Origin of the sequence: Streptomyces sp. 4F14, assembly GCF_048159485.1 — a bacterium.
Taxonomy (GTDB): Bacteria; Actinomycetota; Actinomycetes; order Streptomycetales; family Streptomycetaceae; genus Streptomyces.
Genome location: NZ_JBLRVY010000035.1, coordinates 1 through 109,360 on the forward strand (window position 1 = coordinate 1; position 109,360 = coordinate 109,360).

Below are 109,360 nucleotides of genomic sequence, written 5' to 3' on the forward strand. Positions count from 1 at the left end.
GCCGAGCGTCTGCCGGCCGCGTTGTTGCAGGGGCAGCGGGACTACTTCGGGGCGCACACGTACGGGCGGGTCGACAATCCGGGTGCGTTCCACACGCACTGGGCGGACGCCGAGCGGCCCGAGACCGGCGAGTAGTACCCGGGTAGTACCTGAGGCCGACGCCTCGTAACTGACGTGCGGTGATGGACTGTTGGGCCACGGTGTGCATGCGTACCGTGGCCCTCCGTTCTTTTTCACCTCACGGCGAGGTTACGGAACACTCAACCTCTGGTAGCGGGGCGGTTATCCGGCGACGATGGGAGCATGACACCGGCCGAGCGCGCCCATGAGCGACTGGCGAACTGGCCCGACCTCACGACGGTGACAGCCGCGTGCGGTACGGGTCCCGCCCTGCGTTCCGCGCACAGCGAGATCGTCCACTTCCACTCCGCGCACGAGGTGGACCTCCACCTGACCGGCCAGGCCATTCACCGGCTCTCCCGCGATCTGCGCGCCTCCACGGCCATCCGCCTGCTCCCGGGCTCCCGTTGGGTCACGGTCCACCTCGACTGCGACTCGGACGTCGACCTGCTCATCAGTCTCGTCAGCATGGCTCTCCAGGCGCACCAGGCGGCCGTACCGGAGGAGCTGGGCCCACGCTGCAATCTGCACCGGGTGATGCTCGTACCCAGGGACGAGCCGTTGGTGTAATACCCACCGACCCACCCCCGGACCGGCTTTGCCATCTCTTTACAACTGGTGTCCCTCCTGTCTCGTCTCTCCGCTCGATTCCACCCCGCCCGGGTGGACCGAAGAAGGAGAGCGAACAGATGCGTCGTACTGCTCGTGGTGTGCTGGGGGCCCTGGTCCTCTCGGGTGTGGTCGTCCTGACGGGGGCGGGGGCCGCGGTCGCCGAGACGCCCACTCCGGTGCCGACCGTCGCCGAGGCGCCCAGCCCCGAGCCGAGCGCCGTGGACTCGACCAAGGCGCCGAGTGAGCCGAGCGCGGTGCCGTCCGTCGTGGACTCGACCCAGGCGCCCGCGGACGAGCCGGCCACGGGCTCCGGTCAGGTGGCGGTCGTGCCCAAGGGGGCCGCCGACACGGGGGTGGGTGAGTCGGGGTCCGGTTCGTCGTCCACGACCCTCGTCGGGGTGGGCGCCGCGGCCGTGCTGCTCGCCGGGGGCGGCTTCGTCGTCGTCCGGCGCCGGCGGGCGACCGAGGAGTGACCGTGCTGTCCAGGCGGGGGTTCGCCGTGGCGGGGCTGGGGGCGCTGCTCGTGGGGTGCGGGTCGAGCGGGGAGGGGGTGAGGGTGTCCCAGGACGACGGTTCCCCGGGGAAGGTTCAGGCCGCGGGGGACGGGGGTCCTGGGGGCGCCTCGAAGGGGGGCACCTCCAAGGCGGGTACTACGCCGTCCGGGTCTTCCCGGTCCGGCGGTCGCGCCGGCCTCGTACCCGTAGCTCTCAAGGTGCCCTCCATCGGGGTCGACACCTCGCTGCTCTCCCTCGGTCTCGCCTCGGACGGCACGGTCGAGGTGCCGCCGGTCGTCGCGCACGACCAGGCCGGGTGGTACCGGTACTCGCCCTCGCCCGGGCAGACCGGGCCGGCCGTGATCCTCGGGCACGTCACCGTCGGGGAGTACGGGGACGGCGTCTTCCGGCGGCTCACCGAGCTGAAGCGGGGGGACGAGATCGTCGCCCGCCTCGCCGACGGACGCGAACCCGTGTTCCGGGTGACGGCGGTCCGGACGGTCGCGAAGTCGGCGTTCCCCACCCAGGAGGTGTACGGGGATACCGCGCGCCCGGAGCTGCGGCTGATCACCTGCGGGGGGACCCGTACCGGCGAGGGATACGCCGACAACGTGATCGTGTTCGCGGAACTGAAGCGGGGGTGAGGGGCGGGGTGGGAGGCAACCTCCGTCGTAGTACCACCGTCCTCCCACCCGGCTCACTCCCCGGACCTACTACCCCTCACATCCCCTGGAGAGCGTTGAAACGCCCCCGATCCCTCAGCCGGTCTCGCGCACGCTCCCGTGACGAGGCCGCGTCGGAGCTGTTCACGGCGTTGTATCCGCGGCTGGCGGGCTGGTGCCGGCGGCTGGTGGACGACGACGAGACCGCGCACGAGGTCGCCTCGGAGGCGTTCACGCGCCTGTGGTCGCGGTGGACGAAGGTGGAGGAGCCCCAGGGCTTCCTGTACGTCACCGCCGCGAACCTGGTCCGGGACCACTGGCGCAAGGTCGAGCGGGAGCGCCGGGCGATGCGGCGGGCGCAGACCGAGGAGGCGTTGCGGCCCGCGCCGGAGCAGGGCGACCCGTCGGTCATGCTGCTCGTGCAGGCCCTGCCCGAACGCCTGCGCGTCCCGATCCTGCTCCACTACTACGCTGACATGCCGATCCGGCAGGTGTCCGCCCTGACCGGACGCAAGGAGGGAACCGTCAAGGCCGACCTCCACGCGGCTCGCGAGCTGCTCCGCGCCCACCTGAGGAGAAGCCTTGACCACACGCTTTGACGCCGACGACAGCGCGGACGACCGCCAGGAGGACCCGCTCGTCGAGCTGTTGCGCCCCCCGGCGGCCCATCTCCCTCCCCCGCCGGGCCACTTCACCGCCCTGCGCCGCAAGTCCCGCAACCGCAAGGCGCGTACGGTCCTGGCGGCGACGGCGACCTGCGCGGCGGCGCTGCTGATCGCGCTGCCGCTGACGTCGTCGTCCTCGGCTCCCCCGGCGCGCAAGGCCCCGCCGATGGCGCCGCCGCCGTCGGCCGAGCCGTCTCCCCGGGCCTCCACGGTCCCCACGCCCGGCCCCTCGACGGCGGACACCGAGCCCCCGGTGCGGGACTCGACCCCCGGGCCCGGCGAGCGGGACACGGAGCCCTCCGGGCGGGACGACCCGACGCCGACCCCGTCGGTCGTGGACTCCCCCTCCACCTCGGAGAGGTCCCCGGACCCGGCCTCGAAGGAGTCACCGGCCCCCTCCGCCGTCCCCACGATGGCCGACCAGGTGGCGGACCCGGCGCCCTGACGACCGCCGGGTCCGCACGGCGCGGCTACGGCAGGCCGATCGTCGTGCCCGCCGCGAAGCCCGTCAGCTTCTCCGGGTTGCGGACGTAGTACATGCCGTCGATCAGGGAACCGGCGAGCCGGAACGCGATCACGCCGTCCAACTCGCCGTCCAGGTGCAGCGCGAGGGCCGGGGCGCCGTTGACGACGGTCGGGTGGGAGGTGAGGACGCCGCTCCTCGCCTGCGTGGAGAAGATGAAGCGGACGATCTTCTCGGGGCCCGACACCGGTACGCGTGCGGCCTGTTTGATGCCGCCGCCGTCCGTCAGCAGGACGACGTCCGGCGCCAGGACGTCCAACAGCCCTTGCGGATCACCCGAGTCGAGGGCCGCGCGGAACGCGTCCACCGCCGCCCGCGCCGCCCCCGGCGAGACCGTCTGCCGGGGGCGGCGGGCGTCCACGTGCTGCCGGGCGCGGTGCGCGATCTGCCGTACGGCGGCGGGGGACTTGTCGACGGCCGCCGCGATCTCGTCGTACGGCACGTCGAAGACCTCCCGCAGCACGAACACCGCGCGCTCGGTCGGCGACAGGGTCTCCAGGACCAGCATCAGCGCCATCGACATGCTCTCCGCGAGCTCGACGTCCTGTGCGACGTCCGGGGCGGTGAGGAGGGGCTCGGGGAGCCACGGGCCGACGTACGACTCGCGTCTTCTCGACAGGGCGCGCAGGCGGTTGAGGGACTGGCGGGTGGTGATCCGGACGAGGTACGCGCGCACGTCGCGGACCTCGGCCAGGTCGACCTTCACCCATCTCAGCCAGGTCTCCTGGAGCACGTCCTCGGCGTCCGCCGCCGAGCCCAGCATCTCGTAGGCGACGGTGAACAGGAGGTTGCGGTGCGCGACGAAGGCGTCGGTGGCGGGGTCGGTCATCGGAGTGCCTCTTCTCGTTCAGCGGGCGGTGGCCGGCTCGGGCCGACGGCCATCCTCGACGAGGCGCGCGGTCTTGCGGAACTTCCGCGCCTCCAGAGTGAGTTGCCACACCGTGCTACGGCACACGAACTCCTTGACGCGCGCTCCCGTACGGCCCTCGACGTACAGCTTCTTCGCCGTGTCGTCGCGCTGCGAGAACTGGAACATGCCCGCCCTGCGGCCCAGGCTGAGGCACTGGCCCGCGAACGCCACGTCCACCGGGGCGGGTCGGGTGCCCTCGATGCGGCTCAGCACCGTCTCCGCGGCGCGCGGGCCGAGTTGGACCGCCGACTGGCAGCCCATCCGGTACGGCTGTCCGGCCGGGGCGGCCGAGTCGCCGGCCGCGACGATCCGGTCGTCGTCCACGCTCGTCAGGGTCTCGTCCGTGAGGAGGCGGCCCAGGGTGTCCGTCGACAGGCCGCTGCGCGTCGCGAGGTCGGGGACGGCGAAACCCGCTGTCCAGACGGTGAGTTCGCTCGGGATCTCCCGGCCGTCCGCCAGCCGTACGGCGGTCCGCGTGACCTCCGCCGCGCTCGCCCGCTCCAGGACCGTCACGCCGAGGGACGTCAGGCGTGCCGTCGCCGTCCGGCGGGCCTTCGGGTGCAGGTACGGGTTCAGGGCCTCGCCGCAGACCAGGGTCACCGTCCTTCCCTGCTCGGCGAGTTCGGCCGCCATCTCGATACCGGTGGCTCCGCCGCCGACGACCGTGACCGGAGCGTCGGGGGCGGTCTCGGCGAGGCGCTCGCGCAGCTTCCCGGCGTCCTCGAAGGTGGCGAGCGCGTACGCGAACTCCCGTACGCCGGGGATCTGTTGCCCGGCGCCCGTGCTGCCGACGGCGTACACGAGGTAGTCGTAGGCGAGGGTGCCGCTCTTGTGCGTCACCACGGCCTGCCGCGCCGCGTCGATCCGGTCCACCGAGTCCACCAGCAGCTCCACCCGGGCGTTCAGGACCTTCCGGTACTCCGTGGTCGCGGGGTGCGTGTCCGCCGCCAGCTGGTGGAGCCGGATGCGCTGCACGAACTCCGGCCTCGGGTTGACCAGGGTCACGTCGACGTCGCCGCGCTTCATCAGCCGGTTCGCCGCCATGACCCCGGCGTAGCCGCCGCCCACCACGACCACCTTGGTGTTCTCGTTCACTGTCGCTCCTCCGCTCCAGGGGTTCGGCCACAAGACACCGGGTCCACGGAGGTTGTGACAGGAGTGACGCGGATCACAACTCCGCGGCGAGCCTCTCCAGGGCGCCGCGGATCATGTCGCCGTACGCATCGGGAGCGAGCGCGTCCAAGTACCCCCGCCCCTGGGCGACATGACTCCGGGCCCGGTCCAGATCCCCCGTCTTCCGGTAACTCTCCGCCAGATTCAGATGCAACGACGGATAGAACCCCCTGATCGCCAACGCCGAGTGATGCGCGAGCACACACCGGTGAAACGCGTCCCCACCTTCCCCGATCTCCTCCCACAACGCCGCGAGCCTCACGGCGTCCCTCGCCTGCACGGCTTCCTGGATGCGCTCGATCACTGGGGCTCCTCTGGGCCGATGGTGGATGCGGGGAAGGGTAGGGGGGAGGACTGACAACGGGCGCCGGGGACTTGGGCCTCGCCCAACGTCCGCCGCATGCCGGGCCCCGTCGGGGACGTACCGAATCCGGGTCGGACCCGTGTGTCCGCCCGGCCGCGGGGCTGCGGGCACTGCGGGGTCCCGGCATCAGCCCGCCGGCTCCACCCGGTGCCCCGACACCGCTGATCCGGGGCCGGCTTCTCCAGGGACTGCGGGAGATCGCCGCCCTCCTGCCGCCCGGTCACCCCGTCGACGCGGGCGCGCGAGCCGGGATTCACCGATGTCGGAGCGCTCGCTGAAGCGGGCCCCGTCACCGGGTTCTCCCCTCGGCGGGCCGTCCCGCCGTTCACAGAGCGAAGCCGAGAACTCGGGGGCGACGGCGATCGACGGCAACGCCGCTGGGCCCCGCGACCGCAGCATCGGCACGCCCCGTCCCCCTCCGCCCCCTCACCCCCTCCCCGGCCGCTCGATCGACACCTTCGGCAACCGGCGGGCCAGCAACGCCGGTAGCCACCAAGCCCGTTCGCCCAGGAGTTGCATCGTTGCCGGGACGATGAGGCAGCGGATGAGGAGGGCGTCCAGGAGGATCGCCACCGCTAGGCCGAGGCCGAATTGCTGGAGCATGCGGTCGGGGCTGAGGACGAAGGCGCCGAAGACGGCCATCATGATGGCCGCGGCGGCGGTGATGACCTTGCCGGTGGAGGCGAGTCCTTCGCGTACGGAGCGGGAGGGGTCGCCGGTGCGGGTCCACTCCTCGTGGATGCGGGAGACGAGGAAGACCTCGTAGTCCATGGAGAGGCCGAAGACGATGGCGAAGATGAGGGCGGGGATGAAGGCTTCGACGGGCCCGGGTTCCGCGCCCAGCCAGCCGTGCTGGAAGACCAGGGTGACGACCCCGAGCGCGGCGGAGATGGACAGCAGGTTGAGGACGGCCGCCTTGACGGGGATCCAGATGGAGCGGAAGACGAGCAGGAGCAGGAGCGAGGAGACGCCGACCACGACGGCCACGAACAGCGGCAGCCGCGCGGCGAGCGTCTCGGAGACGTCCTGGGACGCGGCGGTGGCCCCGCCGACCAACACCTCGGCGCCGGTGGCGTGTTCGAGGGGCGGGGCGATGTCCTCGCGCAGCCGGTGGACGAGGTCGACGGTGCCCTCGCTCTGCGGCGAGGTCGCCGGGTAGACGAACACGGTGGACAGGGCGCCGTCCTCGGAGGGCAGCGCGGGACTGGCCTGGGCGACACCCTCGGTCACGGCGAGTTCGCCCCGTACCGCCTCCCCCGCCGCCCGGCCGCCCTTGACGAGGACGACGAGGGGCCCGTTGAAGCCGGGCCCGAACCCCTCGGCGAGGAGGTCGTACGCGTGCCGGGACGTCGTACCGGCGGGATCGTTGCCGGAGTCGGCGAAGCCGAGGCGCATGCCGAGGGCCGGCGCGGACAGCGCGAGGAGCGCGAACGCCCCGACGAGCAGCGTCGGTACGGGCCGGCACTGGACGGCCCGTGCCATGGCCCGCCACCGGTCGCCCTCGGCCTTCCTGCCCTTCCCGGCGTTCCCGGCCCGCTGCTTGAGGACATGGCGTTGGATGCGCGCCCCGCACAGCGCGAGGAGCGCGGGCAGCAGGACGAGCGAGGCGGCCATGGTGACGAGGACGGTGACGGCGACCGCGAGCGCGATGCCCTGGAGCGAGCCGAGCCCGAGGGCGACGAGGCCGAGGAGGGCGACGATGACCGTGCAGCCGGCGAAGAAGACCGTCCGCCCGGCCGAGTCGAGGGCCGTACGCCCCGCCTCCTCGGGCCCTGCGCCGGCGAGGAGTTCGTGACGGTAGCGGTAGAAGATCAGCAGCGCGTAGTCGACGCCGACCCCGAGGCCGACGAGCATCAGGATGGGCGGCGTGAAGTCGGCGACGGTGAACAGGTGCGAGGCCAGCGCGGTCAGCCCGATCGCGCCGCCGACCGCGAACAGCGCGGTGACCAGCGGCAGCGAGGCCGCGAGCAGGGAGCCGAACAGCAGCACGAGGATCACCAACGCGGCCCCGATCCCGGCGAGTTCGGCGGTCGGCGCCTCCTGCTCCTGCGCGCCCCGCGCGGCCTCGCCGCCCACCTCGACCCGGAGCTGCCCGGTGGCGACGCTCTGCGCGACGTCGATGATCTCGGCGACGTCCTCCTTGGGCACCTCCTCCGTCTTGCCGTCCAGCGTGACGGTCGCGTAGGCGATCGTGCCGTCCTCGGACACCGCGGACGCGTCCGCGAAGGGGCTGCGTACGTCGGCGACGCCCGCCAGGTGCCGTACGTCGGCGAGCATCGGCTCGATGCCGGCCCTGGCTCCGGCGACGCCGTCCGGATCCTCGAAGACGATCACCACGCTGTCGCCGGACTGGTCGCTGCCGTGCTTCTCGAACAGGTCCGTGGCCGCCTGGGAGTCCGTGCCCGGCAGGGAGAAGTCGTTGCGGTACGCGGAGCCAGCCGCCGTCGAGCCCAGCGTGATCGCGGCCACGACGGCCGGCCACAGCAGGACGGCCGTCCAGCGGTGGCGCTGCGCCCAGCCGGCCAGGGCGCCGAACCGTCCGACGGGGGGTGTCTCCTCGGGCGGTGGGGCGAGGGTTCGGGGTGACGACACGGTGCCTGCCTAGGGTTCGTACGGGAGTTGCCTGGCGCCGTCCCGGTGACGGCCCGCCCTCGATCGTGCTGGCGGGCCCCGGGGCGGGGCGTCGGCCCACGGCTGACAGTCGGCCGGCCACGCCGTACCCCAGCGGATGTACGACCCTGAGGGCCGCGTACTACCTCAGTACTCACCCTTGGGAGGGACCCCCGCTGCCGTGCACGGCGTGGGCAGAATGAGGCCGTGTCCCGCTTCGACCTCACCCGGCTCCCCCTGCCCGCCGAACTCGCGCTCGCCGGGCTCGTGTTGGTGCTGGCCGGGGTCGCCGAGGGGCAGCGCCTCGGCTCCGGGCCGGACGCGTCCGTGATCGGCTCCTGGCTGCTGGCCGTCGCGGTGTGCGGGGCGCTGCCGCTGCGGCGGGCGTATCCGGTGGCGGTGGGGTGGTGCACGGTCCTCGGGACCGGCGCGTATCACCTGCTCAGCAGCGTCGACGGGCCCCTCGTCGTGATTCCGGTCGCCGCGCTGTACACGCTGGCCGCGCGGGGGCGTACGCGGGTGGCTGTCGCCATGGCCTCGGTCATGGTCGTCGGGGTGGGGGCGGGGGCGGTGGCCTCCGCCGGGGACGTCACCGGGACGGCCGTCTTCATGCTGGCCGGGTGGCTCGTCGCGGTGGTGGCGCTGGGCGCGATGCGGCACGGGCGGGTCGCCTATGCCGAGGAACAGGCGCGGTCGCGGGCCACTCGGGAGCGGCTGCGGATCGCCCGCGAGGTGCACGACGTGATCGGGCACACCCTGTCGATGATCCATGTCCAGGCGTCCGCGGCTCTGCATCGGCGGGGGAAGGATCCGGGGCAGGCGGTGGAGGCACTGGCCGCGATCAAGGAGGGGAGCCGGGAGGGGTTGCGGGAGTTGAGGGGGACGCTGGGGGTTCTGCGGCAGGTCGATGAGGGGGTGCCGGGCGGGTCGGGGGCGGGGCTGGGGGTTTTGCGGCAGGTCGGCGAGGAGGCGCCGGGCGGGTCGGAGGCGGGGCTGGGGGCGGGCCGGCTCGGCGAGGAGGACGTGATCATGCCCGTGCCGGGGCTGGCGCGGCTCGACGAGTTGGTCTCGTCGGCCGGGCGGGCGGGGGTGGCTGTGCGGGTCGAACGCAGCGGTTCCCTCTCGCCATTGCCTCCGGCCGTGGACCTTGCCGCCTACCGGATCGTGCAGGAGTCGCTGACGAACGCCGTCCGGCACAGCAGGGCGGGGCAGGTGGTCGTCGAACTCCGGCAGGGTGAGGGGGAGTTGGAGGTCGGTGTCACTGATGGCGGGCGGGGAGTGGGCTGGGGTGGGCTGGGGGACGACGCGGGGCGGGCCGGTGCCGGGCAGAGCAGCGGGGGCCCGGGACGGCCCGGAGGTACGCCGGACACCGGACAGGACGGCGGGGGCTCGGGGCGGGCCGAGGGCACGCCGGACGCCGGGGCCGATCGTGGCGTTGCGGCGCGTACGGCCGGGGGTGTTGCCGGTAGCGGGATCGCCGGTATGGCCGAGCGGGCGCGGGCGCTCGGTGGCACGCTGCGTGCCGGGCCCGGGCCTCTGGGCGGGTTCGTCGTGCGGGCCCGGCTACCGTTTCCGGAACTGTCCGAACCGACTGTCGGAGCAGCCGATGATCAGGATCCTGCTGGCGGATGACCAGCGCCTCGTACGCGCCGGGATCCGCGGCATCCTCGACGACGAGGACGACCTGACCGTGGTCGCCGAGGCCGCCGACGGGCACGCCGCACTCGCCGCCTGCCGCGAACTACGCCCCGACATAGCCCTGTTGGACATCCGCATGCCCGGCATGGACGGCCTCGAAGCGGCCCGCCGCATCGCCGGGGACGAGCGGCTGACGGAGGTACGCGTGGTCATGCTGACGACGTTCGACCTCGACGAGTACGTGTACGGCGCCCTGCGCGCCGGCGCCACCGGCTTCCTCGTCAAGGACACCGAGCCGGCGGAACTCCTGCACGCGGTACGGGTCGCGGCGCGCGGCGATGCCCTGATCAGCCCCTCCGTGACCCGGCGCCTCATCGCCGAGTTCGCGGCCCGCCCGGACCACACCCGCACCCCCGACCAGCGCCTCTCCCTCCTGACCCGCCGCGAGCACGAGGTCATGCGCCTGATCGCCGCCGGCCGCACGAACGACGAGATCGCCGCGCATCTGGTGCTCTCGCCGCTGACCGCGAAGACCCATGTCAGCCGGATCATGGCCAAGTTGGGGGCGCGCGACCGGTCGCAGGTCGTGGTGATGGCGTACGAGTACGGGATGGTCAGCCCCGGTTGGCTCACGGAGTGACGGGCGGGACACGTCGCGTACGGGGGCGTCCCGGTCCGTGAAGTCGGGGGCTCGGCCGGGGTGTTTGGCCCGGCCGCGGCGGCTCGGCGACCATGGGGAGACCGCCCACGGCCCGGAAGCGCCAGGAAAGACAGGGGACTTGATGGGGACCAAGCAGGAACTCCAGGACCTGCCCGAGCATGCCGACCTCCGGCGGGCCGACTCCCTCGCCCGGGAGATCTTCTCGGACGTCGCGAACAAATGGGCCCTCCTGATCATCGAGACCCTCGGCGAACGCACCTTGCGGTTCAGTGAGTTGAGGGACCAGGTCGAGGGGATCAGCCACAAGATGCTCACGCAGAACGTACGGATGCTGGAGCGCAACGGCCTGGTGGAACGGACCGTCCACCCGACGATCCCCCCGCGCGTGGAGTACACCCTCACGGAGCCGGGGCGGGCCCTGCGGACGACGGTGGATGTGATGTGCGAGTGGACGCAGCGGTATCTGGGGGACATCGAGGAGGCGCGGGGGCGGTTCGGGGAGTGAAGTGCCTTACGGGGGCTTGCTCTTGACGGCCGCGTTCGGGGGCTTGCCCCTGACCCTCACGTCAGGGTTTACCGTCTCCGCGCCCGGCCCCACCGCGCCGCCTTGAGGAGACCCCCTGATGCCCACGACCACCCGCGAAGTCCGCCTCGCCACCACGCCCCGAGGGCTCCCCGTCCCCGGCGACCTCGCCGTCGTGGAAACCCCCCTCCCCTCCCCCGGCCCCGGCCAACTCCTCGTCCGCAACCGGCACTTCCTCGTCTTCGCCGGTCTCCGTACCCTCCTCGGCGGCGCCGCGAAGGACACGCCCGTCCCCGGCCTGCACCCCGGTGACACGCTGTACGGCCCGGCGCTCGGCGAGGTCGTACACGCCCCCGACGCGAGCCCGCTACGCCCCGGCGACCTGGTCACCCACCCCCTCGGCTGGCGCGAGTACGCCCTCGTCCCGGCAGCCCAGTGCGCCCCCGTGGACCCGGCGTTCCCGGACCCCGTGGCCCACCTCTCCTCCGGGGCGACGGCGTACGGCGCGCTCACCCGCCTCACCGGCGTCCACCCGAACGACACGGTCCTCGTCACCGGCGCCGCGGGCGGGGTCGGCTCCCTCGCGGGCCAGCTCGCGCGGCTGCTGGGGGCGGGCCGGGTGATCGGCACGACGGGGTCGGCGTGGAAGGCGGAACGGCTCGTGACGGAGCTGGGGTACGACGCGGTGGTGACGGGCGACTCCTGGCGGGGCTCCGGCGAGCGGGGGGCGGGGTACGACGCGGGGGCGGCCGGCGATTCCCGGCGGGGCAACTCCGCCGAACGGCATGGGGAGTTCGCGGCGCGGCTCCGTGAAGTCGCGCCGGACGGGGTCGATGTCGTCGTCGACACGGTGGGCGGCGCCCAGCTCGCCGGTGCGCTGGAAGTGGCCCGGCGTGGGGCGCGGTTCGCGTTGGTCGGGGCGTTGGCGGGGCAGCTCGCGGAGGAGGGGGGCGGGGGGAGTGCGCCGGTGGAGATCGACGGGTTCGGCATCGTCCTCAAGGGGCTGTCCATCAGGGGGTACCTCGGCGCCGACCACCCCGATGTCGAGGCGGAGTGGACCGAGCGGTTCGCCGCGTGGCTGCGGTCCGGCGAGATCCGGTTCCCGCTCACCGTGACCTCGGGCATCGACCAGGCCCCGCAGGCGTTGCGGAAACTCATCGAGGGACGACAATTCGGTACGGCGGTGGTGGAGTTGACCCGGTAGCCACCGAACCCGGCGAACACGGAGAACACGGCGAACCCGGCGAACACGGAGAGGCACACGATGCGGATCGGCGACGCGGCGGCAGCCACCGGCACCACCCCCCGAGCCCTCCGCTTCTACGAACAACGCGGCCTCCTCCCACCCCCGCACCGCACCCCCTCCGGCCAACGGGACTACACCCCCACCGACCTCGCCGTCCTCCGCGTCGTCCGCGAACTCCTCGCGCTCGGCCTGACGGTGGAGGACCTGCACACCTTCGCCGACCGCCTCCCTCTCCTCGCCGCGACCTCACAACGCGCGTGCGCCCCCGCATCGTCGGAACCCGGCGTCGTCGGCGCGAGCGTCGTGGACCGCCGGCTCGCCACGCTGGACGCGGAGATCGCCAGGCTGACACGGCTCCGGGACGGGCTGAGGGAGGCGACGGGACGCCCCGTACCTGAGGGGTAGCTCCGCAGGGTGACGTACCTGAGAGGTAGCTCTCTGGGTGCCCCTACTTAAGAGGTAGCCCTCAGGTATCCCCTACCCGAGAGGTAGCCCCACAGGGCGTCGTACCTGAGAGGTAACTCTCCAGGTGCCCCTACCTGAGTACTACCCCTCACTGATCACCCCCTCCCGCATCAACCCCTCCAACTCCCCCTCCGACACCGGATGCAGCCCGTCCAACACCCCCCGCAACGCCGCCTCCCCCACCCCCTGCCCGGTCACCTGAACCCCCGCCCCCTCATGCCACCGGAACAAGGTGACCACCTGCTCCCCACCCGGCAGACTCCGCACCTCCCGGACCTCCCCACCGGCCCCGGCCACACAGCTCACCCCCGTCTCCGCCCGCTCCGGACACACCATCGGCGGCGACAACGGCGAGCGCACCATCACCCCCACGTACCCGCTCCGGTCCGGCACGGCCCAGTGGTACTCCACGTCGAAGGACGCCCCGCCGACCACCGCACGGACCATCCGCATCCCGGGCGGAGTAACCCCCAGGTACAACACCTCCGCATGCTCCCGGTACCGCGCGACCTCCGCCGCCTGCTCCCGTTCCCGTCCCTGAGAGGGACCGACGTACCCCCCGTAGACGACCCCGGCGACCAGAACCGCCGCCGCCCCCGCCCGAACCCACCGCCCCGGCACGAGGAACGCCGCGACGACCGCGTACGGCAGCCCCGTCAAGGCGACCCGCGTCGCCGCGCTGCCCAGGTCGACGTCTTGGCCGTACGCGGCCAGGCCCGCGAGGACGCCGCCCGTGCCGAGGGTGAAGACCGTGACCGCCCAGCCGATCCGCCCGGACCGGGTCGCGCACCACGGGACGACGTCGCTCGCCGGGGCGAGCACGGACAGCAGCCCGATGACCAGCGGCACCACCACCAGGAGGGCCACCCCGACGGCCCCACCGCCCTTGCCCCACCCGACCGCGAGCAGCCCGAACCCGAGCACCGGCATCACGGTGGCCATCGCGCCCCAGACCAGGAGCGGATGCCAGACACCGGGGGCCCTTCTGTCACTCACCATGCGGGCAGCGTGTCAGCCGGCGCCGGCGGACACATGAGTTCTCCTACTCAGACGCGAGTCCCCGACGCCGCCCGGCGATCCACACGCCCGCCCCCACGAGGACGGCGACCCCGGCCGCGTACACGGGCAGCCACAGAGTCGTCGTCGCCGACAGGCAGTCGGCGACGGCGTCCGCCCCGCGCATCTCCCCCACAACTCCCCTGTCGGTACGGCCCAGTTCGGCGAGCGCGGCGTCAACGCGCAACCGCTCGTACACCCCCAGCGCGGGACACCGTTCCCGGGTCTGCGGCATCGGGAAGAGCCAGGCCCAGCGCTGCATCATCGGCGCGAGCGCGACCGCCGCGCACAGGCCGACGACGAGGGAGTACGCGGCGAGGCTCCGGGCGTACGGGGACCACAACCCCGGCGCCCACACCGGCAGCCTGGCGAAGGAGACGATCACCGCGAGGAGCGTCACGCCGGTGTACGTCGCGAACCACTGCCACGACCCCTGCGCGAGCGCGAAGGCGAGGACGGCGGCGAGCCCGATCCCGATGACACCGGCCGGGCCGGAGGCGTCCGCCGGGTGCCGGGGCGGTTCGTCCATGGTCTCTCCTGTTCGAACCCGCTGAAGGACGGGCATTTGGGGTGGTATGCCCCAGTCAATACGAGGAGCCCCCCTTCACCGCCCGAACATGCCGGGGCGTACTGCCAGGTGAACCGGGCACGGCCGCACCACCGGGTGAGCCGGACAGCCACGCCCAACCCGCGAAGCCATGCCACCGGCCGAGCCGAGCGCCCCGCCCGGCCGCACTACCGCGTGAGCCGCGCAGCCACCCCGTCAAGCACCCACTCCAGCCCGGTCGCGAAGGTCACCCCCGCGTCCACCTCGCTGCCGTCGTGAACAGCCCTGGCCAGCGCCGGGAAGCGGCCCGTCGCCAGCATGGCCGTCACGTGCGAACCCGAGGCGCGCTGCCAGTCGGAGTCGGTGAGCCCGGTGACGCGTACGGCGCGCAGGTGCGCGATCTCGCGCCGGAGTGCGCCGGTGACGTACGCGCTGATGGTCTCCGTCGCGCGCAGGGCGGTGTCGATGTCGGTGAGGCCGTCGAGGGCGGCGAGCTTCGCCTCGGTGACGGCGAGGCCGTTGGGGCCCAGGGCGGGGCGGCCGCCGAGGAGGTCGGCGAGCCATTCGTGGCGGAGGGCGGTGCGGCGGGTGCGGTGGGCGAGGGCGCGGAGGGTCTCGCGCCAGTCGCTGGGGGACGCGTCGGCTCCGGCCCGGACCGCACCCCCGACCTCACCCTCGGCCCCGACCTCACCCCCGCCTCCGACCCCGACGGCCCCAGCCCCAGCCCCAGCCCCAGCCCCGATCAGGATCTCCCCCTGAACCTCGTCCACCATGAGGTCGTACAGCTCCTCCTTCGTCGCCATGAAGCCGTACAGCCGCATAGGCCCCGCGTTCAGCCGGCCCGCGACCTTGCGTACCGACACCGCCTCCAGCCCGCCCTCGTCGGCGAGCGTGATCGCGGCGGCGACGATCCGCTCGCGGTCGAGGGGCACGGGGCGTGCGGGTGGCTCCGGCCGGTCCCAGACAGTCATGGTCGCCATCGTACTGTTGCGATGCAGCGTATCGCGAAAATACAGTGTATCGGCATGAGACAACGCATCGCCGTAGTAGGCGCGGGCCCCGCCGGCCTCACCTTCGCCCGCGTCCTGCACCGCCACGGCCACCCCGTCACCGTCCTCGAACGCGACCCCTCCCCCGCCGCCCGCCCCCCGGGCGGCACCCTCGACCTCCACCGAGGCCTGGGCCAACTCGCCCTGGAGAAGGCGGGGTTGGCGGCGGAGTTCGCGGCCCTGTCCCGCCCCGAGGGCCAGGCGATGCGCATCCACGCCCCCGACGGCACGGTCCTGCGCGACTGGCGCCCCCACCCGGACGACCGCGCCAACCCGGAGATCGACCGAGGCCGCCTCCGCGACCTCCTCCTCGGCCCGCTCGACGTCCGGTGGGGCCGGGCGGTGACCCGGGTCGCGCCGGGACCCGACGTACGGATCCACTTCGCGGACGGCCGCGAGGAGACGTACGACCTGGTGGCCGGCGCGGACGGCGCCTGGTCCCGCACCCGCCCGGCCCTCTCCCCCGCGACCCCCCACTACACCGGCGTCACCGTCCTCGAAACGTCCCTCGACGACATCGACACCCGCCACCCCGACCTCGCCCGCCTGATCGGCGACGGCTCCCTCGCGGTGTACGGCGCGAACCGCTCCCTGGTCGCGCAGCGCGGCAGCGGGGGTCACGTCAAGGTGTACGCCCGCTTCCGCGCGCCCCTCGACTGGCACACGGACCTCGACCTCACGGACCCGGAAGCGGTACGCACGTACGCCCTCTCCCTGTACGCCGGCTGGACCACCCCCGCGCTCGCCCTCCTCCACCACGGCACCGCCTTCACCCACCGCCCCGTCCACACCCTCCCCGTCACCCACACCTGGCCCCACACCCCCGGCCTCACCCTCCTCGGCGACGCCGCCCACCTGATGCCACCCCTCGGCGCGGGCGCGAACCTGGCCATGCTGGAGGGCGCGGAACTCGCCGAATCCCTCCTCTCCAGAACCCCCGTCCCCACCTTCGAGAAACAGATGTGGGCCCGGGCCGCCAAGTGGGCCACGATCACGACAGCGGGCCTGCAACGCCTGGTGAGCCCGGACCCGATGGAGGCGATCGCCCACTTCGACGAGGTCCAGCCGTCCTGAACCCCGCCCAGCAGTGACGCGGCGCACTTTTGCAAGCACCTGCTTGCAATAGTTAGCGCGAGGGGTGCATCGTAGGGGCATGGCATCGCTCAATGTCGGGAACCTCGGCGAGTACCTGCGCGAGCAGCGGCGGAACGCGCGGCTGTCGTTGCGGCAGCTCGCGGAGGCCGCCGGGGTGTCGAATCCGTATCTGAGCCAGATCGAACGCGGGCTGCGCAAGCCGAGTGCCGAGGTGTTGCAGCAGGTCGCGAAGGCGCTGAGGATCTCCGCCGAGACGTTGTACGTACGGGCGGGGATCCTGGACGCCGAGCGGGATATGGACGAGGTGGAGACGCGGGGCGTGATCCTCGCGGACCCGACGCTGACCGAGCCGCAGAAGCAGGCGCTGCTCCAGATCTACGAGTCGTTCCGCAAGGAGAACGGGTTCGAGGCAGGGCAGGCCCAAGCGCCGGGTGCGGAAGGTGACTTCGGCGCCGACAGCCCCGTACAGAAAAAGCCCGTACAGAAGAAGGACGGCGAGGGCAGCGATCCGCAGGGGGCGGCCGGTTGACCGGTCCAGGGGACCGGCCGCCCGACTGCGGATCCGCATCACCTCGGCCGATGTCGACGTGAACGACGAACGCGAAACCGGAGGAACACTCACCATGGCCATCACCGACGATCTGCGCAAGACCCTCAGCGACCCGACCCCCCTGTACTTCGCCGCCGGCGCGGCCGATCTCGCGTTGCAGGAGGTCAAGAAGGTCCCGGCGCTGGTGGAGCAGTTGCGTACGGAGGCCCCGGCGCGGTTCGAGGCCGTGCGCGACAGTGACCCCAAGGCGCGGGCGAAGGAGGCCGGCGCGCGGGCGAAGGACGCCGGTGCGAAGGCGGGCGAGCGGGCGAAGGTCGCGCAGGAGACCCTGCAGACCAAGGTCGGCGAGTTCGTGTCCGCGCTGGACGGCGACTTCAAGAAGCTCGGCTCCACGCTGGACGCGGACCTCAAGCGCCTCGGCGAGTCCGCGCAGGACCTCGCGCTGCGCGGTGTCGGCGTCGCCGCGGAGTACGCGGTGAAGGCGCGCGAGACGTACGAGAAGGTCGCCGAGCACGGCGAGCAGACCGTGAAGACGTGGCGCGGCGAGGCCGCGGAGGAGATCCAGGAGCTGGCGGTCGCGGTGGAGGTCCAGGAGGACACCGCCGAGGAGACGCCGGCCGCCGAGGCCAAGAGCGCCGAGGCCGAGAGCGACGAGCCCAAGGCCGCCGCCCCCGCGAAGAAGGCCCCCGCGAAGGCCCCCGCCAAGAAGGCCACCCCCCGCAGGGCCGCCGCGAAGAAGACGACCCCGCCGGCGAAGTAGCCGAGTCGTACGACGGGCCGGGCACTCCGACGCAGTCCGGCCCGTTGTAGGGGTAGCGGACGGACGGGCGGGTACGGTGACCGCGTAAGGGACGAGTAGTCGAACCGGGTGGTGGACGTTGTGCTGATGCAAGGATTCAGCAGTTTCATGGCTCTGCTGAGCCTGGCCCTGATCGTCTTCAGCGGCTTCGCGCTCTTCGACGCGGCGATCCGCCGTGAGGACGGCTATCGCGCGGTCAGCAAGCAGACGAAGCCGTTCTGGATGATCGTCCTCGGGCTGGCGTTCGTCGTGAACCTCATCTTCCCGATCCTGTCGTTCCTCCCGATCATCGGCCTGGTCGCGACGATCGTGTACATGGTCGACGTCCGCCCGGCCCTGCGGGCGCTGCCGGGTGGCGGGAAGGGCGGCCGCGGCGGCCGGGGCGGTTCGAGCAGCGACGGTCCGTACGGGCCGTACAACGGTGGTAGGTAGGTAGTAGTACGGGGGGTCCCTGCCGGCCGGGGACCTACTCCCCCTGCTCCAGCAGCAGCACCGCCACGTCGTCGGCCAGCTCGCCCCCGTTCATCTCCCGCACCTCCCGCACGGCCGACCTCAGCAGCCGCTCCCCCCGGACGCCCTCGTCCCACAGCCGCCGCACCATCCCGACCATCCCGTCCTGCCCGAGCCGCTCCCGGCTCCCGCCCCCGACGCGCCCCTCGATCAGCCCGTCGGTGTACATCAACAGGCTCCACGCGGAACCGAGTTCGACCTCCATCCGGGGCCAGCTCGTCCACGGCAGCATCCCGATCGCGGGCCCGTTCTCGGTGTACGGCAGCAGCTCGGCCCGCCCCTCGCGCACGACGAGCGGCGCCGGGTGCCCGGCGAGGCACAGCCGCGCCCGCGCCCCGTCGGCATCGATGTCGACGGTGCACAGCGTCGCGAACAGCTCCTCGTCGTCCCGCTCGTGCTCCAGCACCTCCTGCAACGTGCCCAGCAGTTCGTCCCCGCACAGCCCGGCCAGCGTCAACGCCCGCCAGGCGATGCGGAGTTCGACTCCGAGCGCGGCCTCGTCGGGCCCGTGCCCGCAGACGTCGCCGATCATCGCGTGGACGACCCCGTCGGGGGTGCGGACGACGTCGTAGAAGTCACCGCCGAGCAGCGCGCGGGACCGTCCCGGCCGGTACCTCGCCGCGAACCGCAGGGACGCGCCGTCCAGCAGCGGCGTGGGCAGCAGCCCGCGTTCGAGGCGCGCGTTCTCCTGGGCCCGCAGCCGCCCTTCCGCGAGCCTGCGCTCGGCCGCGTCGGAACGTTTCCGCTCGACCGCGTACCGGATCGCCCGGCTCAGCAGCCGCCCGTCCAGCTCGTCCCGGAAGAGGTAGTCCTGCGCGCCGACGCGTACGGCCTCGGCGGCGCGGTCGGCGTCGCCGGAGGCGGTGAGCGCGAGGACGGCGTGCCGGGGGGCGAGGCGCAGGACGTGCCGCAGGACGGCGAGCTCGTCCTCGTTGCCGTCCTCGCAGGCGCCGGCGCCGGGGGCGGGCAGGGCGAGGTCGAGGAGGATGCAGTGGACGTCGTCGGTGAGGAGCCGCTCGGCCTCGGTGAGGTTGCGCGCGGCGCGGACCCGGATGGGGCGGCCGGCGGAGTCGCGGAGGTCGGGGACGAGGGGGGTGGCGGCGGGGTCGTCCTGGATGAGGAGGAGGGTGAGGTGGGCTCCGCCGGTGGAGAGGGGGGCTGTGCCGGTCGGTGCCGGGGCTGTGCCGGTCGGTGTCGGTGCCGTGCCGGTCGGTGCCGGGGATTCCGGGGCGCCCGGCGTCTCGGGGGCCGCCCCGTCGGACGCGGGCGCGTCGAGGGCGTCCGGCGTCTCAAGGACCTCGTCGGCCGTCGGCGGACGGGACTCGGTCTCCGCCTGACCACACTCCACGGCCGGGATCGCTCTCTGCCGCGGTACGGGTACGGGCATGTCTAGGGTTCCTTCCCCTCCCCCCGAGGGCACGGCGGTGACGAGGGACTCGTCCCACCGAGCGGGACCCTAGCCGCAGAAACCGCCGGAGCGGAATGGTGTACGGCACCCAGGTTGATCTCGGGTCAATGGCATATGCCGCGTTCCGTACCGCAGTTGGGCAGTGCGGGTGAGGTGCGGGAATGACGAACGTCACGTCGGCGCGGGGTTTGGGATCAAGCGCGCGTGCCCCGGGTCACGTAACCCCGCTCACACCCTCACGCGTCCGGCCGCACGACCCCCAGGATCGGCATCGACCCCGCCCCCGCGACGGTCACCGTCCGCCCCGGCCGGGGCGCGTGGACCATCTGCCCCTCGCCTATGTACATCGCGATGTGGCTCGCGTCCGCGTAGTAGACGATCAGGTCGCCGGGCCGCATGTCCTTCACGTCGACGTGCCGGAGCTGCTTCCACTGCTCCTGCGAGGTGCGGGGTATGACCTTCCCGGCCCCGGCCCACGCCTGCGAGGTGAGCCCCGAGCAGTCGTACGAGAGCGGCCCCTCGGCCCCCCATTCGTACGGCTTCCCGCGCTGCGCCAGCGCGTACGCGACGGCCTTCGCGCCCTGCGCGGTCGCGCCCACCGCGCTCCCGCCGACGACGCCCGTGTTCTCGCCGAGCCACTTCGACTGCGCCTGCTGGGCCGCCTGCCGCTCCAGCTCCTTGAGCCGCTCCAGCTCCTCCTTCTGGAGCTGGGCCTCCAGCTGCTTCGCCGCCGCGATCTGCTGCTCGACGCGCTTCCGGGCGGCGGCCTTCGCCGTGCGGGCGGTCTCCAGCTTCTGCCACTGGACGGCGGCGTCGCGCGCGTACTGCTCCAGGTCCGCCTGGACGGTCTCCAGCTGCGCGAGGAGGCCCTTGGTCGCCTTCTGCCCCTGGGCGACCCGGCCCGCGTCGTCCAGGAAGCGGGTGGGGTCCTCGCTGAGGATCAGCTTCGCCTCGTCCGGCAGGCCGCCGCTGCGGTACTGCGCGCGGGCCGCCGCTCCCGCGCGGTCCTTGAGCTTCGCGAGCCGCTCCCGGCCGTCGACGATCCGCTTGGCCAGGGCGACGATCGTCGCGGACTGCTCCTTGGAGGCTTCCTCCGCCGCGTTGTACGCGTCCGTCGCGACCGCGGCGTCGTGGTAGAGCGCGTCCAGGCGGGCGCGGACGGCCTGGAGGTCCTTGCTGGGCGCGGGGGTCGCCGTGACCGTGGGTCCCGGGTCCGGGGCCGCGAACGCCGTCACCGGGGCCCCGAGGACCGTCACCGCGCAGATGACGGTCACCGCCGTAGCCACCAGGGTGCGCTTCCCCGTCCCCATACCGCTTCCCCCAACTGATTTACCGTCAGTAACTTACGGATGCCCGGTGGATCGTGTCACGCCCCGACCGAAAACGACAGGGTTTGTACGCCCTTGCCGCCACCGGACCTCCGTTGTCTGTGTTCCGTTGTCTGTGTGACGAACGGCGCAGCGGGGGCGTTCCCGCCGGGGGCCACTCGAACGGGTGAACGTGTCAGGTGGCCGCACGAGGCGCCAACGCGCCCCACCGCACGGTCACTTCCCCCTGCCGCCAGCGCCGTACCCCGTCCACGACCGGCCACTCCCCCGCGAGATCCCGTACCGCCCTGATCCACCGCTGCCGCGCCCCGTACGACGCGTACGGCGCCGCGGCCGCCCAGGCGCGGTCGAAGTCCCGCAGGAACGCGTGCACCGGCTCCCCGGGCACGTTCCGGTGGATCAGCGCCTTGGGCAGCCGCTCGGCGAGGTCGGAGGGCCGCTCCAGCGACCCCAGCCGGGCGGCGAACGTCACCGTCCGCGGCCCCTCGGGGCCCAGCGCGACCCACACGTGCCGCCGCCCGATCTCGTCGCAGGTCCCCTCGACGAACAGCCCCTGAGGCGCGAGCCGCCCGCACACCCGCGCCCACACGCCCGCGACGTCCCCCTCGTCGTACTGCCGCAGCACGTTCGCGGCCCGCACCAGCACCGGCCGCCCCTCGACCGGCACCTCGAACCCCCCGTGCCGGAACACGAGCCCCTCGCGCGCGTACGGCTCGGCGGCGGCCACACGCGCGGGATCGATCTCGACGCCCACCACGCGCGCGCGAGGAGCCGCTTCCCGCAGCCGGGCGAGCAGCTCGACGGCCGTCCAGGGCGCGGCCCCGTACCCCAGATCGACGGCGACCGGCTCCTCGGCCCGCCGCAGCGCGGCGCCGTGCGCATCCGCGATCCAGCGGTCCATACGCCGCAGCCGGTTCGGATTGGTGGTCCCGCGCGTGACGGTTCCGACGGGACGGGGGGTCATGGGTACGAGGGTAGGCGCACGGCCCGAGTGGCCGTTGCCGTCGGCCTCCCGCACGGTTGAGCCGTAAAGGTAATGATTCGGAAAAGTCTCCGACAAGGGAATTCGTCTCGCCCCCTCCGCTGTTGCCCCCCTTGGAGGGCGCACCACCCTCTCCGCGTCATGCCCGCAGCACCGCCAGCAAGGAGGAAACGCCACGTGAGCCAGTACGTCAGCCGGCTCGGGCGTCGCTCCCCGGCCACGACCTCGCGGCTGCGGCTTCCGCACCGCAGGCCGCGCCGAGTCGCGATGCTCTCCGTGCACACGTCGCCCTTGCACCAGCCCGGCACCGGAGACGCCGGCGGGATGAACGTCTACATCGTCGAGCTGGCGCAGCGCCTCGCGGCGATCAACATCGAGGTCGAGATCTTCACGAGGGCTACTACCGGAGGGCTACCTCCTACGGTGGACCTCGCCCCCGGGGTACTAGTACGGCACGTAGACGCCGGCCCCTACGAGGGGCTGAACAAGGAGGACCTCCCCGCCCAGCTCTGCGCCTTCACGCACGGAGTGATGCAGGCGTGGGCGGGCCACCGGCCGGGGTACTACGACCTCGTCCACTCCCACTACTGGCTCTCAGGTCATGTCGGCTGGCTGGCCGCCCAGCGCTGGGGCGCCCCCCTCGTCCACGCCATGCACACGATGGCGAAGGTCAAGAACGCGAACCTCGCCGACGGCGACACCCCCGAACCGGCGGCACGTGTCATCGGCGAGACCCAGATCGTCGAGGCCGCCGACCGGCTGATCGCCAACACCGCCGAGGAAGCGGCCGAGTTGGTGCACCACTACCACGCCGACCCGACGAAGGTCGCCGTCGTCCACCCCGGCGTCAACCTCGACCGCTTCACGCCGGGCGACGGCCGAGCGGCGGCCCGGGCACGCCTCGGCCTCCCCCCGGACGCCCTGATCCCCCTCTTCGCCGGGCGCATCCAGCCCCTGAAGGCGCCGGACATCCTCCTCAAGGCCGTAGCCGAACTCCTCGACGCCCGCCCCGAGTTGCGCACGCGGATCGTCGTGCCGATCGTCGGCGGCCCCAGCGGCAGCGGCCTCGCGAAGCCGGAGGGCCTCCAGAAACTCGCCGCCCGCCTGGGCATCGCGGACGTCGTCCGCTTCCGGCCCCCGGTCGGCCAGGCCCAGTTGGCGGACTGGTTCCGTGCGGCGTCCGTCCTGGTCGTCCCCTCGTACAGCGAGTCCTTCGGCCTCGTCGCGATAGAGGCGCAGGCGGCGGGTACGCCGATCCTGGCGGCCTCCGTCGGCGGGCTGCCCGTCGCCGTCCGCGACGGCGAGACCGGCTTCCTCGTCGACGGCCACGACCCCGCCCGCTACGCCCGCGTCCTCGAACGCTTCGCCGACGCACCGGAGTTGGCCACCCGCATGGGCCACGCCGCCGCCGGCCACGCTCAGCGCTTCGGCTGGGACACAGCGGCGGCGGCCACCGCCGACGTCTACACCGCCGCCGTCCAGCACGTACGCTCGCACCATGTCTGACGCGCACCAGGTCCTCGAAACGGCCCTCCAGGAGGCGGGCGTCTCCTGGGAGTCCCCCGAGCCCGGCACGTACGTCGCCGAACTCCCCGGCACCCGCAAGCTGAAGACCGCGGTCTCGCTGCGCCTCGGCCGCCACTCCCTCTCACTGAACGCGTTCGTGATCCGCCACCCCGACGAGAACGAACCGGCCGTCCACCGCTGGCTCCTCGAACGCAACCTCAAGCTGTACGGCGTGAGTTACGCGGTCGACGGGCTGGGGGACATCTACGTCACCGCCCGCCTCCCCCTGTCCACCGTCACCCCGGCCGAGATCGACCGCCTCCTGGGCCAGACCCTCGAAGCGGCCGACGGCGCCTTCAACGTCCTCCTGGAACTGGGTTTCGCCTCCGCGATCCGCAAGGAGTACGCGTGGCGGGTGTCGCGGGGGGAGTCGACGCGGAACCTCGACGCGTTCAGCCACCTGACGAAACCCAGCTGACGTCCTCAACTGCCGTTACGGAGCACCGTCGTACGTGTACGGGTAGTCGATCCCCATCGCCGCGAACTCCGCCGCCCGGCGGCGTTCCCGCTTACTTCCTGGAGCCGTCCGCCGACTGATCCGAACGGTCACCCCGCTCACAACTCCCGTGCGTCCAGCACGTCGTACCCGATGAAGTCGAACATGCTGACGCCGGGCGGGAGTTGGCGGGAGGCTCCCCCGTACCGATGCGCTCCCACCCCGTGCTCGACCTCCGGCCCGGACACCCACATCGGCTCGAACTCCCGCTCCTCCAGCCACTGTTGAAGCGGCGTGTCGAAGTGCCGTGTACGGGTCCACACCAGCGTGCCGCCCGGCCGGCAGAGTGACGTGCAGTACTCGACGATGCGTTCCATGTCGGCGCGGACGACGTTCCCGAGAACCCCGCAGACCACGACGATGTCGGCGGGCGCGAAGTCGGCGTAGTGGTCGGTGAGGGACGCGTCCCCGGTGACGACCTCGACCCGGTCGAGACCCGCCTCCGCGGCCAGCTTCCGGGCGAACTCGGTGTTGCGCGGGTCGAGTTCGACGAGCCGGGCCGTCACGTCCCGGTTCCGAGGATGTTCCGCCAGTACCTCGATCAGGTCCCGTCCCTGTCCCGCGCAGAGACTCACCACCCTCAACTCGCCTTCCGGGGCGGCGTCCAGGGCCTCGCGGATGCGGTCCTTCACCAACGTGAGCCGGTGGGCGAGGTAGGAGTCGGGGTTGTCGTACGCGTCGTGCCATGTGTGCCAGTCCATGGGCCCAGAAGCTACGTCCGCCGATCTTCACGGTCACCCGATTAACTGATCGACCACGTCACGCATCGACACACCGGGCCCGAGGGAATCAACAGCAAACACGCCGCTATATGGCCAAATCTCCTTGATTAGCGGGGTCGTGCTCGCGGCGGCCCAGATGACAGCGCATCAGAGGGAGACAGGTATGTCAGTGCGGGCGTTGCGCGGGTTCGGGTTCTTGGCCGCTGTTTCGCTGCTGGCCGGCACGGCCTTCACTGCCTCGGCTGCCGAACCGGGGACACGTGCCGCCGACGGTCCCCTGCTGAGAGGGACCGCCGGTTTCTACGGCGGCGCCGACGCCTCGGGCACCATGGGCGGCGCCTGCGGCTACGGGAACCTGTACGACACGGGCTTCGGTACGAACACCGCGGCGGTCAGTGCCGACCTGTTCAATGACGGGCTGGCCTGCGGCAGGGCTTACAAAGTCGTCTGCGACGAGCAGACCGCCGCCCCGCAGGCGTGCAAGCCGGGCACATCGGTCACGGTGCGGGTCACCAACCTTGCCCCGCCCCTTCTGAACGGCAGTCCGGCCCTGTTCTCCCACTTCGACCTCGCCCAGCCGGCCTACGAGCAGATCGCCAACACCAGTAGCCGTAGCGTGCCGATGTACTACCAGGCAGTGCCCGCCGTGGTGAACGGCGGAGTCCGGTTCACCATCAACGGGCGCAGCTACTTCAATCTCGTACTGGTCCACAATGTCGGCGGCGCCGGCGCGGTACAGGCCATGTGGGTCAAGGGCAGCGGAACGAACTGGATGTCGATGTCCCGCAACTGGGGCGCGAACTTTCAGAGCCTCAGCTACCTCAACGGCCAGTCCCTCAGCTTCAGGGTGCAGACCATCGACGGCGTCACCCTCACGTTCCCGAGCGTGGTCCCGGCCAACTGGAGCTTCGGGCAGACCTTCACCGGCTCGACGAACTTCTGACCCGCCCGGCGGCGGGTTCGAGGAGTCCTTGGTGTTGCAGGCCGGTTCGCAGCACGTACCCCGAACCCGCTAGCCCCGCTCCCCCGCAAGCTCCGGCTCCCGCCCGACGGCGTCGTCCGCGGCCGCCCCCTCCTCCGTCCCGAACCACGCCACAGCCACCGCCCCCGACACCGCCAGCACGAAGCCGATCACCGCGAGCCAGGCGAAGCCGGGGCGGGACGCGTCGCCCAGCCACCAGACGCCGATCATGCCGGGGAGGACGGTCTCGCCGACGACCAGTGCCGCCGTCGCCCCGTTCACCGAGCCGATCTGGAGCGCGACCGTGTGCAGGTACATGCCGCCGATCCCGGCGACGAGGATGGCGTACAGGGCGGGGTCGCCGAGCAGCGCGCCCAGGTCGAACGGGTCGATCCCGTTCAGCACCCGCACGCCCACCCCGAGCGCGCCGAAGCCGAGCCCGGAGAGCAGGCCCGCGAGGATCGCGGCGCGGGCGCCGAGCAGCCGGACCAGGACCGTACCGCCCACCATCAGCAGCACGGAGATCGCGAGGAGCCACCAGTGCGTGGCGATCGGCGTGTGCCCGCTGCCCTCCGGGCCCGCCGCGGTCGCGAGCAGCACCAGCGCCGAGCAGACGACCGCGATCGACGTCCACTCCGCCCGGCTCAGCCGGATGCCGAGCAGCTTGACGCTCAGGACGGCCGTGATGACGAGGTTCGCGCTGATGACCGTCTGGGAGAGGAACAGCGGCAGCAGCCTGGCGGCCAGCGCCCCGAGCCCGAACCCGACGAAATCCAGCACCGTCCCGACGATGAACTCCCAGGTCATCGCGGCCTTCGCGGTCGACGACAGACTGGGCCCACCGTGCGCGGTGACCTGCCCCGCCTCAGCCGCCGCCCGCCGGGCCGCCTTGCGCGAGCCGACGGCTTGCAGCACGGAGCCCGTGCCGTAACAGATCGACGCCACGACGGCGGTCAGGAGTCCTATGAGCACCGGGTACTCCGTTTCAGGGGGATGGCTGTTCCCCCTGCCAGACGGCGGATCGGCCGTCGGCGTTGCGTGGGCCCCTGCGCCGGTTCAGCAACCCCCTCGGCCGCCCTCCACGAGCTGGAACCACACGTCCTTCCCCGTCGGCGCCGGCGCCCCGTAGATCCGCGTCCCCCACGAGTCGGTGAGGCTGTCGAGCAGGAACAGCCCCCTCCCGCCCTCACAGAAGTCCACCACCTCGGGCATCGCCAGCGCACACGGCAGGTCGTCCCGCACGAACACGGTGACGCTCTTCTCGGTCACCGCCGCTCTGACGTACACGAGCCGCGTCCTGGTGTGCCGGTACACGTTGGTAACGACCTCGCTCATGCACAGGCGTGCCGCGTCTACGAGGGTCTCGTGGCCGGTCGTCCGGAGCAGAGAGGCGAGCTGGTCGCGGAGGAGGGCGGCGGCGAGGGTGCCGTTGGCGACGATGAGGCGGACGGTCAGGGGGGTGGAGGACGAGGACATGGTGGGGTCTCCCAACGCGGGTGTCCGTTGCGTGAGGAGAACCGTAGGGGGCAGTTATGCCACGTGGCAATCCTTCACCAAAGGTTGACGCACCAGGGTGGAACCATGGGAGCGTGAGCGACACACGCAGATCAGGCAAAGGGGAAGGGACTCATGCCACCCAGGGACAACCCGACCGTGCGTCAGGCACGCCTTGGCGCCGAGCTGCGGAAACTACGCGAAAAGGCAGGCCGGGCCTCACGGGAAGCCGCTGGGATGCTCTCCGTTGACCAGGCGAAGATCAGTCACCTGGAAGCGGGGCGCATCGGGGTCAGCGAGGAGCGGATCCGACGGTTGGCGTCCTTCTACGAGTGTGACGACGAACTGCTGATCGAGGCCCTCTGCGCCATCGCGCGCGAGCACCGGGGGCAGTTCTGGTGGGACGACTACCGAGGCATTCTTGCCCCGGGTTTCCTGGACATCGCGGAGCTGGAACACCACTCGACCAAGCTGCGTACGTTGCAGACCATCACCCTCCCCGGCCTGCTCCAGACCGAGAACTACGCTCGCGCACTGTTCTCCGCGTCCCTGGCGAAACGACCCGCCGACGAGATCGAGACGCGCGTCGAACACCGGCTCAAGCGTGCCGCGATCCTCGACCTGGACGATCCGCCGCCGTTCCCGACGATCATCCACGAGGCCGCACTCCGCATGCGGTACGGCGGCCGAAAGGTGGTCCGGGAACAGCTCGAACACCTCGTGGAGGCGTCGCACAGACCCTCGGTCACCGTGCGCGTCATCCCGTTCACGTGCGAGGAGTTCATCGAGGTCACGCAGCCTGTCGTATACGCGTACGGGGTCGTTCCGCAGTTGGATACAGTCCAGATCGACAGCCCGTTCGGAGGCCGCTACCTGGACTCGGAGGCGGACCTCAAGAGGTACGCGAAGCTGCTCGACCTCGCCGAGCGCGAATCGCTCAGCCCGGAGGAGTCACGGCAGCTCATCCACCACATCGCACGAGAACTGTGAGACGCACCAGCATGAGCGCATCCATCCAGTGGCAGAAGTCGTCGTTCTCCGGAGACGGAGGGGAAGCCTGCGTCGAGGTCGCCCACCACGACGGCCACATCCTGATGCGCGAGAGCGACAACCCCACCGAGATCATCACCACCACCCCCGCCAAACTCGCCGCCTTCCTCGCAGGCGCGAAGGCCGGCGAATTCGACCACTTCCTGACCTGACCCACCCCTCGCGCACCTCCCCCGTCCTACCCTGGACACGGGACCAGCCCCCGGGCCGCGACGCGAAGGAGCTGACCATGAGCACCGCCCCGAGCCCACCGCCACACAGGCCCGAAGAACCCCGTCACCCACTGCGGACGATCCGGGAGATCCGCGACTCCCTCCCCCCACAACAGGTCACCCACTTCGACGCCGAACTCGCCGACACCGACCTCGACGCCCTCCCCGACATGCTCCACCGCTGGGCGACCCTAGGAAACGACGGCTTCCTGGACCGACTGCTCACGACCCCCTTCGAGGGCCTGGAATTCGGCCGACGCTCCTACGACGACGCGGCGGACGGCGAGTGATCTACCTGCTCGACACGAACGTCGTCACCGAACTCACCACCCGCCCGAGGCCCGCCCCCGCAGTGGTCGCCTGGGCGCGCTCGGCCCCGTCCCCCGCCCTCCACCTCAGCGTCATCACCATCGCGGACATCGAAGCAGGCGTCGCGGCAACCCCGGACGCCGTCCGCAGGTCCGCCTTCCAACAAGCACTCGACGGCATCCGCCACGAGTATCGCGGCCGCATCACCCCCGTCGGGGAGAAGGAAGCACTCGCCTACCTCACCCTCCACAAGCACCTCAAAACCACCGGCACCACCATCGACTCACCCGACGCCCTGATCGCCGCCACGGCCCTCGCGAACAACTGGACCCTGGTCAGCCGAAACACCACACACCTGGCCCGGACGGGCGTACTCCTGCTGAACCCTTGAGAGTACAGCGGGTAGGGCACCCGGCCTCGCTGGTTCATCCCGCCAGGGAAGTGCGCGGCTGCCATGCTGGGCAATATGCCGAACCTCGACGAACACCCCGCGACGGCAGAGGACTTGCTCCCTCTTGCCCTGACGTCGTACGGGCACTTCACCTCCCTGCGCGTCGACGCCGATCGCCGCATCCGTGGACTGTCCCTGCATCTGGAACGGCTCGTGCGCGACAGCAGGATCGTGTTCGGCACCCCCGTGGACACCGGCCGCGTCCGCGAACTGGTCAGCAAGGCGCTGACCGGGAGGAACGGCCCCTGCGTCGTCCGCGTCACGCACTTCGATCCGGCCGTGGACATGGGCCACCCCGAGGAGGCCACGGAGCCCCGGATCATGGTGACCGTGCGCCCGGCAGGCGAGCTGTCCCCGCCCCCGCTCACCGTGATGAGCGTGCGGTACGAGCGTGACCTCCCCGAGGTCAAGCACTGCGGCCTCTTCGGTGCACTGCACGCCCGCCGCTCAGCACGCCTCAAAGGATTCGACGACGCCCTCTTCACCGGCCCGGACCATCGCGTGACCGAGGGCGGGACATGGAACGTGGGCTTCATCGACGAGAACGGCACCGTCATCTGGCCGGAGGGCCCCGTACTCCCCGGCGTGACCACCGCGCTGCTCCAGGAACGCACCGAGTACAAGACCGCCCACGTGACCCTCGACGAGGCCAAGGCCATGCCGGCCGCCTTCGCCACCAACACCTCGATCGGCGTCCGAGCTCTGTCGGCGATCGACGGCACACCCCTGGCAGTCGACCACCCGGTGCTCAGCGCGCTGCGTGAGACGTACCTGTCCGTCCCGGGCGAGGAACTGTAGGACCCAGGCATGACGGCGGTGACGAGGTGGACCGGCCGTGAGGTCCTGCTCCTGGGCACTCTGCTCGTCCGTACCGGAATCGCCGTACAGCAACGCGCGAAAATCCTCACCGAACCACGGCCGTCAGCCCTCGTGGCCGACCCCGTCCCTACAGCGCGGAGATGGACCCCGGCGCACGCTCGCTGCGGCTCAGCGCGCGCAGGACATCCGTCGCCCCATGCCGCCGCAACGCGATCCGCGACAGCACGTCCACGACCGTCTCGACGGCCTCGGCGGGGAACTCCGGTGTCGGTATCCCGGCGCTGAAGGCGAGGTCGTCGGAGTGGATGACGAGCTCCAGGATCCGGCTGGTGACGAAGTCGTCGAGGGTGATGGACCAGGGGCCCCAAGTGGGCCGGCGGACCAGGCGATGCGGCGTGGTGGGCAGAGTGCCGCGCAGTTCCTGGACGCACCCGGCGACCCTCGCGGCCAGTTCGGCGGGGCCGTCGGCCGCCTCCTCCTCGCCGCCGGAGCGGATGCCCTGGTTGAACGGAGTGTCGAGGTCCGAGCCGATCCAGCTGACCCGCGCGTAGTACTCGTGGAGCGCGATGGCGGGCTCGTCGGGGACCGCCTCGGCCAGGACCGTGGGAAGGAAGAAGACCTGCCCGGCCAGGTGACCCGCCAGCCCCTTGACGCTGAGCTTCGCCAGCGCCGAGGGCTCGTGCCAGTGCTGGGCGACCTCCGGTGCGCCCAGCAGCTCCGCCGCCGTCTCCGCCACGCTGAGATAGAGCTGCCTTGTCCGCGTCACCTTGCCGGCCCCCGTTCGTCGGTGCGTGTCTGCAGGCAAGGTCAACTTCACGGAAGGGCGGAGCATTCCCCCGCCGTTGACGCGCCCGGGACCCGGTCAGGCCGGTTTCGTCGTGTCCCCCATGAACACCGCGCCCGGAGTACCGGCGTCGTCGCCGACGAAGAAGTCGTACACCGTGAGGATGTACTGGGCCTTGCTCACCTGACCGGTCCCCCGGGAATCCATGCGCGTGAACGCGGCCCGCGCCTCCTGAGGGGTCTGGATTCCGGGAACGGCGAAGAGGGAGAGGTACTCGTCGTAGGTGAGCAGGCCGTCATGGTCGACGTCGGCGTTCTCGAACCACGTACCGGAGATCTTGAGCAGAACGCTGCCGAACCCGGCGACGTCCTTCATGACGAAGTCCTCGTAGCCACGCAGCCACTCGTCCAGGGAGACCTCGCCGTCGGCGTTGCGGTCCAGGCGGGTGATGAAGTCCCACCACGGCTTCAGGTCGGCGTCCACGGTGCGCAGGTGCCGTTCCAGTTCCCCGGGGTCCGGATACGTACGCCGGACGGTCTCCCGCGCGACGTCGTAGAAGTCCCCGTAGGTGAGCGCCCCGCTGCCGTCCCGGTCGAACCGCTCGAAGAGCTGCCCCGCCTTGCGCCGCTGCAGTCTGCTGAGCATCCCGGCCTCCAGAGTCCGCCCCGAGAGGTGATCCCCTGCGACGGACTGTACCGAGACGGCGTGGAGGCCGCCTTTCGGGCGGCGAACCTACGACGGCACGACGAAAACGCCCCCGTCCCGCGCCGTATGCGCAGGTCGGGGGCGTGATCACGCGACCTACTTCTTCTTCCCCTGGTTCTTGACCGCCTCGATGGCAGCCGCAGCGGCCTCGGGGTCGAGGTACTTGCCGCCCGGCGTGAGGGGCTTGAAGTCCGCGTCCAGTTCGTACGCCAGCGGGATCCCGGTGGGGATGTTGAGGCCGGCGATGGCCTCGTCCGAGACGCCGTCGAGGTGCTTGACGAGGGCGCGCAGGGAGTTGCCGTGGGCGGCGACCAGGACCGTGCGGCCCGCGAGGAGGTCGGGGACGATGCCGTCGTACCAGTAGGGGAGCATGCGGACGACGACGTCCTTCAGGCACTCCGTGCGGGGGCGGAGCTCCGGCGGGATGGCGGCGTACCGCGGGTCCGCGGACTGGGAGAACTCCGTGCCGTCCTCAAGGGGCGGCGGCGGGGTGTCGTAGGACCGGCGCCACAGCATGAACTGCTCCTCGCCGAACTCTGCGAGGGTCTGCGCCTTGTCCTTGCCCTGGAGCGCGCCGTAGTGGCGCTCGTTGAGGCGCCAGCTGCGGTGGACGGGGATCCAGTGGCGGTCGGCGGATTCGAGGGCGAGCTGCGCGGTGCGGATGGCGCGCTTCTGGAGGGACGTGTGGACCACGTCGGGCAGGAGACCCGCGGCCGTCAGGAGTTCACCGCCGCGGACCGCCTCCTTCTCGCCCTTCTCGTTGAGGTTGACGTCCACCCAGCCGGTGAACAGGTTCTTCGCGTTCCATTCGCTCTCGCCGTGGCGGAGGAGGATCAGCTTGTACGGTGCGTCGGCCATGGACATGAGCGTAATCGAAGGGTTTGGGCCACGGCCCCGCACGGTGCATTGACGGGATCTGTTAATCGACTGGCTCCCGGAACACCCCCTCTCGTAACGTACGAACACCGCCAGCACCACTTACACCCGGGGGTCCCCATGTCCATCGCGTCCCTCAGACGCGCCACCCGCGAGAGCGTCTCGGGCCTCCCCCGCGAGTTCTGGTGGCTGTGGACGAGCACGCTGGTCAACCGCCTCGGCGCGTTCGTCGCGACGTTCATGGCCCTGTACCTGACCCTCGACCGCGGCTACTCCGCGTCGTACGCCGGCCTGGTCGCGTCGCTGCACGGGCTCGGCGGCGTCGTCTCCTCCCTCGCGGGCGGCGTGATGGCGGACCGCCTCGGACGCCGGCCCACGCTGCTGATCGCGCAGCTCTCGACGGCGTTCTCGGTGGCGCTGCTCGGCTTCGTGACCGACCCGGTCGCGATCGCCGGGGTCGCGTTCCTGGTCGGCGCGGCGAGCAACGCGTCGCGGCCGGCGGTGCAGGCGATGATGGCGGACATCGTGCGCCCCGAGGACCGTGTGAGGGCGTTTTCTCTCAACTACTGGGCGATCAACCTCGGTTTCGCGGTCTCCTCGATGGGCGCGGGCCTGATCGCGGAGGTCAGTTACCTCGCCGGGTTCCTGATCGAGGCGGGCATGACGTTCGTGTGCGCGATCCTCGTCTTCCTCAAGCTGCCGGAATCGCGGCCAACTCCCAAGGTGGCGGCGGAAGATGAGAACGTCTCCCTCGCGACCGTCGTCCGCGACCGGCGTTTCATGTCGCTCGTCGGCCTGTCCTTCCTCGTCGCCCTGATCTTCCAACAGGGCTCCGTGGGGCTGCCGGTGGCGATGGGCGAGGCCGGGTTCTCGCCGGCCGACTACGGCATCGCCATCGCGGTGAACGGTGTCCTGATCGTCGTCCTCCAGATCCCGGTGACCCGTTTCATCGAACACCGCGACCCCGTACGGCTGTTGATCATCTCCTCCGCCCTCGCCGGGTACGGCTTCGGCCTCACCGCGTTCGCCGGCTCGGTCGGTGTCTTCGCCCTCACGGTCTGCGTGTGGACCCTCGCGGAGATCGTCAACGCCCCTACGCAGACCGGCCTCGTCGTCCGCTTCTCCCCCTCGCACGGCCGTGGCCGCTACCAGGGCATGTACACCCTCTCCTGGTCCGCCGCCGCCCTCGTCGCCCCCCTCATGTCCGGCCTCGTCATCGACCGGCTCGGCGCGGACTGGCTGTGGGGGATGTGCGCGGTGATCGGTACGGTCGCGGGGGCGGGCTATTGGGGGCTGCTGCGCCGAATGCCCGCCGAGGACAAGGCGGTTGAGACACCGGTGGAGCGCGAGGCGGCTCAACCCCTTTCGTAGAGGGCGTTGATCTCGTCCTGCGGGAGTTGCGCCGAGGCGTAGGTGAAGGTGCCGCGCTCGGCCAACTCCCGCGTCGCGTCGAGGAGTTGGCGGTACATCGTCCGTACGATGCTGCCCCCGACGGTCACCCGCCGCACCCCCAGCTCCCGCAGGTCCGCCATCGACAGCGTGCCGCCCGTCAGGCCCATCACGACGTTCAGCGGCCCGTCGATGCCCCGGACCAGCGCGCCGATCGTCTCCGCGTCCGCCGCGCCCGGTACGAACGCGCAGTCGGCGCCCGCCGCGAGGTAGGCGTTGGCCCGGCGGACCGCCTCGTCGAGGGTGCCGCCGGTGAGCAGGACGTCGGTGCGGCCGACCAGCGCGAAGGGGGTGGCGCCCGCGTCGATCACCTCGCGGGCGGCGCGGATCCGGTCGACCCCGAGTCCCAGGTCGTACAGGGGAGTTGCCCGATCCCCCGTGAAATCCTCGATGTTGCCGCCCGCCGCGCCCGCCGCGATCGTCAACTCGACGGTCTCCGCGACGCGTTCGGGCTCCGCGCCGTACCCGTCCTCCAGGTCCGCGCTCAGCGGTACGCCGACCCCGGCGGCCATCTCCGCGACCCGGGCCAGCATCGTCGTACGGTCGAGTCGGCCCTCGCCGTAGCCGTGGTCCGGCCTGCCCAGCGAGAACGCGATGCCCGCGCTGGTCGTGGCGACCGCCGGGAACCCGGCGGACTCCAGGAGGCGGGCGCTGCCGATGTCCCAGGCGTTGGGGAGGAGGAAGCAGCCGTCCTTGCGGTGCGACTCGACGAAATCCTGGGCGCGTTGGTGCTTGGCGGTGTCCATGTGGCCCTTTCTTTGCCGCGACTGGGTCGACCGTATGCCGTGACGGACAGGAACGGCGGCTATATTCCGTGCGGTTCGGAAAGGGGGAACACCATCGTGCGGAAGCTTCTCTCGGCCGGGGCGGCCCTCGCCGTCGCCGGTCTGATCGCCGGGGGCGCCTGGTACGTCCTCACCCGGCCCGGCCACCCCTTCGACGACGCCCGCGCCTGCCCCGGCACGGACCTGCGCCTCGCCGACGAACTCGCCCTGACCGGGCTGCCGTTGCCCCGCGACGCCCACGACGTCCACTACCTCGCCCACGCCTCCGCCCCCACCGGCTCGGCGAAACTGGTCGTCGGCTTCCGCAGCACCGGCCCCGTCATGCGCACCTGGCTCCTGGCCAACCACCTCGTCCCCGCCCCGGACATCGACACCCTCCGCGACTCGTACCCCGTCGGAGACGTGGGCCCCGGCGCCGACTCCCCCGGCGTCTGCGGCGGCCTCCCACCCATCACGGCCCCCGGCGTCGACATCCTCACCCCCCACCCCTCCCCCGAGGGCACCCAGCAGACCGTCGAGGTCACCCTCCAGATGGACGCGCAGAACATCCGCCCCACGACAGAGGTCTTCCTGACGGTCCTCGCGGGCCGGCAGGGGGCGTAAGGGCCTGTCAGTGGCGGCGCTTACCGTCGCCCCATGGACATAGCCGAACTGATCCCCGACCTCGCGCCGCTCGCGCTGCGCACGACCGTACTGCTGCCGACGGCCGGGGAACCGGGCGTACGGGAGAGTTCCGCCGGGGGTCCGCTGCTGTGGCCTGCCGGGGAGCCGTGGCCGTACTGCGCGGAGCGGGGCCACGGCATCCCGCCGGACGACGAACGCAATCCCTTCGAAGCGGTGCCGATGGTCCCCGTGCTCCAGCTGTTCGCCTCCGACGTACCCGAGCTGGCGTTCCCGGACGGCGCGGATGTCCTGCAACTCGTCTGGTGCACGCTGTTCCACGCCGACGACCCGGAATCCGCCGTGCTGCCCCGCCTGTACTGGCGGAACTCGGCGGAGATCCTCGCGGGCGAGCTGCTGCTCGATGCTCCGGCGCCTCAAAAGGGGGAGTACGACGAGGAGTTCACGCCCGAGCCCTGCACCGTGACCCCGACTCCCGTGGTGGAGTACCCGAATTACGACATGCCCAAGGACGCCAAGCCAGTCGTGTACCCCCGTATCGAGGAGGTCGAGAAGCAGTTCGGCGTGTACTACACCGACGTCGCCTGCGCCCTCCAGACCAAGGTCGGCGGCTATCCCGCGTGGAACCAGCCCGCGCGGTGGCCGAGTTGTGAGCGCGGGCACCGGATGGACCATCTGCTGAGCGTCACCGGGGACGGTGACCTGGACATGGACATGGGGGACTGCGGCGGGGTGTACCTGTTCGTGTGCAGGGAGTGCCCCGGGTGGCCGTACGCGTATCGGTACGACTGCTGAACGCCCCCGCCCAGCCGAAGCCGGGCGGGGGCGCCGTAATGAACTGCCTTGCAGCAGCGGCTACTTCATCGCGCCGACTGCCCGAAGCGGTCCCCCGTCGCCGCCAGGCCGCCCGCGCCCGGCTGGTAGACCGTCGCCGGGGCGACCGTGCCGCCCGCGGTGACGTTGGAGAGGGGGAGGGAGTAGAGGGTGCCGTAGGTGGACGGGCCGTAGGGGAGGCCGACGTACAGGTTCGTGCCCGTGTACCAGAGGCTGGAGCCGAGCTGCTGGTTGGCGCCGGGGGTGCCGGGGATGCCGTCGCCGTCGCCCACCTCCAGCCAGCGGTCGTTCGCGCCCGGGGTGCCGAGCAGCGAGAACGTCTGGACGGCGCCCGCCTTGGCGGTCGTACCGATCGCCTCGCCCGGGACGCCGACCGCCAGCTTCAGGGTCGCCGCCGTGCTCACCGCGCGCGGGGCCGTGTTCACGGCGGCCAGCGTCGAGCCGAAGAGGTCGCCGGACTCGGAGGTGCCGGAGACGTCGTCGTCGCCGGTGCCGGAGGAGTAGCCGTTGAGCTGGGTGTAGGTGCCCGCCGGGGTGATCCGGAAGGTCAGCACCCCGCCCGTGTCGACGCTGGACGTGCCGTTGACGTCGAGGTCCTCGCCGGGTGAGCCGACGGCGAGGATGGAGTCGGTGGCCGAGGCCGCGCCGGACGGCCGGTACGACACGATCGCGAGGGACTTCCCGAAGAGGTCACCCGGCTCGGCGCCGCCCCCGACCGTGTCGAGGTCCTGGTCGAGCCCGAAGAGCGGGGTGGGCCGCTTCTCGGCGTTGAGGACGTTGGGGTTGAAGACGGCGAGGTTGCCGGCGTTCGCGTCGGTGCCGATGGTCTCGTTCGGCGCGGCGACGGCGAAGTGGTTGGAGCCGGCGGCGATGGTCGTACCGAAGGCGTCGTTCGCCTCGATGGCACCCGGCACGCCGAGGCTGTCCTGGTGGACGGAGACGTTGGTGGAGCCCTGGAGGTAGAACACCTCACCGGCCTTGGCGGCCCCGGCGAGCGCCTCACCGGGCACACCGATGACGATGTACGGCTCACCGGCGTTGGTGACGGCCGCGGCGACGGCCGCCCCCATCCGGTCCCCGGCCTCGGGCCCGGACGCGGCGATGGACCCGGTGCCCGCGCCCTGCTGGTAGTTGGAGTCCTTGAGGGCGCCGGTGCCGAGCCCGCCGGGGGCGCCGTAGAGGAGGTCGGTCATGCCCGCGTCGGAGGCGTCCCCGAGGGCTTCCCCGGGCGTGCCGACGACGAGGTCGGTGCACCCGTCGGCGTTGTAGTCGACGGTGGCGATGGCTTCCCCGAAGTTGTCGCCCGCCTCGGCCCCGCCGTTGACCCAGTCGAGGTCCTGGTGGATCTCGGCGTTGCCCTTGCCGCCGCCGTACACGATCCGTACGGAGCCGGCGCCCGCGTCGCCGCCGATGGTGGCGGTGGGGTCGGCGATCGCGATGTCCTCGACGCCGTCGCAGTTGAAGTCGGTGACGCGCGGGGCGCCGACGGTCGAGGTCACCCAGGCGGCGATGTCGTCGACGCGCGCGACGACACCCCCGGTACGGGTCTCGGCGGCGTCGATGCCGTAGCAACCGCCCTGGAAGGAGCGGCTGTTGAGCCCGACGAGCTGGCCGCCCCGGACGACGGGCCCGCCGGTGTCGCCCTGGCAGGCGGCGGCACCGGAGACACCGGTGACCGTGGCGCTGCCGGCCGAGGCGGCGTCGACCGTCAGCGCCCCGGTGTGCAGCTTCAGCGGCACCCACTCGGTCTTGGTCCGCCCGTACCCGGCGAAGGTGAGCTGCTCACCGGCGGCGGGCGCGGTCGCCGAGACGACGGCCGGTGTCACCCCGGCGACGGGCTTGTTCAGCCGGGCCAGGACGACGTCCCGGTCCGTGCGCGGCACGATCTCGACGACCTCGCGCACGGCGCCGTCGGTGCCGGAGAGGTCGGTGCGGCCGATGGTGGCGACCGTCTTCTGCGCGGGCTTGCCGGCGGGGACGGTCAGGGAGGACGCCGGGTCGGCGGCGAAGCAACTGGCGGCGGTGAGCAGCCACTCGGTGTCGACGAGGACGCCGGAGCAGCCGCGGGCGTAGTCGCCGACGACGAGCTGGGCGGTGTAGGCGTAGGTGGTGCCGGTCGCGGGGGTGCCGGTGACGGCGGACGCGGGAGCCGCCGCGCACACCGCGACGGGGCCGGCGACGAGGGCCGCCGCGAGCGCGGACAGGCGCAGGGGGAGGGGTCTGGGTCGTGTCATGGCGTGGGTTTTCCTCAGATCAGGAGCAGCGGGGAGCGGTCAGCGGGCGAAGGTGCTCACTTCGTGCTCCTGATCTCCACGAGCATGTGGTCCCGGCCCTGTTCGTCGGCGCTCGCCCCGACCGCCGTCCAGGTGTTCTTCGCGACGTCGAAGGACTTCTCCTCCGTGCCGACGGTCATGTCGACCTGGGTCTCGTAGTCGTTGCCGCGGATCCCGTACACGGCGGGGATCTCCAGCGTCAGCCAGCCGGACGTGCCCTTGACGTCGAAGCAGATCTTGTCCGCCTTGTCGTGGGCCCAGACCTCCAGCTGGCCGGTGTCGGTGACGCAGTCGGCGAGGGTGATGTGGCCGTCGCCGCGCTTCAGGACGATGTTCTTCTCCGCGAGGATCTTGTCCGCCTGCGGATAGGCGTACTTCTCGACCGCGTACCCGGGCGATTCGTCCGCGACGGACGCCACAGATCCGGTTCCGGCGGTCGACTCCGACGCGCCGATCGCGAGCCACGCCACAGCCCCCGCCGCCATGGCGGCGCCCACGATGCGCCAGCTGGTTCTTTGCAACTTCATTAATGTCCTCATGTTTGGTTTCCGGGTGCACGCAGATTCCGGAGGAGGACATGACCGGTGACAGAGTCCTCCCCGCAAGAACTCACACGCACAGCGGATGTCATCCAAGACCCGCCGCGTGAGACCTGTCCAGAGCGGCGGGTGTGACGTACGGCACGCTCAAAGAAATGTGAAGGTCCGTTTGTGCAAGTTCGGCAAACAAGGGGCAATACGTGTCCGATATCCGAATCCGGCATTGACTTCCGGCGATGGGGCGTGCTTTACCTGTGCCCGGAAAACTAAAAAACACCGGAAGGATGATTCCTTTTGCCTCCCTCCTCTTCTTTGTGGAGCAGACGCCGGATTCTCACCGCCGTCGCCGGCGTGGCCGCCGTACCGGCGCTGCCCTCGATCCTCACGCTCACCGCGACCCCCGCGGCGGCGGCCGAGGACCCCGCCGAGAGCGGGCTCCCGGACACCGAGCGCGGCCGGGCCGTGTGGGCGTACAAGACCGGCGGGCGCAGTGTCCGCGAGGCCGCCACGACGGCGCTGCTCGGCACCCCGGCCGCGGTCACGGCGTTCCTCACCACCGACCTCCCCGCCCGCCGGGCGGAGGACAACCGCATGGGCGTGCTGGCGGGTCTCCCGTACGCGGGCCGGTCGGTCCAGAACTTGGTCAACACGGCGTTGTCGGCGGGGGATGACGCGGTCTCGGCCTTCCTGGACGGCGGTTACACCGCGGCCGTCAGCTCGGACCTGCGCGCCTCGGTGCTCACCGTCATGAACAACAGCGGCACGGCCGTGCAGCGGGCCGGTACGAAGGCCATCGACGCGGCCAACGACAAGGCGCTGCACACCTTCCTGAACGAGGGTCAGTTCACGGCGCAGGCCGAGGACGAGCGGTCGGCCGTCTTCAAGCTCCTCGCCGGCGCGTCCCCGCAGGTCGCCACCTACGCGCAGCGCGCCCTGGACGACGGCTCCCCGGCGGCGATCCGCCAGTTCCTGGTCTCCGGCCAGTACATCGCGCGCGCCCGCGACGAGGAGGCGGCGACGATCGACCAGCTCGTCGCGATCGTCGAACGCGAGGGCAAGCGGGCCCAGTTGCAGACCGAGCAGGCGGTCGCCGCGTCCGACAAGGCGAAGGACGCGGCCGAGAAGGCGAAGGCCGCCGCGCTGAAGGCCGCCGACGAGGCCGCCGCCGCGAAGGACGACGTCGCGAAGTCCGCGCGGGCCGCCAACGCCGCCGCGTCCGCCGCGAAGGGCGCGGCCGCCGCCGCGACCACCGCCATCTCGGCGTCCCGGGTCGCGCAGGCCGCCTCCAGCCGGGCCACGATGGCCGCGCAGGCCGCCGCCTCGGCCGCCGCCGCAGCGGGCAGCGCCGCGTCCAAGGCGTACGGGGCGGCGATCGCCGCGTCGAAGGACGCCTCGAAGGCGTCGGCCGCGCGCTCGGCCGCCGAGGGCGCCCGCAACGCGGCGAGCAAGGCGCGGACGGCCGCGAAGGCCGCCGACCAGGCACGCGCCGCTGCCGCCGCCTGCGACACGGCGGGCGCCGCCGCGAAGTCGGCCGCGAACAACGCCGCCGCCGCGGCCAACGCGGCAGCCGCTGCCGCGGCGTCGTCCGGCGTCGCGCAGGCGCAGGCCGCCCGCGCCCGCGCGGCCGCCGCCGAGGCGAACGCCGCCGCCGCGCGCGCCACCGCCGCCGCCAACACCGCCTCCACCCTCGCGGGCCGGGCCGCAGCCGCTGCCGCCGTGGCCCGCGACGCCGCCAACTCCGCCGCCGCGCACGCCGAGAAGGCGGCGGCAGCGGCGGACGAGGCCGCAGCTCACGCCGGTGAGGCCGTCGAGTACGCCAAGCGCTCCACGGAGTACGCGAACGCCGCCGTCGAGGCCGCCAACACCGCCACCAACGCGGTCAAGGAGGCGCAGGAGGTCGAGAAGGCCGCCCGCGCAGCCGAGACCGCGCGCATCGAGGCCGACACCGCGATCGGCGTCGAACTCGCCCGCCTCGCCGCCCAGGAGGAGACCGCCGACCTCGCCAAGGCGAACCGCGAGCGCACCCAGGCCGACCGCACCTCGTCCGACATCAAGGACCTGGTCACCGCCGCCGAGGCCGCCGTCGCCGCCGGTGACACCGCCACGGCCGTCGACAAGGGCCGCCGCGCCGCCCTGCTCCTGCTGGACAACCCCGGCTCCTGGACCCGCCAGGCCGCCGAGTACGCCCTGTCGGGCACCGAGTACGACGTCCTGAACTGGCTCTCCGCCGACCGCGCCCTCGCCGAGGGCCAGGACGACCGCGAGACCGTCGTCACCGTCGCCGAGATCTCCCGGATCTCCGTCGCCCAGGCGGCGGCCGACACCCTCGCCTCCCCCGCCGCCGACGCCGTACGCACCTTCCTGACGACCGGCGCCGTCGAGGCGGCCAAGACCGACAACCGGGTGCTGGTCTTCAACGTCCTCGCCGCGAACCCGGGGGACGCCGTCAAGGCGAAGGCCCAGGCCGCGCTGGACGACGGCGGCGCGGTCGCCCTGCACCGCTTCCTCCAGATCGAGCACGCCGAGGCGATCAAGGAGGACGACCGGGCCGAGATCTTCCGGCTGCTCAACAACGGCGGCCAGTACATGAAGTCCGCCGCGCAGATCGTCCTGGAGGGCCCCGCCCGGATGCGGCGGAACTTCGTCGCCCACGACCAGTACGACGTGACCCGCCTCGACCAGGACGCCGTCGCGCACATCTCGGCGATCCGCGCGGCCATCGCGCACGCCGCGAAGGTCGCCGCGAAGGCCCAGGAGGACGCCGCCCGCGCCTCCCAGGCCGCCGCCGAGGCCCGCCAGGCCGCCGCCGAGGCGACCGCGTGGAAGAACAAGGCCGACGGGTACGCCGCCGACGCGAAGAACTCGGCCGCCGAGGCCAAGGCCAACGCGGACGCGGCGGACAAGTCGGCCGCCGACGCCGCGAAGTCCGCGGCCACCGCCCAGCAGGCGGCGGCCGTGGCCCGTACGGCCGCCCGCACGGCGAACTACTCCGCGCGCCGCGCCGCCGCCTCCGCCTCCCAGGCCGTCGCCTCGGCCGCCTCCGCGCAGGCGTCCGCGACCTCGGCCCGCGCCTCCGCCGTCCAGGCCGGCAAGGACGCCGCCGCCGCTGCCGCCGCCGCGTCCGACGCGCAGCGGATCTACACCGCGAAGGTCGCCGCCGAGGCCAAGCAGCGCGCGATGGACGCGGCCGACAAGGCCCGCGGCCACGAGGCCGACGGCTCCAACCCCTCGCAGACCGCCGACAGCGACAAGCCCTGGTACGTCGACTGGGGGATCTGGCCGGAGAACGTCGGCAGCGCGAGCGAGTGGTCGACCGTCGTCGGCCACTACTCGACGATCCTCGGCGGCGGCGCGGTCGCCCTGGGCGTCGCCTCGCTGTTCTTCCCGCCGCTGGCCCCGATCGCCATCGGCGTCGGCATCGCCTCGGTGGTCGTGCAGGGCGTCAGCGCGTTCCTCGCGCTCGCGGGCAACGACTGGAACTGGCAGAGCAAGCAGTTCCAGTCCGCGTTCGGCCTGTTCGGCCTCGGTCTGGTCACCCTCGGCGTGGGCGGCGCGCTGTCCCGGGTCGGCCTCAACTACGCGGACGACGCCGTGAAGCTCGCCGACACCGTCGGCGGCAAGATCGTCAGCGTGGCCGGTGACGTCACGACCACGGTCGTCGGTCTGCTGACCTGGTAATCCCGGTACGAGAGGGCGAGGATCACCCCATGTTGAGGATCACCCCATGCTGACGCAAGGCATGTCCACGACCGGCTGGTGGGTCCTCGCCCTCGTCTCGGGCGCGGCCCTCGGGCTCGCGTGCCTGAGCCTGGCCGACCCGCGCAAGCCGGCCCACCGGATCATCGTCGTCGCCGTACCCGGCGCCATGGCGCTGTTCCTGTGGGCGCAGGCGCGGTTCGGCAGCCTCGACGGCCGGCAGGCGCTGTTCTTCTACACCCTGATCAGCCTGAGCCTGACGATCCTGCGGGCGGTCTACCACCCGTGGTTCAGGCGCCAGTTCCGGCTGCGCGACGCGGGCGAGCCGATGCAGAACGCGACCACGCCCCAGGTGTTCCTGTTCCTGGTCTCGTTCGTGGCCACGTTCGCCGGGGTGGCGTTCCTGGTCCACTGAGACGACCGAGGGGTCCGGTTCGCACCGGACCCCTCAACCGTTCAACCGCACTGACACGGGGCGCCCGACTGGCACCCGCACCCACACCCCGACCCGCATCCACAGGCACCTATCAGCAACAGGTTCCTGACCTGGGCGGGCTGTTCGGTCGGCGTTTCCCGGGTGGGGTCGGGCGACGTGCTGGGGGATTCGGCCATGGGTCCCTCCTCGACGCAGATACACCCATGGCAACCGAACCGCGACCCGGCGTGAAGGGCGCATCAGCGGCGCACGGAAGCTTTCGGCCCTGGCCCTATCCCTGGATCTCCGGCGGCAGGTCCTGCTGGATCTCGTCCGCGTGCTCGCCGGTGACGAGGAAGACGACGCGCTTGGCGACGGCGACCGCGTGGTCGGCGAACCGCTCGTAGTAGCGGCCCAGCAGGGTGACGTCGACGGCGGTCTCGATGCCGTGCTTCCAGCGGTCGTCGATCAGGTGCTGGAACAGCGTGCGGTGCAGCAGGTCCATCGCGTCGTCGTCCGCCTCCAGCTGGAGCGCGAGGTCGACGTCCTTGGTGATGATGCACTCGGCGGACTTGGCCATCAGGCGCTGGGCGAGCTGGCCCATCTCCAGGACGGTCGCGTGCAGGTCGCGCGGCACGGCCCGCTCGGGGAAGCGCAGCCGGGCGAGCTTGGCGACGTGCTGGGCGAGGTCGCCGGAGCGCTCCAGGTCGGCGGACATCCGCAGGGACGTCACGACGATCCGCAGGTCGGTGGCGACGGGCTGCTGGCGGGCGAGCAGCGCTATCGCCTTCGCCTCCAGGTCGTGGTGCAGCTCGTCGACCTTCTTGTCGCCCTCGATGACGTTCTCGGCGAGGTTCAGGTCGGCATCGAGGATCGCGGTGGTCGCGCGCCCGATGGCCGAGCCGACCAGCCGGGCCATCTCCACCAGACCGTCGCCGATCGAATCAAGTTCCTCGTGGTACGCGTCACGCATCTGCGTTCCCTCTCCTACAGCGGTTTCCGGCCCCTACGGTCCCACGTTCGGCCCCGCACGCGTCGGTTTCCGGCATCCCAAATGAACCACTACCAGCGCCAAGGTGAACTCTGGGCGACGAGTCTCGAAGGTCACCCCTCGACGGCTGTGGCGATGTCGCACCCCGTGCCTAACCTGGAGACATGGACGTGAACGCGGCGGTCGCCGCAGCGGCAGCGATCGCCGGGGTACTCACCGGCGTCATCGCCATGCTGGCGTTCCGCTGGAGCGAGCGCGACCAGAAGCGCCCCACCCGCACCTCCCTGCACACGGACCCGGTCCTCCCCCCGGGTGTCGACACGGTCCTGTCGGTCCTGCGCTCATCGGCCGTCGTGCTGGACGAGGCGGACGCGGTCGTGAAGGCGAGTTCCGCGGCGTACGCGCTGGGTCTGGTCCGGGGCGGGAAGCTGGCCGTGGAGCCGATGCTCCTGATGGCCCGCGACACCCGCCGCGACGGCGAGATACGCCAGGTCGAGCTGGACCTCCCGCGGCGCGGGACCGGCCGGGGCGAGGCCCTCGCGGTCTCCGCCCGGGTCGCCCCGCTCGGCTCCCGGCTGGTGCTGCTCCTGGTCGAGGACCTCACCGAGGCCCGCAGGATCGAGGCGGTGCGCCGGGACTTCGTGGCGAACGTCAGCCATGAGCTGAAGACCCCGGTGGGCGCGCTCTCCCTGCTCTCCGAGGCCGTCATGGACGCCTCGGACGACCCGGAGGCGGTCACCCGCTTCGCGGGCCGCATGCAGATCGAGGCGACCCGCCTGACCAACCTCGTGCAGGAGCTCATCGACCTCTCCCGGGTGCAGAACGACGACCCGCTGGAGGACTCCGAGCCGGTCCGGGTCGACGAACTCGTCGCCGAGGCCGTCGACCGCTGCCGCCACCAGGCGGGCACGAAACAGATCACGATGGCCGCGGGCGGCACCGCCGACCTCCACGTATGGGGGAACCGCGGCCAGCTCGCCGCGGCGCTCGGCAACCTCGTCGAGAACGCCGTCAACTACTCCCCCGCCCGCACCCGCGTGGGGATAGCAGCCCGCCGGGTGACCGCGCCCGGGGGCGACCTGATCGAGATAGCCGTCACCGACCAGGGCATCGGCATCTCCGAGAAGGACAAGGAGCGCGTCTTCGAGCGCTTCTACCGCGTCGACCCGGCCCGCTCCCGCCAGACCGGGGGTACGGGCCTGGGCCTGGCGATCGTCAAGCACGTGGCCGCCTCGCACGGCGGGGAGGTCACGGTGTGGAGCTCCGAGGGACAGGGCTCCACGTTCACCCTGCGACTGCCGGAGGCGGGCTCGGCCCGTGACCGGGCGCACCAGCACCCCGACCTGGACGGCGACGAGGCCGACGAGGACAGGGCCGCACCCTCTGCATCACCTTACGAACCGCTTCCCGCCCCGGAGGTCCTTCCGTGACCCGTGTGCTCGTCGTCGAGGACGAAGAGTCCTTCTCGGACGCCCTGTCGTACATGCTTCGCAAAGAGGGCTTCGAGGTCGCCGTGGCGGCCACGGGCCCCGACGGTCTCGACGAGTTCGAGCGCAACGGCGCCGACCTCGTCCTGCTCGACCTGATGCTGCCGGGCCTGCCCGGCACGGAGGTCTGCCGCCAGCTGCGCGGCCGCTCCAACGTCCCGGTGATCATGGTCACCGCCAAGGACAGCGAGATCGACAAGGTCGTCGGCCTCGAAATAGGGGCCGACGACTACGTCACCAAGCCCTTCTCCTCCCGCGAGCTCGTCGCCCGCATCCGCGCGGTCCTGCGCCGCCGGGGCGAACCGGAGGAGGTCACCCCGGCCGCCCTCGAAGCGGGCCCGGTCCGCATGGACGTGGACCGCCACGTCGTCACGGTCTCCGGCTCCAAGGTCGACCTCCCCCTGAAGGAGTTCGACCTCCTGGAGATGCTCCTGCGTAACGCGGGCCGCGTCCTCACCCGCATGCAGCTCATCGACCGGGTCTGGGGCGCCGACTACGTGGGCGACACGAAAACCCTCGACGTCCACGTCAAGCGCCTGCGCGCCAAGATCGAGCCGGACCCGGGTGCACCGCGCTACCTGGTGACGGTCCGCGGCCTCGGCTACAAGTTCGAGCCGTAGACCAGCCCGGCTGGAGCCGACGGACGGAGTCCGGCGCAGCACCCCGAAGCCCGCGCAGCGGTGCGAGGGGTGCGCCGGGAAGGGTGTTCGAGCCGTAAAGCGCCTCGCTACGACGCTGAGGGCGGCACTCCCGGTCGGGGGTGCCGCCCTCAGGCGTGTGCGGGGTCGGTCAGTGACCGGCCTCGGGGGACGCCGAGGACTCCGCGGACTCCGAGCTGCCGGAGGACTCCGGCGACGGGGACTCCGAGGGGCCGACGGAGGCGCTCGCGGAGGAGGAGGGGTTCGGGACGGACGTCGGGCCCCAGGAGCTGAAGTAGCTCGTGGCGGGGACGACGAACGCCTGGAGGCTGACGTCACCCGTCTCGCTGAACGTGAAGGTGATCTTCTGGGCGTTGCCGTTCTGGACGGTGTCACCCGGGTTGTCCAGGACGGCGGACGCGTTGTCCGCGCCGCCGATCACGATCGAGCCGCCGGCCGGGACGACCAGGCTGCCCTTCTTGCTCTTGGTGTCGGTCTTGCCCGGCGTCAGCACGGCGGAGGCGCTGGTGCCGTCCACGGTGATGCCGGTCAGCGTCTGGTCGTCCTTGCCGGTGTTGAAGACGGTCGCGGCGACGGCGGCCGGGCCCTCGGCACCCCGCTCGGGCTGGGTGATGACGACCGCGTTCTGGATCTTGATCACGCCGACGGTGGCAGCCGCGTTGTCCGGCTTGATCTCCAGCGTCTGGCTGTCGTTCCCCGCGCCGCATCCTGCGAGCGTGGCGATCGAGAACGCGAGGGCGGAAGCGGCGAGGGCGCCGCGTCGAAGGCTGCTGCTCACGGCGGCGGCATCTCCTTGGAACGACAGGGGCGGACTCTCCATAAAGCCGCCCTAAGGGTCAGTCAGCGCCCTCAGCGTATCGACCCGTTCACAACGACCCGCACCCGACCCGCCCCTAGCGGCACCCGACGCCCCGACAGACCCACCGGTCACACCCTCCCCGCCCGCCCCTCCCTACCCGTGAGTCACATTGGCCACTTCCCGTACCCCGCGCATTCACATAACCCCCGCGCACCCCCGGCCCGGATTTCCGAACTCCGAATGCGGCGGATCCCGGAATTCGATCACCCGGGCGGACGGCGATGTTCGATGATCAATTCCGGAAACGACGAAGACCGGCCACCCGGCGCCGAACGGAGTAGCGGAAGTCGCACACCAGGAAGAGGACATATCGGGACGTTCAACCGCCTTGACGCGGTTCCGGAAGCGTGTAACGTACGCGTTTCACCCCCCACGGAGAGCCGCTCCCACCTGCGAATACCCGCTCGCGGACGCCTTCCCCAGCACGTTCCTGTTGCTGTTGTCAAGCCCCGAGATATGCCCTGACCTGCGAAAACGCCATTCAGGAACCGTCGTTTCCGTGTTACCCTGGATAGCCACGGAAGGGGTACCTGTCACATGACGTTCAAGGTTGGCGACACCGTGGTCTATCCCCATCACGGGGCCGCGCTGATCGAGGCCATCGAAACTCGCCAGATCAAAGGCGTGGACAAGACCTACTTGGTGCTGAAGGTCGCCCAGGGTGACCTGACGGTACGTGTGCCAGCGGACAATGCGGAGTTCGTCGGCGTACGTGATGTGGTCGGTCAGGACGGGCTGGACCGGGTCTTCGAGGTGCTGCGCGCGCCGTACGCCGAGGAGCCCACGAACTGGTCGCGTCGTTACAAGGCAAATCTGGAGAAGCTCGCCTCCGGCGATGTCATCAAGGTCGCGGAAGTCGTCCGTGACCTGTGGCGTCGTGAGCGCGAGCGCGGACTCTCCGCCGGTGAGAAGCGCATGCTCGCCAAGGCACGCCAGATCCTGGTGAGCGAGCTGGCTCTCGCGGAGAACACCAACGAGGACAAGGCCGAGGCCCTGCTCGACGAGGTACTCGCTTCCTGAGCCGAGCTGTTTCTCTGCATCTGACAATGCCGCGGTGCCCGATGACGTATTTCCCGTCGCCGGGCGCTGCGGCATGTTCGTACCCTCACCGCCCGAGCCCGGGGTCCCCGAAGGAACCCCGAGTACCTGTCGAAGTCCCGGGCTCCCGCTCCCGACCCGCGCGTCACGGAAGGGGCAGGTCGAGGTGGGGTACCCGGCACTCCTCCCAGGCCATACCCACGTAGGTCGAGCACACAAACCTGACAGGAACCATGTCTGACGAATCACACTCCCCCAGGGCGGCCGTCCGCACCGCCGCGGTGATTCCGGCCGCCGGCCGCGGCGTCCGGCTCGGCCCCGGCGCCCCCAAGGCGCTGCGCGCGCTGAACGGCACGCCGATGCTCATCCACGCGGTCCGCGCGCTCGCCGCGTCCCGCGCGGTCTCCCTGGTCGTCGTGGTGGCGCCCCCGGACGGCGCCGCCGAGGTCCGCTCCCTCCTGGACGCGCACGCCCTGCCCGAGCGGACCGACTTCGTCGTCGTCCCGGGCGGCGAGTCCCGCCAGGAGTCCGTGAAACTCGGCCTGGACGCGCTGCCCGACGGGTACGACATCGTCCTCGTCCACGACGCGGCCCGGCCCCTCGTCCCCGTCGACACGGTCGACTCGGTCGTCGAGGCGGTCCGCGAGGGCGCCGTCGCCGTCGTGCCCGCCGTGCCGCTCGCCGACACGGTCAAGGAGGTCGAGCCGACGCCGGACGCCCCCGAACCCGTCGTCGCCACCCCCGTCCGCGCGCGCCTGCGGGCCGTCCAGACGCCCCAGGGCTTCGACCGCAAGGTCCTCGTCCACGCGCACGAGACCGTCACCGAGGACGTCACGGACGACGCGAGCATGATCGAGCAGCTCGGGGGGACGGTCGTCGTCGTCCCCGGGCACGAGGAGGCGTTCAAGGTGACGCGCCCGCTGGACCTGGTCCTCGCGGAAGCGGTCCTGGCGCGCAGGAGGGCCAACGATGGCTTCTGAGTTCGTCCTGCCCCAGGTCGGCATCGGCACCGACATCCACGCCTTCGAGGAGGGCCGCGAACTCTGGTGCGCCGGCCTCAAATGGGAGGGCACCGGCCTCGCGGGCCACTCCGACGCGGACGTCGTCGCCCACGCCGCCTGCAACGCCCTCTTCTCGGCGGCGGGCCTCGGCGACCTCGGCCGGCACTTCGGCACCGGCCGCCCGGAATGGTCGGGTGCATCCGGCGTCACGCTGTTGACGGAGGCGGCCCGGATCGTCCGCGAGGCGGGCTTCGTGATCGGGAACGTCGCCGTACAGGTCGTCGGCCCCCGCCCGAAGATCGGCAAGCGGCGCGACGAGGCCCAGAAGATCCTGTCGGACGCGGTCGGGGCGCCGGTGTCGGTGTCGGGAGCGACGACGGACGGCCTCGGATTCCCCGGCCGGGACGAGGGTCTGATGGCGATCGCGACGGCGCTCGTCGTACGGAACCCCTGAACAATGCCGGTGTTTTTCGGCCCCCTTCTCCCACTACCCTTGGACCCGTGACTATTCGCCTGTACGACACCAGCGCCCGGCAGATCCGTGACTTCTCCCCGCTCACGCCGGGCTGTGTCTCGATCTACCTCTGTGGCGCCACCGTGCAGGCGGCCCCGCACATCGGGCACGTCCGGTCGAACCTCAACTTCGACATCATCCGCAGGTGGTTCACGCACCGCGGGTACGACGTGACGTTCGTCCGGAATGTCACGGACATCGACGACAAGATCATCAACAAGGCCGGTGAACAGGGCCGCCCCTGGTGGTCCATCGGGTACGAGAACGAGCGCGCGTTCAACGACGGCTACCAGGCGCTCGGCTGCCTCCCCCCGACGTACGAGCCCCGCGCGACCGGCCATGTCACCGAGATGGTCGAGATGATGCGCGCGCTCATCGAGCGGGGGCACGCATACGAGTCCGACGGCAGCGTGTACTTCGACGTCCGCTCCTGGCCGTCGTACCTGGAGCTGTCCCGGCAGGACCTCGACGAGATGCGGCAGCCGGACGAGGGCATCACCGGCAAGCGCGACCCCCGCGACTTCGCGCTGTGGAAGGCGACCAAGCCGGGCGAGCCGGACTGGGAGACGCCGTGGGGGCGGGGCCGGCCCGGCTGGCACCTGGAGTGCTCGGCGATGGTCCGCAAGTACCTGGGCCCGGCGTTCGACATCCACGGCGGCGGCCTGGACCTGATCTTCCCGCACCACGAGAACGAGATCGCCCAGTCCAAGGCGGCCGGCGACGACTTCGCGACGTACTGGATGCACAACGCCTGGGTCACCATGAGCGGCGAGAAGATGTCGAAGTCGCTGGGCAACAGCGTCCTCGTCGCCGAGATGGTCAAGCAGTGGCGGCCGATCGTCCTCAGGTACTACCTGGGTACGCCCCACTACCGCTCGATGATCGAGTACAGCGAGGAGTCGCTGCGCGAGGCCGAGTCCGCGTTCGCGCGGATCGAGGGGTTCGTGCAGCGGGTCGTCGAGAAGGCGGGGGGTGTCGTCGAGCCCGCCGCCGAGGTCCCCCCGGCCTTCGCCGAGGCCATGGACGACGACTTCGGCGTCCCGCAGGCCCTCGCGATCGTCCACACCACCGTCCGCCAGGGCAACAGCGCGCTCGCCGCCGACGACAAGGAGGGCGCGGTCGCCCGCCTCGCGGAGGTCCGGGCGATGCTGGGCATCCTGGGCCTCGACCCCCTCGACCCGCACTGGGCGGGCGAGTCGGACCGGGGTGACGACCTGCACGGCGTGGTCGACAGCCTCGTACGCCTGGTCCTGGACCAGCGGGAATCGGCGCGGGCGCGGAAGGACTGGGGAACGGCGGACGCGATCCGCGACCAGCTGGGGCAGGCGGGTCTGGTGATCGAGGACAGCCCGCAGGGGCCGCGCTGGACGCTGGGGCCGCGGTAGCCGGCTTCCGCTTTTGCGAAGATCGATTGTGCCGTCCGGGCTTCCGGGCGGCACACTTCATGAGACGTACTGCTGTTTGAGCAGTGGAACCTTTTAAGGACTGGTAGGTCATGGCAGCCAACAACCGCCGCATGTCCGGCAAGAAGGGCGCGCAGGTCGGCAGTGGCGGCCAGCGGCGCCGGGGTCTGGAGGGCAAGGGTCCGACCCCGCCCGCCGAGATGCGCAAGGGGCACAAGAAGAACCGCATTGCCGCCGCGCAAACCCGCCGCGCGCAGGGGCGTCCGGCGACGCCGAAGGGGCGCGGCGGCAAGGGGACGTCCGAGATGGTCGTCGGCCGCAACCCGGTCGTGGAGGCGCTGCGCGAGGGCGTGCCCGCGTCGACCCTGTACGTCCAGCAGTTCATCGACAACGACGAGCGGGTCCGCGAGGCGCTCCAGCTCGCGGCCGACCGGGGCGGCATCAACCTCATGGAGGCGCCCCGCCCCGAGCTGGACCGCATGACGAACGGCCTGAACCACCAGGGCCTCGTCCTCCAGGTCCCGCCGTACGAGTACGCGCACCCGGAGGACCTGGCCGCCGCCGCGTACGACGCCGGCGAGGACCCCCTGATCGTCGCCCTCGACGGCGTCACCGACCCCCGCAACCTCGGCGCGGTCGTCCGCTCGGTCTCCGCGTTCGGCGGCCACGGCGTGGTCGTCCCCGAGCGCCGGGCGGCCGGCATGACGGCGGGCGCCTGGAAGACCTCGGCGGGCACCGCCGCCCGCACGCCGGTCGCGCGGGCGACGAACCTGACGCGGGCGCTGGAGGCGTACAAGAAGGCCGGCGTCACGGTCGTCGGCCTCGCGGCGGACGGCGAGGCGGAGGTCGGTTCGCTGGCCGCCCTCGACGGCCCGGTGGTCATCGTCGTGGGCAGCGAGGGCAAGGGGCTGTCGCGGCTGGTGGGCGAAACCTGCGATTTCCGGGTGCGGATCCCGATGCCGGGTGGGGCCGAGTCGCTCAACGCCGGGGTGGCCGCCGGGATCGTGCTGTACGAGGCGGCACGCCGACGGGCGTAGGCGGTGTCATCCGTACGGGGTAGTTCTGGGGTTTGACGGGGTCCGGACACATCCGGCGAGTCAAAGCAGTGTCCTAAACACAAGTCACTCGGTTAGATGAGTGTGGACACCAGAACACCCCGTACACCCGCGGGGGACCGCCAGTCGGGATTCGCCTCAGGACTCGACGACGGTCCCGCACTGAGCATGGTGAAGGTGCCGAGCGATCCGGCACAGGTCATCGTCACGCACGCCTCCTTCCGCGTGCAGTTGGGCGCGTCGGCGCGACGGAGCCAATCCCCCAGCATCGCACGGCACTTGAGCGCTACCGAGGTGCCCGCGGGCGCCCCGGCGCGGCGCCGCCCCGTCGTCTGGAGCGGGCACTCCGCGCCGGACGACACCGGGGCGCACCGCCTCCTCCAGGCGGTCCGGGCCGGCAGCGTGGGCCACGCCGAGCAGCAGCCCGCCGACGCGGGCGCCACTCAGGTCATCCCCCGCGTCGAGGTCGAGAACCTCGTCGAGCGGACGATGGAGACCCCCCTCGTCGGCGCCCAACGCACGCGCGACAACCGCCTGTTGCCCCATATGCCGGCCGTGGACAGCGTCTACGACGAACCGGCGTACGCGCCCCCGCCGTTCGACGGGTACGACCCGCCGCGCGAGCGGGCCCCCGGCGATCCGGCGCGGCACGCCTACTACCCGGGCCGCCGCCTGAACCTCGGCGTCGTCCTGCTCCCGCTGCGGATCTTCCTCGGCTTCCTCGCGGTGTACGCGGGGATGGGCAAGCTCTGCGACCCCGTCTACTTCGACGGCGGCAAGCGGGGCTCGATGGTGAAGTGGCTGAACACCCTGCACCCGTGGGAAGTGGCCGAGCCACTGCGCCAGTTCGCGCTGCACCACCCGGTCGGCTCGGGCCTCGTCATCGCCTTCCTCCAGGTCGTCGTCGGCGTCCTGACGATCCTGGGCTGCTGGCAGCGGGTCGCGGCGGTCGCGGGCGCGCTGCTGTCGGCCGCGCTGATCGTGACGGTGAGCTGGAAGACCGTCCCCGTCTACGACACCCCCGACATCATCAACCTCGCCGCCTGGTCGCCGCTGATCATCGCGGGGGCACCGGTGTACTCGGTCGACGGGCGCCTCGCCTCCGCGGCCTGGCGCCGCCTCGGACCCCGGGCTCCCCTGTGGCAGCTGCGCCGCTACACGCTGCGCCGGGGCGCGCTGGTCACGGCCATCGTCGTCGGCCTGACCCTCCTCTTCGGCTCCCTCCTCGGCGCGGCCGTCCGCGACGCCGACCGCGTGGTCGTCCCCGGCCCCGGCGAGGCGCCCCGCAACGAACTGCCGGGCTCCCCCCTCCCGAGCGCCTCCGGCAAGGGCAAGGACGGCTCCAAGCCGAGCGGGGAGGCGTCCGCCTCGCCCACCACCGAGGGCGCGACCTCGACGCCGCCCACGGAGACCCGCCAGGACGAGCCGACGTCCACCCGGGATACGTCCAACACGCCCAGCCAGACGCAGGGTTCGTCCTCGGACGACACTCCGGCGAAGGACACTCCCCCGGCCCAAGAGGCCCCGAGCACGACGTCGTCCGGACCGTCGTCCGGGGGGAGTTCGTCGAGCGGGTCCGACGGGGGCGAGTCGTCGGGCGGGAACGAGAACCTGGTGGGCGGGCTGCTGGGGTAGGGCTTTCCTGCGGTACGACGATGGGGTCCCCTACCTCAGAGGTAGGGGACCCCAAACGTCGTTACCGTCCGGCCTTCACATCGTTGACGAACGCCTGCCACCGCGCTGCTGCGAAGTGCAGTGCGGGGCGCTGGATGTCCTTCGAGTCGCGGCAGGCGACGCCGTCGGTCTGGAACCGGGCTTCTACGCAGCCACCGTCCTGAGAGCTGTAGCTGCTCTTGAACCATTCCAACCTGTTTGCGCGCATATGCCATCTTTCTCTAAGAGTCGAGCTGTCCCGCCAAGTCCCGGATCAGGGACTGGGACGGGAGGGGACCGAGCGCCATGGTGCAGAGGCGGTCGAAGGCGTCCCCGTAGTACTTGATGCCACCCGGCGTCTCCAAGTAGCTCAGGCCCATGTGGTTTTCCAATGTGACCACTTCCATGGCAGAGGGCTTCGGGAAGCGGTAGATCAGAAAGGGGAACGGCCCTCCCCGGTATGCCCCTGCGGAAAAAGGTAGTACCTGCAACATCACGTTCGGAGGCTCCGACAGCTCGACCAACTGCCGCAACTGGCCCAGCAGAACAGCCAGCCCTGACCGCCGGGGAGGACTCCTCCGAACTGACGGACGCCGCCGTACTCGTCGTCTCCGAACTGGTGACGAACGCGACGCGACACGCGCCCGGCACCGCCCGAGTGGAGGTCCGGTTCGCGTGGACCGGCGAGGAGTTCGCGATCGAGGTGTACGACGAGAACCCCGGCCGGCCCGTCCGGCGGACCGCCCCCGCCGACGCCGAGTGCGGCCGGGGACTGGACATCGTCGAGGCCGTCACCGCCGAGTACGGCGGCTGCCTCGGCTTCCGGACCACCGGACGCGGCAAGTGTGTGGTCGCGACGCTGAAACTCACCCCGGTTTCCCTGACCCTCGTTCCCCCGCCCTCCGGAGGCCCCCGATGAGACTGCTCAGGTTCCGCGACCCCGCCGTGCGCTCGTACCGCCGCTGGTTCAACCACTCCCGCGCGTGCGGAAGTTGCGCGGGGACCAGCCGGTGCGCGACGGGACAGCGCCTCTGGGACGCCTACCTGGACGCGCGGGGGAAGAACGGACCCCGGTGAACCCCCAGGACCCCGACCCGGAGTACCGCTCCCCTCGCTGCGTCCTCGGCGAACACCCCCACTGCCGGGACGCCGAGCCCCGCGACAGCGGCGTACCGGGCGTCCGCCACCTTCTCTGCGCCTGCCCCTGCCACCACGGGGCACCCCTCTTCACAGCCGCCCTCATGACCACCTGGGCGGCGGCCGCCCTCGCTTGCCTGGCCCGCGTCGCGCCTCACCTCTCGTAGGGGAAGCGACATGCCACAACGTGAATGACGTTGATGCGTCGCGACCAGTAGCCGGCGAGTCGTTCCGCAATGGTCCGGGTTTCCCGATCACCTCATGGGCCGCCTCGATCGATGTCGGCGATGAGCTGGTTGACCCGCTTCAGCAGCCGCCGCCAAGGAACAGCACCTTCACGCCACACCCCGCCCGGACGAGTCATCGGGGTCCACCAGCTCGCGGACCGTGCCCCGGCCCGCCCGATCCTGCTCGATCGACCTGCGCAGCCGCTCCGCCATCGCGGGTGACCTCAGCAGGTAGTCGGTCTCCTTCAACGCCTCGTACTCGGCGAGTGAGACGACCACCATCGGCTCACGGCCGGCACGGGTGATCACCAGCCCCTCGGCGTCGTTCTCGACCGCGTCAAAGGCATCGGCGAGGCTCGCACGCAGATCGGTCACACTCATCGTCTTCACGATGTACAGGATGGCGTACGGATGGAGAAAACCCCAGGTCAGATACTTGACCTGGGGTTCTTGGCGGAGCCCCCTGTCGGATTCGAACCGACGACCTACGCATTACAAGTGCGTTGCTCTGGCCAGCTGAGCTAAGGAGGCGTGACGTACGCGACCGCGTACGAGACGTGTGCAGTGTACCCAAGCGCTCATGGCGCCCCGTCGAAAATTTCCGCGAAGTTCACAGTCCTCCAGGTACTGACATACCGGAAAACGCGAGGTAGCGTCCTGAGGCAGTCCACCCGTGGACTACACCACCACCTTCCTACAACGGATCGTCCGGCACGTTCCTGCCGGTAGAAGGGGGCCTAGCACCATGGCCACTGTGTCTTTCGACAAGGCGACCCGGATCTACCCGGGCTCCGAGAAGCCCGCCGTCGACGGGCTCGACATCCACATCGAGGACGGGGAGTTCCTGGTCCTCGTCGGCCCCTCGGGCTGTGGAAAGTCGACCTCCCTGCGCATGCTCGCGGGTCTTGAGGACGTGAACGGCGGAGCCATCCGCATCGGTGACCGCGACGTCACGCACCTGCCGCCCAAGGACCGGGACATCGCCATGGTGTTCCAGAACTACGCGCTGTACCCGCACATGTCGGTCGCCGACAACATGGGCTTCGCCCTGAAGATCGCCGGCGTCCCGAAGGCGGAGATCCGCGCGAAGGTCGAGGAGGCCGCGAAGATCCTCGACCTCACGGAGTACCTGGACCGCAAGCCGAAGGCGCTCTCCGGCGGTCAGCGCCAGCGTGTCGCGATGGGCCGCGCGATCGTCCGTGAGCCGCAGGTCTTCCTCATGGACGAGCCGCTGTCGAACCTCGACGCCAAGCTCCGTGTCTCGACGCGTACGCAGATCGCGTCCCTCCAGCGCCGCCTGGGCATCACGACCGTCTACGTCACCCACGACCAGGTCGAGGCCATGACGATGGGCGACCGTGTCGCGGTCCTCAAGGACGGTCTGCTCCAGCAGGTCGACACCCCGCGCAACATGTACGACCGCCCGGCGAACCTCTTCGTCGCCGGCTTCATCGGCTCCCCGGCGATGAACCTCGTCGAGGTCCCGATCGCGGACGGCGGCGTGAAGTTCGGCGCCTCGGTCGTCCCGGTCCAGCGCGACGCGCTCGCCGGTACGACGGACAAGACGGTCACCGTCGGTGTCCGCCCGGAGCACTTCGACGTCACCACCGAGACCGGCAAGGGCCTCGCGGTCACGGTCAACGTGGTCGAGGAGCTCGGCGCCGACGCGTACGTCTACGGCACCGCCAAGGTCGGCGAGGACTCCAAGGACCTCGTCGTCCGCGTCAGCGGCCGTGACGTCCCGGAGAAGGGCTCCACCCTCTCCGTCGTCCCGCGCGCGGGCGAGACCCACGTCTTCTCCACCTCGACGGGCGCGCGCCTGTCGGACTGACGCGAGTCGTGAGGAAGGGCCCCGCGGCCGGGAGGCTGCGGGGCCCTTTCGCGTACCCCGAAAGCACTTCCGAAAAACCCCGACACTCCAGACCTTTCGGACGTGAGCGTCAACCCCCTACCCAAAAAACGCCACCGCAACGTCCCCCATCCGAGTGACTAAATGTCTCCAAATCATTACTGGGCGCTACCATCACCAGCGTGAAGCACTCGAAGCGCTCCGTGGAGCACACCACCACGCGGACGCGACGCGGCGGCAGGGGTCCCGCCCGCCGGATCGGTCGCTCCCTCGCCTTTGTCCTGCCCGTCGTCATGGTGCTCTCCGGGACCCTCGCGGTGACCCGGGTCAACTGGACCGGGAACCCGTCGGACTCGGTGCTGACCGCGTCCGACGTCTCCGCGCCCCGCACCGGCCACGGCGGCGCCGCCCGCGCCCCCCAGGACGTCCTGCGCGACCAGCTCCTCACGGAGCTCCAGCAGAAGGACCCCGGCATCGCCCTGACCCACCTCCAGCAGGCGGTCAACGGCAAACCGGCGCTCGCGAAGCACTGCGCGTCCATCGCCCGCGCGCTGGGCCGCGCCGCCGTCCGCGCGTACGGCCCCAGCCGCGCCCAGTCCTTCTCCCGCCCCGTCTGCGACACCTCCTTCGCGTCCGGCGTCCTCGCCGCGCACACGGGCTGACCCGACCGGTACGTACGCCGTCCGAGCGGCCCCGGGGTTCACGGCGAACCCCGGGGCCGCTCCCTGCGTGGGACCCCCTTCACCCCCGTCTCGTACAGTGCGGTCATGACCGACCCGCACGCCGCGTCGCGGCCCACGCAAGCCGTCATCCTCGCCGGGGGCCAGGGCTCACGGCTGCGCCCCTACACCGATGACCGGCCCAAGCCGATGGTCGAGATCCCGGGTACGGGGACGCCGATCATCGGACACCAGCTGAACTGGCTCGCGGACGAGGGGGTGACCGACGTCGTCGTCTCCTGCGGGCACCTCGCGGACGTCCTCCAGAAGTGGCTGGACGACACCGACCTGCCGGTCTCCGTCACGACGGTCGTCGAGACCGAGCCGCTCGGACGCGGGGGCGGCCTCAAGTACGCCGCGGCCCGGCTGCCGCACCCCGACCGGCCCTGGTACGCCACCAACGGCGACATCTGGACCCGCTTCTCGCTGCGCGAGATGGCCGACTTCCACACGGAACGCGACGCCGTCGCCACCATCGCCCTCGCCCGCCCCCGCATCCCCTGGGGCGCCGTCCAGACCGACGGCTTCGGCCACGTCACCGACTTCATAGAATCCCCGCCGTCGACCTTCGAGATCAACGCGGGCGTGTACGTCTTCTCCCCCGAGTTCGCCGGGCTCCTCCCGGAACGGGGAGACCACGAACGCAGTACGTTCCCCCAGCTCGCACGCGAACTGAGACTCGCCGGCTTCCCGCTGCCGCAGGGCGCGTACTGGCGGGCCATCGACACGGCCAAGGACCTGACCGAGGCGGCCAAGGAGCTGGCGGCACTGAGCCGTTGAACGAAGGTGGTGCCCCGCACGCGGGGTGTGCTCGCCCCCTGTGCCGTTGCTTCCGGATCATCGGACGTCGGTCCGGTGTGCCGTCGGCTGACGCCCAGGGGCCCCTACCCTGCCCTGGCTGCCGCCTTGCCACCATGCGGTGATGACCCCGGCCTTGTGCTCGAACTCCCGGTCCAGAAAGGACATCGGGGCACGCAGCATCGTGCGGCGGCCGTCCGCGGTGTACACGGCGATGCGGCTGACGCCCAAGCTGCGCTGCACCTCCAGGCGGTGGATGTCCGCGCGAGGGATCGGGCGGTGGCGGCCACCGACGACGAGGGCCTCTTCGGTCAGGCTCACGCCGTACCCCTTGGCCGTGGACACGACGACCGCGCAGGCCGCCGTCGCCGCCAGGAGCATCTGGCCCAGCTCACCGGCACCCATCGGATCGCCGGAGGCGGCGAGGCCCGCGTACAGGAGCGCCGTCGCGGTCAGGCAGCCCAGGAGGACCGGGGCGACGAGCTGGCGAGCTGCCGGCTTGAACGAGGTCACTTGGGTCTCCGCTCTGTTGTCGCATACAGCGTGCCGGTGAGTGCCCATCAACTTCTACGCCTGCGCCAAGGAAGTCACCCGCTTCCGAACCGAAGCTCGGGCAGGCTCCGCAAAAGAGCATCCACCTCTTCCATCGTCGCGCCCACGCGGGTCCGGAAGTCTCGCTCATCTCCGGTTTCGAGTGCTTCACTCATCAGCGAAACGACGAGGAAGAATTCCTCCCTGGGCATCGTCACAATGATCTCTGCGCCGCGATCCTCTACCTGCATGAAGGGCCTTCCTTTCGACCCGCCGCTCTCCATCGAGAACGACGTCCTGGATCATGTCGGCAGACTGCTCACCGGTCTGGCCCCCCGGGAACCCGCCCTGTTCCACGACATGCTTCCGGAACGCGTGCCCGTTTGGCGTGCAGGCGTCGCGCCTCGGCGGCATTACAGCTCGCGTTGTGGACGAGAACGGGGACCTTGGTACCTGCGGACAAGTACCGGAGGCGTTTCTCGGCGGACCGAGCAGAGGCCCTTCGGTACGCGCCGCCGGGCGCCGATCGTCGTGAGCGCGCCCCTTCAGTTTCGTCCCGGACCAGTTGCTGCACGCACAACGGCATGATCGGCAGCCGTCCGGCGGAGGGCGGCTCGCGCCACACCCACGCCGGACTCGCCTTCGCCCGGACGTCCCCTCAGCCCCTGCGGCGTCTGCGGGACACGCCCAGCAGGAGGGTTCCGGCGGCCAGCGCGCAGCCTGCGAGGGCCAGCCAGAGGGGGGTGAGATCGGTGCCGGTGGCCGGGAGGGGTTTGCCCGGGGTCGGGCGGGGTTCGACGGTCGCGTTGCAGTCGGGGTTCTTCGTGCCGGGCGGGCAGTTGGAGCCCGAGGGGCCTGCGGTGACCGGGACGTCGACCTTGGTTCCGGAGGGGGGCGCGGACTTGTAGGTGACCGTGAAGGTGATCTTCGCGGGGTGGGCGCAGCCGCCGGGGGCGGTACCCTTCCAACTGACTTTGCCACCCGTGTAGTTGACGCTGCCGGTGGTGGCTCGGGCGTCGTTGTTGTAGGTCGCGTACTTCAGGACCTGGGAGAGGTTCGCGGTGGCTGTCGCTCCCGTGTACGGGGCGCCGGTCGGGCTGCACACCGTGATCGTGTACGTCACCCTGTCGCCGGGTTGCGGGTTCGGGTTGCTGGACGTGATCTTCACGTCCAACTTGCCCTGGAGAACCGGGATCTTGAAGTCCTCGACCTGGCCCGCGCCGCCGTAGCCGGTGGGCTTCGGGTCGGTCGGGAGGGCGGCCTTCTGGAAGGGGACCGTGCGGAGCTTGCCGCCGACCTTCACCAGGGTTCGGGTCGTTTCACCGGAGGGGAGTTGGGGATCGGCGCCCGGCGGGACCTGCTCGCCGTACAGGCGCAGGCGCATGTACGTCAGACCGGCCTTGGCGAAGTCCGCGTCCGGCCAACTCAGGCTGGCCGTCGTCGCGTTGGCGCCGATCGTGCGGATGATGCGCTCACCGGGCTCGAAGGCGCCGTCGAAGTCGTAGTCCAGCCAGGCGGCCAACAGGGTTGTCGCGCCTGTGGTGTTGGCCAGGTCCACCTGTGTGCTGAAGCCCGTGCCGGACGCGTACGCCACCGGGATGGACCTCGGTCCACGGCCGCTGTCCTGGTTCAGACGCGACCCGTTGGGGGAGCCGTTCATGTCGGCCTGGGGACCGTTGCCGAGGCTGAGGCCGGGGACGATGACGTGGTAGGCGCCGTTCGCGGTGATCGTCGTGCCGTAGGAGTTGGGGGCTTCGCCGAAGTTGTAGCGCGGGGCTACGACCGTCGCGCCACAGCCGGTCGGGTAGCCGGGGGTGGAGGTGTTGCCGTAACAGGTCGTGTTCGCGCTGGCGTTGGTGATCTGGTTGACGATCTGCCGGTTACCGGAGCCGGGGACCGCGTTGGCCATGTAGGTGTAGGTGATCGTCGCCGTGGCGCCCGCCGCCATGTCGCCGGTCCAGGTGAAGGTGAAGCCGGGCTGGGCAGTGATCGTGCCCGACGAGGCCGTGGGCGGGCTGACCGACTGCCGGTTGACCAGGCCCGTGCCCTGGGTCATCTGGTCGGTGAAGGTCGCGTTCGGGTAGGCGGCCTGGCTGTCGTTGGTCACCGTGACCGTGTAGGTGAGCAGGTCGCCCGGGAGCGGGTTGCCGTTGTTCACCGTCTTCACGATCTTCAGGTGCGGGATCAGGCCGTTGTTGCCCCCGCCGGTCGTGCAGACCGGACTGGTCGAGCCCGCCGCGCAGTTGGAGCCGGGGACGTTCGAGACGACCGTGTTGGCGAGCTTGCCGTCCCCGGTGTCGACGGTGTTCACCGTCACGCTGTAGGTGAGGGTGACCGTCTGGCCCGCCGGGACGTCACCGGACCAGGTCAGCTTGGGCGAGGTGTAACTCGCCGTCCCCGCCGTGGCGTTGGCGTCGTTGTTGTACGCCGCGTCGTCGAGGACGCCTGTCAGGTCGTCCGTGTAGGAGGCGTTCGGGTAGTCGGACGTCGTCGGGTTGGTGATCGTGATCTGGTAGCCGACCGTCCCGCCGGGCAGGGCCTGCGTGGTCGTCTGTGTCTTCGCGATCTGGAGCGTCGGGACTGAACTCGACGTCGTGGAACAGCCGTTGCCGCTGGACGTCGAGCAGTTGTTGCCGGCCGACGTGGAGGTGACCGCGTTCTTCAGGACGCCGTTGCCCATCTGGGAGGGGTCGGAGTCGACGGTCACGCTGTAGGTGACGGTGACCGTAGCGCCCGCCGGGACGTCGCCGGTCCAGGTGACCTTCGGGGAGGCGTAACTCACCGTGCCGGACGTCGCGTTGGCGTCGTTGTCGTACGTCGCGTCGTCGAGGACGTCGGTCAGGTCGTCCGTGAAGGTCGCGCCCGGGAAGGTCGCTGTGCCGGTGTTCTGGACGGTGACCGTGTACGTCACCTGCCGGCCCGGCAGCGGGGTCGTGGTGGACGACGATTTGGTGATCGTCACGTTGGGGATGCCGCCTGCGGCGTTGGAGCCGCACTTCGGGTCGGTGGAACCGGAGGGGCAGTTGGTGTCGGGGGTGGAGACGACGGCGTTGGTGAGCTTCTTGTCCCCGGTGTCGGGGGAGTTGACGGTCACGGAGTAGGTGATGGTGGCCGTCTGGCCGGCCGGGACGTCGCCGGTCCAGGACATGGTCGGAGAGGTGTAACTCACCGTGCCGAGCGAGGCGTTGGCGTCCGCGTTGTAGGTCGCGTCGTCGAGGACGCCGGTCAGGTCGTCGGACCAGGTCGCGCCCGTGTACGTCGCCGTGCCCTGGTTCTTCGCGGTGATGGTGTAGGTGACCGTGTCGCCGGGCTCGGGGGTCGGGTCGGAGGACGTCTTCGAGAGGGTCAGGTCGGGGATGCCGTTGCCGGGGTCGTCGCCGGTCGTGCAGGCGGCGTTCTGGGAGCCCGCCTGGCAGTTCGAACCCTTGGGTCCGACAACGGAGTTAACGAGCTCGTGGTCGCCGGTGTCGGGGGTGTTGACGGTGACGCTGTAGGTGAGGGTGACCGTGCCGCCCGCCGGGACCGTGCCCGTCCAGGTGACCTTCGGGGAGGCGTAACTCGCCGTCCCGGACGTCGCGTTGACGTCGTCGTCGTACGTCGCGTCGTCCAGGACGCCCGTCAGGTCGTCGGAGGTGGTGGCGTTCGGGTAGGGGGCCTGGCCGCTGTTGGTGAGGGTGACGGTGTACGTCACCTTGTCGCCGGGCTTGGGGTTGGTCGCCGACGCGGCCTTGGCGATGGAGAGTTGGGGCAGGCCGGCCGGGGCCGGGGAGCAGTCGGGGTCGGTGGAACCGGCGGAGCAGTTCGAACCCTGGGGGCTGACGACGGTGTTGGCGAGCTTGCCGTCACCCGTGTCGGGGTCGTTCACGGTCACGCTGTAGGTGATCGACGCCGTGGACTGGGGGATCAGGTTGCCGGACCAACTCAGCTTCGGGGAGGCGTAGTTCACGCTGCCGCCGGTCGCGTTGGCGTCGTTGTCGTACGTCGCGTCGTCAAGGACGCCGGTCAGGTCGTCGGACCAGGACGCGCCCGTGAAGGTGGCCGTGCCTGTGTTGGTGACGTTGATCGTGTAGGTGACCGTGTCACCGGGGAGCGGGTCGGCGGGCGTGTACGTCTTGGCGATCTGGAGCTGGCCCACGCCCGAGGTGGAGGTGCAGTCCCGGTCCTGCTTGCCCGACTCGCAGTTCGAACCCTGCGGGCCGACAACGGAGTTGGCGAGCTGCTTGTCGCCGCTGTCGGGGTTGTTCACCGTCGCGCTGTAGGTGACGGTGACCGTCTGGCCGGTGGGGACGTCGCCGGACCAGGTCACCTTCGGGGAGGCGTAACTCACGTTGCCCGCCGAGGCGTTGGCGTCAGCGCCGTACACCGCGTCGTCCAGGACGCCCGTCAGGTCGTCCGTGAAGGTGGCGTTCGGGTAGTCCGCCGTGCCCGTGTTCTCGACGGTCACCGTGTACGTGACCTTCTGGCCGGCGGTCGGGGTCGTCGGGGACTGCGTCTTGGTGATGTGCAGTTCGGGCACGCCCGGGATGTCGGCGGTGCAGCGGGTGTCGGTGGAGTCGGCGCGGCAGTTCGAACCGGGCGGGCCCACCACGGAGTTGTTGAGCTGCTTGTCACCGGCGTCCGGGTCGTTCACCTCGACGGCGTACGTCACCGTCTCCGACTGGCCCTGCGGGACGTCGCCGGTCCAGGAGAGCTTCGGCGCCGTGTACGAGACCGTGCCGGTGCTGGCGGTGGTCCGGTTCAGCCAGGTCGCGTCGTCGAGGACCTTCGTGAGGTCGTCGGTGAAGGTCGCGCCGGAGTAGTCGGCGGTGCCCGTGTTCTTGAGGGTGACCGTGTAGGTGAGGGTGTTGCCGGGGAGCGGGGTCGCCGGGGAGACCGTCTTGGTGATCGCGAGCTGCGGGACGCCCAGCGGGCCCGAGGTGCAGGAGGGATCCGTGGAGCCCGAGCCGCAGTTGGAGCCGGGGACGTCCGAGATGACCGTGTTGGTGAGCTGCTGGTTTCCGGTGTCGGGGTCGTTCACGGTCACGCTGTAGGTGATCGTCGCCGTCCGGCCCGCCGCGAGGTCGCCGCTCCAGGTGACCTTGGGAGAGTTGTAACTCGCGCTGCCGGAGGAGGCGTTGACGTCGTCGTTGTACGTCGCGTCGTCCAGGGCGTCCGTCAGGTCGTCCGACCACGAGGCCCCGGAGTACGCCGCCGTCCCGCTGTTCTGGACCGTCACGGTGTACGTGATCGTCGAACCCGGCGTCGCCGTGCTGCTGGACGCCGTCTTCTTCATGGTCAACTGCGGTACGCCCTGCGGGGTCTGGTTCCCGCACGCCGAACTCGTCGACGAGGGCCCGCAGTTGGTGTCCGGCGTGGACGTGACCTTGTTGGTGAGCTGCTTGTTGCCCGGCATCGGGTTGCCCAGCAGCACGCTGTACGTCGTCGTCGAGGACGCGCCCGCCGCGAGGTCGCCGGTCCATGTCAGCTTCGGGCTCGCATACGACACGGAACCGGCCGTCGCGCTCGCGTCGTTGTCGTACGTCCCGTCGTCGATCAGGTCGGACAGGTCGTCGGACCAGGTCGCGCCCGAGTAGGTGGCCGTGCCGGTGTTCTGCGCGACGATCGTGTACGTGACCTTCTGGCCCGCGACCGGGTTCGCCGGGCTGGACGTCTTGGTCAGCGTGAGCTGGGGGACGCCCTGGCCGGGGTCGTTGCCGGTGGAGCAGGCCGAATCGGCGGAACCCTGCTCGCAGTTGGAGCCCGCCGGGCCGGTCACCGCGTTGCTGAGCTGCTTGTCGCCGGTGTCGGGGTTGTCGACGGTGACGCTGTAGGTGATCGTCGCCGTGGCGCCGGCGGCGAGGGTGCCGGTCCAGGTCAGCTTCGGGGAGGCGTAACCGACGGTCCCTGCCGAGGCGTTGGCGTCACCGTTGTACGTCGCGTCGTCCAGCACCTTCGTCAGATCGTCGGTGTAGGACGCGTTCGTGTAGGTCGCCGTGCCGGTGTTCTTCACCGTCACCGTGTACGTCGCCTTCTGGCCCTGGAGCGGCGTGTTCGGCGACATGGTCTTGCTGATGTTCAGCGCGGGGATGCCGTCGATGTTCGCCGAGCAGTTTGTATCGGCCGAGCCCTGCTCGCAGTTGGAGCCAGCCGGGCCGGTCACCGCGTTGTCGAGCTGTCCGTCGCCCGTGTCGGGGTCGTTGACCTGGACGGCGTAGGTCACCGTCCGGGTCTGGCCCTGGAGGACGTCGCCGGTCCAGGTCAGCTTGGGGGCGCTGTAACTCAGCGTGTCACCGGCCGCGTTGGTCTGGTTCAGCCAGGTCGCGTCGTCGAGGACCTTGGTCAGGTCGTCGGTGAAGGTGGCGCCGGAGTAGTCGGCCGTGCCGGTGTTGGTGAGGGTGACCGTGTAGGTGACCGTCTGGCCCGGGACCGGGTTGGCCGGGGACACCGTCTTCTGCATGGACAGGGTCGGCACGCCGGCCGGGGTGCTGCTACAGCCCGGATCGGTGGACCCCGCCTGGCAGTTGGAGCCCGCCGGTCCGACGACCGTGTTGCTGAGCTGCTTGTCCCCGGTGTCGGGGTCGTTGACGGTGACGCTGTAGGTGAGGGTGATCGTCTGGCCGCCTGGCACGTCACCGGTCCAGGTCAGCTTCGGGGAGGCGTAACTCACGCTGCCCGCCGAGGCGTTGGCATCCGCGTTGTACGTCGCGTCGTCCAGCACCTTCGTCAGGTCGTCGGAGTAGGAGGCGTTCGTGTAGGTGCTGTTCGTCGGGTTGTTGACGGTGACCTGGTAGGTGACCTTCGAACCCGGCGTGGCCTGACCGGTGGACGTCTGCTTCTTCGTGATCGACAGCGTCGGGACCTGGTTGGAGGTCGTCGAGCAGCCGGTGCCGGACGCGGTGGCGCAGTTGGAGCCCGGCGAGGTCGAGGTGACCGCGTTCTTGAGGACGCCGTTGCCCAGCTGGGAGGGATCGGAGTCGACGGTCGCGCTGTAGGTGACGGTGACGGTGCCGCCGGCCGGGACCGTGCCCGTCCAGTTCACCTTCGGGGACGCGTAAGAAGCTGAACCGGCCGTCGCGGCCTGGTCGTTGTCGTACGCCGCGTCGTCGACGACGTCCGTCAGGTCGTCCGTGAACGTCGCGCCCGTGTAGTCCGCCGTGCCGGGGTTCGTGAGGGTGACCGTGTAGGTGACCTTCTCGCCGGGCTGCGGGTTGGTGTCGGACGCGGACTTGGTGATGTTCAGCTGCGGGACGGCCGACTTGGTGGAGCAGGAGGCGGCCTGTGCGCCCTGCGCGCAGTTCGAACCGGCCGTCGAGACAACGCTGTTGCCGAGGGACTGGTTGCCGGTGTCGGGGTTGTTGACGGTCGCGGAGTAGGTGATCGTCGCCGTGGCCCCGGCCGCGAGGTCGTCGGTCCAGGTGACCTTCGGGGAGGTGTAAGAGACGGTCCCGTCTGTGGCCGACTGATCATTGTTGTACGTCGCGTCGTCGACGACGTCCGTCAGGTCGTCCGTGAACGTCGCTCCGTCGTACACGCCCGTGCCGTTGTTCTGGACGGTCACCGTGTAGTGGACGGTGTCCCCGGGCTTCGGCGTGGAGTTGTCGACCGACTTGGAGATCTGAAGCTGGCCGACGCCCTGCGGGGTCTGGTTGCCGCACGCCGAACTCGTCGACGAGGGCCCGCAGTTGGTGTCCGGCGTGGACGTGACCTTGTTGGTGAGCTGCTTGTTGCCCGGCATCGGGTTGCCCAGCAGCACGCTGTACGTCGTCGTCGAGGACGCGCCCGCCGCGAGGTCGCCGGTCCATGTCAGCTTCGGGCTCGCATACGACACGGAACCGGCCGTCGAGTTCGCGTCGTTGTCGTACGTCCCGTCGTCGATCAGGTCGGACAGGTCGTCGGACCAGGTCGCGCCCGTGTAGACGGCCGTGCCGGTGTTCTGCGCGACGATCGTGTACGTGACCTTCTGGCCCGCGAACGGGTTCGCCGGGCTGGACGTCTTGGTGAGCGTGAGCTGTGGACTGCCGCTGGACGTCGAGCAGTTGGCGTCCGTGGAGCCCGTGCCGCAGTTGGAGCCGGAGGGGCTGGTGACGGCGTTGGCGAGGGTCTTGTTGCCCGTGTCGGGGTTGTTGACGGTCGCGCTGTAGGTGATCGTCGCCGTCTGGCCGGCCGGGACGTCGCCGGTCCAGGTCAGCTTGGGAGCCGTATAAGTGCCCGTGCCGATCGAGGCGTTCTCGTCGTTGTTGTACGTCGCGTCGTCCACGACGTCGGTCAGGTCGTCGGTGAAGGTGGCGCCGGCGTAGGTGCCGGTGCCGGTGTTCTCGACGGTGACCGTGTAGGTGACCTGGTCGCCGGGCTTGGGGGTGCTGTCGGAGACCGACTTGGTGATCTCCAGGCGGCCGATCTGGACGGTCTCCGCGCACTTCGGGTCCGTGGAGCCGGTGCCGCAGTTGGTGTCGGTGGTGGAGGAGACGTAGTTGTTCAGCGCCGCGTTGCCGTCGTCGGGGTTGTCGACGACCACGCTGTAGGTGACGGTGACCGAGGAGTTCGCGGGGACGGTGCCGGTCCACGACAGGGTCGGCTCGCTGTAACTCGCCGTGCCGGACGAGGCCGAGGCGTCGTTGTTGTACGTCGCGTCGTCGAGGACGTCCGCCAGGTCGTCCTGGAAGGAGGCGCCGGGGTAGTCGAAGGCGGTCGCGTTGGTGAGCGTCACCGTGTAGCCGACGGTCTGGCCCGGCGAGACCGGGCCCTGCGGGTCGGCGACCTTGGCGAGGGTGATGCGCGGGGTGCCGCCGCCGTTGTTGTCGGTGCAGTCGCCGTCGTTCGAACCGGGCGCGCAGTTCGTGCCGTTGGCGTACACGTCGTTGTTGAGGACGCCGTTGCCGCCGGGCGGGGAGTTCACGGTGGCCTGGTAGGTGACGGTGACGGTCTGCCCGGCGGGCACGGGACCTGTCCAGGTGAGCTGCTGGTTAGTGGAGTTGTACGATCCGCTGCCCCCGGACGGGGTGGAGGTGATCGACCCGTTCACGAACGTCGCGTCGTCCACGACATCGCTCAGATCGTCCGTGAAGCTGAACGAACTCGCTTCGCCCTGCCCGTTGTTGGTCATCGTGACGGTGTACGTCACCGTCTGGCCCGGCTTCGCGCCGTGCGGGGTCGACGACTTGGCCATGGTGATGTTCGGCCCGTTGGTGGTGACCGTCGAGCGGCACGTGGACTGGCAGTTGGCGTCCGTGTCACCCGAAGGGGCGGTCACCGTCGCCGTGTTGGTCTGCTGGCCGCTCGCGGAGGGGGCGACGGTGCCCGAAAGGACGTATGTGAGCGTCCCGTTGACCCCGACCGTCGGCTTGTCGCCGAGGTTCCCGCTGCCGCTCGCCGCGCCACAGGCACTGCCCGTGCCGGATGCCGTGCAGGTCCACGTGAACGAACTCATCGGCGCCGGAAGGGTGTCGGCGACGGTGACGCCGGCCGCGACCGAGGGGCCCGCGTTGGAGACGGTCACCGTGTAGGAGAACGACTGCCCTGGCTGGTACGAGGTCGCCGAGCCGGCCTTGCTGATCGACAGCGCGGTCTGCGGGCCGTTCACCGGGGGCGGCGGGGCCGGGTTGGAGGAGTTGTTGTTCGGATTCGGGTCGCCGGTCGGGGAGTTGGAGGTGGCGACGTTCCCGATGTCACTCCCGTTGCCGGTGTACGACGGGGAGAGCTGGACGGTGATGGTGTTGCTCTGCGAGGCCCCGTCGGCGAGGGTCGCGATCGTCGGGCAGGTGACGTTCTGGCCCGACGCCGTGCAGCCGGTGGACGACGACACGAACGTGAGCTGCGCGGGCAACGTGTCGGTGACGGCGACCTGTTGGGCGTCCGAGGGGCCCGCGTTGCTGGTCGTGATCGTGTACGCGAACCTCTGGCCCGGCGCGATCGGCGTGCTGGACGCGGCCTGCTTCGTCGTCGACAGGTCGGCGGAGGCCGGGCCCACGTTCGGCGGGACCTTCGCCGTGGTGTTGTTGTTCGGGTTCGGGTCGGTGCCGTTGCCGCCGGACTCGGTGGCCTGGTTGGGGATGTCGCTGCCGTTGCCGGTGTAGCTGGAGGCGATCTTCACGGTGATCGGCTGCGCCCGGCCCACGCCGGCCGAGAGGTTCAGCCCCGTACAGGTCACCGTCTGCCCGGACGCCGAGCAGTTCGACGGCCCCGACACGTACGTCATCCCGGTCGGCAGCGTGTCGGTCACCGTCACGCCGGTCGCGTCCGAGGGGCCGCCGTTGTTGGCCCAGATCGTGTACTGGACGTTCGAGCCGGGCGGCACGGCCTGCGTCGTGTTGAGCACCTTGCTCGTGTACAGGTCGGTGACCGGGCCGCTGACCTGCGGGGACGAGGGTTGCGAGGTGTTGTTGCCGGGGGTCGGATCGGGGACGGCCGAGGTCGAGGACGCCGTGTTCTGGATGTCGCTGCCGTTGCCCGTGTACGAGGACGGCACCTTCACCGTGATCGTGTTGGTCTGACTCGAACCGTTCGCGAGGGACGCGATCTGCGGGCAGGTCACCGTCTGGCCGGACGCCGTGCACCCCGTCGACGACGAGACGAACGACACCCCGGACGGCAGCGTGTCCGTCACGGTCACGTTCGTCGCGGCGCTCGGGCCGTTGTTCGTCGTCGTGATCTGGTACTGGAACGTCTGCCCCGGCGCGATCGGCGTCCCCGTCGCGGTCTTCGTCGTCGTGAGGTCGGCGGCGACCGGAGTGACCGTCGCCGAGGCGCAGTTGCTCAGGTTCGAGCTGTTGCACGGCGTCGGGTCCGAGCCGCTGGACGTCGCCTGCGTGACCTGGTTGGTCTGCGGGGAGGTGCTGTTGACCACCGCCGTGACGTGGATGGTGGCGCTCTGTCCGAGGGGGAGCGAGCCGACGTTCCACACGCCGGTGCCGGAGTTGTAGGCGCCGTTCGAGTCGTCACTGACGTACGTCAGGCCGCTGGGGAGCTGGTCGGTGACCTGGACGTTGCTCGTGGCGCTGGGCCCGTTGTTGGTGACGGTGAGCGTGAACGTCGTGTTGGAGCCGTAGTTGACCTGCGTCGGGCTCGCGGACTTCGCGATGTTCAAGTCGGCCACGGAAGAAGAGGTGTTGACGACCGCGTTCGCCTGGTTGTTGCTGGAGACGGCGTCGGCGGGGCCGGTGACCTGGATGCCGTTCGTCGCCGTCAGCGCGGTGTTGCCGGGCGCGCTGGAGTAAACCGTCACGGAGATCGGCAAGTTGACCGTGGCGCCGTTGTCGAGCTGCGACGCCTGGACGGTGCACGTCACCGTCGTACCGTTGGAGTTGACCGAACACCCGGACGGTTGCGACGAGTTGGCGATGACGTACTGCGGCATGGTGACGGTGACGGTCGCGTTGCCGAGCGCGTTGTTGGGCCCGTTGTTCGCCACAGCGACCGGGATGGTCGTGGCGTTGCCGGGGACGGTGGCCGCGCTGCCGCCGCTCTTGGAGACATCGAAGTCGTCCGCCTGGATCACCGTCATCGCGCTCGCGGACAGCGGCACCGTCGGGTCGATGTTCGAGTACTGCGAGGGCAGGACCAGGTTCGCCGTGTTGACCGCGCCCGAGGACGCCTGTCGCGCCGTACCCGTGACCGTGACGGTCGCGGAGCCGCCGATCGGCAGGTTGGTTCCGACGTTGATGTTGCTTCCGGAGCCCGAACCGCTCGCGCACGTACCGCCGTTGGAGCCGGAGCACGTCCAGGTGACGTTCCCGATCTGGGACGGCACGGTGTCGGTGATGCTCGCGTTCTGGATCGCGTTGATGCTGTCGCTCTTGTTCGTGGCGGTCAGCGTGTACGAGACCTGCTGGCCGATCTGGACCTGTGACGTGCCCGACTTGGTAATGGTGGCGTCGGTGGGGAGTGTGACCACCAGGTTCTTGATCTTGTGCAGCTCCATGCTGCCGCCGGTGGAGGCCGCGAAGCCCAGCTTCAGTGTGGCCGGCAGTGCCTGCATGCCGGAGACGCCGGCGACGTTCTGGTTGGAGATGAGCTGGGTGAGGGCGCCGGTGGTCGGGTCGCTCATCCATACGCTGATCCTGGAGCCGTTGATCAGCACCTGGACGTGCCGGGTCGCGGTCGCCGAGCTGCCCAGGTTGACGTTGCCCGGCACGCTCGTACCGCTGATGTACGTGTAGCCGCTGGTGCCGTTGCCGGAGCCGCGCAGCACCACCTTGTTCGGCTGCTGCCCGGGGCCGGTGTTGTTGCCGGTCATCTGCGAGCTGTAGTTGCCGAACGCGTCGAACCCGACGCCGAGCCAGCCGCCCGCGACGCCGGGGATGGTGCAGGCCGCGTTGCTGCCGTTGCCGTTCATGCAGGCGTAGCCGAGGCCGCCGCCGTTCGCGCCCTGGGTGGAGGGGGTGGTGTTGCCGTTGACGAAGAACACCGAGAAGCCGTCGGCGGGCGGGTTGGTGCCGCCGGAGACGTTGTAGTCGAAGTCCACCAGGACGCCCTGGGACGTCGAGAAGGTGTCGTTCATGATCATGGCGCCGGCCTGCCGGTACTGCGCGGGCGTCAGCGTCAGCCAGCCGGGGTTGCTGGTCAGGGAGGCGTTGCCGAGCTGGGTCCAGCTGTTGTTGGTGGTGCCGCTGCTGAAGGGCTCGTTGACCGGGAAGTTCACGGCGCCCCGGGGACTGCCGAGGGTCACGCGGCGCTGGCGGGGGTCGGGGGCGGCGGCCTTCTTGCCGGGCGGGGCCTTCCTGCCGGGTTCGGCCTTCTTGCCGGACGCGGGCTTCTTCGCAGAGCCGGACGCCTGCGACGCCTTGGATTCCTGGGGCGCCTTGGATTCCTGCGGCGTCTCGCGCGCCCCTTCGGCCTTCTCAGCCGCCCCGTCCTCCCCGGAAACCCCGAACGGCCCCGCCACGATCACCCCTTCCGCGTTCCCCTCCCCCACGGTCAGCGTCACCGACCGCACCGCCTCGCGGAACACCACGTCGGCGGACCGCTCGGCGCCCCACGCCTCCTCGTCCACCCCGGCGAGCGAGTTCACGGCGAGCTTGCCGCCGACGTACGAGGTCAGCGCACGCGTGCCGGCCGCCTCGGGCCGTACGGCGCCCCCGCCCTCCCCCGCCCCCACGGCGGTCACCGTCCCCGCCGCCAGCCCCCCGAGCCGCAGCCACCCCGGCCGCGCCTGCGGGAACTCCAGCGTGACGTCGTACGCATGCCCCTCCTCGGCGGCGGGCAGCCGCAGCCCGCGCGCGCCCGCCTGGCCGGCGACGGACTCGGGGAGGCGGACGGTGTCCCAGTGGGCCGCCGACCTGACGGACCGTCGGCCCGTGCTCTCCATCCGGTACCCCGCCGGGTCCTCGACCGCCTCCCCGAGCGGCCCGGACGCGCCGCCGGGCCAGTCCGCGAGGAGTACGGCACGCCCCGCGCCCAGCGGGTTGCCGGGGCCGGACGGCTGGCCGAGCGCGGGCGCGGCGCCCGTACTCAACGTCAGCGCGACGAGCGCCGCCACCGTACGGCCGAACCGGCGCGTGACCTTCGCGAACACAGGCAACCCCAGGGCGTGAAGATATGACAATCCGTCAGTCCCGGTAGGCATGGCCCTGCACCACATTGAATGATCATCAGAAAACAGGAAATCCCCCGTACGGCGCCCGAACCCGTGCTCCGGGTGCGCCGCGCGGGGGAACCGGGGCCGGAGGGTTACGTCGTCGCCGGAGACCTGCCGTGATCCCGCGCCAGATCCCGCAGGTCGCGAGTCCGGAGGCCACTTCGGTGGCGCGTACCTTTCCGGTCTCGTCCACGGCGATGGCGACGACCGGTACGGACGGGCCGTCGGGCTCCTTCGACAGGGCCGCCGCGAGGGCCCGGCAGTGCGGGCGGTTGTCCGCGAGTACGAGCAGGATCAGCGGGCGGCCAGCAGCAGGGTGCGGGCCACCAGGGGGGCGCTGACGGGGGCCTCGCCGAGGACGCCGTGACAGCCGCAGTCGATACGGCGGCCTCGGCGGAGGTTCACCGCCATGCCGGTGGCGGACGCGGCGAACAGGGCGGCGACGGGGTCGCCAGGCCGAGCGGGAGGGCGGTGCCGGGCCGACGTTGGCCACGGTGACGGCGTACGTCAGCCTGGCGCCGGGGACGTACGGGTCCGGGGAGGCCGACTTGGCGAGGGTCACGACGCCGTTGGTGACCCTGGCGGAACCCGAGCCGTTGGTCATCGACGCGTCGGTGACACCCGCACCGCCGGTGTACCGCGAACCGGCGGTCCGGGTTCCGCCGAGAGCTCCGTAGCCGTCTCCGCTTCTCGCCCCCGAGCTGTACGTACCGCCGGTGGCCCCGCCGCCGTTGTAGGTCTGGTCGCCCCCGCTACGGCATGACGATTGATCCGACAATCATTCTCCCGGCCCCGCCGCCCTCACACGGACAGGCTCCAGTTCGCCGAAGACGATGAAGCGGCCGGTGGAGCCGTAGCGCGGGGTACAGGTCGTGAGGGTGATCAGCCGCCGTCCCGGGTCGGCGCCGCGTCCCTGGTCGGGGTCGAGGACCTGGTCGTCGCCGGGGGTGGTGTGCCGGGTCGCCGTCACCCGGTAGGTGTAGGACGCGGAGGCGGTCTCGACCAGGATCGGCGTGCCGGGGACGACGGCGTCGGGCAGGTCGGCGAACGGCTCGAACCCGGTGACCGAGGACCGGTGCCCGGCCAGCGCGAAGTTGCCCCGCCCGCCGGCCGCCGCCGTACCGGTGTAGTGGGCGAGCCCGCGCGCCAGTTGGGCGGCGCCGGTCCCCTCGTACACCGGATACCGCCAGCGCGCCCCCAGCGCCGGGATCCGCACCAGCGCCTGGACACCGGCCGGGAGGACACGTCCGTACGACTCGGCCGGCCGCGGCGGCGGAGGTGCGGCGGACGGGGAGGAGGTCACCGCGACCGTCCCCGCCGCCGTACCGCCGGCCAGCAGGACCAGACCCGCAGCCCACAGTGTCCGTCCCCGCGAAGTCCTCGCCATGACGTCGAGTCTCGGCGAGGGCGGGGGAGGCCGCATCCGGGGCGGACGGGGGTGCGCCGAGCGGGTGCCGGGGCGAAGGCAGGACTTGCCCGCCACCGAGGACTCCCCGAAGAAGCCGCCGTTCACCGTCGATGAACCCCCGGCGTACTGCCAGCAGTGAGCACCTGCCATCACAGTGGTCCGGTGTCCAGTAGCCGAATTACCAGGCTCTTGATCAGAGGTTCGTCAGCGCTGCGAACCTTCCTCCGGGTTGTTGTCGGCAACTTCGACACAGTTTTCTTTTCCCGTGTAGGAACTGGTACGCCAGTTGGGTGTCACGATGAGTTTCCTCCTAGTCGGACGAGCTCCGATCGTAGTGGTTAATCGCAGCAAATATGAGATCGCGGACTGTGGTCCCGTACACCGCAGACTGCTTCAAGAGCGCAAAAGCTTTGGCGTACAGCTCAATCTCTCGGGGTTGCGTCACCGAGAACTCTGCCGAGTAGGTCTCGACAAGTACAAGCTTGTTGTCGAACATGGAGAAGGAGTTTCCGGGCCAGATGTGCATGGGAGCTGACCTGGGCACGATCCCCAGGCTGAGTCGAGGTAGCCGCCATACGGCCAACAGGCGGTCGAGTTGGCCCTTCATCACCTCCGCTCCTCCGAAGTTGGTGTACAACGCCTGCTCGGCGAGCAGTACGTTGAAGATTTTGTCCCCCTTGTAGAGATGCTGCTGACGCTCAAGGCGCTTGACGGTTGCTGCTTCCGTGTCGTCGGGTATCTCGTAGTAGTTGCGGACCAGTTTGAAGGTCTCAGCAGCGTATGCGGAGGTTTGAAGCGTTCCCCAAATCAGAGTCGGGTGCCAGATACGGAAGACTTTTGTCTTCGCGTAAATAGGAAGAGCAGCCTTCTGCCTCTTCTCCGATCCGGTCGACAGTTGCCTGCGCCACTCAAGCCACAGTTCGTCTATGTGCCGGACCGTGGCGATCAAGTCCTCCACCTGGTCCTCACGGTGGGTCGTGCCGCACCAGATGCGAATATCCTGCTCGCTCGCATTCTGCTTCCCGTTCTCGATCCGGGAAACCTTGGACTCCGCCCATCCGGTGACCCGCGCGAATGCCCGGCCGCTGCTGAATCCCGCGTCCTTGCGGAATCCGCGCAGCCGGGCCCCCAGCGCCTCTCGTGCTTCTTGTGCTTGATTGCTCACTGATGGGTCAGGGCTTGTACTCGGCGTGCGGAACGGCGATGGTCCAGAGCAGGTCGCGTACACGGACGCACTCGGCCACGGTCTCGGGGTCCTCGACGATCTCGGAGCCGAGTACGCGTCCCTCCGGGTCGAAGTGGCCGACGGCAAGCAAGCGGTCGTCGTACAGCCACCAGTCGTTGCCCTGCACCGGGAACGCGAGGCCCTGTGGCAGGAGATGCCGTGGCAGCCAGCGGATGTCCTCGCCGATCTCGATGTTGAGCCGGGTCAGCGAGTGCTCCCACGTCACGTACCGGCTGTGCGGCTCGGTGACGACCCGGACGCGGCGGACTGTCCTGCCGGTGTCCGTGACGCGCCCGATGAGTGCCTTCCAGTCGTCGAGCCAGGCGTAGTCGTCCAGCTCGCCGCGCTGCCATCGGGCGTACGGCGTGTCCTCGACGGGAGAGCCGTAGTCGTCCCTCAACTCCAGGTGGAAGGCGTCGCGTTCGAAACTGTTGAACAGATCGTCACGCTGGGCCGGGGTGATCAGGTCCACGGTCTTCCTCCAGCAGGGCCGTGATCGAGGACTTGGGGACCTCGATGCAGGTCTCATAGTCGGGCATGTGCATCTGGCTCAAGGCTTCAGGGTCGTTCATCTCGGGGCCCTGGAGAACACATGTCCCCTGTTCGGTGACGATCATGATCGGGGCGGTGAACTTCTTGACCAGACCGGACTGCAAGCCGTCCTTCATCAGGTGCTCGAACAACTCGGTGGGCACCTCGATGGCGGTCTCCCCTTCCGGGAGGTCGAGTTGCATGAGCAGTTCGTTCGAGTAGATCTTCCAGCCCTGGATCACGTAGCTGTCCTGGTCGCTGGCGTACAGGGTGGGACTGTCTCCGGGCGTCGAGTTCTTTCCGAGGAACCGTAGCTTCATGGGGCTCTCCCGTCCGCTGCCTTGCGCTTGTTTGCGCGACAACTAGATGGTCAGCAAGCCATTCGCACTCGTCAAAGACGGTTCTGCAAACTCGCGCAATCTTCTTGGGAGTTGACTGACGCCGACCTTACCGTCGTCTCCGAGCCCGAAAGCCGGGCAGCAGCCCTTGGGGAGACACGTGGTGGCGACCGTGAGACAGGAGACCGGCGCGGCAGACGTCGGCGACTCCATTGACGTCGAGCTGATCTCGGAGATCACGGACCTCGCGCTGAAGACGGAGCTGAACACGTCGACCCGCGCGGTCATCGACACCCGCACGGCGGAACTCGTCCGCCACCTGAGCCTTCTCCTGGTCCAGAACCTGGGCACGGACGAAGACCCCAAGATCAGGGAACTCTTCCGCAAGGGCTACCGACTCCTGGACCTCGAACAGCGCCCTACGCCGTCAACTCCGGCCTTCGCAGCGTTCCTCCACCTCCGGGAGATGGCCGGGCTGACCCGACGTCTGCTGCGGGTGTACGCCGAGGGCGAGGGACACGGCATCTCGTGAAATTCGGGGCCGACGCTCACTCGGTCGCCCCGCTACAGCAGTCGCATCGGGAGGACGATCCCATGAACGTTGACCTCTACACCCTGCCCGTCGAGGGAACCGAAGTCCGGCAGTTCTGCGGCGGCAACCTGGGAGGCGAGCACGAGGCGTGCGTCCGGTTCGCGCTGCTCCCCGGCGCGCAGCCCGCATACGTCCTGACGGACTCCAAGCCGGAAGGCGTCGGCAAGGAGATCCGCTTCACCGAGGCCGAGTTGGACGCGTTCGTCATCGGCTACGCCCGGGAACGGCACCTGACGATCTGACCTCTCCCCACCACGCACCAGCGGGCCGTCCTGCGTGGCAGGGCGGCCCGTCGTATCTCCAGAAGGAAACAGATGACCTGGTCAGGGCACTTCCACGGGTACGGCCCATGGGTCGGAACCCCGGAGACCTACCACCGGGAAGGAAACCGCCGGCCGCCGCACCCCACCCCTCCCGCGCCCCCGGCTCCCGACGACAAGACGGCCGAGCGGACGCTCGCGCGCCACCGCGAGGTCTCCGCCGAGTTCCCGGTCTCGAACCTGCCGCCCATGATGTCGGGCCACTGGCTCCTGAAACGCAACCAGACCTCCGCCGACCGCACGTGGACCGACCCGGAGGCGGCACTGGAGTGGATGACGAAGCACTACCTCGGCAACCTTCCGCTCGAACCCGATGACGGCAAGCAGATGTACGTCGGCCTGGACGTGAAGCGTGAGTACGCGGCCGATGTCCTGCCGGTCGGTGTCGACGTGAGCTGGGTCCACTACAACCGCTCGGGCAACATCGTCTCGATCAACGTCGTGTGCTGTCCGAACCGCCACCACCCCGACCTGCGCTGCCCGTTGCCGCCCTCCTGAACCGCACGGAAGGACACCGCCATGTCGCTGAGCCTCATCCTGCCCGAGGACGGCCGGACCGAACTCCTGACCACCTGGCCCGACGAGCCCCGCGTCTTCGAACGTGGCAGGACCGCACTCGACGAGACAGTCACCAAGGGCTTCCTCCACGACTACGCCTTCACCGGCTGCGTCCCGGCGAACGAGATCGCGGTGGTGAAAGCCCCCGCCCCGTCCCTGAACCAGAATGCCTTCACGACCGACGGCCATACCGACGCGGCCAAACTCACCAAGCTCTACGACACGGGTTTCACGATCCGCCTCGGCAACCTCCAACGAGTCGTCCCGTATCTTGCGGCGGTCTCGCACGGCATCCAGCAGGAGACGGGATACTCCAACTACATCCACGCCTTCCTGACCCCGCCCGGCAACCAGGGGCTACGCCATCACTGGGACCAGCAGATGGCCGTCATCGTGCAGATCTCCGGCGTCAAGCGGTGGCAGCTCTGGCGCCCGCCGGTCGAGGCGCCCATGCGGCAGTACAACGAGTCGTGGCGTGTGTGGCGCGACGACTACATCCCTGCGTGGGAGGCCACAGGACCGGATACCGAGATCGACCTTCGCGCAGGACAGTCCCTTCTCCTTCCGAGGGGCTGGGTCCACAATCCGTACGTCGTCGACGGGAGCGGGCACAGCATCCATCTGACGTTCGCCATCCGGGAACGCACGCTGCTGTGGCTGGCCGAGAAACTCGTGGCACAGGCGATTGAGGACCCGGAGTTCCGCCGCATCGTCCTGCCCGGCGCCGTCAACAGCCCGATGCTCCCCGCATGGATGCGCGAAGCTCGGCAAGCGCTTCGCGGACACCTCGACGGACTGGACCTCGATGAACTCGCACCGGCGGTGCGCAAAGCCGCCGTGACTGAGCTGGAGTACACCACCTAGCATTCTGCGGGCTTGAAGAAAACCCCAGTTCATCCCCCTTGTCGAGGGTGACCGGACTGGGGTTCGCCATGTTCCGGGACCCATGCCTACTGGAGCAGGTGGTCTGCCTTACCGGCCTTGATGTCGAGGATCATGGTTCGGAGCGCGTCTCGGCTGTCTGCGATGAAACGGTCCTCCTGGCCACGCACAGCTATGTAGGCGTTGCCCGCATTGTCTGTCCCTATGCGGAAACAGACATTGCCTTCTCCGCAGAACGGCTCTTCCCACTGGATCTCGGACATCTCGTCTCCTAGAGCTCGCGTGCGATGGCGCGGACAAAGCACCTCGTGTCATCGGGGGACAGCGCCAACTGCTGCATTCGCTCCAAGTGAGAACGGTACTTGGCCAGTTCGTCTTCCCCGTAGAGGAAGTCCGGGCCGTGGGAGTTGTCGATCTGCACGGTGTCCAGTTGCCTCGTCGGCCCCTCGGCGTACAGGACGGTCTGCCCCGCACCGGGAAAGGCGCCGTGCGCGAAGGGAATCGCCAACAGGGTCACGTTGTCCTTCTCGGACTGGTCCAGCAGGTGTTGCAGTTGCGCGCGGGCGGTAAGAGGGCCACCGAACTGCATGCGGAGCGCAGCTTCGTGAACGATGCCGACATAAGGCCCGGCCTCCTCGCCGTCCAGCACCTATTGGCGTCGGCTGCGATGCGCGAGCCGCGTGGCCACTTGATGCTCAGGCAGGTTCGGGAGGACGGCGCGGAACACCGCCAAGGCATAGTCGGTGGTCTGGAGGAGCCCCGGGATGTGCACCGTGCACGCCGTCTGCATGCGGACCGCGCGCGCTTCCAACTCGGCGATGTCCATCAAGCCCTGAGACAGAGACCCCCGGTACTGCTCCCACCAGTTCGACGATCCGCCGGCGGCCAGTTCGACCAACGCGTCCACGTAGGCAGGGTCGGCGCAGTGGCAGTGCTGGGCGAGAACACGGAGACGTTCCTCGCTGATGGTCCGGACGCCGGACTCCATGTTGGAGATCTTTCCCCGGTCCACGCCGAGGAGACTCGCCGCTTGTTCGGCGGACACACCTGCGGCCACCCGCATCCTGCGCAGTTCATGACCGAGCCGCTTCTGCCGCTGGGTGAGTACCGCCTTGGGGGACGTGCCGTTCCTTTCGCGTGCGTTCGGACGCAGTCCGCCGTGAATCCCCGACCGGAGCCACGATCGAGTCAATTTGCCGAACCGTGTGGCAAATTCACCTCGCCGCCTCTGCGTTGGACATCGCGCCGCTCACCAGCGGCGAGCAGAAGCGCATCACGTGCGCCCGCCTGGACTTCTCCTGCCTTGGGAGGGGCGGGCCCACGTCGGGGAGACAGGCCAGTGCTCGCTCGCGCGATGACGGCACGGAGAACCGCCGACCCTGAGGAGGTCGCTCGTGGACCACGACAGCTGTCTGCCGCGTGGGGAAGTGCCCACCTTGCGTACGAGTCTCGGTACCGCACCCAACCCCCCCGACCACCCCACCTACGCCCAGACCCTCCCCTGCACCCCGGAGACCGCCGAAACGAGCCGCGTCCTCGTCCCCGACCTCGTCGACCGCGCCGTACTGGTCGTCACGGAGCTGATCGCGAACGCCGTGCGGCACACCGCCTGCCGGGAGATCCGGCTGGTGGTCGGACGGCCGTACGAAACGGGCGTACGGATCGGTGTCGTGGACGGGGAGCCCACCCGCCTGCCCGTCCCCGGAAGGACCGGCGGCGAGGACGAGTCGGGCCGTGGACTGCTGCTCGTCGACGCGGTCGCCGACCGCTGGAGGTACGACCTGCACCTGCTCGGCGGGCCGGTGCGGACGAAGGAGGTGTGGGCCGAACTCCGCGTCGGGGCGGGCGGGTGAGCGTGCCGCTCCTGCCGGACGTCACCCGTCTCCGTCCCCGCCAGCAGATGGCCATGGACTGCGCCCCCCCCGGGAACGAGCGGTCGGGTGCTGGGCGACGTCCGGCACCGAGCGCCCGTGCGTCCCGCCGTCCGCTTCCGGCGGCGTCCTGTGAAACTGCCACCGCCCTATCAGGAGGCGCCCGTTGGGCCTCTTCAACCTCCGGGACGCCTATCTCCGCGAACGGCGGCCCCAGTCAACGACGACGACACCCCGTGCGCGCCCACCCGCCGCGAACTCCTCTTCACCGCCACCCTGTTGACCGTATGGATCACATCCGTCCTCGCCTTCCTGGACCGCCTCAAGACGTACGGGTGCCCGTCTCCACCGCCGCCCGCCACAGCGCGTGCGCGTGCGTCCGGGTCTCCGAAGCCGAGGCCGTGGGGGTCACGAGGGTGAGGGTGGTGAGGGGGATCAGGCGGACGGCGAGGGCGGTGAGGCCGGGGAGTTCCAGGGCGGTGACGCCGGAGGGGGGTGCGGTGGGGGCGGCGGTGAGGGCGGCCCGGTGGGCGGCCGGGGGGACGGTGGGGTCGGCGACGACGCAGGTCAGCCAGACCGGGTCGGCCGGGCCCGAGGCGACCAGGTGGGAGACTCCGCCGGTGGCGAGGGCCAGGGCGCGCTGGTGGGGCAGGACGGCGGCCCGGAGTCCGGCGGGCAGCACCGGGTGCGGCTGCCCGAGCGCGGTCAGGCGGGCCCCCGGACGTATCCCCCGCCCGCCGGGGAGCGGGCCTCGTCGAGGAAGCCGCAGGCGGTCAGGGTCGTGATGAGGCGGTGGGCGGTGGAGCGGGGAAGGCAGGCGCGGCGGGCCAGTTCCGTGAACGGCACCGGGGCCTCCCCCACGCGGACGGCCCCGAGCAGGTGGACTCCCCGGGCCAGCATCGACGCGGGTTCGGGGGCGGGCTGCCGTCCGGAGGGCTGGCGGAGGATGCGCGTGGTGAGGCACGCCTCGATCCGGGCCGCCGCCTCGTACAGGCGGGGCTCGTCGGCCCGGCCCGCGCCGACCAGGACGACACCGGCCTCCACCCTGGTGCCCGGCGGCCGGACGGCGACGGTGAGCCCGTCCTGGCCTGCGCGGGTGCCGTGCGGGTGGTAGGAGATCACCGTGGTGCCGGACCTGCGGGCCACCCGGCACATGGTGATGAGGCGGCCCTCCCGAGTGGCCGTCAGGGCGATGTCGCGGCCGGTCGCGCGGTGCAGGGCGAGCAGATGGGGCCGGGCGTCCTCCCGGCACAGCCGCCAGACCTGTCGGACAGGCTGGACCAGCCCCGGGCCGAGCAGCAGTTCGACACCCCGGCGTTCGAGCAGGCCGCAGAGTTCCAGCTCGCCGACCAGCCGGTGGGCCGTGGACACCGGCAGTCCGGCGCGCTGGGCCAGCCCGGACAGCCGCAGACTGTCCTCGCCCGACCGGAAGGTCAGCAGGTGCAGGCCCCGCACGAGGGGGGAGCTCCGGGCGGACGCTCGTGTCTCAGTCACCCTTGACGTACGTGGAGATCGTCAGGGGCGCCTGCGCGTCGTGCGGGGGCAGGGGCACCGACCAGTCGCCGAAGCGGTGCTCGGGGACCAGCCCGGCCGCGCGGGCGTAGGCGTCCAGTTCGTCGGGGGTCGTCAGGCGGGAGACCTCCGTACCGACCCGGGTGGTCCCGTCGGCCTCGTACCAGATATGGGACATGTGCCACAGACTGCTCCCGGGTGTGAGGGTCGAGTAGGTCTGGAGGCCGGTGCCCGGTTCCGGGTACGGGACGAAGTAGCTGGTCCGGCGGCGCCCCTCGTGCAGGTCGACGACGGCCGAGGCGTTGTGCGTCTCGACGACGAGCCGGCCGCCCGGCGCCAGCAGGTCGGCGGCCCGCCGGACCGCGCGGCGCTGGTCGTCGGCGTCGAGCAGCATGGAGAGCGTGGCGCACACGCAGTAGACGAGACCGGCGGTCCGCCGTGAGGTGTACTCGCGGATGTCGGCGTGGACCGGGGTGACGGGGGTGTCCGGGGCCAAGTCGTCCATCAGGAGCGCGAGCATCTCCGGGGAGGAGTCGACGCCCGTGATCGGGCCGACCTTGCGGGAGAGCGGGATCGCGATACGGCCGTTGCCGACGCCGAGTTCGAAGGTGCCGGAGGTCGGGTCGGGGTGGAGGGCGGCCAGTTGGTCCACCTCGACGGTCACCTCGTCGCCGGCGGGGAAGAGGCGGTGGTAGAAGCCGTCGAACTGACGGCCGTAGCCGATGTCGTCCACAACGGTGTTCATCCGAGGGCCTTTCTCAGGAAGCGGAGAGGGGGTCAGCCGAGTTGCTGGAACGCCGCGAGGTCGCGGTAGAGCTCGTCCTCGCGGACCAGCTCGCTGTGGGTGCCCTCGGCGCGGACCCGCCCGCGGTCGAGGACGATGATGTGCTCGGCCTGCACGACGGTGGACAGCCGGTGGGCGATGGCGACGACCGCGCAGTACTCGGAGAGCATCGCGATGGTGTCGCGCAGGGCCTTCTCGGAGGCGCTGTCGAGGTTGGCGGTGGCCTCGTCGAGCAGGAGGTAGCCCGGGGTCTGGAGGATGGTGCGGGCGATGGCGAGGCGCTGGCGCTGCCCGCCGGACAGTCCCCGGCCCGCGTCGCCGAGGACGGTGTCGAGGCCGTCCGGCAGTTCGTCGACGACGTCCGTGAGGTGGGCGAGGCTCAGGGCGGGGGCGAGGTACTCGTCCCCGGTGTCCGGGGCGGCGTAGAGAAGGTTCTCGCGGAGGGTGCCGCTGAGCAGGGTGTGGTCCTGGTCGACGTAGCCGACGGCGGAGCGCAGTTCGGTGAGCGGCAGGCGGGCGATGTCGGTGCCGTCGAGGCGGATCGTGCCGCTGTCGGGGTCGTGGAAGCGTTCGACGAGCTGGAAGAGCGTGGTCTTGCCGGAGCCGGACGGGCCGACGATGGCGGTCAGGCCCCGGCTCGGGACGGTGAACGACACGTTCTCCAGGACGGGTTGCTCCTTGCCCGGGTAGGTGAAGGAGACCCCGTCGAAGACGAGCCCGGGCTCCCCGGTCTTCACCAGGCTCAGGGCGCGGGGCGGTTCCTCCGGCTCGGCCTCCTCCAGCTCGACTGTGCCGAGGTCGGCGAGCCGGTCGATGGAGGCGCGGCCCAGCTGGAACTGGGCGATGGCGGTGAACAGCGAGATCAGCGGGCCGATCAGGTAGAAGAGGTAGAGGATGAACTCGGTGAGGTTCGCCGCCTCCATCGCGCCGCTCCCGGTGCGGGCCGCGCCCAGCGTGATCACGACCGTCAGCGCCAGCTGGAGGCCGACGTTGGTCACCGGGTCGAGCATCGACGCCAGCACCGACACCTTCAGGCCCGAGCGCCGGGCCTGGTGGGCGATGTGCGCGAGGTCCTCGGCCTCCCGCTTCTCCGCCCGGGACGCCTTCACCGTCGGCAGCGCGCCGAGCACGCGGATGAGGGCGGTGCCGAAGTTGCTGACGTCGGCCCGGTTGGCCACCGACTCCACGCGGACCCGGTGGGCGATGAAGAGGGACACGAGACTCGTCACGCCGAGGCAGCCGACGGTGACGAGGAGGAGGAGCCAGTCCACCCAGATCATCAGGACGAGCCCGCCGACCAGCATGAACGCGCTGCTCGCGATCTCGTCGACGGCGTACGTCATCGTGGCCCGCGCCAGCGAGGTGTCGGCGACCATCCGGGAGAACACGTCGCCCTGCGGCCAGCGCTGGTAGGAGGCGAACCGGGAGCGCAGCAGCCGGGAGGAGAGGGCGCCGCGCAGGTCGTAGACGATGTTCTCGCCCGCGCGGGAGATGACGTACGCGTGCAGGGCGCCGAGGAGGGCGTCGCCGAGGAAGAGGGCCGCGCCGGCCAGGAGGAGGCCGGTGAGCGGGCGGCCGTCGTCGACGGCGGCGACCAGGGCGCCGATCAGGGCCGGCTGGGCCAGGGCGGCGGCGGCACCGGCCAGGCCCAGCAGCACACCGAGGACGATCAGCCGGCGGTGCCGGCCCAGCGCCCGCCAGGGGGCGGTGCCCCGGCTGTTGAGCAGGGCGAGGTCGATGCCGTGTCCGTCACTCATCACCGGACTCCGCCCGCCTGGCCTCCCAGAGGTGCCAGCCGATCCGTATCAGCGCCTTGAGCAGGAAGAACGCGATGACCGCGCCGATGATGAACCCGGTGCTGCCGATGTCCATGTCACACCTTCAGCGGGGTCGTGGAGGCGTGCGGGTCGAGCGGCACGTACGGGGAGACGAACAGCATCTGCGGTTCGCCCCTGAGGTCGTAGCCGGTGCCGCGCGCCAGCGCGAACTGGAACCCTCCGACGGTGTACGGGGAGGCGCCCGAGGCGAGGATCCGGGCCCGCAGGTGCTCGGTGACGAGCCAGTAGGCGGGGGTGCGGACGAGGACCGCGAACCCGTGGTCGAGGGCGGGCAGCAGGTCGGAGCAGGCGTCGAAGACCGCCTTGTCCGCCCGCCGGGTCGGGAACCACACCAGGTGGGCGGGGCGCCGCCGCTCGATGCCGGAGGCGTCCTCCCAGGGGGCGGCGGTGCCGTCGGCGCCGACCGTGCGGTAGAGGAAGTGGTGGTCGTGCTTGGACGGGTTCGGCGCGAAGAACCGCCAGTTGGGGATCAGGCCGAGGGTGTCGCGCATCCGGAACCGGCAGAACTGTTCCGTCGGATGCTGCCCGGCGAGGGTGACGACGAGCATCGCGGCTCCCGCCGTACGCCATACGGCGCCCTCGCCCGTGAAGGGGTTACGGGGGCTCATCACGCCACCTCCCGGGCCTCGGTACGGGCGTTCTCGACCGCTTCGAGGAACGCGACGATGTGGTCGGTCACCCGGTGGGCGTGCCGACTCGTGATCAGCAGGCCGTCGTGGCTCGCGCCCTCGACGACGACCGTGCGGGTGAGGGCCCCGCGGTGGGCCTCGGCCAGCTCGCGGTGCATCAGGAGCTGTTCGGGGTCGGCGTCGACGGTGCGCTGCGCGGAGACGACCAGCGCGGGCACCCCGTCGACGGGCTCCAGCTTCCCGGGGAAGGCCGCGAAGTCGGCCTGGACGGCCTGCCATTCGCGCCGGGCCGCCTCCCACATGCGGGCGTCCGCGTACTGGGCGAACACCTTCTTGTGGTAGGCGCCGGGCAGTTCGTTGATCCACGCGGGGACGGAGAGCAGCGCGCCGCTGCCGAGCCGGAGCGCGCGGCCCATGCCCGTCACCCCTTCGGCCAGGCCGTCCACGGTGTCCTGCTGGTGCGCGGAGCGGTGGTACTGCGCCGGGTGCGAGGAGTCGAGGTAGACGACGCCGTCCAGCCGCTCCCCGAGCCGCCGCGCGGCCCTGCGGACGATCTCGCCGCCGATGGAGTGGCCGACGAGCACCACCTTGCGGTGCGGCGCGACGGCCCCGTTCACCAGGTCCACCAGGTCGTCGACGGACTCCGAGAGCTGGTACGCCGTCCTGGCCCGCCGCCGGCTTCCGGCGTACCCGGCGCGGGCGTAGGCGATGACCCCGTACGGCGTCTCGTGCGCGAGGCGTTCGACGAGCCACGCGTAGTGCTCGCTGGTGGAGAGCATCCCGGCGGCCAGGACGATCACCGGGCGCTCCTCGTCGCCCTGCGAGGCCAGTTCGTACTGGAGGCGGTTGCCGTGCCGGGTGGTGAGGATCCGGGAGCTGTGCCAGCCCTCGGTGGTGCGCATCCGGCGCTGTACGGCGGTGATCCCGGCGGCGGCCGCGGCGCCCGCGAGGGCGGTGAGCGCGGCCGGGACCGCCCGGTCGTCGCGGCCCGCGACGGCGCGGTGGCCGCGCGGGGCGGTGGTGTAGGCGACCAGCGGGTGCAGGGCGGGGAAGGCGGTGGCGAAGCGGCCGAGGCCCATCAGGTAGCCGTTGGCGACGTGGAAGGAGGCGGCGCCCGCGATCATCGGGCGGGTGAGCCGGCCGCCCTTGGCGTACACGAGCGGGAAGAGGCACTCCAGGGCGAGCACCGAGTGCGTGAGGACCTTGGTGGCCTTGGGGTGGTTGCGGGTCCAGCGGTACATGCCCGGGTGGCCGTAGGTGTGGGTGCGCATGACACCGGGGAGCGCGGAGGCGTCCCGCCAGTCGGAGCCCAGGAGCTTGACCCAGCCGGAGACCGCGTACGACAGGCTGGTCTGGAGGGCGGCGTACCACAGCAGGGCGTCCTTCGCGGCGGGCGAGGTGACGACGCGGGCGGTGCCGGTGGCCATCTGGACGAGGGTGGCGACCTGGTCGGAGCCGTCGCCGCCGTAGCGCTGGCAAGGGTTGATGGCGGCGGCGGAGGAGGCGAGGAAGAGGCTCGCGGCGCCTCGGGCGCGGGAGTTGCCGGGGAGCAGCAGGGCGGTCGCCGCCGCCACGCGCGCGGCGTGCAGGGCGGTGACGGTGCGCGGGCCGCTGACGCCGTCGAGGAGGCGGCGGGTGACGGGGCTGCTGCCGATGAGGGAGTCCCGGTTGATCTCCCAGTCGTTCAGGCCGCCCTTGCGGACGGTGCCGCGCTGGGTGAGGAACTCCAGGGACGCGGTGAGCGTCGTGAGCGCGGCCAGGCGTTCGGAGACGCCGATGGCCCGGTCCCGGCCCACGGGAATCGGAGCGAAAACCGTGGAGGCTATTCTTTCGACCACCGCCTGGAGCTCAGGCGCATTCCTTCGGTATTTCACGGGATACCTCTTCGTGGTAGCCTGGCTGATATTCCTGAGCGGTTGCCGGGCCGGAACGAGACTCCGGCCCGGCAACCTTTTTTTCAGTTCAGCGGCACGGAGAAGGCGGCCGGCTGGCCGCCCGCGGCGGCGAGAGCCTGCGCGTTCTGGACCACCGTGACGACGGCGGCGACGTTGCCCGCCGCCTCGGTGACGTCCCCGCCCGCTCGGGCCACGCGGGCCGCCCGGGCGAGCCGGCCGGCGCGGGGGGTGCCGAGGGTGGGCTGGGCGGAGCCGAGGACCATCGGCTCCAGCGGGAGGTTCATCTCGTTGAGTGCGGTCGTGATGTCGCTCATTTTCTTTTCCTCTCGGATAAGCGATTTTCCGGAGCCTTGTCTCCGGTGCCGCTTGCGAGAACAACGATGCCGGTCGGCGGCCGGCTTATCCATCGAGGAAAATACCTATTCTTTATGCACTTAGTTTCAGATGGCGCAGCGCGGAATCCGCGGCCTGCGCCCCGCACATTCCATGGGCGCCGGCGCCGGGCGGAGTGGCGGCCGAGCAGATGTACATGCCGGGCACACCGGTGCTGTACGGGTCGAGGGCCGGGCGCGGGCGGCCGACGATCTGGCGGACCGTGTTGGCACCGGTCACCACGTCCCCGCCGACGAAGTTCGGGTTGTACTCCTCGTAGCTGTCGGCCGAGCGCACCGAGCGGTCGACGACCCGTTCCCGGAAGCCCGGCGCGAACCGCTCGATCTGCCGGACGATCGCCTCGGTGGCGTCCCCGTCGTAGCCGTGCGGGACGTGCGCGTAGCTCCACACCGGGTGGAGGTCGCCGCGCGAGCGCGTGGGGTCGGCGAGGTACTGCTGGCCGACGAGGACGAAGGGCCGCTCCGGCATCCGCCCGGCGCTCACCGCGCGCTCGGCGGCGGCGACCTCCTCGAAGGTGCCGCCGAGGTGGACGGTGCCCGCGCGCCGCGCGTCCGGGTCGGCCCAGGGGACGCCGCCCTCGACGGCGAAGTCCGCCTTGAACGCGCCCGGACCGTGCCGGAAGCGGCGGTAGGCGCGGGCGACCCGCGGCGGCAGCCGGTCGCCGAGGATGTCCGCGACGGCGCCCGGGGCGAGGTCGAACAGGACGACGTCCGCCGGCGGCAGCTGGGCGAGCGAGCGCACCCGCACCCCGGTCTCGATCCGGCCGCCGTGCCGGGCGAGGACGGCGGCCAGCGCGTCGGTGACGGCGCGGGAGCCGCCCTCGGCCACCGGCCAGCCGTGCCGGTGGCCGGCGGCGATGATCGTCAGGCCGATCGCGGCGGTCGCGGGCCGGTCCAGTGGGCGGAAGGCGTGGGCCGCGACCCCGCCGTACAGGGCGCGGGCGGCCTCGGAGCGCCAGGTGCGGGCGAGGGCGGTCGCGGGCAGCAGGGCGAGCGGGCCGAAGCGGGCCAGGCGCAGGGGGTGGCGGGGGACGTGGGCCAGGGGGCGCATGATGTCCTCGGCCAGTTCGTCGTACCCCTCCGCAAGCGGGCCGAAGAGGCGGCGCCAGCGCGGGCCGTCCGGGGCGGGGAGGCCCTCGGCGGTGCGCGCCACCGAGCGGTGCAGGACGCCGGCCGGGCCCGAGTCCAGGGGGTGGACGCAGTCGATCTCCGGCAGGCACCAGCGCAGGCCGTGCTCCTCCAGGCCGAGGGTGCGCAGGAAGGGGGAGGCCACCGCCATGGGGTGGACGGCCGAGCAGTGGTCGTGCAGGAGGCCCGGGGTGAGTTCGCTGGTGCGGGTGCCGCCGCCGATGGTCCCGGCCGCCTCCAGGACGGTGACGTCCACTCCGGCACGGGCGAGGCGGACCGCGCCCGCGAGTCCGTTGGGGCCGCTGCCCACCACGACGGCTGTGCTCATGAGGGGTGCTCCTCGGCGAACGACACGATCCGTCCGGGAACACTAGACCTGTGCCCGATGTTCGCGATATTCGCAGAAGTCCCTAACGGTGAAAATTTCCGTCACATGGGACAGGACTTCTCCGCTGTGCGTCGCCTGTGTCAGGATCGAAGCACCCGACAACGAGAACCGTCCCCGATAGCGGCTCCTCGCGCATGCCGGACCTTTCGCCCGCAGGCTCCCCGAAAGGAATCCCCCCACACATGAACCCGCTAGCCTGCCCCTGCCGTACTGGCCTGCCGCACACGGTGCGGAGGTGGTTCCCATGACCCCGGACAGCGTCCACCGGATCGCGGTGGCCCATGCGCCCTTCGACCCGCTGAGCCCTCGCGAGCAGGAGATCCTCCTGCATGTGGCGCACGGCTTGTCGGACTGCGAGATATCCCGCGTCCTGTCCATCTCGCCGCGCACGGTCAGCGCCCACATGTGCAACATCCGGGAGAAGCTCGACGCGCGCAACCGGACGCATCTGGTGGCTCAGGCGCTGCGGGCCGGGCTGCTCGTCGTCCGGACGGACCGGACGTGTCCCGAGGTGTGCGGCAGCGACGACGAAACGTTCCTGCTGCCCTCGTCGGCGGAGTGCCCGCTGGCAGAGGCGTCCTGAGCGGAGCACGAAGGCTGCCCGGGTCCGGGACCCGGGCAGCCTTCGTGTGCCTCAGGGGTTCCCGAGGCGCCGGGCGATCTCCAGGTCCTCCTCGTCCAGGGGTTCGCCGTCCTCGATGTTCCAGAGGGAGTTCTCCAGGAGGCGGCCCAGGGTCCAGGCACGCGCGCGGGCGCGGTCCAGGCCGAGGCCGGCGGTCATCGCGTCGAAGCGCCAGCGGACGTCGTCCGCGTCGAAGCGGTTGGCGATGGCGGGCCAGAGGTCGTAACCGGGGTCGCCCGCAAGGGGTTTGGGGTCGATGGCGAGCCAGGGCGCGCGGTCGGCGGCGAGGACGTTCTCGTCGTGGAGGTCCCAGTGCAGGAGCCGGTCGCCGGGTTCGCCGGCGACCTCGGCCACGGCGGAGGCGCAGTCCGCGACGATACGGCGCTGCCCGGGGTCGGGGACGCGGGTCAGCGCGGCGGGCGTGCGCTCCAGCATGGACGCGGCGATGTCCGCGAGGCTGCGCATGCCCTGCGGCGCGGGGCCGGCGGTGAGGTGGGCGAGGAGTTCCGTGATGACCTCGACGGAGGTGTGGGCGTCGGCCACGCGCGCGAGCATGCGCGCGGGGTCGAGGCGTTCGAGGAGCATCGTGCCGGACGCGTCGTCGTGGTCGAGGAGCCGGACCGCCCCGTCGCCGTCCCACAGCCGCAGGGCGACCGCCTCGCCCTCGCTCTCCTCGTCGAGGAGCTGGAGCTTCAGGACGGCGCGCAGACCGTCCGTACGGACGACGGGCAGGACCAGCGCGCACATGCCGTGCATCGACGGCCCGTCCAGCCGCAGGTCCCACCGGCCGAGGAACTCCTCCGCGAGCCCCGGCAGCCGCTCCAGGAAGGCCACCCCCGCCTCACCGTTCGCCCTTTGCTGAGACTTCACCAAGCCACGCGGAATCTCGATCACCCTCCGGACGATACTGACCAGCGTGAATCCGCTCATGCGAATTAAGCGCGGGCTACGGGCGGTCGGGAGGTACGTCCGGCGCTCCCCCGGGACGTACGTCTGGCTGGCGATCCTGCTGTTCACGACCGTCGCCGCGCACCGCATGTCGCCGCAGTTCGAGGAGGAGTTCCTGCGGCAGCGGTCGACGAACCTGCACGAGCTGTCGGACAACCCCGTGCGCGTGCTGGTGGCGAGCGCGATGTGGCTGGACGGCGGGTACTGGCTGCCGTACGTGGCCCTGTACTCGGTGATCCACGCGCCGGTGGAGCGGTGGCTCGGTACGGCGCGGTGGCTGCTCGTCGCGGCCGGCGCGCACGTGCTGGCGACGCTCATCAGCGAGGGCGCGCTGCTGATCGCGATCGAGCAGGGGGTGGCGCCGAGGTCGGCGATGCACACGCTGGACGTGGGGGTGAGTTACGCGCTGTGGGGCGTCGCCGGGGTGCTCACGTACCGGCTGTGGCGGCCGTGGCGGTACGTGTGGGCGGGCGGGCTGCTGGTGTTCTTCGCGGTGCCGATGGCCGTGACGCCGACGTTCACCGACTTCGGGCACTTCATCGCCGTCCTGCTGGGGCTCTCGGCGTACCCGCTGACCAGAGGACGACGAAATCCGAAGGGGACAGCCGCCCCCCGTACGGGCTAGCGTCCGCGCATGGGTGCTCTCGCGAACGGCGGTATCTCCTTCTGGTGGGCCGAGGGCGGCCTCCCCCGCGCGCGCGATCCGCTGCCCGGGGACACGACCGCGGACGTCGTGATCGTCGGCGGCGGATACACGGGACTGTGGACGGCGTACTACCTCAAGAAGGCCGACCCCTCGCTCGCGGTGACCGTCCTGGAGCGCGCGTTCTGCGGGTACGGCGCCTCGGGGCGCAACGGCGGCTGGCTGTACAACGGGATCGCCGGCCGCGACCGGTACGCGCGCGTGCACGGCCACGAGGCCGCCGTACGGCTCCAGCGGGCCATGAACGACACCGTCGGCGAGGTCGTCGCGGCCCTGGACGCCGAGGGGATCGACGCGGACGTCCACCGGGGCGGCGTCCTGGAGGTCGCGCGCACACCCGCGCAACTGGCCCGCCTGCGCGCGTTCCACGAGCACGAGGTGGCGTACGGCGAGAGTGACCGTGAGCTGTACGGGCCCGCCGAGACGTCGGAACGGGTCCGTATCGTCGACACGCTGGGGTCCGCCTGGACACCGCACGGCGCGCGCGTGCACCCCGTCAAGCTGCTGACGGGGCTCCTGGAGGCGGTCGTACGGCTCGGCGTGACCGTCCACGAGGGGACGGCGGTGACGGAGATCCGTCCCGGGCGGGCGGTCACTCCGTACGGCACCGTGCGCGCGCCGTACGTCCTGCGGTGCACCGAGGGGTTCACGTCCGGGCTGAAGGGGCAGCGGCGTACGTGGCTGCCGATGAACTCCTCGATGATCGCCACCGAGCCGCTGGACGACGCCCAGTGGGAGTCGATCGGGTGGGAGGGGCGCGAGACGCTGGGCGACATGGCGCACGCGTACATGTACGCGCAGCGCACCGCCGACGGGCGGATCGCCCTGGGCGGGCGGGGTGTCCCGTACCGCTTCGCCTCGCGCACGGACGCGGACGGGCGCACCCCGGATGCGACGGTCGCCGCCCTGCGCACCGTCCTCACGGACTTCTTCCCCGCCCTGCGCGGTGTCCGCGTCGACCACGCCTGGTCCGGCGTCCTCGGCGTGCCCCGCGACTGGTGCGCGACCGCCACCCTCGACCCCGCCTCCGGCCTCGGCTGGGCGGGCGGCTACGTCGGCTCCGGCGTCGCCACCGCGAACCTCGCCGGGCGGACGCTGACGGAGCTGGTGCTGGGTCTTGACGGGGAGTTGAGCCGGTTGCCGTGGGTGGGGCACCGGGTGCGGAAGTGGGAGCCTGAGCCGTTGCGGTGGGTGGGGGTGCGGGGGTTGTACGCGGTGTATCGGGCGGCGGATCGGAGGGAGCGGGGGGTGCGGGCGGGGGTGGGGTCCTCGCGGTTGGCTCGGGTGGCGGATGTGGTGGCGGGGAGGGGGTGAAGTGGGGTTCGCGCGCGGGTGGGGACTCCCGCTCGGAGATCAGGTGCTCGCGCGCGGGTGGGTCGTTTTCGGGACCGGCGCGCGTGGGGCGGGCTTCTTGTCGGCGCGCGGGGCTCATGTCGGCGGTGGGTGCGGGCGGGCGCCGGGTGGCTGACCGGCCCGTGCGCGAGAGTCTCACCCGGCGCCTTCAGAAGGCTGGCCCGCGCGCGGGGCTCACGGTTCCAGGACCACCTTTCCCGTGGTCCTGCGGTTTTCCAGGGCCCGGTGGGCGGCTGCCGCCTGTGCGAGGGGGAAGCGGTGGAGGGCCGGGGTGAGGTGGCCGGCTGCGGCTTCTGTGAGGGCCTGGGTCTCCAGGGTGCGTAGGGGGGTCTTCGCGAACATCGCGGGGCCCAGGACGTGTTGGGAGAGGCCGGGGATCTCGTACGGGGTGCCGTCGGTGAGGCCCTGGGAGGACCAGCCGAAGATCAGGTGCCGGCCGTCGGGGGCGAGGAGGGCGGTCGATTCGCGGGCCGCGTCGCCGCCGACGCCGTCGAGGACGACCGTGGCGCGGCGGTCGCCGAGGTAGGCGCGCAGGTGGTGGGGCCAGTCGGGGGTCGTGTAGTCGAGGGACAGGTCGGCGCCGTTCGCGCGCGCCTGTGCGGTCTTCGCCGGGCCGCCCGCGAGGGCGATGACCGTGGCGCCGCGGTGTTTGGCGTACTGGACGAGGAGGGTGCCGATGCCGCCCGCCGCCGCCGGGACGACGGCGATCGAGTCGGGGGTCAGGGGGGCGAACTGGAGGATGCCGAGGGCCGTGCGGCCGGTGCCGATCATGGCCACGGCCTGGGCCTCGTCGAGGGGTTCGGGGATCTCGTGGAGGCGCGTGACGTCCGTGACGGCGAGTTCGGCGTAGCCGCCGGGCGCGAAGCCGAGGTGGGCGACGACCCGGCGGCCCAGCCAGGACGGGTCCACGCCCGCGCCGAGGGACTCGACCGTGCCGGCGACCTCACGGCCGGGGATCGTCGGGAGGGTTGTGGGGGTGGGGGCCGGGCCCTGGACGCCCTGTCTCAGAGCGGCGTCCAGGAGGTGGACGCCGGCCGCGCGGACGGCGATGCGGACCTGGCCGGGGGCGGGGTGGGGGTCGTCGGTGGGTTCGTGGGTGAGGTTTTCGGCGGGGCCGAAGGCGTGGAGGCGGATGGCGTGCATGGGGTCCCCCTGGGGATACCGGGTGGTGGGTGCCGGGGTCGGTGCCGGGGTCGGTGCCGGGTGCTCTTCAGGGGCCCACCCTTCGGCCTCGACCTCGCTTGAGGTCAAGGCGCTTGGCGGGGGGGGATCCGGAGTTATCCACAGGCCAGGGGGATTGTCAGTGGCGGGGTGCAGGATGGGGGCATGGCGAGCAACGGGCGTGGCAACGGCGGCGGTGGCGGGCGGAGCAAGGTCAGGGGAGCCCGGCGGCCCGAGCTGCGGCTGCCGGAGTTGCGGGGGTTCGAGGGCGGGGAGGTGGAGCCGGACGGGGACTACGACGGGGTGGAGCTGAGGGAGCTTGACCTGGCGGGGCAGGACGGCGCGGGAGCGACGTTCATGGACTGCGCGCTGACGGGGTGCGCGCTGGACGAGACGCGGCTCAGGAACGCCCGCTTCCTGGACTCCCGCCTGACCGCGCCGCGCGGAGTGGGGACGGATCTGGCGGACGCGACGCTGCGGGACGTGGAGGTGACCGACGCGCGCCTGGGTGGCACGCAGATGTTCGGGAGCGTGCTGGAGAGGGTCGTCGTGAGGGGCGGAAAGATCGACTACCTGAACCTCCGGCAGGCCCGGCTCAAAGATGTCGTTTTCGAAAACTGCGTTCTCGTCGAACCGGACTTCGCGGGCGCGCGTATGGAACGGGTGGAGTTCGTCGACTGCGCGCTCAAGGGCGTGGACTTCAGCTCGGCGACCCTGGCGGACGTCGATCTGAGGGGAGCGGTCGAACTGGGCATCACCGCCGGTGTGGACCGACTGCGCGGCGCCGTGATCAGCACGGCGCAGCTGCTCGATCTCGCACCGGTGCTGGCGGGGGAACTGGGGATCCGGGTGGAGGAGTGACCGATGGGCACGTTTTACGGGAACGTACTGGTGGCGCGGCCGTGCCAGGAAGTGGTGCCGCTGCTCTCCGAGGAGACGGCGGCCGGCCGGCCCGCGATACGCGGCTACGCACTCGCGGTGGGCCCTCGGCACACCGTGATCCATCCCGCTGAGGAGACGGAGGCGCTGACCCTCGCGGAGGCGGTGAGCCGCCGCCTGTCCGTCCCGACGCTGGGGATGTACGTCTTCGACTCGGACGTCCTGGTCATGCAGGTGTACGAGGACGGCGAGCTGCGGCACGTCTACGACTCGTGGCCGGGCTACTTCAGCACGGAGCGGCCCGCCGACGCGTGGTCCTCCGACGCGGCCCCGTCCTGGCCCGAGCCGCTCGGCGCCGCCCCCACCGCGCTCCTCCCCTTCGCCGCCGCGCCCGTCGACATCCCGGCGCTGGAGTCGGTGCTGCGCTGCGTGCCGCTCGCGCGGGAGGACGGCAAGGACGGGCGGTACGTGTTCGCGGACGCGCAGCACTACGACGTGATGGCGCTGCTGGGGCTGTCCGCGCCTCGGCTGAACACGGGGTACGGGGCCCTGTCGCAGGGCTACCTGCCGCCGGGGACGGCGCTGACGGAACTGTGGCTGCTGGGCGGGGCGACGTTCTGGGCAGGGGGTGCGCCGGCGGGGACGTCGGGGGTGTGATCGCAGGGCGGGGTCGGGTATGCCTTGTCTTTCGGGGGCTGTCTTTCAGGGGCGCGAGGAACTGCGCGAACAACCACAACGCACCCGCACTCGCCACCCTCCGGTCGCGGCACCCCCTTAGGCGCTCAGCTCACCCGGGGGAACTTCGCCTGGAGCGTCCAGATCGCCGGGTTCTCGCCCAACTCCTCGTGCAGGTCCGTGAGATCGGCGATCAGGTCGTGCAGGAAGTCCCGCGCCTCGCGCCGCAGCTCGCTGTGGGAGAAGGTCAGCGGTTCCTCCTCCGCCCGCATCCAGTCCGCCTCGATGTCCACCCACCCGAACCGCCGCTCGAAGAGCATCCGGTCCGTCGACTCCGTGAAGTCCAGCTCCGCGTACTGCGGCCGGGAGGCCCGGGACCCCGCCGGGTCCCGGTCGATCCGCTCGACGATGTCGCACAGCGCCCACGCGAAGTCGAGCACCGGTACCCACCCCCACGCCGTGGCCACCTCGCGGTCGGCCTTGGTGTCCGCGAGGTACACGTCGCCGCAGAACAGGTCGTGCCGCAGGGCACGGACGTCCGCGCGCCGGTAGTCCGTCTGCGGCGGGTCCGGGAAGCGGTTGGAGAGGGCGTAGCCGATGTCGAGCACGCCCCGATGGTGTCATGACCGCGCCCCCTCCGATCGCCGGTCGGTCCTAGGGCGCTTCTGATGGATCTCCGTGGGAGAAGGAGCGGCGTTCGGTGCGTGCTCTCGGTGTGCCGCGTGGAAGTCCTCGATGGGGGTCCCCCCGCTCAAGCGAAGTCGCGAGTGGGGGAGGAGCTACGGGGGCTTTCGCGCGGTGCGGTGAGTGGGGGTCCCCCCTGCTCGAAGAGCTTGGGGGAGTGCCGGGCGTCGCGACGCCGCGGAGATCCATCAGAAGCGCCCTAGGATCTCCGACGTGCCCAGACGAACCCGCGCGACCGCCGTAGCCGTCCTCCTGCTCCTGGCCGGGTGCAGTTCCGACGGCGGTGACGGGGACGGCGCCGAGGGTGCGGCCGGCGTCGGGGACCCGTACTTCCCGAAGGCGGGCAACGGCGGGTACGACGTCACGCACTACGAACTGACGCTCGACTACGCGCCCGGCACCCGCCACCTGACCGGTACGGCGGTGATCACGGCCCGCGCGACGCAACAACTCGCCTCGTACCACCTCGACCTCCAGGGCCTGGACGTCGAGCAGGTCACCGTCGACGGCGAACCGGCGCGCACGAGCCGCGCGGGCCAGGAGCTGACGGTCCGCCCCGCGAGCGGCCTCTCCACGGGCAGGGTCTTCAGGACGACCGTCCGCTACTCCGGCACCCCGCAGACGATCACCGACCCCGACAGCTCCGAGGAGGGCTGGCTCCCCACGGCCGACGGCGCGGTCGCGCTCGGGGAGCCGGTGGGGTCGATGGCCTGGTTCCCCGGCAGCCATCACCCTTCCGACAAGGCGATGTACGACCTGAGAGTGACGGTCCCCGAGGGGCTGACGGCCGTCTCCAACGGCGAGTTGGTGAGCGAGAAGGCGTCCGGGAAAGGGCGCCGTACGTTCGTCTGGCACACCGGGGAGCCGATGGCGAGCTACCTCGCGATGCTGGCGGTGGGGAAGTTCGAGGTGCGGCGTACGGCGGGGCGGGTGCCCGCCTATGTCGCCGTCGACACGACGCAGGTGGCGGCAAGTCGTGCGGTCGTGGGGCGACTTGGGGACGTCCTCGACTGGTCGGCGTACAACTTCGGGCCGTATCCGTTCCGTTCGACGGGAGTCGTGGTGGGGCGGGCCGGTGACGCCGGGTACGCGCTGGAGACGCAGAACCGGCCCTTCTTTCCCGGCCCGCCCGATCTCTCCACGTTCGTCCATGAGTTGGCCCACCAGTGGTTCGGGGACTCGGTCACGCCCCGGACCTGGCGCGACATGTGGCTCAACGAGGGGTTCGCGACGTACGCGGAGTGGCTGTGGTCCGAGGATCACGACGGGGACACCGCCCAGGAGATCTTCGACGCCGTGTACGCCGGGGACTACTACGAGGACGCCGAGGACAACGAGGCGGTGTGGGCGTTCGCGCCGGGTGACCCGCCGGACGCCGACCGCATCTCCGATCCGCCGGTCTATCTGCGGGGCGCGCTGGTCGTCCACCGGATCCGGCAGTTGCTGGGGGACGACGCGTTCTACGACTTCGTACAGGGGTGGACCGGCGAACACCGTCATCTCGTCGTGGACTCCGGGCAGTTGAAGGCATACCTGGAGAAGCTGGCGCCGGACGACGACTGGGACGGGGTGTGGGAGCAGTGGGTGTACGGGAAGCCGAAGCCCTCTATTTGACCAGCGGCTTCCTCAACACCGTGCACGGGCGCTGGAGTTGGCGGTCCTTTCGGCGGTCGACGAGTTCGTAGCCGAGGGAGGTCCAGAAGGCCATGCCCCGGGGGTTGTTGTCGAGGACGGCGAGGCGTACGGCGGTTCGGCCGGCCTTGCGGAACGTGTCCTCCACGGCTTCCGCGATCCTGCGTCCGTGGCCCTTGCGGTGCTCGCTCACCATCAGGAGGCCGATCCAAGGGTCCGGGTCCTGCGGGTCGGGGTGGTGGTCGAGGGTGACGGCGATGCCCGCCAACTGGCCCTCGCTCCTTGCGAGAAGGACGCTCGCACCCGGTGTCGCCAGCTCGTCGGCCAGCTCCTTCGCGATCTGCTCCGGGCGGATGTCCCCCGGGTCCGGAAAGTCCCCGCTCAACGCGAAGAACGTCTCGTTCGCGGCGTACAGCGCGACGAGCTCGGTGAGGACCGGCGCCGGGATGTCGTGGTCGGGGGTGAGCGGGAGGGGGGTGAGGATCATGCCGCGAGGGTAGTGGGGCGGACCTCGAACCAGAGCAGTTCGCCGGTAACCCGGGGGGCCAGCCGCCCCAGGCGTACGCGTACTCCTGGACGAGGCAGAGCCCTCGACCGCCCTCCTTGTTCGCCGGGGGCATCGGGGTGCGGTCGGCCGTGGGGTGCTCGAAAGGTTCCGGGATGTGGGGGTGGGTGTCCCAAATGCCCACGCGCAGACCGCCGTTGCCGGGGGCGGTGAGGCGGACGGAGGCGGGGCCGGTGGTGTGGCGGTAGGTGTTGGTGACCAGCTCGGAGGTCAACAGTTCGACCGCCTACAGGAGTTCGTGCATGGAGCAGGCGGTGAGGGTGGTGCGTACGGTCATGCGGGCGATGCGGGAGGCTCGGGGGTCGTGGGGGAGGCGGAGGGAGTAGGTCCAGGTGGTGGGGTTGGGTACACGGTGCTCACGGGTGAACTCCGGGAGGAAGGGGACCTCGCGCGAGCCAACTGCCGCGCAGACTCGGGACAGTTGGGTGGCGGTACGTGAGACGCCCTAGAGGCGACGATGTGATAGTTGACGTCGAATGAGAGTAATGGTTGATGATTCCCTCGTGTGAGTGACACGAGGGGGGTGACCCTGACGAGAGAAGGACCGTGCCGCCCACCCCTCCGCCCAGCCTGCGCCAACAGCGCCTCGGCGCCGAACTCCGGAAACTGCGTGAGCATTCGGGCCTCACGGCGACCGGCGCGGCGGAACTCCTCGGCCTCAAGCAGGCGCAGATAAGCGGCATCGAGACGGGCCGGTACGCGGTCGGCGCGGACCGCGTGCGGACGCTGGCCCGCGCTTACAGTTGCGCCGACGAGGAGTTGGTCGAGGCGCTCGCGGCGATGACGGGTGGACGGGTCCGGGGTTGGTGGGACGACTATCGGGAGCATCTGCCTGTGGGGCTGGTGGACCTTGCCGAACTGGAGCATCACGCAAGCGCGTTGCGGGTGGCCATCGCTCTCCACATCCCCGCGCTTCTCCAGACTGCCGCCCACGCCAGAGCGATCTTCGAGGAGGCCGCGACCCCGTTCCTCCCGTACGAACTCGAACACCGCCTCTCCTACCGCATCAAGCGTCAGGAGGTTCTCCACCGCTCCGGGGGACTGCCCTACACAGCGGTGATCCACGAGGCGGCCATGCGCATGCAGTACGGCGGCCCGGACGTCGCTCGCGCCCAACTGACGCACATCATCGAGATGAGCGAACGGGACAACGTCACCGTGCTCGTCATCCCCTTCTCCGTGCGCCACTTCCCCGGCAACGGTCAGCCCTTCGACTACGCCCTCGGGCCGGTGCCGCAACTCGACACGGTCCAGGTGGACACCTACCACGAGGGTTGCGAATTCCTGGATGCCCAGGCTCAGTTGGCGAAGTACCGAAACCTCCTGAACCGTATGGAAGCCTGCGCCCTCGACTCCGTACGGACTCGCGACTTCGTCCACCACCTCATCCAGGATCTGTGAAAGGAACCACCGTGCAGGCTCCCACCTGGCAGAAGTCCTCCTACAGCGCGGAGACCTCCAACTGCCTCGAAATAGCCCCCACCCCCACCACCATTCACATCCGCGACTCCAAAACCCCCACCACCCCCCACCTCACCTTCCCCCACTCCGCCTGGACCACCTTCCTCCCTGTCGTCCAAGCGCATCGATAGGCGATGAAATCAGCGCCCTCGACCTCGGCAAAGCAGGCCATCATTCCGTCCCTGCACCACATGGCCGGAACCACCCTCCCGCACTCCCCGGAAGCACCCGTGCGCCCTTGACGTCGACAAGCAGTTATCACCACGCTTGTGCAAGTTGACGCAAGAAACTCGACACCGGAGGCAGTCATGGCACTGCGGTTCATCGGGATCGATCCGGAGACCGGACAACAGGGTTCGCCCACTGTCTGGGTTCACGAGCAGCGGCGGGAACTGGTGTTCCAGAGCTGGACTGCGGACGAGGAACTCGAAGCGGAGTGCGCGGAGTTCGTGGTTCCGGGGCACGCACCAGGAATCCCCGTGGGCGAAGCAGTCATCCGGTTCCCGCTCCGGATGGTGCCCTTGCTGAGGGAGGCGTGCGATGTCGCGGAACGACTGGGGCTTTGACGAACTGCTGGCAGGAGCCCAGCAATCGGTGGTTCATCTGGAGATGCGGGACGCTTACGGCGTCGGAGATGAAGCCGAGGACTTCAAGATCTGGACGCGCACGGGGGAACGGGACGCCAACCCGGCGTCACCGTACTGGGCGCCTTGGGTCGAGCTGATTCGCCGTACGGTTGCCCGGGGTGTCACCGTCCGCCGTGCCCGCATCGTCTCGGAACCAGTGACGGACTACATCCGGTACGAGCACGCGGGGACCGTGGTGAACATCCTCGCCGGTGAGCGAGTTCGCTGGCTGCCCAGACGCCTCGCGTCGGACATCGCGCTGCCGGGCAACGACTGCTGGGTGTTCGACAGCGAGACCGTGCTCTTCAACCACTTCTCGGGAGAGGGGAATTGGGCGGAACCACGCTGGGAGGTCCGTACCGAGCCCGCTGTCGTGCAGCTCGCGGCGACCGCGTTCGAGACAGTGTGGGAACGTGGCATCCCGCACGAGAAGTACACCGTCTGATCCAGCGGAGCACCGAAGAGCCTCATGTCCGATTCGCCTTCCTCCAGCGTCCAGGCCGCCCGCGAGCGGATCGCCGCCCGCCTCGGCGAACTACGCCGGGACGCGGAGCTGACCGGCCATGAGCTGGCTCTTCGGTGTGGCTGGAGCCCTTCGAAGTCGTCCCGGATCGAGCGAGGGAGGACACCGGCCTCAGATGCCGATATCCGGGCCTGGTGCACAGCCTGTGGAGCGGCCGACCAGATCACGGACCTGATCGCCGAGAACCGTCGGGCCGAGCAGATGTACGTGCACTGGAGGCGGCTTCACCGGCATGGCATGCGCCGCGCCCAGGAAGAGGTCGCCCCCCTCTACCGGGACACCCGCACGTTCCGCGTCTACTGCTCGAACGTCGTCCCCGGCATGCTCCAGACCGAGGCGTATGCCACCGCTCTTCTCTCCACGATCGCCGCCTTCCAAGGCACACCCGACGACTCCCCCGAGGCCGCCGCCTCCCGCGTCGAACGCTCCGACGTCCTCCACGACAGCCGACATCGCTTCGCTCTCCTCGTGGAGGAGACCGTCCTGCGGTACCGCATCGGTGACGCGGACACCATGGCCGGCCAACTCGGCTACCTCCTCGCAGTGATGGCCCTTCCGAACGTCAGCCTCGGCGTCATCCCTTTCACGGCCCCACGTCGGGTATGGCCGCTGGAGGCGTTCTACCTCTTCGACGACCATCGCGTCAGCGTCGAACTCCTCACCGCTGCGGTCAACGTCTCCGCGCCCAGTGAAATCGCCGTCTACGCCCAGGCATTCACCCAACTCACCGAACTGGCCGTCCACGGCACCGCCGCCCGCGCCCTCATCGCGGAGGCGATCAACTCTCTCGAGTGACTTACGTGCAAGTCAATGCAAGAACGTGGCTACGTGGTTCGCCTTTTCCCTACGGTCGTCTCATCAAGCGTCGACCTGCCAGGAGGCCACCCGTGGAATCTCAGCCCTACCCGCTGCCCGCGCTGTCCCCGGTTCCCGGCTGTGCCGACTGCCTGTCCCTCGGGACAGCGAGACGCAACGCCCGCTCGACGTACGACCACAGTGCGGTGACGGACGCGAACGTCCTGCTGCGCAGGCACCTCGCCGAGGCGCACTGAGATCCCCAACGCCCTCCCCTTCCATCCCAGCTCCCCTCAACTCCCGCCCGATGCCCAGGCATTCGGACGGCGGCGGCCCACCTCGCGGCCGTGTCCCAGTCGAGCTGGAAGGTGTACGACGATGCTGGACGGAACCGATCTCTACGCACTCGACATCACCGCAGCCGCGTTCGTGAAGGCATGCGGCGGCCCCTGCACCGAGGGCTGCGTCACCCTCGCCCGTATCGGCGAGGACGCCTGGGCCCTGTCCGACAGCAAGCGCCCCGCCGCACAGCCGCTGCGCTTCACCACCGCCGAACTCGACGCCGCCGGCATCGACCCGGCCCGCTTCGGAATCAGCGTCTGACCTGTACGGGGCCCGGACCTCCCCCAAGGACGTCCGGACCCCGTCGACGGGACCAACTCATGCACCACCACGCCTACTTGTGGACCGGCCCGAAAGCCCGCTTCGACAACGAGGCCCTCCGCCGACCCCCACACCCCGAGCCACCCCCCACCCCCACCGACCCCGCCGGAGAACGCCTCCTCCAGCGCTACCGCGAAGTCGCCACCGAGTTCCCCACCTCAGACCTCCCACCCATCGAACCCGCCCACTGGCTCCTCAAACCCCCCTCCCTGATCCGAGGCACCTGGACCGACCCGGACCAGGCAACGGCATGGCTCGCCGCCCAACTCCACGCCCACGCACCCCGGTTCGCCACCGCCCGGGACCGCACCCCGGCTCACCTCACCACCCTGGCCGCCTCCGCCCTCGTACGCCTCCGAGCCGGCAACGACACCGCCCTCGGCCTCTACCTCGAACACCCCGCCTACCTCCACCTCGCCCTCATCACCTGCACCCCGAACCGGACCCGACCCCAACTCCCCTGCCCAGCGCCTTGAGAAACCGCTTTCCAACACCCGGCAACCTTTCCCCCCGACGCGGCGACAGAGCAGCGACTCTCCCCCGCACGGAAGAAAGGTCCCCCACATGAGCCGCAAGGGACTCCCCCGGCACCGTCGGCGCAATCGGACGCTCGCGGTCGGGTTGCCGCTCGCGTTGACGGTGAGCGGTGTGTTCGTCTACGGGTACAGGTCAGGTGACGAGGCGTCAGCAGACGCACCGGGCTGGGCGACTGCGACAGCCGACGGGTTCGCCTCCGTCAACGCCCTCGGGCAGAACGGGACTTACGGAGGGCGGGACGGGAAGACCGTCACCGTCAGGACGCTCGCCGAGCTGGAGAAGTACGCGACCGCGAGTGAGCCGTACGTGATCGTCGTGGCCGCGGCGATCAACATGAGCCCCGTCGGGAAGGAGATCAAGGTCGCTTCCGACAAGACGATCGTGGGGTCAGGGACGGCCGGTCACATCGTCGGCGGCGGGTTCTTCCTCGGGCAGGGCGTGCACAACGTCATCATCAGGAACCTGACCATCAGGGATGCCTATCAAGGGACTTGGAACGACAAGGAGCACGACTTCGACGCCATCCAGATGGACGGGGCGCACCATGTGTGGATCGACCACAACGACCTGCGGCACATGGCGGACGGCCTGATCGACAGCCGCAAGGACACGACGTACCTGACGGTCTCCTGGAACAAACTCAGCCAGGAGAACAAGGCGTTCGGCATCGGCTGGACGACGAACACGACCGCCGACATCACGATCCACCACAACTGGATCCGCGAGACGGAGCAGCGCAACCCGTCGACGGACAACGTCGCGCACGCGCACCTGTACAACAACTACCTTGAGGACGAGGCGAGTACGTCGATCACCTCGTCGTACGGGAACTACGCGCGCGGCAACACCAATATGGTGCTGGAGAATTCGTACTTCCAGGGCATGAAGAACCCGGTGATCAGGGACAGTTCGGCGACGCTGGTCCAGCGGGGCAGCGTGTTCTCGGGCACCAGCGGCCGCAACGAGAGCGGCGGCGCGGGCGCGAAGTGGGACCCGAAGAGCTACTACCCGTACACGCTGGACGCGGCGGCGAACGTACCGGCACTGCTCAAGTCCGGTGTGGGGCCGAGGAGTTCGATCGGTACGACGGCCACCACCAAGGCGGCGGCCACCACCCTGACCGTCGCCCAGGACGGCTCCGGCCAGTACCGCACCGTGCAGGCCGCCGTGAACGCCGTACCCGTCAACAACCCCTCCCGCGTGGTGATTTCGGTCAAGCCGGGCACGTACCGCGAGGTCGTGAAGATCCCCGCGAACAAGCCGCACGTCACGATCCAGGGCGCGGGCGCCAGCCGTAAGGACACGGTCATCGTGTACGGCAACGCGGCCGGCATGACGAAGCCGGACGGCTCGGGGACGTACGGGACGCCCGGCAGCGCCACCCTCTCCGTCTCCTCGGACGACTCGCAGCTCAGGAACCTGACGGTCACCAACGACTTCGACGAGGCCGCGCACCAGGACATCGCCAACCAGGCGGTGGCCGTCCTGACGCAGGCGGACCGGATCGTGCTCGACGGCGTGATCGTCAACGGCGACCAGGACACGCTGGAGATGGAGACCGCCGCGAAGGACAGGCTCGGCCGCGTCTACGTCGTCAACTCGTACATCACCGGGAACGTCGACTTCATCTTCGGCCGCGCAACAGCCGTGGTGGACAAGTCGGTCATCACGCTGAAGAAGCGCTGGAACGGCACCTCCGCCGGGTACGTCACCGCGCCCAGCACGCCCGCCGGGCGCAAGGGCATCCTCATCAACAGGTCTGCCGTCAACGGCGATGTGTCCAACGGGAGTTACTACCTGGGCCGGAACTGGCACCCGGGCGGTGACACGACCGTCGACCCGCAGGCGACCGTCCGCGAGACGACCCTCAGCGGCGCGGTCAGGTCGACGCCGTGGACGGACATGGGCGGCTTCTCGTGGAAGGACGACAGGTTCGCCGAGTACCGGAACACGGGCGCCGGTTCGGGTCCGGCGTCCTCGGAGCGGCCGCAGTTGAGCGACGCGCAGGCGACGGGGCAGGAGGTCGCGGACTGGCTGGGCGACTGGACGCCATCAGCTTCCTGACCTGGGCATCGTTCTCATAACGCCCCTCCTGCGGACCGGGGTTGCGGCCGTAGGATCCGGTCAGGACCAGGAGGGGCGACCATGAGCGGCGAGTCACCGATCGAGCGCACGTACCGGGGAGAGCGCGTGCTCCCGCTGCCGGACGTGCTGCTCCTGCTCGTGATCGCCTTCCTGGTCGCCCCCGCCGGCGACCAGGTCCAGTGGCGTGAAGTCCCGTACCTGGTCCTGGGGTTGGCGGCGGGGTCCTACATCCTCCTGGACCGCTACCGCGCGCGGACGACCGTCGGCGCGTCCGGCGTCACCGTCCAGGGCCCGCTGCGCAGCCGCCACATCCCCTGGTCGGACATCCAGGACCTGCGCCTCACCACCGACGCCGTCCGCACCCGCTGGCAGGCGCGGCTCCCCGTCCACCTGTACCGCACCGACGGCACGAGCCTGCGCCTGCCGCACTTCGACGAACGCCGACTGGACCGGCCGCGCGAGGAGTTGGAGTCGCTGCTCGCCGCCGCCGTGCGACTCGGCGTGTGGGCGCCGCGCGAGGCGAACGAGCAGGTGGCGCGCGGGGACCGGCGGCGGGCCGCGTGGAAGCGGGCGAGTCACGGGGCGGTGCTGGCGCTGGCGGCGACGGTCGTTCTCGCGGCGATCGCGGCCTTCGCCGAAGGGCCTTCCTACGTCGCGGACTTGATCGTCCCTGTTCCGCTCGCCGTTCTGCTCGCGCTCTTCCTGGTCTTCGACCGCATCGGAGAGGCGCGGGCGGTGCGGGCGGTCTGACGGTTCGTCAGTCCAGAGGCTCGCGCCACGCCGATTCCCTGATGTCCGGTCCGTCGGGCCGCCGGCTCTCCGGCCCCTCGCCGGTCCACCGGACGTCGTCCTCCGCGAACTCCGTCAACACCCCCCGCTCCAGCCGGTGGACGACGTCCACAGCATCGGGCAGGTCCGGAGTCGCGAGCACCACCACCCGCCCCTCGTCGGCGAGTTCACGGAAGAGCGGCAGCAACTCCCCCTCCCCGGTGGGTTCGTCGGCGAGGACGACAGGCGGGTCGTTGATCAGCGCGCGGGCGAGGGCGACACGGCGTTGTTCCGCGCCGGTGAGGTCGGCGGGGAGGTGCGCGGCCTGCCGGGCGAGGCCCATGCGGTGCAGGAGATCGCGGGCCCGGGGTTCGCCGTCGGCGCGCGAACCGGCGTACGGGACAAGGACGTTGCGGAACGCGGAGTGCTGCGGCAGCAGGTCGGGCGAGCGCAGGAGCAGACCGAGCCGGCGTCGGCGCGCGTCCGCCCGTGCCGGTTCCCCGAGGGCCGTCATGTCGTCGTCGCCGAGGAACACCCGGCCCCGGTCGGGCCGTTCCAGGAGGCCCATGATGTGCAGCAGCAGCGTCTTCCCCGACCCCGCGGGTCCGACGAGCGCGGTGACCTGCCCCGCCTCGGCCTTGAGGGTCACGCCGTCCAGGAGGTCGATGCTCGCTCCCCGCAGGGTGTACGTCCGGCCCACGCCCTCGGCCCGCAACAGGGTGGTGCTCAATGGGTCTCCTCGCCCGTGGCTCCGGGCGGCTCACCCGGACGCAGGGCCTCATTCCTACCGGCGACCCCTACTCAGATACGTCATCCGTATCACCACGAAGAGTGACCCGCCGGGCGGAATCAACCCCTGAGGGGTACGCCCCGCCGGTCAGGTGACCGTGCGACGGGAGCAAAGGAGATCCCCCTGAAACCAGTTTTCAGGGGGATCCCGGAACTTCACGCGTGCTTACCCGGGGTTCACCGCACGATGGTGATCCGGTCCGCGGCCGGCGGCGTCAGCGGGCTGCCCGCCGAGGAGTTCGCCGTGAGGTACTGCGCGAGGGCCGCCAGGTCGTCCGCGCCGACGAGGTCGTTCGTGCCCTGGCCGAGGGTCGGGAAGCCGTCGCCGCCGCCCGCGAGGAAGCTGTTCGTCGCGACGCGGTAGGTCGCGGCGGGGTCGATCGCCGCGCCGTTCAGCCGGATCGTGTCCGTGACCACGCGGTCCGCGCCCGACTTCGTCAGGTCGAGGGTGTAGCGGAGGTTCGCGGACGGCTGGAGGATCTTCGGGGAGGCCGTGTTCGAGCCGCTGACCTGCTCCTTCAGGATCTGGATGACCTGTGCGCCGGTGAAGTTCTGGAGGTTGACGGTGTTCGCGAACGGCTGGACCGTGAAGCCCTCCGCGTACGTCACCACGCCGTCGCCCTCCGCGCCCTTCGCCGCGTACGTGAAGCCGGCCCGCACGCCGCCGGGGTTCATCAGCGCGAGGTCGGTCTCCGCGTCGAGGCCCTTGCCGTACGCGAGTTGCGCGTCCGCGATCAGGTCGCCGGCCGGGGACTCCGTGCCCGTGTTGGGGACGTCGGCCGAGATGTAGCCGATCGCGCGGTTGCCGATGGGCGCCGCGAGGGTGTTCCACTTGTCGATCAGCTGCGTCATGTCCGGCGCCTTGGGGACGTCCCGGGTGACGACGTGGTTCGCGGACTTCACGGCCGTACGGGCGATGTCACCCGTCCAGCGGTCGTACGTCAGCGTCGTGTCCGTGTAGAGGCGGCCGAAGGACGCGGCCGAGGTGACCATGCGGGGCTTGCCCGCCGGGTCGTTGATCGTGCAGACGTACGCGGCGTGCGTGTGGCCGGTGACCAGCGCGTCCACGGCCGGGGTGATGTTCTTCGCGATGTCGACGATCGGGCCGGAGATGCCGTCGCCCGCGCCGGGCGCGTCGCAGTTGTAGTTGTACGACTGCGAGGCGGGCGCCCCGCCCTCGTGGATCAGCGCGACGATCGACTGCACGCCCTGGCGCTGGAGTTCGCGCGCGTACTTGTTGATCGTCTCGACCTCGTCCTTGAACTTGAGGCCCTTGACGCCCTCCGCCGAGACGACGCCCGGCGTGTCCTCCAGGGTGACGCCGATGAAGCCGACCTTCACGCCGTTCTTGCGCCACACCCAGTAGGGCTTGAGGATCGGCTTGTTCGTCTTCTCGTCGAGGACGTTCGCCGCGAGGTACGGGAAGTCGGCGCCCGTGAACTTCTTGTCCGTGTAGCAGCCGTCCGTCGGGTGACAGCCGCCCTTCTGCAGGCGCGCGAGTTCCCTCGCGCCCTCGTCGAACTCGTGGTTGCCGACGCTCGTGACGTCCAGGTCCAGCTTGTTGAGCGCCTCGATCGTCGGCTCGTCGTGGAACAGGCCCGAGATCAGCGGCGACGCGCCGACCATGTCACCGCCGGCCGCCGTCACCGAGTACGCGTTGCCCTTGCGGGCGTTCCTCAGGTGCGTGGCGAGGTACTCGACGCCCCCCGCGTCGATCGTCTTCGTCGTGCCGTCCGCCTGGAGCTCGGTGACCCGGCCCGAGGAACCCGACGGCGGCTCCAGGTTGCCGTGCAGGTCGTTGAACGACAGCAACTGCACGTCCTGGTAGCGCTTGAACTGCGGCTTTCCGCCGTATCCGCCGTGCTTCGCGTCGTGCGCGTCCGCCGGCAGCGCTGCGGCCATCGCCCCCGCGGTGGCGAGCGCGGCGGCGGCGACGAGCATCCGGTACGTCCGTCTGCGGCCCGGGTGCGGCTGGGAACTGGCTGGCATGAGCCCCCCTGAAGATGGCTAGGAACAAGTGGCCCCGTCCGGCGCAGCCTAGATTCAACGCGCGTAGCACGACAGGGGGTTCATGGTTACATCCTGGTTTCCCTTTGCCCGGCTCTTTGCGTACGGCTCCTCGGCGCCCCCTCCCCGTACCCTCGTACGCATGACCAGCGACGACACCCGCTCCCTCGCGACCCTCCCCGTCCTGACCCCCGAGCAGATCGACGCCGTCCTCGCCCTGCTCGCGGACGCCGCTCGCACCGACGGTCAGCAGGCGGTGTCCGAGCAGGGCCGGCTGAACCTGCGCGGGGGCGCCCGCGAGGGCATCTCCCACCTGCTCCTGTCCACCGGCCCCGACCTCGTCGCCTACGCCCAGCTGGAGGACACCGACCCGGTCGAGGCACCGGCCGCCGAACTCGTCGTCCACCCCGCGCACCGGGGCCACGGCCACGGCCGCGTGCTCGGTACGGCGCTGCTGAGCGCGACCGGCAAGCGGCTGCGGGTGTGGGCGCACGGCGGGCACCCGGCCGCCCGGCATCTCGCGCAGGTCCTCGGTCTCACGCTGTTCCGCGAACTGCGGCAGATGCGCCGCCCCCTGACGGACCTGGCCCTCCCCGACCCGGTCCTCCCGGCCGACGTCACCGTCCGCACCTTCGTCCCCGGCAAGGACGACGCCGCCTGGCTCGACCTCAACGCCGCCGCCTTCGCCCACCACCCCGAGCAGGGCTCCCTCACGCAGCGCGACCTCGACGCGCGCGCCGCCGAGCCGTGGTTCGACCCCGCCGGGTTCTTCCTGGCGTTCCGGGGCGAGGAGTTGGTCGGCTTCCACTGGACGAAGGTCCACGCGGCCGAGCGACTCGGCGAGGTGTACGTCCTCGGCGTACGCCCCGGCGTCCAGGGCGGCGGGCTCGGCAAGTCCCTCACCACGATCGGGCTGCGCCACCTCGCGGAGCAGGGGCTGCCGACCGCCATGCTGTACGTCGACGCGGACAACAAGGCGGCGGTCTCCGTGTACGAGCGGCTCGGGTTCCTCACGCATGAGACGGACCTGATGTACCGCGCCGAGAGCTGAGGCTCTTGAGCCGGTGAGGGAC

General features: G+C 70.8%; 114 protein-coding genes, 1 tRNA gene and 3 pseudogenes (1 of these 118 cut by a window edge). 66 read left to right on the plus strand and 52 right to left on the minus strand.

Annotated features, from left to right (window positions below):
* The 6 genes from ACLZOT_RS41450 to ACLZOT_RS41475 form a co-directional block, all read left to right on the plus strand.
* A partial coding sequence (locus tag ACLZOT_RS41450) for a hypothetical protein (protein WP_416974496.1) occupies positions 1 to 135 on the plus strand: 135 nt, incomplete at its 5' end.
* A gap of 168 nt (positions 136 to 303) precedes the next feature.
* A complete protein-coding gene (locus ACLZOT_RS41455) occupies positions 304 to 690 on the plus strand; it encodes a luciferase family protein (protein WP_416974383.1) in 387 nt (128 codons plus the stop codon).
* Positions 691 to 809: 119 nt separating this feature from the next.
* Positions 810 to 1,205 carry an LPXTG cell wall anchor domain-containing protein gene (locus ACLZOT_RS41460; RefSeq protein WP_416974384.1) on the plus strand — a complete coding sequence of 132 codons (396 nt, stop codon included), beginning with the start codon at positions 810 to 812 and terminating at the stop codon, positions 1,203 to 1,205.
* Positions 1,202 to 1,870 carry a class F sortase gene (locus tag ACLZOT_RS41465; RefSeq protein ID WP_416974385.1) on the plus strand — a complete coding sequence of 223 codons (669 nt, stop codon included), beginning with the start codon at positions 1,202 to 1,204 and terminating at the stop codon, positions 1,868 to 1,870. Before ACLZOT_RS41460 ends, ACLZOT_RS41465 begins: the two co-directional genes overlap by 4 nt.
* Positions 1,871 to 1,965: 95 nt before the next feature.
* On the plus strand, positions 1,966 to 2,487 hold the full coding sequence (locus tag ACLZOT_RS41470; RefSeq protein ID WP_416974386.1) for an RNA polymerase sigma factor: 522 nt from the start codon (positions 1,966 to 1,968) through the stop codon (positions 2,485 to 2,487).
* On the plus strand, positions 2,471 to 2,998 hold the full coding sequence (locus ACLZOT_RS41475; RefSeq protein ID WP_416974387.1) for a hypothetical protein: 528 nt from the start codon (positions 2,471 to 2,473) through the stop codon (positions 2,996 to 2,998). Before ACLZOT_RS41470 ends, ACLZOT_RS41475 begins: the two co-directional genes overlap by 17 nt.
* Before the next feature lie 25 nt (positions 2,999 to 3,023).
* On the opposite strand, the gene ACLZOT_RS41480 is transcribed toward ACLZOT_RS41475, so the two are convergent.
* The 4 genes from ACLZOT_RS41480 to ACLZOT_RS41495 all read right to left on the minus strand — a co-directional run bounded on the left by ACLZOT_RS41480 (position 3,024) and on the right by ACLZOT_RS41495 (position 8,115).
* Positions 3,024 to 3,905 carry an RNA polymerase sigma-70 factor gene (locus ACLZOT_RS41480; protein ID WP_416974388.1) on the minus strand — a complete coding sequence of 294 codons (882 nt, stop codon included), beginning with the start codon at positions 3,903 to 3,905 and terminating at the stop codon, positions 3,024 to 3,026.
* Between the two features lie 18 nt (positions 3,906 to 3,923).
* On the minus strand, positions 3,924 to 5,081 hold the full coding sequence (locus ACLZOT_RS41485) for an NAD(P)/FAD-dependent oxidoreductase (RefSeq protein ID WP_416974389.1): 1,158 nt from the start codon (positions 5,079 to 5,081) through the stop codon (positions 3,924 to 3,926).
* A gap of 73 nt (positions 5,082 to 5,154) precedes the next feature.
* Positions 5,155 to 5,463, minus strand: coding sequence for a hypothetical protein (locus tag ACLZOT_RS41490; protein ID WP_416974390.1), 309 nt, complete (start codon positions 5,461 to 5,463; stop codon positions 5,155 to 5,157).
* A gap of 486 nt (positions 5,464 to 5,949) precedes the next feature.
* A complete protein-coding gene (locus ACLZOT_RS41495; RefSeq protein WP_416974391.1) occupies positions 5,950 to 8,115 on the minus strand; it encodes an MMPL family transporter in 2,166 nt (721 codons plus the stop codon).
* A 225-nt stretch (positions 8,116 to 8,340) separates the two neighbouring features.
* On the opposite strand from ACLZOT_RS41495, the gene ACLZOT_RS41500 reads away from it, so the two are divergent.
* The 5 genes from ACLZOT_RS41500 (at position 8,341) to ACLZOT_RS41520 (ending at position 12,606) form a co-directional block, all read left to right on the plus strand.
* Positions 8,341 to 9,765 (plus strand): sensor histidine kinase, encoded by a 1,425-nt coding sequence (locus ACLZOT_RS41500; RefSeq protein ID WP_416974392.1) that lies wholly within the window; start codon positions 8,341 to 8,343, stop codon positions 9,763 to 9,765.
* The gene (locus tag ACLZOT_RS41505; RefSeq protein ID WP_416974393.1) at positions 9,740 to 10,411 is read left to right on the plus strand and encodes a response regulator; all 672 of its coding nucleotides are present in this window, start codon (positions 9,740 to 9,742) and stop codon (positions 10,409 to 10,411) included. The genes ACLZOT_RS41500 and ACLZOT_RS41505 overlap by 26 nt, the downstream gene beginning before the upstream one ends.
* 142 nt (positions 10,412 to 10,553) lie before the next feature.
* Positions 10,554 to 10,937: a winged helix-turn-helix transcriptional regulator gene (locus ACLZOT_RS41510; RefSeq protein WP_416974394.1), complete on the plus strand. Its 384-nt coding sequence runs from the start codon at positions 10,554 to 10,556 to the stop codon at positions 10,935 to 10,937.
* A gap of 118 nt (positions 10,938 to 11,055) precedes the next feature.
* The gene (locus tag ACLZOT_RS41515) at positions 11,056 to 12,159 is read left to right on the plus strand and encodes an MDR family NADP-dependent oxidoreductase (RefSeq protein WP_416974395.1); all 1,104 of its coding nucleotides are present in this window, start codon (positions 11,056 to 11,058) and stop codon (positions 12,157 to 12,159) included.
* A gap of 60 nt (positions 12,160 to 12,219) precedes the next feature.
* On the plus strand, positions 12,220 to 12,606 hold the full coding sequence (locus ACLZOT_RS41520) for a MerR family transcriptional regulator (RefSeq protein WP_416974396.1): 387 nt from the start codon (positions 12,220 to 12,222) through the stop codon (positions 12,604 to 12,606).
* A gap of 141 nt (positions 12,607 to 12,747) precedes the next feature.
* On the opposite strand, the gene ACLZOT_RS41525 is transcribed toward ACLZOT_RS41520, so the two are convergent.
* The 3 genes from ACLZOT_RS41525 to ACLZOT_RS41535 all read right to left on the minus strand — a co-directional run bounded on the left by ACLZOT_RS41525 (position 12,748) and on the right by ACLZOT_RS41535 (position 15,240).
* Positions 12,748 to 13,665 (minus strand): hypothetical protein, encoded by a 918-nt coding sequence (locus ACLZOT_RS41525; protein WP_416974397.1) that lies wholly within the window; start codon positions 13,663 to 13,665, stop codon positions 12,748 to 12,750.
* 43 nt (positions 13,666 to 13,708) lie between these two features.
* On the minus strand, positions 13,709 to 14,251 hold the full coding sequence (locus ACLZOT_RS41530; protein WP_416974398.1) for a hypothetical protein: 543 nt from the start codon (positions 14,249 to 14,251) through the stop codon (positions 13,709 to 13,711).
* A 206-nt stretch (positions 14,252 to 14,457) separates the two neighbouring features.
* Entirely contained in the window at positions 14,458 to 15,240 is a 783-nt protein-coding gene (locus tag ACLZOT_RS41535) for a TetR/AcrR family transcriptional regulator (protein ID WP_416974399.1), read from the minus strand.
* 54 nt (positions 15,241 to 15,294) lie between these two features.
* Here ACLZOT_RS41535 and ACLZOT_RS41540 point away from each other — a divergent pair, with 54 nt between their 5' ends.
* The 4 genes from ACLZOT_RS41540 to ACLZOT_RS41555 all read left to right on the plus strand — a co-directional run bounded on the left by ACLZOT_RS41540 (position 15,295) and on the right by ACLZOT_RS41555 (position 18,194).
* On the plus strand, positions 15,295 to 16,392 hold the full coding sequence (locus tag ACLZOT_RS41540; protein WP_416974400.1) for an FAD-dependent oxidoreductase: 1,098 nt from the start codon (positions 15,295 to 15,297) through the stop codon (positions 16,390 to 16,392).
* A gap of 79 nt (positions 16,393 to 16,471) precedes the next feature.
* Complete coding sequence (locus ACLZOT_RS41545) at positions 16,472 to 16,942, plus strand: helix-turn-helix domain-containing protein (RefSeq protein ID WP_416974401.1); 471 nt, start codon at positions 16,472 to 16,474, stop codon at positions 16,940 to 16,942.
* Between the two features lie 94 nt (positions 16,943 to 17,036).
* Entirely contained in the window at positions 17,037 to 17,723 is a 687-nt protein-coding gene (locus tag ACLZOT_RS41550; RefSeq protein ID WP_416974402.1) for a hypothetical protein, read from the plus strand.
* Between the two features lie 147 nt (positions 17,724 to 17,870).
* Positions 17,871 to 18,194 (plus strand): DUF2516 family protein, encoded by a 324-nt coding sequence (locus ACLZOT_RS41555; RefSeq protein ID WP_416974403.1) that lies wholly within the window; start codon positions 17,871 to 17,873, stop codon positions 18,192 to 18,194.
* Positions 18,195 to 18,228: 34 nt separating this feature from the next.
* Here ACLZOT_RS41555 and ACLZOT_RS41560 read toward each other — a convergent pair whose 3' ends face one another.
* The 3 genes from ACLZOT_RS41560 to ACLZOT_RS41570 form a co-directional block, all read right to left on the minus strand.
* Positions 18,229 to 19,659 carry a PP2C family protein-serine/threonine phosphatase gene (locus ACLZOT_RS41560; RefSeq protein ID WP_416974404.1) on the minus strand — a complete coding sequence of 477 codons (1,431 nt, stop codon included), beginning with the start codon at positions 19,657 to 19,659 and terminating at the stop codon, positions 18,229 to 18,231.
* A 257-nt stretch (positions 19,660 to 19,916) separates the two neighbouring features.
* Complete coding sequence (locus tag ACLZOT_RS41565) at positions 19,917 to 20,990, minus strand: NlpC/P60 family protein (protein WP_416974405.1); 1,074 nt, start codon at positions 20,988 to 20,990, stop codon at positions 19,917 to 19,919.
* A 193-nt stretch (positions 20,991 to 21,183) separates the two neighbouring features.
* Positions 21,184 to 21,972 (minus strand): class I SAM-dependent methyltransferase, encoded by a 789-nt coding sequence (locus tag ACLZOT_RS41570; RefSeq protein ID WP_416974406.1) that lies wholly within the window; start codon positions 21,970 to 21,972, stop codon positions 21,184 to 21,186.
* 195 nt (positions 21,973 to 22,167) lie between these two features.
* Here ACLZOT_RS41570 and mshA point away from each other — a divergent pair, with 195 nt between their 5' ends.
* Both mshA and ACLZOT_RS41580 read left to right on the plus strand, forming a co-directional pair.
* Complete coding sequence (gene mshA, locus ACLZOT_RS41575) at positions 22,168 to 23,496, plus strand: D-inositol-3-phosphate glycosyltransferase (RefSeq protein WP_416974407.1); 1,329 nt, start codon at positions 22,168 to 22,170, stop codon at positions 23,494 to 23,496.
* On the plus strand, positions 23,489 to 23,974 hold the full coding sequence (locus ACLZOT_RS41580; RefSeq protein WP_416974408.1) for a YbjN domain-containing protein: 486 nt from the start codon (positions 23,489 to 23,491) through the stop codon (positions 23,972 to 23,974). Before mshA ends, ACLZOT_RS41580 begins: the two co-directional genes overlap by 8 nt.
* A gap of 137 nt (positions 23,975 to 24,111) precedes the next feature.
* On the opposite strand, the gene ACLZOT_RS41585 is transcribed toward ACLZOT_RS41580, so the two are convergent.
* Positions 24,112 to 24,753, minus strand: a complete 642-nt coding sequence (locus ACLZOT_RS41585; protein ID WP_416974409.1) for a class I SAM-dependent methyltransferase — start codon at positions 24,751 to 24,753, stop codon at positions 24,112 to 24,114.
* A 184-nt stretch (positions 24,754 to 24,937) separates the two neighbouring features.
* Between ACLZOT_RS41585 and ACLZOT_RS41590 the strand changes: the two genes are divergently transcribed.
* On the plus strand, positions 24,938 to 25,717 hold the full coding sequence (locus tag ACLZOT_RS41590) for an expansin C-terminal domain-related protein (protein ID WP_416974410.1): 780 nt from the start codon (positions 24,938 to 24,940) through the stop codon (positions 25,715 to 25,717).
* 69 nt (positions 25,718 to 25,786) lie between these two features.
* On the opposite strand, the gene ACLZOT_RS41595 is transcribed toward ACLZOT_RS41590, so the two are convergent.
* Together ACLZOT_RS41595 and ACLZOT_RS41600 are read right to left on the minus strand one after the other, a co-directional pair.
* Positions 25,787 to 26,707 carry a hypothetical protein gene (locus tag ACLZOT_RS41595; RefSeq protein ID WP_416974411.1) on the minus strand — a complete coding sequence of 307 codons (921 nt, stop codon included), beginning with the start codon at positions 26,705 to 26,707 and terminating at the stop codon, positions 25,787 to 25,789.
* An 84-nt stretch (positions 26,708 to 26,791) separates the two neighbouring features.
* The gene (locus tag ACLZOT_RS41600; RefSeq protein ID WP_416974412.1) at positions 26,792 to 27,211 is read right to left on the minus strand and encodes an ATP-binding protein; all 420 of its coding nucleotides are present in this window, start codon (positions 27,209 to 27,211) and stop codon (positions 26,792 to 26,794) included.
* 153 nt (positions 27,212 to 27,364) lie between these two features.
* On the opposite strand from ACLZOT_RS41600, the gene ACLZOT_RS41605 reads away from it, so the two are divergent.
* From ACLZOT_RS41605 to ACLZOT_RS41625, 5 genes are all read left to right on the plus strand, one after another.
* Positions 27,365 to 28,219, plus strand: coding sequence for a helix-turn-helix domain-containing protein (locus tag ACLZOT_RS41605; RefSeq protein ID WP_416974413.1), 855 nt, complete (start codon positions 27,365 to 27,367; stop codon positions 28,217 to 28,219).
* Positions 28,220 to 28,230: 11 nt separating this feature from the next.
* On the plus strand, positions 28,231 to 28,431 hold the full coding sequence (locus tag ACLZOT_RS41610; RefSeq protein WP_416974414.1) for a DUF397 domain-containing protein: 201 nt from the start codon (positions 28,231 to 28,233) through the stop codon (positions 28,429 to 28,431).
* Positions 28,432 to 28,508: 77 nt separating this feature from the next.
* Positions 28,509 to 28,781: a hypothetical protein gene (locus ACLZOT_RS41615; RefSeq protein ID WP_416974415.1), complete on the plus strand. Its 273-nt coding sequence runs from the start codon at positions 28,509 to 28,511 to the stop codon at positions 28,779 to 28,781.
* Entirely contained in the window at positions 28,778 to 29,191 is a 414-nt protein-coding gene (locus ACLZOT_RS41620; RefSeq protein WP_416974416.1) for a type II toxin-antitoxin system VapC family toxin, read from the plus strand. The genes ACLZOT_RS41615 and ACLZOT_RS41620 overlap by 4 nt, the downstream gene beginning before the upstream one ends.
* A 75-nt stretch (positions 29,192 to 29,266) precedes the next feature.
* Entirely contained in the window at positions 29,267 to 30,049 is a 783-nt protein-coding gene (locus ACLZOT_RS41625) for an aminotransferase class IV family protein (RefSeq protein WP_416974417.1), read from the plus strand.
* Positions 30,050 to 30,197: 148 nt separating this feature from the next.
* Here ACLZOT_RS41625 and ACLZOT_RS41630 read toward each other — a convergent pair whose 3' ends face one another.
* The 3 genes from ACLZOT_RS41630 to ACLZOT_RS41640 all read right to left on the minus strand — a co-directional run bounded on the left by ACLZOT_RS41630 (position 30,198) and on the right by ACLZOT_RS41640 (position 32,417).
* The gene (locus ACLZOT_RS41630) at positions 30,198 to 30,836 is read right to left on the minus strand and encodes a maleylpyruvate isomerase N-terminal domain-containing protein (protein ID WP_416974418.1); all 639 of its coding nucleotides are present in this window, start codon (positions 30,834 to 30,836) and stop codon (positions 30,198 to 30,200) included.
* Between the two features lie 96 nt (positions 30,837 to 30,932).
* Positions 30,933 to 31,499 carry an EF-hand domain-containing protein gene (locus tag ACLZOT_RS41635; RefSeq protein WP_416974419.1) on the minus strand — a complete coding sequence of 189 codons (567 nt, stop codon included), beginning with the start codon at positions 31,497 to 31,499 and terminating at the stop codon, positions 30,933 to 30,935.
* Between the two features lie 156 nt (positions 31,500 to 31,655).
* A complete protein-coding gene (locus tag ACLZOT_RS41640) occupies positions 31,656 to 32,417 on the minus strand; it encodes a phosphoglyceromutase (protein WP_416974420.1) in 762 nt (253 codons plus the stop codon).
* Between the two features lie 138 nt (positions 32,418 to 32,555).
* Between ACLZOT_RS41640 and ACLZOT_RS41645 the strand changes: the two genes are divergently transcribed.
* Positions 32,556 to 33,806 (plus strand): MDR family MFS transporter, encoded by a 1,251-nt coding sequence (locus ACLZOT_RS41645; protein WP_416974421.1) that lies wholly within the window; start codon positions 32,556 to 32,558, stop codon positions 33,804 to 33,806.
* Here ACLZOT_RS41645 and ACLZOT_RS41650 read toward each other — a convergent pair.
* Complete coding sequence (locus tag ACLZOT_RS41650; protein ID WP_416974422.1) at positions 33,791 to 34,630, minus strand: isocitrate lyase/PEP mutase family protein; 840 nt, start codon at positions 34,628 to 34,630, stop codon at positions 33,791 to 33,793. The two genes, ACLZOT_RS41645 and ACLZOT_RS41650, sit on opposite strands and share 16 nt — an antisense overlap.
* Before the next feature lie 96 nt (positions 34,631 to 34,726).
* On the opposite strand from ACLZOT_RS41650, the gene ACLZOT_RS41655 reads away from it, so the two are divergent.
* Positions 34,727 to 35,272, plus strand: coding sequence for a hypothetical protein (locus ACLZOT_RS41655; protein WP_416974423.1), 546 nt, complete (start codon positions 34,727 to 34,729; stop codon positions 35,270 to 35,272).
* Positions 35,273 to 35,305: 33 nt separating this feature from the next.
* Complete coding sequence (locus ACLZOT_RS41660; protein WP_416974424.1) at positions 35,306 to 36,085, plus strand: DUF1963 domain-containing protein; 780 nt, start codon at positions 35,306 to 35,308, stop codon at positions 36,083 to 36,085.
* Positions 36,086 to 36,150: 65 nt separating this feature from the next.
* On the opposite strand, the gene ACLZOT_RS41665 is transcribed toward ACLZOT_RS41660, so the two are convergent.
* On the minus strand, positions 36,151 to 38,358 hold the full coding sequence (locus tag ACLZOT_RS41665; protein WP_416974425.1) for a trypsin-like serine protease: 2,208 nt from the start codon (positions 38,356 to 38,358) through the stop codon (positions 36,151 to 36,153).
* A 56-nt stretch (positions 38,359 to 38,414) separates the two neighbouring features.
* Positions 38,415 to 38,924: a hypothetical protein gene (locus ACLZOT_RS41670; RefSeq protein WP_416974426.1), complete on the minus strand. Its 510-nt coding sequence runs from the start codon at positions 38,922 to 38,924 to the stop codon at positions 38,415 to 38,417.
* Positions 38,925 to 39,248: 324 nt separating this feature from the next.
* Here ACLZOT_RS41670 and ACLZOT_RS41675 point away from each other — a divergent pair, with 324 nt between their 5' ends.
* Positions 39,249 to 42,614, plus strand: a complete 3,366-nt coding sequence (locus ACLZOT_RS41675) for an ALF repeat-containing protein (RefSeq protein ID WP_416974427.1) — start codon at positions 39,249 to 39,251, stop codon at positions 42,612 to 42,614.
* Between the two features lie 46 nt (positions 42,615 to 42,660).
* The gene (locus ACLZOT_RS41680) at positions 42,661 to 43,047 is read left to right on the plus strand and encodes a hypothetical protein (protein WP_416974428.1); all 387 of its coding nucleotides are present in this window, start codon (positions 42,661 to 42,663) and stop codon (positions 43,045 to 43,047) included.
* A 292-nt stretch (positions 43,048 to 43,339) separates the two neighbouring features.
* Here ACLZOT_RS41680 and phoU read toward each other — a convergent pair whose 3' ends face one another.
* Entirely contained in the window at positions 43,340 to 44,020 is a 681-nt protein-coding gene (phoU, locus tag ACLZOT_RS41685) for a phosphate signaling complex protein PhoU (RefSeq protein WP_416974429.1), read from the minus strand.
* A 182-nt stretch (positions 44,021 to 44,202) separates the two neighbouring features.
* On the opposite strand from phoU, the gene ACLZOT_RS41690 reads away from it, so the two are divergent.
* The gene (locus ACLZOT_RS41690) at positions 44,203 to 45,468 is read left to right on the plus strand and encodes a sensor histidine kinase (RefSeq protein WP_416974430.1); all 1,266 of its coding nucleotides are present in this window, start codon (positions 44,203 to 44,205) and stop codon (positions 45,466 to 45,468) included.
* A complete protein-coding gene (locus tag ACLZOT_RS41695) occupies positions 45,465 to 46,145 on the plus strand; it encodes a response regulator transcription factor (RefSeq protein ID WP_010358452.1) in 681 nt (226 codons plus the stop codon). Before ACLZOT_RS41690 ends, ACLZOT_RS41695 begins: the two co-directional genes overlap by 4 nt.
* Before the next feature lie 169 nt (positions 46,146 to 46,314).
* Here the strand turns inward: ACLZOT_RS41695 and ACLZOT_RS41700 are convergent, their stop codons facing one another.
* Positions 46,315 to 46,962: a copper chaperone PCu(A)C gene (locus ACLZOT_RS41700; protein WP_416974431.1), complete on the minus strand. Its 648-nt coding sequence runs from the start codon at positions 46,960 to 46,962 to the stop codon at positions 46,315 to 46,317.
* A 618-nt stretch (positions 46,963 to 47,580) separates the two neighbouring features.
* On the opposite strand from ACLZOT_RS41700, the gene ACLZOT_RS41705 reads away from it, so the two are divergent.
* From ACLZOT_RS41705 to ACLZOT_RS41730, 6 genes are all read left to right on the plus strand, one after another.
* Positions 47,581 to 48,063, plus strand: coding sequence for a CarD family transcriptional regulator (locus ACLZOT_RS41705; RefSeq protein ID WP_003953493.1), 483 nt, complete (start codon positions 47,581 to 47,583; stop codon positions 48,061 to 48,063).
* A 251-nt stretch (positions 48,064 to 48,314) separates the two neighbouring features.
* On the plus strand, positions 48,315 to 49,061 hold the full coding sequence (gene ispD / locus ACLZOT_RS41710; protein ID WP_416974432.1) for a 2-C-methyl-D-erythritol 4-phosphate cytidylyltransferase: 747 nt from the start codon (positions 48,315 to 48,317) through the stop codon (positions 49,059 to 49,061).
* Positions 49,051 to 49,536 (plus strand): 2-C-methyl-D-erythritol 2,4-cyclodiphosphate synthase, encoded by a 486-nt coding sequence (ispF, locus tag ACLZOT_RS41715; RefSeq protein ID WP_416974433.1) that lies wholly within the window; start codon positions 49,051 to 49,053, stop codon positions 49,534 to 49,536. Before ispD ends, ispF begins: the two co-directional genes overlap by 11 nt.
* 47 nt (positions 49,537 to 49,583) lie before the next feature.
* Positions 49,584 to 50,981 (plus strand): cysteine--tRNA ligase, encoded by a 1,398-nt coding sequence (gene cysS, locus ACLZOT_RS41720; protein WP_416974434.1) that lies wholly within the window; start codon positions 49,584 to 49,586, stop codon positions 50,979 to 50,981.
* Between the two features lie 110 nt (positions 50,982 to 51,091).
* Positions 51,092 to 52,036, plus strand: coding sequence for a 23S rRNA (guanosine(2251)-2'-O)-methyltransferase RlmB (gene rlmB / locus ACLZOT_RS41725; RefSeq protein WP_416974435.1), 945 nt, complete (start codon positions 51,092 to 51,094; stop codon positions 52,034 to 52,036).
* A 96-nt stretch (positions 52,037 to 52,132) separates the two neighbouring features.
* The gene (locus tag ACLZOT_RS41730) at positions 52,133 to 53,689 is read left to right on the plus strand and encodes a DoxX family membrane protein (RefSeq protein WP_416974436.1); all 1,557 of its coding nucleotides are present in this window, start codon (positions 52,133 to 52,135) and stop codon (positions 53,687 to 53,689) included.
* A gap of 61 nt (positions 53,690 to 53,750) precedes the next feature.
* Here the strand turns inward: ACLZOT_RS41730 and ACLZOT_RS41735 are convergent, their stop codons facing one another.
* Together ACLZOT_RS41735 and ACLZOT_RS41740 are read right to left on the minus strand one after the other, a co-directional pair.
* A complete protein-coding gene (locus tag ACLZOT_RS41735) occupies positions 53,751 to 53,936 on the minus strand; it encodes a DUF397 domain-containing protein (protein ID WP_416974437.1) in 186 nt (61 codons plus the stop codon).
* A gap of 13 nt (positions 53,937 to 53,949) precedes the next feature.
* Positions 53,950 to 54,294, minus strand: a pseudogene (locus tag ACLZOT_RS41740) (Scr1 family TA system antitoxin-like transcriptional regulator); the annotation flags it as partial.
* Here ACLZOT_RS41740 and ACLZOT_RS41745 point away from each other — a divergent pair.
* Genes ACLZOT_RS41745 through ACLZOT_RS41755 form a run of 3 tightly spaced genes read left to right on the plus strand, consistent with a single transcriptional unit; the run spans position 54,291 to position 55,011 of the window.
* The gene (locus ACLZOT_RS41745; protein WP_416974497.1) at positions 54,291 to 54,626 is read left to right on the plus strand and encodes an ATP-binding protein; all 336 of its coding nucleotides are present in this window, start codon (positions 54,291 to 54,293) and stop codon (positions 54,624 to 54,626) included. The pseudogene ACLZOT_RS41740 and the gene ACLZOT_RS41745 overlap by 4 nt on opposite strands.
* The gene (locus ACLZOT_RS41750) at positions 54,623 to 54,784 is read left to right on the plus strand and encodes a hypothetical protein (RefSeq protein ID WP_416974438.1); all 162 of its coding nucleotides are present in this window, start codon (positions 54,623 to 54,625) and stop codon (positions 54,782 to 54,784) included. The genes ACLZOT_RS41745 and ACLZOT_RS41750 overlap by 4 nt, the downstream gene beginning before the upstream one ends.
* The gene (locus ACLZOT_RS41755) at positions 54,781 to 55,011 is read left to right on the plus strand and encodes a hypothetical protein (RefSeq protein WP_416974439.1); all 231 of its coding nucleotides are present in this window, start codon (positions 54,781 to 54,783) and stop codon (positions 55,009 to 55,011) included. The genes ACLZOT_RS41750 and ACLZOT_RS41755 overlap by 4 nt, the downstream gene beginning before the upstream one ends.
* A 168-nt stretch (positions 55,012 to 55,179) precedes the next feature.
* On the opposite strand, the gene ACLZOT_RS41760 is transcribed toward ACLZOT_RS41755, so the two are convergent.
* Together ACLZOT_RS41760 and ACLZOT_RS41765 are read right to left on the minus strand one after the other, a co-directional pair.
* Positions 55,180 to 55,452: a type II toxin-antitoxin system Phd/YefM family antitoxin gene (locus ACLZOT_RS41760; RefSeq protein WP_416974440.1), complete on the minus strand. Its 273-nt coding sequence runs from the start codon at positions 55,450 to 55,452 to the stop codon at positions 55,180 to 55,182.
* A gap of 76 nt (positions 55,453 to 55,528) precedes the next feature.
* Positions 55,529 to 55,602 (minus strand) — tRNA-Thr (locus ACLZOT_RS41765).
* 214 nt (positions 55,603 to 55,816) lie between these two features.
* Between ACLZOT_RS41765 and ACLZOT_RS41770 the strand changes: the two genes are divergently transcribed.
* From ACLZOT_RS41770 to ACLZOT_RS41780, 3 genes are all read left to right on the plus strand, one after another.
* Positions 55,817 to 56,902, plus strand: coding sequence for an ABC transporter ATP-binding protein (locus tag ACLZOT_RS41770; RefSeq protein ID WP_416974441.1), 1,086 nt, complete (start codon positions 55,817 to 55,819; stop codon positions 56,900 to 56,902).
* A 221-nt stretch (positions 56,903 to 57,123) separates the two neighbouring features.
* Positions 57,124 to 57,582, plus strand: coding sequence for a hypothetical protein (locus ACLZOT_RS41775; protein WP_416974498.1), 459 nt, complete (start codon positions 57,124 to 57,126; stop codon positions 57,580 to 57,582).
* A gap of 105 nt (positions 57,583 to 57,687) precedes the next feature.
* Entirely contained in the window at positions 57,688 to 58,419 is a 732-nt protein-coding gene (locus ACLZOT_RS41780) for a nucleotidyltransferase family protein (protein WP_416974442.1), read from the plus strand.
* A 57-nt stretch (positions 58,420 to 58,476) separates the two neighbouring features.
* Here the strand turns inward: ACLZOT_RS41780 and ACLZOT_RS41785 are convergent, their stop codons facing one another.
* The 4 genes from ACLZOT_RS41785 to ACLZOT_RS41800 all read right to left on the minus strand — a co-directional run bounded on the left by ACLZOT_RS41785 (position 58,477) and on the right by ACLZOT_RS41800 (position 72,955).
* Complete coding sequence (locus ACLZOT_RS41785; protein ID WP_416974443.1) at positions 58,477 to 58,950, minus strand: hypothetical protein; 474 nt, start codon at positions 58,948 to 58,950, stop codon at positions 58,477 to 58,479.
* Between the two features lie 74 nt (positions 58,951 to 59,024).
* A complete protein-coding gene (locus ACLZOT_RS41790) occupies positions 59,025 to 59,219 on the minus strand; it encodes a hypothetical protein (RefSeq protein ID WP_416974444.1) in 195 nt (64 codons plus the stop codon).
* Positions 59,220 to 59,626: 407 nt separating this feature from the next.
* Entirely contained in the window at positions 59,627 to 72,457 is a 12,831-nt protein-coding gene (locus tag ACLZOT_RS41795) for an isopeptide-forming domain-containing fimbrial protein (RefSeq protein WP_416974499.1), read from the minus strand.
* Between the two features lie 357 nt (positions 72,458 to 72,814).
* Positions 72,815 to 72,955: a MauE/DoxX family redox-associated membrane protein gene (locus tag ACLZOT_RS41800; RefSeq protein WP_416974500.1), complete on the minus strand. Its 141-nt coding sequence runs from the start codon at positions 72,953 to 72,955 to the stop codon at positions 72,815 to 72,817.
* Positions 72,956 to 73,014: 59 nt separating this feature from the next.
* On the opposite strand from ACLZOT_RS41800, the gene ACLZOT_RS41805 reads away from it, so the two are divergent.
* Positions 73,015 to 73,197, plus strand: coding sequence for a hypothetical protein (locus tag ACLZOT_RS41805; protein ID WP_416974445.1), 183 nt, complete (start codon positions 73,015 to 73,017; stop codon positions 73,195 to 73,197).
* Positions 73,198 to 73,298: 101 nt separating this feature from the next.
* On the opposite strand, the gene ACLZOT_RS41810 is transcribed toward ACLZOT_RS41805, so the two are convergent.
* On the minus strand, positions 73,299 to 73,907 hold the full coding sequence (locus ACLZOT_RS41810) for a sortase (protein WP_416974446.1): 609 nt from the start codon (positions 73,905 to 73,907) through the stop codon (positions 73,299 to 73,301).
* On the opposite strand from ACLZOT_RS41810, the gene ACLZOT_RS41815 reads away from it, so the two are divergent.
* Positions 73,906 to 74,067 carry a hypothetical protein gene (locus ACLZOT_RS41815; RefSeq protein WP_416974447.1) on the plus strand — a complete coding sequence of 54 codons (162 nt, stop codon included), beginning with the start codon at positions 73,906 to 73,908 and terminating at the stop codon, positions 74,065 to 74,067. The two genes, ACLZOT_RS41810 and ACLZOT_RS41815, sit on opposite strands and share 2 nt — an antisense overlap.
* Positions 74,068 to 74,238: 171 nt before the next feature.
* Here ACLZOT_RS41815 and ACLZOT_RS41820 read toward each other — a convergent pair whose 3' ends face one another.
* The 3 genes from ACLZOT_RS41820 to ACLZOT_RS41830 are packed head-to-tail and all read right to left on the minus strand — an operon-like array spanning position 74,239 to position 76,004.
* Entirely contained in the window at positions 74,239 to 75,093 is an 855-nt protein-coding gene (locus ACLZOT_RS41820; protein WP_416974448.1) for a helix-turn-helix domain-containing protein, read from the minus strand.
* A gap of 7 nt (positions 75,094 to 75,100) precedes the next feature.
* Positions 75,101 to 75,625: a DUF6879 family protein gene (locus tag ACLZOT_RS41825; RefSeq protein WP_416974449.1), complete on the minus strand. Its 525-nt coding sequence runs from the start codon at positions 75,623 to 75,625 to the stop codon at positions 75,101 to 75,103.
* A complete protein-coding gene (locus ACLZOT_RS41830; RefSeq protein WP_416974450.1) occupies positions 75,597 to 76,004 on the minus strand; it encodes a hypothetical protein in 408 nt (135 codons plus the stop codon). Before ACLZOT_RS41830 ends, ACLZOT_RS41825 begins: the two co-directional genes overlap by 29 nt.
* 181 nt (positions 76,005 to 76,185) lie before the next feature.
* Here ACLZOT_RS41830 and ACLZOT_RS41835 point away from each other — a divergent pair, with 181 nt between their 5' ends.
* The 4 genes from ACLZOT_RS41835 (at position 76,186) to ACLZOT_RS41850 (ending at position 78,356) form a co-directional block, all read left to right on the plus strand.
* A complete protein-coding gene (locus ACLZOT_RS41835; protein ID WP_416974451.1) occupies positions 76,186 to 76,554 on the plus strand; it encodes a hypothetical protein in 369 nt (122 codons plus the stop codon).
* Between the two features lie 62 nt (positions 76,555 to 76,616).
* Positions 76,617 to 76,856, plus strand: a complete 240-nt coding sequence (locus ACLZOT_RS41840) for a DUF397 domain-containing protein (RefSeq protein ID WP_416974452.1) — start codon at positions 76,617 to 76,619, stop codon at positions 76,854 to 76,856.
* 72 nt (positions 76,857 to 76,928) lie between these two features.
* Complete coding sequence (locus ACLZOT_RS41845) at positions 76,929 to 77,432, plus strand: hypothetical protein (RefSeq protein ID WP_416974453.1); 504 nt, start codon at positions 76,929 to 76,931, stop codon at positions 77,430 to 77,432.
* 21 nt (positions 77,433 to 77,453) lie between these two features.
* A complete protein-coding gene (locus ACLZOT_RS41850) occupies positions 77,454 to 78,356 on the plus strand; it encodes a JmjC domain-containing protein (protein WP_416974454.1) in 903 nt (300 codons plus the stop codon).
* A gap of 86 nt (positions 78,357 to 78,442) precedes the next feature.
* On the opposite strand, the gene ACLZOT_RS41855 is transcribed toward ACLZOT_RS41850, so the two are convergent.
* Complete coding sequence (locus ACLZOT_RS41855; RefSeq protein WP_416974455.1) at positions 78,443 to 78,637, minus strand: hypothetical protein; 195 nt, start codon at positions 78,635 to 78,637, stop codon at positions 78,443 to 78,445.
* Positions 78,638 to 78,645: 8 nt separating this feature from the next.
* Positions 78,646 to 79,527: pseudogene (locus ACLZOT_RS41860) on the minus strand (helix-turn-helix domain-containing protein).
* 274 nt (positions 79,528 to 79,801) lie between these two features.
* On the opposite strand from ACLZOT_RS41860, the gene ACLZOT_RS41865 reads away from it, so the two are divergent.
* Positions 79,802 to 80,227 (plus strand): ATP-binding protein, encoded by a 426-nt coding sequence (locus tag ACLZOT_RS41865; RefSeq protein WP_416974501.1) that lies wholly within the window; start codon positions 79,802 to 79,804, stop codon positions 80,225 to 80,227.
* A 340-nt stretch (positions 80,228 to 80,567) separates the two neighbouring features.
* Here the strand turns inward: ACLZOT_RS41865 and ACLZOT_RS41870 are convergent, their stop codons facing one another.
* From ACLZOT_RS41870 to ACLZOT_RS41910, 9 genes are all read right to left on the minus strand, one after another.
* Entirely contained in the window at positions 80,568 to 80,927 is a 360-nt protein-coding gene (locus ACLZOT_RS41870; protein ID WP_416974456.1) for a hypothetical protein, read from the minus strand.
* A gap of 23 nt (positions 80,928 to 80,950) precedes the next feature.
* Entirely contained in the window at positions 80,951 to 81,700 is a 750-nt protein-coding gene (locus ACLZOT_RS41875) for a helix-turn-helix domain-containing protein (protein WP_416974457.1), read from the minus strand.
* Between the two features lie 31 nt (positions 81,701 to 81,731).
* On the minus strand, positions 81,732 to 82,502 hold the full coding sequence (locus tag ACLZOT_RS41880; RefSeq protein WP_416974458.1) for a class I SAM-dependent methyltransferase: 771 nt from the start codon (positions 82,500 to 82,502) through the stop codon (positions 81,732 to 81,734).
* A gap of 32 nt (positions 82,503 to 82,534) precedes the next feature.
* Positions 82,535 to 84,298 (minus strand): ABC transporter ATP-binding protein, encoded by a 1,764-nt coding sequence (locus tag ACLZOT_RS41885; RefSeq protein WP_416974459.1) that lies wholly within the window; start codon positions 84,296 to 84,298, stop codon positions 82,535 to 82,537.
* Positions 84,291 to 84,413 (minus strand): hypothetical protein, encoded by a 123-nt coding sequence (locus tag ACLZOT_RS41890; RefSeq protein ID WP_416974460.1) that lies wholly within the window; start codon positions 84,411 to 84,413, stop codon positions 84,291 to 84,293. The genes ACLZOT_RS41885 and ACLZOT_RS41890 overlap by 8 nt, the downstream gene beginning before the upstream one ends.
* A 1-nt stretch (position 84,414) precedes the next feature.
* Positions 84,415 to 84,987 (minus strand): hypothetical protein, encoded by a 573-nt coding sequence (locus ACLZOT_RS41895; RefSeq protein WP_416974461.1) that lies wholly within the window; start codon positions 84,985 to 84,987, stop codon positions 84,415 to 84,417.
* Positions 84,987 to 86,804: an alpha/beta fold hydrolase gene (locus ACLZOT_RS41900; protein WP_416974462.1), complete on the minus strand. Its 1,818-nt coding sequence runs from the start codon at positions 86,802 to 86,804 to the stop codon at positions 84,987 to 84,989. Before ACLZOT_RS41900 ends, ACLZOT_RS41895 begins: the two co-directional genes overlap by 1 nt.
* A gap of 161 nt (positions 86,805 to 86,965) precedes the next feature.
* Positions 86,966 to 87,217, minus strand: a complete 252-nt coding sequence (locus ACLZOT_RS41905) for a hypothetical protein (protein WP_416974463.1) — start codon at positions 87,215 to 87,217, stop codon at positions 86,966 to 86,968.
* 112 nt (positions 87,218 to 87,329) lie between these two features.
* Positions 87,330 to 88,751, minus strand: a complete 1,422-nt coding sequence (locus ACLZOT_RS41910; protein ID WP_416974464.1) for a phytoene desaturase family protein — start codon at positions 88,749 to 88,751, stop codon at positions 87,330 to 87,332.
* 304 nt (positions 88,752 to 89,055) lie between these two features.
* Between ACLZOT_RS41910 and ACLZOT_RS41915 the strand changes: the two genes are divergently transcribed.
* Positions 89,056 to 89,394 (plus strand): response regulator transcription factor, encoded by a 339-nt coding sequence (locus tag ACLZOT_RS41915; RefSeq protein WP_416974465.1) that lies wholly within the window; start codon positions 89,056 to 89,058, stop codon positions 89,392 to 89,394.
* 51 nt (positions 89,395 to 89,445) lie between these two features.
* Here ACLZOT_RS41915 and ACLZOT_RS41920 read toward each other — a convergent pair whose 3' ends face one another.
* Positions 89,446 to 90,363: an aminoglycoside phosphotransferase family protein gene (locus ACLZOT_RS41920; protein WP_416974466.1), complete on the minus strand. Its 918-nt coding sequence runs from the start codon at positions 90,361 to 90,363 to the stop codon at positions 89,446 to 89,448.
* Between ACLZOT_RS41920 and ACLZOT_RS41925 the strand changes: the two genes are divergently transcribed.
* Together ACLZOT_RS41925 and ACLZOT_RS41930 are read left to right on the plus strand one after the other, a co-directional pair.
* Positions 90,362 to 91,006, plus strand: a complete 645-nt coding sequence (locus tag ACLZOT_RS41925) for a rhomboid-like protein (protein WP_416974502.1) — start codon at positions 90,362 to 90,364, stop codon at positions 91,004 to 91,006. The genes ACLZOT_RS41920 and ACLZOT_RS41925 overlap by 2 nt on opposite strands.
* Before the next feature lie 9 nt (positions 91,007 to 91,015).
* Positions 91,016 to 92,398, plus strand: coding sequence for an NAD(P)/FAD-dependent oxidoreductase (locus ACLZOT_RS41930; protein ID WP_416974467.1), 1,383 nt, complete (start codon positions 91,016 to 91,018; stop codon positions 92,396 to 92,398).
* 213 nt (positions 92,399 to 92,611) lie between these two features.
* Here ACLZOT_RS41930 and ACLZOT_RS41935 read toward each other — a convergent pair whose 3' ends face one another.
* Positions 92,612 to 93,580, minus strand: coding sequence for a zinc-binding dehydrogenase (locus ACLZOT_RS41935; RefSeq protein WP_416974468.1), 969 nt, complete (start codon positions 93,578 to 93,580; stop codon positions 92,612 to 92,614).
* Between the two features lie 183 nt (positions 93,581 to 93,763).
* Between ACLZOT_RS41935 and ACLZOT_RS41940 the strand changes: the two genes are divergently transcribed.
* Together ACLZOT_RS41940 and ACLZOT_RS41945 are read left to right on the plus strand one after the other, a co-directional pair.
* A complete protein-coding gene (locus tag ACLZOT_RS41940; RefSeq protein ID WP_416974469.1) occupies positions 93,764 to 94,459 on the plus strand; it encodes a pentapeptide repeat-containing protein in 696 nt (231 codons plus the stop codon).
* 3 nt (positions 94,460 to 94,462) lie between these two features.
* Positions 94,463 to 95,134 (plus strand): hypothetical protein, encoded by a 672-nt coding sequence (locus ACLZOT_RS41945; RefSeq protein ID WP_416974470.1) that lies wholly within the window; start codon positions 94,463 to 94,465, stop codon positions 95,132 to 95,134.
* A 125-nt stretch (positions 95,135 to 95,259) separates the two neighbouring features.
* Here ACLZOT_RS41945 and ACLZOT_RS41950 read toward each other — a convergent pair whose 3' ends face one another.
* Complete coding sequence (locus tag ACLZOT_RS41950) at positions 95,260 to 95,760, minus strand: hypothetical protein (RefSeq protein ID WP_416974471.1); 501 nt, start codon at positions 95,758 to 95,760, stop codon at positions 95,260 to 95,262.
* 289 nt (positions 95,761 to 96,049) lie between these two features.
* On the opposite strand from ACLZOT_RS41950, the gene ACLZOT_RS41955 reads away from it, so the two are divergent.
* On the plus strand, positions 96,050 to 97,450 hold the full coding sequence (locus ACLZOT_RS41955) for a M1 family metallopeptidase (protein ID WP_416974472.1): 1,401 nt from the start codon (positions 96,050 to 96,052) through the stop codon (positions 97,448 to 97,450).
* On the opposite strand, the gene ACLZOT_RS41960 is transcribed toward ACLZOT_RS41955, so the two are convergent.
* Both ACLZOT_RS41960 and ACLZOT_RS41965 read right to left on the minus strand, forming a co-directional pair.
* Positions 97,443 to 97,955 (minus strand): GNAT family N-acetyltransferase, encoded by a 513-nt coding sequence (locus ACLZOT_RS41960; RefSeq protein ID WP_416974473.1) that lies wholly within the window; start codon positions 97,953 to 97,955, stop codon positions 97,443 to 97,445. The genes ACLZOT_RS41955 and ACLZOT_RS41960 overlap by 8 nt on opposite strands.
* 139 nt (positions 97,956 to 98,094) lie before the next feature.
* Positions 98,095 to 98,247: pseudogene (locus tag ACLZOT_RS41965) on the minus strand (ATP-binding protein); the annotation flags it as partial.
* A gap of 332 nt (positions 98,248 to 98,579) precedes the next feature.
* Here ACLZOT_RS41965 and ACLZOT_RS41970 point away from each other — a divergent pair.
* From ACLZOT_RS41970 to ACLZOT_RS42015, 10 genes are all read left to right on the plus strand, one after another.
* The gene (locus ACLZOT_RS41970; protein WP_416974474.1) at positions 98,580 to 99,434 is read left to right on the plus strand and encodes a helix-turn-helix domain-containing protein; all 855 of its coding nucleotides are present in this window, start codon (positions 98,580 to 98,582) and stop codon (positions 99,432 to 99,434) included.
* Between the two features lie 11 nt (positions 99,435 to 99,445).
* Complete coding sequence (locus ACLZOT_RS41975) at positions 99,446 to 99,625, plus strand: DUF397 domain-containing protein (RefSeq protein WP_416974475.1); 180 nt, start codon at positions 99,446 to 99,448, stop codon at positions 99,623 to 99,625.
* A 177-nt stretch (positions 99,626 to 99,802) separates the two neighbouring features.
* Positions 99,803 to 100,060 carry a hypothetical protein gene (locus tag ACLZOT_RS41980; RefSeq protein WP_416974476.1) on the plus strand — a complete coding sequence of 86 codons (258 nt, stop codon included), beginning with the start codon at positions 99,803 to 99,805 and terminating at the stop codon, positions 100,058 to 100,060.
* Positions 100,035 to 100,565: a DUF6879 family protein gene (locus ACLZOT_RS41985; protein ID WP_416974477.1), complete on the plus strand. Its 531-nt coding sequence runs from the start codon at positions 100,035 to 100,037 to the stop codon at positions 100,563 to 100,565. Before ACLZOT_RS41980 ends, ACLZOT_RS41985 begins: the two co-directional genes overlap by 26 nt.
* 24 nt (positions 100,566 to 100,589) lie before the next feature.
* The gene (locus ACLZOT_RS41990) at positions 100,590 to 101,438 is read left to right on the plus strand and encodes a helix-turn-helix domain-containing protein (protein ID WP_416974478.1); all 849 of its coding nucleotides are present in this window, start codon (positions 100,590 to 100,592) and stop codon (positions 101,436 to 101,438) included.
* Between the two features lie 92 nt (positions 101,439 to 101,530).
* Complete coding sequence (locus ACLZOT_RS41995) at positions 101,531 to 101,695, plus strand: hypothetical protein (protein ID WP_416974479.1); 165 nt, start codon at positions 101,531 to 101,533, stop codon at positions 101,693 to 101,695.
* A 121-nt stretch (positions 101,696 to 101,816) separates the two neighbouring features.
* Complete coding sequence (locus ACLZOT_RS42000; protein ID WP_416974480.1) at positions 101,817 to 102,041, plus strand: DUF397 domain-containing protein; 225 nt, start codon at positions 101,817 to 101,819, stop codon at positions 102,039 to 102,041.
* Between the two features lie 59 nt (positions 102,042 to 102,100).
* Positions 102,101 to 102,577, plus strand: a complete 477-nt coding sequence (locus ACLZOT_RS42005) for a hypothetical protein (RefSeq protein WP_416974481.1) — start codon at positions 102,101 to 102,103, stop codon at positions 102,575 to 102,577.
* An 88-nt stretch (positions 102,578 to 102,665) separates the two neighbouring features.
* Entirely contained in the window at positions 102,666 to 104,702 is a 2,037-nt protein-coding gene (locus ACLZOT_RS42010; RefSeq protein WP_416974482.1) for a pectinesterase family protein, read from the plus strand.
* A gap of 81 nt (positions 104,703 to 104,783) precedes the next feature.
* Positions 104,784 to 105,473: a PH domain-containing protein gene (locus ACLZOT_RS42015; protein WP_416974483.1), complete on the plus strand. Its 690-nt coding sequence runs from the start codon at positions 104,784 to 104,786 to the stop codon at positions 105,471 to 105,473.
* A 7-nt stretch (positions 105,474 to 105,480) separates the two neighbouring features.
* Here ACLZOT_RS42015 and ACLZOT_RS42020 read toward each other — a convergent pair whose 3' ends face one another.
* Positions 105,481 to 106,221 carry an ABC transporter ATP-binding protein gene (locus tag ACLZOT_RS42020; protein ID WP_416974484.1) on the minus strand — a complete coding sequence of 247 codons (741 nt, stop codon included), beginning with the start codon at positions 106,219 to 106,221 and terminating at the stop codon, positions 105,481 to 105,483.
* A 236-nt stretch (positions 106,222 to 106,457) separates the two neighbouring features.
* A complete protein-coding gene (locus ACLZOT_RS42025; RefSeq protein ID WP_416974485.1) occupies positions 106,458 to 108,269 on the minus strand; it encodes a bifunctional metallophosphatase/5'-nucleotidase in 1,812 nt (603 codons plus the stop codon).
* Between the two features lie 160 nt (positions 108,270 to 108,429).
* On the opposite strand from ACLZOT_RS42025, the gene mshD reads away from it, so the two are divergent.
* On the plus strand, positions 108,430 to 109,338 hold the full coding sequence (gene mshD / locus ACLZOT_RS42030) for a mycothiol synthase (protein ID WP_416974486.1): 909 nt from the start codon (positions 108,430 to 108,432) through the stop codon (positions 109,336 to 109,338).
* Here mshD and ACLZOT_RS42035 read toward each other — a convergent pair.
* Positions 109,298 to 109,360, minus strand: the end of a protein-coding gene (locus ACLZOT_RS42035; protein WP_416974487.1) for an ABC transporter. It continues 693 nt past the right edge of the window; 63 of the gene's 756 nt are visible here — the last part of the coding sequence; its start codon lies beyond the right edge, outside the window; its stop codon occupies positions 109,298 to 109,300. The genes mshD and ACLZOT_RS42035 overlap by 41 nt on opposite strands.

Excerpts from the sequence above, each read along its gene's own strand:
- ACLZOT_RS41945 (WP_416974470.1), top strand. The coding sequence starts at position 94,463 with ATGGGCACGTTTTACGGGAACGTACTGGTGGCGCGGCCGTGCCAGGAA.
- ACLZOT_RS41520 (WP_416974396.1), top strand. The coding sequence starts at position 12,220 with ATGCGGATCGGCGACGCGGCGGCAGCCACCGGCACCACCCCCCGAGCC.
- ACLZOT_RS42005 (WP_416974481.1), top strand. The coding sequence starts at position 102,101 with ATGCACCACCACGCCTACTTGTGGACCGGCCCGAAAGCCCGCTTCGAC.
- ACLZOT_RS41600 (WP_416974412.1), bottom strand. The coding sequence starts at position 27,211 with ATGTCCTCGTCCTCCACCCCCCTGACCGTCCGCCTCATCGTCGCCAAC.
- rlmB (WP_416974435.1), top strand. The coding sequence starts at position 51,092 with ATGGCAGCCAACAACCGCCGCATGTCCGGCAAGAAGGGCGCGCAGGTC.
- ACLZOT_RS42010 (WP_416974482.1), top strand. The coding sequence starts at position 102,666 with ATGAGCCGCAAGGGACTCCCCCGGCACCGTCGGCGCAATCGGACGCTC.
- ACLZOT_RS41890 (WP_416974460.1), bottom strand. The coding sequence starts at position 84,413 with ATGGACATCGGCAGCACCGGGTTCATCATCGGCGCGGTCATCGCGTTC.
- ACLZOT_RS41540 (WP_416974400.1), top strand. The coding sequence starts at position 15,295 with ATGAGACAACGCATCGCCGTAGTAGGCGCGGGCCCCGCCGGCCTCACC.
- ACLZOT_RS41670 (WP_416974426.1), bottom strand. The coding sequence starts at position 38,924 with ATGAAGTTGCAAAGAACCAGCTGGCGCATCGTGGGCGCCGCCATGGCG.
- ACLZOT_RS42015 (WP_416974483.1), top strand. The coding sequence starts at position 104,784 with ATGAGCGGCGAGTCACCGATCGAGCGCACGTACCGGGGAGAGCGCGTG.
- ACLZOT_RS41625 (WP_416974417.1), top strand. The coding sequence starts at position 29,267 with ATGCCGAACCTCGACGAACACCCCGCGACGGCAGAGGACTTGCTCCCT.
- ACLZOT_RS41735 (WP_416974437.1), bottom strand. The coding sequence starts at position 53,936 with ATGCGCGCAAACAGGTTGGAATGGTTCAAGAGCAGCTACAGCTCTCAG.
- ACLZOT_RS41550 (WP_416974402.1), top strand. The coding sequence starts at position 17,037 with ATGGCCATCACCGACGATCTGCGCAAGACCCTCAGCGACCCGACCCCC.
- ACLZOT_RS41810 (WP_416974446.1), bottom strand. The coding sequence starts at position 73,907 with ATGGCGAGGACTTCGCGGGGACGGACACTGTGGGCTGCGGGTCTGGTC.
- ACLZOT_RS41915 (WP_416974465.1), top strand. The coding sequence starts at position 89,056 with ATGACCCCGGACAGCGTCCACCGGATCGCGGTGGCCCATGCGCCCTTC.
- ACLZOT_RS41930 (WP_416974467.1), top strand. The coding sequence starts at position 91,016 with ATGGGTGCTCTCGCGAACGGCGGTATCTCCTTCTGGTGGGCCGAGGGC.
- ACLZOT_RS41770 (WP_416974441.1), top strand. The coding sequence starts at position 55,817 with ATGGCCACTGTGTCTTTCGACAAGGCGACCCGGATCTACCCGGGCTCC.
- ACLZOT_RS41590 (WP_416974410.1), top strand. The coding sequence starts at position 24,938 with ATGTCAGTGCGGGCGTTGCGCGGGTTCGGGTTCTTGGCCGCTGTTTCG.
- ACLZOT_RS41565 (WP_416974405.1), bottom strand. The coding sequence starts at position 20,990 with ATGGGGACGGGGAAGCGCACCCTGGTGGCTACGGCGGTGACCGTCATC.
- ACLZOT_RS41560 (WP_416974404.1), bottom strand. The coding sequence starts at position 19,659 with ATGCCCGTACCCGTACCGCGGCAGAGAGCGATCCCGGCCGTGGAGTGT.
- ACLZOT_RS41920 (WP_416974466.1), bottom strand. The coding sequence starts at position 90,363 with ATGAGCGGATTCACGCTGGTCAGTATCGTCCGGAGGGTGATCGAGATT.
- ACLZOT_RS41585 (WP_416974409.1), bottom strand. The coding sequence starts at position 24,753 with ATGGACTGGCACACATGGCACGACGCGTACGACAACCCCGACTCCTAC.
- ACLZOT_RS41525 (WP_416974397.1), bottom strand. The coding sequence starts at position 13,665 with ATGGTGAGTGACAGAAGGGCCCCCGGTGTCTGGCATCCGCTCCTGGTC.
- ACLZOT_RS41935 (WP_416974468.1), bottom strand. The coding sequence starts at position 93,580 with ATGCACGCCATCCGCCTCCACGCCTTCGGCCCCGCCGAAAACCTCACC.
- ACLZOT_RS41750 (WP_416974438.1), top strand. The coding sequence starts at position 54,623 with ATGAGACTGCTCAGGTTCCGCGACCCCGCCGTGCGCTCGTACCGCCGC.
- ACLZOT_RS41905 (WP_416974463.1), bottom strand. The coding sequence starts at position 87,217 with ATGAGCGACATCACGACCGCACTCAACGAGATGAACCTCCCGCTGGAG.
- ACLZOT_RS41885 (WP_416974459.1), bottom strand. The coding sequence starts at position 84,298 with ATGAGTGACGGACACGGCATCGACCTCGCCCTGCTCAACAGCCGGGGC.
- ACLZOT_RS41760 (WP_416974440.1), bottom strand. The coding sequence starts at position 55,452 with ATGAGTGTGACCGATCTGCGTGCGAGCCTCGCCGATGCCTTTGACGCG.
- ACLZOT_RS41780 (WP_416974442.1), top strand. The coding sequence starts at position 57,688 with ATGACCGACCCGCACGCCGCGTCGCGGCCCACGCAAGCCGTCATCCTC.
- ACLZOT_RS41530 (WP_416974398.1), bottom strand. The coding sequence starts at position 14,251 with ATGGACGAACCGCCCCGGCACCCGGCGGACGCCTCCGGCCCGGCCGGT.
- ACLZOT_RS41845 (WP_416974453.1), top strand. The coding sequence starts at position 76,929 with ATGACCTGGTCAGGGCACTTCCACGGGTACGGCCCATGGGTCGGAACC.
- ACLZOT_RS41840 (WP_416974452.1), top strand. The coding sequence starts at position 76,617 with ATGAACGTTGACCTCTACACCCTGCCCGTCGAGGGAACCGAAGTCCGG.
- ACLZOT_RS41790 (WP_416974444.1), bottom strand. The coding sequence starts at position 59,219 with ATGCAGGTAGAGGATCGCGGCGCAGAGATCATTGTGACGATGCCCAGG.
- ACLZOT_RS41535 (WP_416974399.1), bottom strand. The coding sequence starts at position 15,240 with ATGACTGTCTGGGACCGGCCGGAGCCACCCGCACGCCCCGTGCCCCTC.
- ACLZOT_RS41660 (WP_416974424.1), top strand. The coding sequence starts at position 35,306 with ATGGACATAGCCGAACTGATCCCCGACCTCGCGCCGCTCGCGCTGCGC.
- ACLZOT_RS41650 (WP_416974422.1), bottom strand. The coding sequence starts at position 34,630 with ATGGACACCGCCAAGCACCAACGCGCCCAGGATTTCGTCGAGTCGCAC.
- ACLZOT_RS41555 (WP_416974403.1), top strand. The coding sequence starts at position 17,871 with ATGGCTCTGCTGAGCCTGGCCCTGATCGTCTTCAGCGGCTTCGCGCTC.
- ACLZOT_RS41985 (WP_416974477.1), top strand. The coding sequence starts at position 100,035 with ATGTCGCGGAACGACTGGGGCTTTGACGAACTGCTGGCAGGAGCCCAG.
- ACLZOT_RS41645 (WP_416974421.1), top strand. The coding sequence starts at position 32,556 with ATGTCCATCGCGTCCCTCAGACGCGCCACCCGCGAGAGCGTCTCGGGC.
- ACLZOT_RS41925 (WP_416974502.1), top strand. The coding sequence starts at position 90,362 with ATGCGAATTAAGCGCGGGCTACGGGCGGTCGGGAGGTACGTCCGGCGC.
- ACLZOT_RS41460 (WP_416974384.1), top strand. The coding sequence starts at position 810 with ATGCGTCGTACTGCTCGTGGTGTGCTGGGGGCCCTGGTCCTCTCGGGT.
- ACLZOT_RS41880 (WP_416974458.1), bottom strand. The coding sequence starts at position 82,502 with ATGAACACCGTTGTGGACGACATCGGCTACGGCCGTCAGTTCGACGGC.
- ACLZOT_RS41665 (WP_416974425.1), bottom strand. The coding sequence starts at position 38,358 with ATGACACGACCCAGACCCCTCCCCCTGCGCCTGTCCGCGCTCGCGGCG.
- ACLZOT_RS41635 (WP_416974419.1), bottom strand. The coding sequence starts at position 31,499 with ATGCTCAGCAGACTGCAGCGGCGCAAGGCGGGGCAGCTCTTCGAGCGG.
- ACLZOT_RS41850 (WP_416974454.1), top strand. The coding sequence starts at position 77,454 with ATGTCGCTGAGCCTCATCCTGCCCGAGGACGGCCGGACCGAACTCCTG.
- mshD (WP_416974486.1), top strand. The coding sequence starts at position 108,430 with ATGACCAGCGACGACACCCGCTCCCTCGCGACCCTCCCCGTCCTGACC.
- ACLZOT_RS41505 (WP_416974393.1), top strand. The coding sequence starts at position 9,740 with ATGATCAGGATCCTGCTGGCGGATGACCAGCGCCTCGTACGCGCCGGG.
- ACLZOT_RS42000 (WP_416974480.1), top strand. The coding sequence starts at position 101,817 with ATGCTGGACGGAACCGATCTCTACGCACTCGACATCACCGCAGCCGCG.
- ACLZOT_RS41895 (WP_416974461.1), bottom strand. The coding sequence starts at position 84,987 with ATGAGCCCCCGTAACCCCTTCACGGGCGAGGGCGCCGTATGGCGTACG.
- ACLZOT_RS41615 (WP_416974415.1), top strand. The coding sequence starts at position 28,509 with ATGAGCACCGCCCCGAGCCCACCGCCACACAGGCCCGAAGAACCCCGT.
- ACLZOT_RS41690 (WP_416974430.1), top strand. The coding sequence starts at position 44,203 with ATGGACGTGAACGCGGCGGTCGCCGCAGCGGCAGCGATCGCCGGGGTA.
- ACLZOT_RS42025 (WP_416974485.1), bottom strand. The coding sequence starts at position 108,269 with ATGCCAGCCAGTTCCCAGCCGCACCCGGGCCGCAGACGGACGTACCGG.
- ispD (WP_416974432.1), top strand. The coding sequence starts at position 48,315 with ATGTCTGACGAATCACACTCCCCCAGGGCGGCCGTCCGCACCGCCGCG.
- ACLZOT_RS41640 (WP_416974420.1), bottom strand. The coding sequence starts at position 32,417 with ATGGCCGACGCACCGTACAAGCTGATCCTCCTCCGCCACGGCGAGAGC.
- ACLZOT_RS41580 (WP_416974408.1), top strand. The coding sequence starts at position 23,489 with ATGTCTGACGCGCACCAGGTCCTCGAAACGGCCCTCCAGGAGGCGGGC.
- ACLZOT_RS41610 (WP_416974414.1), top strand. The coding sequence starts at position 28,231 with ATGAGCGCATCCATCCAGTGGCAGAAGTCGTCGTTCTCCGGAGACGGA.
- ACLZOT_RS41455 (WP_416974383.1), top strand. The coding sequence starts at position 304 with ATGACACCGGCCGAGCGCGCCCATGAGCGACTGGCGAACTGGCCCGAC.
- ispF (WP_416974433.1), top strand. The coding sequence starts at position 49,051 with ATGGCTTCTGAGTTCGTCCTGCCCCAGGTCGGCATCGGCACCGACATC.
- ACLZOT_RS41570 (WP_416974406.1), bottom strand. The coding sequence starts at position 21,972 with ATGACCCCCCGTCCCGTCGGAACCGTCACGCGCGGGACCACCAATCCG.
- ACLZOT_RS41855 (WP_416974455.1), bottom strand. The coding sequence starts at position 78,637 with ATGTCCGAGATCCAGTGGGAAGAGCCGTTCTGCGGAGAAGGCAATGTC.
- ACLZOT_RS41515 (WP_416974395.1), top strand. The coding sequence starts at position 11,056 with ATGCCCACGACCACCCGCGAAGTCCGCCTCGCCACCACGCCCCGAGGG.
- ACLZOT_RS41990 (WP_416974478.1), top strand. The coding sequence starts at position 100,590 with ATGTCCGATTCGCCTTCCTCCAGCGTCCAGGCCGCCCGCGAGCGGATC.
- ACLZOT_RS41830 (WP_416974450.1), bottom strand. The coding sequence starts at position 76,004 with ATGAAGCTACGGTTCCTCGGAAAGAACTCGACGCCCGGAGACAGTCCC.
- ACLZOT_RS41480 (WP_416974388.1), bottom strand. The coding sequence starts at position 3,905 with ATGACCGACCCCGCCACCGACGCCTTCGTCGCGCACCGCAACCTCCTG.
- ACLZOT_RS41545 (WP_416974401.1), top strand. The coding sequence starts at position 16,472 with ATGGCATCGCTCAATGTCGGGAACCTCGGCGAGTACCTGCGCGAGCAG.
- ACLZOT_RS41980 (WP_416974476.1), top strand. The coding sequence starts at position 99,803 with ATGGCACTGCGGTTCATCGGGATCGATCCGGAGACCGGACAACAGGGT.
- ACLZOT_RS41705 (WP_003953493.1), top strand. The coding sequence starts at position 47,581 with ATGACGTTCAAGGTTGGCGACACCGTGGTCTATCCCCATCACGGGGCC.
- ACLZOT_RS41680 (WP_416974428.1), top strand. The coding sequence starts at position 42,661 with ATGCTGACGCAAGGCATGTCCACGACCGGCTGGTGGGTCCTCGCCCTC.
- ACLZOT_RS41960 (WP_416974473.1), bottom strand. The coding sequence starts at position 97,955 with ATGATCCTCACCCCCCTCCCGCTCACCCCCGACCACGACATCCCGGCG.
- ACLZOT_RS41730 (WP_416974436.1), top strand. The coding sequence starts at position 52,133 with ATGAGTGTGGACACCAGAACACCCCGTACACCCGCGGGGGACCGCCAG.
- ACLZOT_RS41605 (WP_416974413.1), top strand. The coding sequence starts at position 27,365 with ATGCCACCCAGGGACAACCCGACCGTGCGTCAGGCACGCCTTGGCGCC.
- ACLZOT_RS41510 (WP_416974394.1), top strand. The coding sequence starts at position 10,554 with ATGGGGACCAAGCAGGAACTCCAGGACCTGCCCGAGCATGCCGACCTC.
- ACLZOT_RS41910 (WP_416974464.1), bottom strand. The coding sequence starts at position 88,751 with ATGAGCACAGCCGTCGTGGTGGGCAGCGGCCCCAACGGACTCGCGGGC.
- ACLZOT_RS41940 (WP_416974469.1), top strand. The coding sequence starts at position 93,764 with ATGGCGAGCAACGGGCGTGGCAACGGCGGCGGTGGCGGGCGGAGCAAG.
- ACLZOT_RS41815 (WP_416974447.1), top strand. The coding sequence starts at position 73,906 with ATGACGTCGAGTCTCGGCGAGGGCGGGGGAGGCCGCATCCGGGGCGGA.
- phoU (WP_416974429.1), bottom strand. The coding sequence starts at position 44,020 with ATGCGTGACGCGTACCACGAGGAACTTGATTCGATCGGCGACGGTCTG.